The sequence below is a fragment of the Paenisporosarcina sp. genome, from assembly GCF_049671445.1.
Classification (GTDB): Bacteria; Bacillota; Bacilli; order Bacillales_A; family Planococcaceae; genus Paenisporosarcina.
In genome coordinates this window covers 1-115,343 of record NZ_JBATUX010000118.1, presented here as the reverse complement: position 1 = coordinate 115,343, position 115,343 = coordinate 1, and the positions used below count along the sequence as shown (strand labels likewise).

The following is a 115,343-nucleotide window of genomic DNA, read 5'->3' as shown; positions in this document are numbered from 1 at the left end:
CAGCGTCATACGCTAGTTTCAAAGCACGAAAACGTTCTAAATTCATTTCCTCAAAATGCAGTTTGCCTATTTCAACAAGATTTAAACGCTTTGCCTGTTTTCTTGGCAAACGATCAGGATATGATAGAGCATATTGAATTGGTACACGCATATCCGGGGTACCGAGTTGAGCCATAACACTTGTGTCGTGAAATTCCACCATAGAGTGAATAATACTTTCTCTGTGTAAAACAACATCGATATCATCGTATGACATATCAAATAACACTTGTGCCTCTATCACTTCTAATCCTTTGTTCATCATCGTTGCTGAGTCAATCGTGATTTTAGCTCCCATCGACCAGTTAGGATGATTTAAAGCATCTTGAATCGTTACACTTTCTAATTCTTGTCTCGTACGATCGCGGAAGCTTCCACCAGATGCCGTTAATATTAATCGACTCACTTGGCTTCGTTTTTCTCCATTCATCGATTGAAATAACGCAGAATGTTCACTATCAACCGGTATAATCGGAGCGTTATATTTCGCTGACGCGGCCATGACAAGATGTCCAGCTGTGACTAGCGTTTCTTTATTTGCAAGAGCAATTGTTTTTTGTTGTTTAATTGCCTCTAAAGTTGATTCAAGTCCGACACTACCCAATACCGCATTTACTAAAACAGAAGCGTCTGGATGTGTAGCGACATCAATCAACCCTTTGCTACCATATGCAAGTTCAATACCCGGAAATTCCTTTTTCAGAAGAATTGCGTCATTTTCATTTTGGACTGATACTAGGGTAGGTCTAAATTCACGAATAATTTCTCTTGATTTATCTAAATTACGGCCTGCAGAAAAGGCAACTAATTTAAATTCTTGTGGATGCTCTCTTATGATGTCAATTGTTTGAACACCAATCGAACCTGTTGCACCTAATAAAGTAATATGCTTTGTCATTAACTTTAAATCTCCTTAACCAACAAAATGCAAGAAATGTAGAAGCGGTAACACAAATAATAAGCTATCGAATCGATCTAAAATTCCACCATGTCCAGGCAATATATTTCCTGAGTCTTTTACTTTGTAATGACGTTTAAGTGCTGACTCAACTAAATCTCCTACTTGACCAAAGATGGAAGCAATTATCGTTACTACGATAAGAATCAAATACGATGAACTGATTGGTGAGATCCACTGATAAACTATCGCAAAAATAATAGCCGTCGTAACGCCTCCAATAAAGCCTTCGATGGTTTTATTAGGAGAAATCTCTGGCCATAATTTCTTTTTACCGAATTTCTTACCTGTGAAATAGGCTCCTGAATCCGTTGTCCACACAATCAATAATGCGAAAATCACGAACTCAGTTCCTGCTGCACGAGTTTCAATGAAATAGAAGAATCCGATGCCAACATATAATGCTCCTAAAATTGAGAATGCAGCATCCTCAAAAGTATAACGATTTTTAACAACCACGGTATACGTTAATAATAAAAGAACGGCAATAAGTGCAAAATCTATTTTGGTATATCCCGTAGTTTCCATTAATGAACTAGCCCACTCGCTTGGCATTAAAAATGCAAATAAGGCGAATAACGTGATAAAACCATGAACTGAAAAAATTGAAAGACTTTTCATTTTTAAAATTTCATATAACCCCACCGCTGCCATTGCGTAAACAAGAATTGTAAATGGCCATCCTCCAAGTAAGACAATTGGAATGAAAAGGGCTGCGGCAATTATCGCTGTAATAATGCGTTGTTTCAATTTGTTTCTTCTCCCTTCAATCCCCCGTAACGGCGATTTCGGTTTTGATAACTTTCTACAGCATCTAATAAACAAGCTTCGTCAAAATCCGGCCACAATGTATCCGTAAACCAAAACTCTGTATATGCCAATTGCCATAACATAAAGTTACTAAGGCGAACTTCTCCACTTGTACGGATTAGCAAATCAGGTTCTGGCAAATCACAAGTCATTAAATGCTGTGATATTAAATCTTCATTAACGTCCGTATGATCAATTGTACCTTCCTGGATTTGTTGCGCAATTTTTTGCATAGCTTGTGCTATTTCTGCGCGACTTCCATAGTTCAAAGCAAAGTTTAATACTAATCCAGTATTATCTTTTGTTTGTTCCATTGCTTTTCTCACTGCTTCTTGAGTATGTTTAGGTAAAGTTTCATTTTCCCCCATCATAACGACTTTCACATTTTGTTCAATGAGTTCAGGAAGATACTTACCTAAAAACTCCTCAGGCAAGCGCATGATGAAATCAACCTCAAGTTTTGGACGTTTCCAATTCTCAGTTGAAAATGCATAAACAGTCAAGGCACGTACACCTAAGTCATTTGCTAGTCGTGTAATTTTCCGCACAGTTTTCATGCCTTCGTGATGACCCGCTACACGTGGAAGTGCGCGTTTTTTTGCCCATCTCCCATTACCATCCATGATAATAGCAATATGAGCTGGAATATGTTCGTTTTTAGATTGCGAAATTCGCTCCGCTAGCGTTTGATTTTGTCGTTCGGGTTTTCTCCGAATGAGTTTATGTAACATTTGAGTCCTCCACTTTACGCACTTATCGGAATGTTGTCTTTCCTATCATATCAAAAAAAGTTGGAATTTTCTTCATTCCCACAAAAAAAGACGTCCTATTTTATAGGAACGTCTTAACAGATAAAAAGTTCAAAATTTTAAACCTCTAAAATTTCTTTTTCTTTTTCTTTAGCAACTTGATCTACCTGAACGATATGATCATCTGTTAATTTTTGTACACTGTCAGAGAATCCACGTAAATCATCTTCAGTAATTTCGCTTTTCTTCTCTAATTTTTTTAATTCATCATTCGCATCACGTCGAATATTACGAATACCAACTTTAGCTTCTTCTGCTTCTTTCTTAACCAGTTTCACCAAATCTTTACGGCGTTCTTCTGTTAAAGCAGGAATAGCAATACGAATAAGCGTTCCATCATTCGTCGGGGAAATCCCTAAGTCTGATTTCTGAATTGCTTTTTCGATATCACCAAGAGCTGTTTTGTCATACGGTTGAATCGTAATTAATCTAGCTTCAGGTGTAGCAATACCGGCAATTTGATTGATTGGCGTAGGTGAGCCATAATAATCAACAAAGATTTTATCTAATAAAGATGAACTTGCACGGCCTGCACGAATCGTTGAAAGCTCACGACTTAAAGCCTGTATCGCTTTTAACATTCTTTCTTTTGTTTGATCAATCACTTGTTTTGACATTACGAATTCCTCCTAACGATTGTTCCAATTTTTTCACCTAATACAGCACGTTTGATATTTCCATTCTCCATAATTGAGAATACTATGAGTGGGATATCGTTGTCCATACATAAAGTCGATGCAGTTGAATCCATTACTTGTAGACCTTGTTGAATGACTTCTAAGAAGGTCAATTTATCGTATTTAATAGCATCGTTATTTGTTTTTGGATCAGCTGAATAAACACCATCAACATTGTTTTTACCCATTAAAATTACATCAGCTTCTATTTCTGCTGCACGAAGAGCTGCAGTAGTATCTGTCGAGAAGTAAGGATTTCCGGTACCAGCTGCAAAAATAACAACGCGTTTCTTCTCTAAATGACGTATCGCTTTTCTACGAATATACGGTTCAGCAACTTGTCTCATTTCAATAGAAGATTGGACGCGTGTTTCAACGCCTGACTTTTCAAGTGAATCTTGTAGTGCTAAAGAGTTCATTACAGTAGCTAACATACCCATATAGTCCGCAGTTGCACGGTCCATACCCATTTCGCTACCAACTTTACCACGCCAGATATTTCCGCCGCCTACAACAACAGCAACTTCAACACCTAGATCAACTACTTCTTTCACTTGTTCCGCAACAGACATAATAATTTCTGGGGATAAACCAAAACCTTGTTCTCCAGCTAAAGCTTCTCCGCTTAATTTTAAAACAACTCTTTTATATTGTGGTGTGCTCATAAGTAGCCTCCATTACACTTTTTTCTCGAAAAATAGGGAACACAGAATCGTGCTCCCCAGAGTAAATCAAATATTAATAGTAGCTCAACTTCGAGCTTTTGTGATTTTTTAATTAACCTTTGTTAACTTGGCTCATTACTTCTTCAGCAAAGTTATCTTGGCGTTTTTCGATTCCTTCGCCAACACCGTAACGTACGAATTCAGTAACAGTACCACCCGTTGTTTTCACGAAATCTTTAACTTTTTGATCTGAGTTTTTAACGAATGATTGTTCTAGTAAACATACTTCTTCGAAATATTTACCAAGACGGCCTTCCACCATTTTAGCAACAATGTTTTCAGGTTTGCCTTCATTTAATGCTTGCTCAGTTAATACTTTACGCTCGCGGTCCACATCTTCTGCAGAAACTTCATCGCGAGAGATGAATTGCGGGTTTAAAGCTGCAACGTGCATAGCAACGTCTTTAGCTGCTTGCGCATCAGTTGAACCTTCAAGTGTTACAAGAACACCAATACGTCCACCCATGTGTAGGTAAGGACCAAAAGCATCATTGTCAGTTTTTGTGCGAACTACATAACGACGTAATGTGATTTTTTCACCAATTTTTGCAATTGCATTTGAAATGTGATCTGCAACAACTAATCCATTAGACATTGTAGAAGCAGTCGCTTCTTCCACTGTAGCAGGTTTTGTAGCTAATAAGTGCTCAGCTAATTCTCTTACTAAAGTTTGGAAACCTTCGTTTTTTGCAACGAAATCTGTTTCAGCATTTACTTCAACTAGAACAGCGTCGTTCCCTTGTTCTAAGATATAAGTAGTACCTTCTGCTGCAATACGATCCGCTTTCTTAGCTGCGCTTGAAAGTCCTTTTTCACGTAAAAAGTCTACTGCTGCATCGATATTACCGTCAGTTTCTACTAATGCTTTTTTACAATCCATCATACCTGCGCCTGTTTTTGCGCGTAATTCTTTAACCATTTGTGCTGTAACTGCCATTGTTGTTTCCTCCTATTCAAGTATCAACTCAACTTTATTCTCAAAAAAAGGTGATAAGGGGTTTAAGCCGCTTATCACCTAAAAAAATACGTGGGATTACTCAGCAGCTTCAGCTGGAGATTCTTCACCTTGTTTTGACTCAAGTAACGCGTCAGCCATTTTACCAGTTAATAATTTAACGGCACGGATAGCATCATCGTTTGCAGGAATAATGTAGTCGATTTCATCTGGATCACAGTTTGTATCAACAATTCCTACAAGAGGAATGTTCAATTTAATAGCTTCTGCAACAGCGATACGCTCTTTACGTGGGTCTACTACGAACATTACATCCGGTACACCTTTCATGTCGCGAATACCGCCTAAGAATTTAACAAGACGTTCGTGTTGTTTTTTAAGTTGAACAACTTCTTTTTTAGGAAGGACTTCGAAAGTACCGTCTTCTTCCATTTTTTCGATTGCTTTTAAACGGTTAACACGTTTTTGAATTGTGCCGAAGTTAGTTAATGTTCCACCCAACCAACGTTGGTTAACATAGTACATACCTGAACGTTCTGCTTCTTCTTTGATTGCTTCTTGTGCTTGTTTTTTCGTACCAACGAAAAGAACTTTACCACCATCAGCACCAACTTGACGCATGAATTCGTATGCTTCTTCTAATTTCTTAACTGTTTTTTGAAGATCGATGATGTAGATACCATTACGTTCCACAAAAATATATTTTTTCATTTTTGGGTTCCAACGGCGAGTTTGGTGACCGAAGTGTACACCTGCTTCAAGTAATTGTTTCATTGAGATTACTGACATTTTTTGTTTCCTCCTGATATTGGTTTTTTTTCCCTCCGCATTTTTCAACTAGCGCTCAAGACCTTAATCTGATTAAGGACCACTTGTCACTATCCAAATGCGTGTGTGATAACACCGTTTGCAAATATACCATATCTAGAATTCCCTCGCAAGTGTTTAGCTGAATATTTTAATACATCGTGTAAACTTTTAGCATTAATAGGAGAGAGTTTTAACCTTCTAGTTTAGTTTTCATGCTTTTTTGACACGTGAAGTTTTGGTTAGAAACTGTCTGACTTTCACTAACGAAATTAGATTAAACCTTGAATACAACCACTAACGCCATAAGGTTTTCAGTCTGCTTCGATCGCACTATTAGCTGCACTTTGGTCTAGAGAACAAAGTGCATGGGCTTGTGACTTCGTCACGTGCCCATCCATTCTTTTTTCAGATCATCTTGCTTCCGTTGTGCGTCCTTCGCTCCCTTGCAAACTTGACGCCACATTGATTGTTAGGAGCGTTTGGTTTACTAGAGAATCGTTGGTTCCTTTATGTAGATATTCGGCTGAAGATAATATTTCGGCCTCTGTCTGCTTAATTTATTTACAAGACTACTTTTTAAAGTCATTTGGGATACTTACTATATAGAAAAGTAAATGACGGCAGATGTAGAACATCCGGTTTTCATCCTTCCGGAAAATCTCAGTCTGACTTTTAGAGGTTGACGTCTGAAAAAATGGCGTTGACGTCTGAAAAAACATCCTCCACGTCTGAAAAATAGGCATTGACGTCTGAAAAACACTAAAACCACAAAATATAGGGCTATAAGTTGATAGACAGGTCTCAGTCCTCTTCGGACGCATCATTAATCTAGAGAAGTAGATGGGGTTGTGACTTCGTCACGTGCCCATCCATTCTTTTTTCAGATCATCTTGCTACCTTTGTTGCTGCAAATAAAAAAACAACCACAAAGACACAGTCTTTGTGGTTGTTACGTTGTATTTATTTAAGTTTTAGTTGAGCTAATTCGTTTAAGAATTTGTCGTTTAATACTTTGATGTACGTTCCTTTCATTCCTAAAGAACGTGATTCGATAACGCCAGCACTCTCTAATTTACGTAAAGCATTAACGATTACTGAACGTGTAATTCCAACGCGATCAGCAATTTTAGATGCTACAAGTAAGCCTTCGTTGCCATCAAGCTCTTCGAAGATATGTTCAATTGCCTCTAACTCACTGTATGATAATGAGTTGATTGCCATTTGAACAACAGCTTTCGTACGTGCTTCAACTTCAATTTGCTCTGATTTTTCACGTAGAATTTCCATCCCAACAACAGTAGCACCGTATTCGCCAAGAATTAAATCATCGTCATGGAATTCATTTTTCAAACGTCCAAGAATTAATGTACCTAAACGATCTCCGCCACCGATTATTGGAACAATCGTAGTCAAACCATCTTTGAACAATTCACGATTTTCTACTGGGAACACTGTGTGTTCACTGTAAACATCTAAGTTTGAAGATGTTTCGTTTACGTTGAAAAGATTTTTTGTGTATTCTTCTGGGAATTGACGGTTTTCCATCATTTGAATCATACGTTCGTTTTCAATTTGTTGATTAATCTCAAATCCTAATAATTTTCCTTTACGGCTCAAAATGAACACGTTACATTCGATTACACCGCTAAGTGTAGTTGCCATTTCTTTAAAGTTAACTTGTTTACCAGCTGAAGCCTGTAGCATTGAGTTGATCTTTCTTGTTTTTCCTAATAAGTTCATGAATGTTTCCTCCTATAATGGGTGCATCTATTTATTAAATATTCTAAAGGTTTTTAATTGTTTTGGATATAGAAAAAATTTAAATCACAAAATAAATTGTGACAAATCCTTGTTTTTTACGATATTTCCGAGTTTTTGGTCGACATATGTCGCTGTAATGTCGATATGTGCCGGAGAAATATCAGAAGCTTCAAATGAAAGCTCTTCTAATAACTTTTCTAAAATCGTATGCAAACGACGTGCTCCGATATTATCCGTCTCTTGATTTACTTCCGTAGCAATTTCAGCAATTCGCTCAATCGCACTATCCGTGAAGTCTAATGTTACACCCTCAGTATCAAGTAATGCTTTATATTGGCGAATTAATGAGTGATCTGGTTCTTTCAAAATACGAACAAAATCTTCTTTGGTCAATTTCTCAAGTTCAACGCGAACTGGAAAACGACCTTGTAATTCAGGAATTAAATCAGATGGTTTTGCAGTATGAAAAGCTCCAGCTGCAATGAACAACATATAATCCGTTTTTACAGCACCATATTTTGTTTGCACAGTTGAACCTTCTACGATTGGCAGGATATCACGTTGAACACCTTCACGAGAAACATCTGCAGATGAACCACTGCCACCTTTACTTGCAATCTTATCAATTTCATCAATAAATATAATACCAGTTTGTTCTGCGCGTTCAACTGACTTTTGAGCCATTTCTTCAGAATCAATTAATTTACTTGCTTCTTCAATCGTCAATACTCGACGAGCATCTTTAACTTGTAAACGTCTCTTTTTCTTTTTCTTTGGCATTAAGTTTGATAAAGCATCCTGCATATTTTGCCCCATGCTCTCCATTCCTGATCCTTGGAAAGCGTCAAACATAGAAGGACTTTGTTCGGTTACTTCTACGTTTACCCATTCGTTTTCAAGTTTACCATCTCTCAAATCTTCTGCAATTTGGGATCTCTTTAGACGAACTTCTGTATCATCGGTTGCCGGTTCTTCTGTTTCTGCTTTTTGTCCAAATATCATTTCAAATGGATTTTGAGCATTCTGTTTCTTTTTCAAAGACGGTACAAGCAAACGAACAATAGCATCATTAGCTAAACGCTCGGCTTGATCTTTAACGCCTTCAGTCATTTCTTCTTTGACAATACGAACGGCAGCTTCTGTTAAATCACGAACCATTGATTCTACGTCACGCCCGACATAGCCGACTTCTGTGAACTTGGTTGCTTCTACTTTGATAAACGGTGCGTTATTTAACTTTGCAATTCTTCTCGCAATTTCAGTTTTACCCACCCCAGTAGGACCTATCATCAGAATGTTTTTAGGAATCACTTCATTTTTCATGTCTGCAGATAACAAACTTCTGCGATAGCGATTACGTAAAGCTACTGCTACAGATTTTTTAGCTTCTTTTTGTCCGACGATAAAACGATCTAAGTGCTCAGTTATTTGCTTTGGTGTCAATTGTTGTTTAGTCATTCATTCAACGCCTCCACAATAATTTGATGATTTGTAAATACACAAATATCTGCTGCAGTAGTTAACGCGGCATTAGCAATTTCTTTTGCATTCATTGTTTCACCAGCATATTGTTTTAATGCGCGTCCGGCAGCTAAAGCAAAATTCCCACCAGAACCTATGGCTAATATCCCATCATCTGGCTCAATCACTTCACCCGTTCCAGATACTAATAATAAAGTCTCTTCATTCATAACAAGCAACATCGCTTCAAGTCTACGTAACATTTTGTCGCCTCGCCATTGTTGCGCAAGTTCGACAGCGGCTCTCTGTAAGTTACCATCATACTCCATCAATTTCGCTTCAAACATTTCAAATAAAGTAAACGCGTCCGCAACTGAACCAGCAAAACCGGCAAGTACTTGACCATTGTAAAGACGTCTAACTTTTTTTGCTGTATGTTTCATAACGACTTGATTGCCTAATGTAACTTGACCATCTCCAGCCATCGCAGATTTCCCTTTATGCTGAATTGCAAATATCGTGGTTGCATGTATTTCTCCCAAGATGTTCACCTCTCGTTTAGCTCATCCCTTTATTATGCTCTAGGATGTGCATTCATATAAGTTTTTCGTAAATGTTCTTTCGTTACATGTGTATAAACTTGCGTTGAAGATAAATGACTATGTCCTAATAATTCTTGCACTGTTCGCAAGTCTGCACCGTTATTTAGCAAATGAGTTGCAAATGTATGTCGCAACATATGTGGATAAATTTTCGTGTGCAACGCTGCTTTCTTTACCAAGTCGCTCAGTATATATCTTACACCCCGAGGAGTCAATGGCATGCCACGCATATTTGCAAATACGAAACTGTGGTTAGAATGTTTCATTAACTTAGGACGCGCCAATTCCATATAGTGTTCCAATGCATCTTGAGCAAATTGACCATACGGCACATATCTCTCTTTTCGACCCTTACCCATTACACGTAAGATGCCAAGACGATTATCAATATCCCGCTCTTCTAATGACGTTAATTCACTTACACGAATTCCTGTAGCATACAACAGTTCAAGTATTGCACGGTTACGAAGTGACATATGATCGTCGCCTTCCGTTGCCTGAAATATTAGTTGTAATTCTTCTTCATAAAAAAAATGAGGAAGCCGTTCCTCTTTTTTAGGATGATATAACGAGCGAAAGGCATCCTCTTTTAAACCGTATTCACGGTTACCAAACTTAAAGAATGAACGAATCGCTGAGATTTTTCTTGAAATCGAGGTACGTGAAAGAGATTCATCGTACAGTTTTGTGACATATAGCCTCGCGTGTATATATTCAACGTCATGTAGACTTTTTATTCCTTCGGATTGTAAGAATTCGAAAAAGTAGAGTAGATCTGATTCATATTCACGAACAGTGTGTTCTGAATAATTTTTTTCAAGTTGAATGTAGCTTTTAAATTGAGATAAAGCTTCAGACGGAGACATGTGTGTTCACCTCCAAATTGTAAAAGCATAAAGACTGAAGTAGCCAAGGAGCACAAGCAGTGAAACACTAGCACCATGTATCTTTTGTGAATTTTATTATGTCAAAATAAAAAGCCTCTAGATTATAACAATAACTAGAGGCTTTCAGCAATTATATCGATTGTAAATTCATAAAATTTCGAATTGTGCCTAGTGCTCGTTCAGCTTGCTTTTCCCCGCGCTTTTCCTTTAATTTGTAACGTTTTGGTAATTCAGGGAATAAACCGAAGTTAACGTTCATCGGTTGGAAATTCCGTGGATCTGCTTCAGTAATGTATCGTGCCATGCTACCTAATGCTGTTTCCTCAGGGAATACTAATAACTCTTCGCCAAGCGCCAACTTTGCAGCATTAATGCCTGCTAACAAGCCACTTCCAGCTGATTCAACATATCCTTCAACACCTGTCATTTGTCCCGCAAAGAACAATTGATCATTTGTTTTAAGTTGGTATGTAGGTTTTAAAACACGTGGTGAATTGATGAAAGTGTTGCGATGCATCACTCCGTATCGCACGATTTCAACATTCTCGAGTCCCGGAATTAATTTCAAAACTTCTTTTTGCGGTCCCCATTTTAAATGTGTCTGAAAACCAACAATGTTATATAAAGTGCCTGCTGCATCATCTTGTCTCAACTGAACAACGGCAAATGGTACTTTTCCAGTTTTAGGATCTTCTAGACCTACAGGCTTCATAGGGCCAAATAGTAAGGTCTTCTTCCCTCGTTCAGCCATTACTTCAAACGGCATACAGCCTTCAAAATATATTTCTTTTTCAAATTCTTTTAATGGAACGACTTCAGCAGATATCAAAGCCTCATAAAAACGGTCAAATTGCTCTTCTGTCATCGGACAATTAATGTAGGCCGCTTCCCCTTTGTCATAGCGAGACTTAACATACACCTTATCCATATCGATACTGTCCTTTTCAACAATAGGTGCTGCAGCATCATAAAAGTACAAGTAATCTTGACCTGTTAGTTGTTGAATTTGTTCTGCTAAAGCTGGAGAAGTTAAAGGTCCTGTCGCAATAATCGTAATCCCTTCAGGAATTTCAGTTACTTCTTCATTAATCACTTCCACAAGGGGATGGTTTTTCACATTCTCTGTTACATAACCGGCAAATTCATGACGGTCCACAGCCAATGCGCCTCCCGCTGGTACAGCACATTGATCTGCCGCTTTCATTATTACCGAATCCAACATTCTCATTTCTTCTTTAATAACGCCGACTGCATTAGTTAATGTGTTGGCACGTAAAGAATTTGAGCAAACAAGCTCAGCGAATTTGTCCGTGTGGTGTGCAGGTGTTTGTTTGACTGGACGCATTTCGAAAAGTCGAACACGAACACCTCTTTTTGCGATTTGCCACGCGGCTTCACTTCCAGCAAGGCCTGCTCCAATTACATTGACGATTGTCAATTTCTACACCAACTTTCTCTTTTTTTATCTAAGAAAGTTTAAACTTTTATAGATATTTACTTTCTTCCTGTTGATTTCCGCTACGTTGGGCGCTTTTCGCGGGCATTGCTTCAGTCTCCTCGTCACTGCAAAAACATGTGCTCCTGCGGGGTCTTCAGCTCATGCTTTTCCCGCAGAAGTCGCCACCTGCGCTTCAATCAACTAATAGAGATGGCAACTACGACTATAGGTTGGTTCAATCTCTAGCTTAACTTAGAATCATTCGTGTCTTAGCTATAAGCAATTGATAGATTTTCTTGTTGGTTACTACTCACTTCAGGGATTGTAGTGGAAGGCGGCGGGAAAAGCATCTGCTCCTGCGGTTACTCGTCGCAAAGATAATGGACGAATGACAGTTCGTCCATTATCTTTCCAGCGGGATCAGCGGGACAGATGAGCCCCCGCAGATCGCGAAGCGACCGAGGAGGCTCACCGCCCGCCCCGCGGAAAGCGTCCGCCTGAAACGAAAATCATCAATATTTATGAATCAATCTTTTTGTCCAAAACACCTGAAACACTGGATTTATGGGACTAAAATTATAAACTTTACTATCTTTTAAGAAACGCGAATATTCGCCTTTCTGTCTTCCAAAGCTGGACTAGGGCTGCGCTTTTTTTTTTACGCTTGCGTATCTTCTTTATAATCGCATGCGGTACATTGAATTTGAATACCTTTTTTCAGCTTTTTCTCAACTAGTAATTCGCTACATTTTGGACATGGACGACTAAGTGGTTTATCCCATGATACAAATTCACACGTTGGGTATTGGTCACAGCCGTAAAAAATACGTTTCGTTTTACTCTTACGTTCAACGACTTCGCCTTCTTTACAAGTTGGACACGTAACACCGATATTTTTCACAATCGCTTTTGTGTTACGACATTCTGGAAAATTGCTACATGCCATAAATTTCCCATAACGACCTAATTTAAAGACCATTGGAGAACCACATTTTTCGCAATCTTCACCTGCAGGTTCGTCTTTAATAACGACTTTTTCCATTTCTTTGTCTGCATGTGTAACATGTTTTTCAAAGTCTAAGTAGAATTTATCGATAATATGAACCCATTTTTCTTGTCCTTCTTCAACACTGTCCAAATCTCTTTCCATCTGAGCTGTAAACTCAATATCAATAATGTCTGGGAAGAACTCCAATACAAGTTGATGGACAATGCCACCTAGTTCGGTAGGTATAAAACGTTTTGCATCGAGTGTTACATAACCACGCTTTTGGATTGTATCAAGAGTTGGCGCATATGTTGATGGTCGACCGATGCCTAACTCTTCTAAGGTCTTAACAAGACGTGCTTCTGAGTATCTTGGAGGTGGTTGAGTGAAATGTTGTTTCGGTTCAATTTCAATTTTCTTTACGAAATCGCCTTTTTCCATTTCGGGTAATATACGATCTTTTTCTTCAACCTGATCATCATTGCCTTCTACATATAACTTCATGAAACCAGGGAATTTCACTTGTGAACCATTCGCACGGAAAACAACGTTCTCATTTGTTAAATCGATGGTAACGGTATCCAGTACTGCTGATGACATTTGGCTAGCTAAGAAGCGTTCCCAAATCAGCTTATATAAACGGAATAAATCTTTTGAAAGAATAGATTTAAGCTGTTCGGGAGAACGCAGTACACTTGTAGGACGAATCGCTTCATGTGCATCTTGTGATTTCTTTGATTGCTTCACTGGAGCTGTCGAAGTGGTCACAAATTCTTTCCCATATTCTCCTTCTATATAAGAGTGCGCATCTTTTTTAGCCGTATCTGAGATACGAGTAGAATCTGTACGCATATAGGTAATTAATCCAACGATTCCTTCTTTACCAATACTTAATCCTTCATATAGTTGCTGAGCAAGCATCATTGTTTTTCTAGCACGGAAGTTTAATTTTCTGGCTGCTTCTTGTTGTAGAGAAGATGTTGTAAATGATGGTGCAGGATTTCGTTTGCGTTCTTTTTTAATTACACTTGTTACTTCAAACTTGTCACCTTTTAAGTGGCTAAGAATCTCGTTAACTTGTGCTTCGTTGGTCAACTTGATTTTTTCAGCACCATTACCAAAATAGAGCGCGTCAAAAGCTTTTTTGCCTTTTTCAAAGTTTCCATCAATTGTCCAGTATTCTTCTGGTTGGAAATTTTTGATTTCATTTTCACGGTCAATAACCAGTCGCAGTGCCACCGATTGAACTCGTCCAGCAGAAAGTCCTTTTTTGACTTTCTTCCATAGTATTGGACTGATGTTGTAACCAACTAGTCGATCTAAAATTCGTCGAGCTTGTTGTGCATCCACTAAGTCCATATCTATCGGGCGAGGATTCTTAAAAGATTCTTTAATCGCTTCTTTCGTAATTTCATTAAAAACTACGCGACAATCTGATTCAATATCAATATTCAATGAGTTCGCGAGATGCCAAGCAATTGCTTCACCTTCGCGATCCGGGTCAGCCGCGAGATAAATTTTCTTCGCTTTTTTGGCTGCTGTTTTTAGTTCCTGCATTACTGGACCTTTACCACGTATCGTAATGTATTTTGGCGTATAGTCATTTTCTACATCTACACCCATTTGACTACGTGGTAAATCACGAACATGACCAAGTGATGCTTTCACTTTGTATTTTTTGCCAAGGTATCGTTCAATCGTTTTCGCTTTGGCTGGCGATTCCACAATCACTAAATAATCCGACATGTATGTGCCTCCTCATAGAGGTTCCTTATAAATCAATAAAAGAAATACCTGTTGCAAAATGTATAACAGTTTCTAGTATATTGCAACCATTTTTCATTTCTAAGTCATTTTCGAGATGTAATGCCTTGCAATTCATCAATGATTTGATACCCATTCCACACTGGTTTTGCCCCTTCGAGGAGTGACTGATTTGGTCCAAGAGACAATAGTGATGTAATAGGACCTGGAACACAAAAGACATCTTTGCCATTATCTAAAGCATGTTGCAGTGTACTAACTGTTCCACTTTTTTGTTTGGCTTCTGTCACGACGACCGCATGAGAAAGGCCACTAATTAAGCGATTACGCATAGGAAAATACCACTTCTGTGGCGTCACATATGGTGGATATTCAGATAATGTTAAATGATGTTTTTCCATTATCTCATAAAGAGCAGAATTCTCTTTTGGATATTGGTGAAAATGACCATGACCTAAGACACCAATGGTCTTCCCTCCTAATTCATGTGTAAATTGGTGAGCCATTGCGTCAGCTCCTTTGGCGAGTCCACTTACAATAACTACATCGTTTTTTACAAGGGGCGGCAATATGAACGACATGGCTTCTTTCGAATACTCTGTCGCATCTCTGGCTCCGATTACTGCAATATGGTAATCCATTAACAAGTAATCCAATCGGCCTTTTGCGTACAGGATGGTCGGTGGGTCATACAGTGTGCTTAATTGTTTCGGATAGTTGGGATGATTAAATGGGAGTGGTGTAATGTTATTCGTGATGTACGCTTGAATAAGGGGGGTTCCAAGCGCTTTTACAAAAGCGTCTTTAAACTTTCTTGCTCGCTCATGAGTAAGTTTTAACAGACGGGATAATTGGTAGATGTCCATACGTTCACATTTTGCTAGATCCGGATCAACTTGAAGTAGGGGCTCCAAGCGATTTAATGGAATGGGTAAGACATAATGAAGTGCTAGTAAGCGTTGGTGAAATGATTGATTGACCATACGTTTCCTCCTTATTAGGTAATATAAAACACTTAACTCTACTAAAACTAAAGATCACTAAATATTAAGAATTCTTTTTTCTTTAAAAAGAAGCGACACACCGAACGATGTGCCGCTTTTTTATTGATTAATGAGTTTTACATTGATCGTATAAGCCTTTTTCTTTAATCACTTTGATTAAAGTTTCACCAATAACTGATGGTGTTTCGGCAACTTCCATGCCAGCTGCATTCATCGCTTTGATTTTGTCAGCTGCTGTACCTTTACCGCCAGAAATAATCGCACCGGCATGGCCCATACGCTTACCTTCTGGAGCAGTTTGTCCACCAATAAATCCTACTACTGGCTTCGTCATGTTAGCTTGAATCCACTCTGCTGCTTCTTCTTCTGCAGTTCCGCCGATTTCACCAATCATAACTACAGCATACGTATCTGGATCTTCATTGAATGCCATTAAAGCATCGATAAAGTCAGTTCCGTTTACTGGATCTCCACCAATACCTACAGCTGTACTTTGTCCAATACCTTCTTGAGAAAGTTGGTGTACTGCTTCATAAGTAAGTGTTCCAGAACGTGAAACTACTCCTACATGACCTTTTTTGTGAATGTATCCTGGCATAATACCAATTTTACATTCGTCAGGAGTGATAACGCCTGGGCAGTTAGGTCCGACTAAACGTGTTTTCTTGCCTTCCATATAGCGTTTTACTTTTACCATATCAAGAACAGGAATATGTTCAGTAATACAAATCGCCATATCTAATTCAGCATCTACAGCTTCTAAAATAGCATCTGCAGCGAATGGTGCTGGAACATAAATAACAGACACGTTAGCGCCAGTTGCTTTCACAGCTTCTTCTACAGTATTAAAAACAGGTACGCCTTCAGCTTCAGTACCGCCTTTTCCTGGTGTAACACCAGCAACGATTTTCGTGCCATACTCAAGCATTTGTTTTGTATGGAAAAGAGCAGTTGAACCCGTGATACCTTGTACGAGTACTTTCGTATCTTTATTAATATATACGCTCATCTTTTGTCCCTGCCTTTCTTAGCCTACAAGTTCAACAATTTTTTGCGCGCCATCAGCCATAGAGCCAGCCGCAACAATGTTTAAGCCAGATTCATTTAATAATTTCTTACCAAGATCCACGTTTGTTCCTTCTAAACGAACAACTAATGGTACTTGTAATCCTACTTCTTTCGCAGCTGTGATTACGCCTTCAGCGATAACGTCACACTTCATAATTCCACCAAAGATGTTAACGAAGATACCTTTAACATTTTTGTCTGAAAGGATGATTTTGAATGCTTCAGTTACTTTCTCAGCTGTCGCACCGCCCCCAACGTCAAGGAAGTTTGCGGGTGATCCGCCGTAGTAGCTAATTGTGTCCATTGTTGCCATAGCTAGTCCAGCACCGTTTACCATACATCCGATGTTTCCATCTAAAGAGATATAGCTAAGGTCATATTTTGATGCTTCAATTTCTTTTGCATCTTCTTCGTCGAAATCACGTAATTCTAAGATGTCTTTATGACGATATAAAGCATTTGCATCGAAGTTAAACTTCGCGTCAAGAGCCATTACATCTCCACCACCTGTTACTACTAGTGGGTTAATCTCTACGATTGCTGCATCTTTTTCAATAAATACTTGGTATAGACCAAGCATGAATTTAGCAGCTTTGTTTACTAAATTAGCTGGAATGTTCATATTGAAAGCCATACGACGTGCTTGGAATCCTGTTAATCCAACAACTGGATCAATGATTTCTTTGAAGATTTTTTCAGGAGTTGCTTCTGCTACTTCTTCAATATCCATTCCGCCTTCTTCTGAACCCATAAGAGTTACACGAGCAGTTGCGCGGTCAAGAACTAAACCTAAGTAGTATTCTTTTTTAATGTCGCATCCTTCTTCAACAAGAAGACGCTTAATTTCTTTACCTTCTGGACCTGTTTGATGAGTAACAAGCGTTTTACCAAGAAGTTCTTTTGCGTATGCACGAACCTCATCTAAGTTCTTCGCGATTTTAACACCGCCTGCTTTACCACGACCACCTGCGTGGATTTGAGCTTTAACCACAACAACATCAGTGCCAAGTTCTTTAGCAGCCTTAACAGCTTCTTCTGGAGAAAAAGCAACTAAGCCTGTAGATACTGCAACACCGTATTGTCTGAGGAGTTGTTTACCTTGATATTCATGGATATTCATATTACATCCTCCAATCAAACTTTAAACAAGTAATTTACTACCTTAACCATTGTATAAAACCTGTCAAACAATGTCCACATAAGTCTATTATTTTGCGCTATACATCAAATATTCGGAATTCTTATCGAATCATAGACTTTATAGGTTCGAAGGATTTTCGATGAATTTTTGTTGCTCCAAACTGCTCTAACGCTGATAAATGCTCAGGTGTGCCGTAACCCGCATTTTTTACAAAGTGATATTGTGGGTAAATTTTGTCGAATTCGTTCATTAAATTATCACGCGTTGTTTTGGCTAAAATCGATGCAGCGGCTATGGCTAAACTTTTCGCGTCACCTTTAATTATCGAATGTTGTACAATGTCAGTCGGCAGTGTCATGGCATCGACTAAAAGCACCTGAGGTTGAATGGGTAAATGTTCTACAGCTAACATCATCGAAGATTTAGTTGCTTGATAAATATTTAATGCATCAATTTGTTCAACAGATTGAATATGTACATAGTAAGCAATCGCATGTTTTTTGATGATTTCTGCGTAATTTTCTCTTTTAAATTGTGATAGTAGTTTGGAGTCATTAATGCCAATTAATTCACTTGGGTATTCATTGAAAATGACTGCCGCTGTCACGACTGGCCCAGCAAGAGGTCCTCTCCCCGCTTCATCAATGCCAGCAACTAAGTCCGTTTCTTGTTGTTTAAAACTTTCGTCGAAACGGATTTTCTCATCGTGAATCATTTGTATCTTTTTTTCTTGCTCTAGCTTTTTTTGCCATGAAGCAATTAACTTTAAAACTCCAGCACGATGATCTTCCGTCAACTTATTCGTCCATTCATTCGGCTGAGACGTTTGTTTAAGTTTTTCAGCAATCGTTTTGATAGTGTCCATACTTTTCACCTCTAAATTATGTATCATGAAAAAACCTTTCTCACCCGAAGGCGAAAAAGGTTATTGTTCTGTAGTTGTAGACATCTCTTCTACAATATCAAAAGTTAATTTCCCGAGATGTTGACCACGAATATCGCGTACGATGAGTTCTGCAACTTTTTCATAATCGATTTCTCCACCATTTCCAATCGCACGTCTAAGCTTTCCAATGTGATCGAAGGTTTTCACTAAATCTTCATCAACTTCAGTAAGTTTATAGCGTTCTTCCATGCGTTTAGGATAATGATCAGCTAGAAAATGCAAGCCATATACAGCCAAATCTTCCATATTAATAATGGTGTCTTTGATGGCTCCAGTTAGCGCTAATTTATAACCAACTGATTGGTCTTCAAACTTTGGCCATAAAATACCTGGTGTATCTAATAACTCAAGTTCTTTCCCTACTTTAATCCATTGTTGAGCTTTCGTTATCCCAGGAGTATTTCCTGTTTTCGCGAGATTTTTCTTAGCTAAACGATTGATTAATGTAGATTTCCCTACGTTTGGAATCCCAACAATCATCGCTCGTATCGCACGAGGTTTAATCCCACGAGAAACCATACGCTCCCATTTTTCAGCTAATAGTTCAGTGGCAGCGTTAGTTACTTGTTGCAAGCCTTTGCCTTCAAATGAGTTGATTGCGACTGCACGATGACCACGCTCTTCAAAATAGCGAATCCATGCCTTCGTTTTAAAATCATCTGCCATATCAGCTTTATTCAATATTAATAACCTTGTCTTTTGTCCGATAACTTCGTCTATCATTGGATTTCTTGACGATAACGGTAACCTAGCGTCAATTAATTCAAAAATTATATCAACTAATTTTAATTTTTCTGTAACTTCTCGGCGAGCTTTCGCCATATGACCCGGAAACCATTGTATGGTCATGTTTTAATCTCCTCCATTGTTACTGGACAAGTCCAATTTCATTTGGTGGCCAGAAAATAACACTTGTACTGCCAATTATTTCCTCCATTGAAACTAATCCAATCATTCGACTGTCTTTACTATATCTACGATTATCACCCATGACAAACACATATCCTTCAGGGATTACTGACACTTCCGTGTAATCTTCAAGTGTGAAATCTTCCGTTAATGCACCTTCAATAATTTCTTCTTTTTTTACATCTAAATAAGGTTCAGGTAATGGTTCTCCATTTATATACAACTGATCATTTTTATATGCAACATGATCTCCTGGCAATCCGATTACTCGTTTTATGTAATCTTTTTCTTCAGGCGCATGGAACACGACGATATCAAATCGATCAGGTTCTCCGACTTCGTAGCCAATTTTGTTGACAATCATACGATCGCCATCTTCAAGTGTTGGCATCATCGATTCTCCATCTACAACTATTGGTGTAAATAGAAAAAAACGTATCAGCCAGGCTAGTCCAAAAGCGATGAGCAATGCTTTTGACCATTCCCAAAACTCATTCTTCTCTTTTTTAGTTTGTTCCATGTTGTTGCCTCCTTGCTTCAATTAGTTTAATTGTACAAGTATTATTAATGACAAGCAAAAAGAAAGAGAGCTTGATTGCCAAGCTCTCTTTCTGATTAGACTATTAGTAGCGCGCTTCTTTAATACGAGCTGCTTTACCACGTAAATCACGTAGGTAATACAATTTCGCACGACGTACTTTACCACGACGTAGGACTTCTAATTGTGCAATTTTTGGTGTGTGTACTGGGAATGTACGCTCTACACCTACTCCGTAAGAAATCTTACGAACTGTAAATGTTGAACTTACTCCGCCACCACGACGTTTAATTACTACACCTTCATACATTTGGATACGTTCGCGAGTTCCCTCTACTACCTTAACGTGAACACGTACTGTGTCACCAGGACGGAATTCAGGAAGATCCGTACGAAGTTGTTCTTTAGTGATTTCTGTAATAATGTTTTGCATAGTTTTCTCTCCTTAGACAGATGCTCTTGCCAACGACTATGGCTGCAGCGGAACACCGTAATTCGGCACTTCACAAAGGAAGTACAGAATAGATGATACCACAACTCCCCGTAGTTAGCAAGACAAATTATTTCTTTACTTCTTGCTCCCACTGAGCAATTTTCTTTTGTTCACTCGCTGATAATTCCGTATTGTGTAACAAATCAGGACGTCTACTCCATGTCCGATATAAAGATTGCTCACGACGCCATTGATCAATAAGTGCATGATTACCTGATAACAACACATCAGGGACCTTTAATCCTCTGAATTCTGAAGGTCTTGTAAAGTGCGGATGTTCAAGTAACCCAGTTGAAAATGAATCCTGTAGCGGAGAATCTCCGTTACCGAGGACTCCTGGTAGTAAACGAACGACACTATCAATTACCGTCATTGCTCCAAGTTCTCCGCCTGTTAAAACAAAATCACCAATTGAAATTTCGTCTGTAACCAAATGTTCGCGAACCCGTTCATCATATCCCTCGTAATGACCACACAAAAAAATCAACTCTTCTTCTTGAGCTAGTTCTTCTGCTTTTGCTTGAGTAAAGCGCTCACCCTGTGGACACATTAAAATAATTCTTGGTTTTGTCGTGGTGGTAGATATAGCCTCTACGGCTTGGAATAAGGGCTCTGGCTTTAATACCATACCTGCTCCCCCGCCATAAGGGTAATCGTCTACCTGGCTATGTTTATTGCCTGAATACGCGCGAAAATCGGTTACCTCTAATGAAACAGCCTGCTTTTCCTGTGCTTTTTTTAAAATCGATGATCCAAAGACGCCTTCGAACATAGCCGGAAACAACGACAACACATGAATATGCATCATGACAATAAGCCATCCAATACGTCAATAACGATTTTCTTTCCATCAATATCGACTTCTTTAACTACATCTTCAATGTAAGGAATGTAATGGGCTTTACCTTTTTCAGGCGTAACAGTCCAAACATCATTTGCTCCTGTTTGTAAAATATCAGTTACTACACCAATTTTTTGACCATCAATACCAAAAACAGTACATCCCATGATTTCATGGAAATAAAATTCATTACCCTCTAAATCAGTTAATTGATTTTCAGAAACTTTCAAGATACCACCTCGGAAAGCTTCCACCATTTCAATTGTCAAGTACCCTTCAAATGTCAAAAGGTCAAAATTTTTGTGTTGGCGATGAGTAGCCACTGTTAATACTAATGGCGTTTTCTTTCCTTCTTGAAATAATGAAAGTTTGTTACCAACTGCATATCGCTCTTCCGGGAAGTCCGTACTTGAAATCACTCGAACCTCACCACGAATTCCGTGTGTATTAACAATCTTACCTACGTTATACCATTCCATTGAAATCACTCCTATTAAAGGCTCTATTAATTATACTCTTGTTAATCGTTCATTTGCGCTTGCCGAGCTTGCCGCACGTTCCGTATGAGCCAACAAGTATGAAAACCACATACTTATGGGTCTCATTCTTCATAGAGCCGCTCCTGCGGTTACTCGTCGCAAATGTACTATTTCAATTGATCTTCAATATGAACAGCATTCTTTAACATAGCTTTTCATAAAGCTCAATTAAATTGTTTTTAGGATAATAAGAGAATATGCGACTTACCGCGGAAACCCTAAAAACCCGTGCTCCTGTTTCTGCATCACTACGCTAGCTTCGAAACATGAAAGTGCGTTGTATCGCTACGCTAGCTTCGTCGCCAAGATTATGGTCAAAGTTCCTTTGACATAATCTTGGCTGGCAAGACCCCCGTGCTGAGGTACGAGTGTGGAGGCTTGCCTGTTCTTCCGCGGAAAGGGGGCAGATTCCCTGATTTCTAAAAAAGCTTTTTATAGAATATTGATGTTTATCGTAAATCTGCGCTCGCCGCAAATTTACTCTTTTAACGGTACAAAAAAGGAAGGAACTGTGAGCTCCTTCCTTTTTTGATCAATCTAAAATATCGACATACGTCTTTTTGTTATGGTGGCTGCTTGCTGCTGAATAAACAATGGTACGAATCGCTTTCGCCACACGTCCTTGCTTACCAATTACTTTCCCCATATCTTCAGCATGGACAGAAAGTTTGTAGACAATACGGTTTGTATTTTCGTCAAGTTCAACACGAACATCATCCGGATAATCAACTAATGGTTTAACAATTGTTTCAATCAGCTGCTTCATTATGCTGCCCCCGATTACTTAGCGTTTTTTGCGATATGGTGTTTCTCCATGATACCTTGATCAGAGAACAAGTTACGAACTGTATCAGATGGTTTAGCACCATTTGATAACCATTTTAAAGCTAGTTCTTCATTGATCTTAACTTCAGCTGGTTTTGTTAATGGGTTGTAAGTACCAACTGTTTCGATTTGACGGCCGTCACGTGGAGCACGAGCGTCAGCAACAACAATACGATAGAAAGGAGACTTTTTAGCTCCCATACGTTTTAAGCGAATTTTAACTGCCATGTTTAATAGCACCTCCGAATAGTTTCACACAAGATAGTATATTATCAAGGATTGATTTGTTTGTAAAGTGTTTTTTCTTAACACCTTAAAATTTAACGAGAAAATTATTTAAAAAGAGAGTCTAAACCAGGCATTTTCATCTTCTTTTTGCCTTTTTGTTGCATGCCCGACATTTGTTTCATCATTTTCTTCATGTCTTCAAATTGTTTTAGTAATCGATTGACATCTTGAATTGTTGTTCCCGATCCTTTTGCAATTCGTTTCTTACGACTTGAACTAATGATATCAGGTGTCGTTTTTTCTTGAGGAGTCATGGCATAAATTATAGCCTCCACACGACTCATCTGCTTTTCATCCACTTTGGCATTTTCTAATCCTTTAATTTTTCCTGCACCAGGTAGCATTTTAATGATGTCCTCAAGAGGGCCCATTTTTTTCACTTGATTCAGTTGTTCAATAAAGTCGTCAAATGTAAAGCTTTGCGTTCTAAACTTCTCTTCAAGCTCTTTTGCCTTTTCTTCATCGACATTTTCTTGAGCTTTCTCAATCAGTGACAACATGTCACCCATCCCAAGGATTCGAGAAGCCATACGTTCTGGGTGGAAAGGTTCAAGCGCATCCATTTTTTCACCCATTCCGACAAATTTAATCGGTTTTTGAGCTACTGAACGGATAGATAATGCGGCACCACCACGTGTATCACCATCAAGCTTTGTTAATACAACTCCTGTAATGCCAATAGCTTCGTTGAAACTTTGTGCTACGTTTACAGCATCTTGACCCGTCATAGAGTCAACAACTAAGAACACTTCATCGGGTTCCTTTAATGCACGGATATCTTTCAATTCTTGCATTAACACTTCATCGATGTGCAAACGTCCAGCCGTATCAATGATGACTACATCATTATGATCTTCTTTTGATTTCTCAAGTGCTTGACGTACAATTTCGACTGGAGAAACATCTGTCCCCATTGAAAATACAGGAAGAGATAATTGCTTTCCAATCGTTTGTAACTGTTGAATAGCAGCAGGACGATAAATATCTGCTGCAACTAATAAGGGATTTCGGTTGTGCTTTTTACGTAAAAGGTTCGCTAGTTTACCAGTAGTGGTGGTTTTACCAGCACCTTGTAAACCAACCATCATAATAACGGTAGGTGGTTTTTTAGAAAATTGAATTGGGCTTTGTTCGCCACCCATTAATTCAGTTAACTCATCTTTTACGATTTTGATAACTTGTTGACCCGGTGTCAAACTCTTCATGACATCCACGCCCACAGCACGTTCACTTACTTTTTTAACGAATTCTTTGACGACTTTTAAGTTAACGTCTGCTTCGATTAAAGCAAAACGAACTTCTCTCATCATTTCTTTAACGTCTGCTTCGGAAACTTTACCTTTACCTTTAATGCGTTGGATGGTTCCTTGCAGCCGCTCGGCTAATCCTTCAAATGCCATGCATGCCGCCTCCTAATCCGATTCTTTTAGCATCACAATCAAATCAAATGCTAGCTCTTTATTGACAGGTTCCGCCTGTATTACTTGTTGTAACTGATCCATTACAACTTGGCGCTGCTGAAATTTTTCAAATAAGCGTAGTTTATCTTCATACTCTTCTAACATGGCTTCTGTGCGGCGAATATTATCATAGACAGCTTGTCTAGAAATTTCATATTCGTGCGCTATTTCTCCAAGTGAGTGATCATCTAGATAATAGAGATGCATATAACTTCTTTGCTTATCTGTCAGTAATGACTGATAAAAATCAAAAAGGAAGTTCATGCGTGTCGTTTTTTCAAGTAGCATCATGATCTCTCCCACCTACAGTGTTCTACTTGTATCATATCTAGCAACTCATGATGCGTCAAGTATTTTTACTTGTCTAGTTCAATTCATTAGCTTCTTCTTGTTCTAAACCTTCAGCAAACAATCCATATACATACTTTTCAGTATCAAAAGGTTGTAAATCATCCATTTTCTCACCTAAACCAACAAACTTAACCGGAATATGTAGCTTGTTGCGAATCGCTAACACTATTCCACCTTTTGCAGTACCGTCTAGCTTCGTTAAGACAATTCCTGTTACGTTTGTAGCTTCTTTAAATGCTTGTGCTTGTATCAATGCATTTTGTCCTGTAGTCGCGTCTAAAGCAAGTAATACCTCATGTGGTGCGCCTGGCACTTCACGTTCAATTACACGGTGAACTTTTTGTAACTCATTCATCAGATTCACTTTATTTTGCAAACGCCCAGCAGTATCACAAATCAATACATCTACACCTCGGCTTTTTGCTGCACGAACAGCATCGTACATAACCGCTGCAGGATCTGAACCTTCAGATTGCTTGATGACGTCAACACCTACACGATCTCCACAAACTTGCAACTGTTCAATCGCGCCTGCACGGAATGTATCACCAGCAGCTAACATCACCGTTTTCCCTTGTTGTTTTAAGCGATGTGCTAATTTACCAATAGTCGTTGTTTTTCCAACACCATTAACACCTACAAATAAAATAACCGTTAAGCCAGATTCTTGAATAGCAAGTCCGTTAAATTCTTCCTCACCAGATTCATAAATCTCGACTAATTTCTCAGAAATAACGGATTGTATACCAGCAGTATCTTTAATATTCTTACGTTTCACCTCAAAGCGCAATGCATCCATTAGTTCCATTACCGTATCTACACCAACATCGGCTTGAAGTAATAAATCTTCTAACTCTTCAAAGAAATCTTCATCAACTTTGCGGTATTTTGCAACTAAATCATTTACTTTCGATGTAAATTGATTACGAGTTTTTGATAATCCATCTTTAAACTTTTCAGAAACAGAAACCGATTCACTCGTTCCTGATAATTTTTCTTTCATCTTTTTAAAGAAACTCAAGCTCTTTCGCTCCCTTGTGCGACAAGTGTCGGTTGATCTTCTTGCATTTTTACGGATACTAATTTGGAAATTCCTGATTCTTGCATAGTAATACCATACAAGACATCGGCACCTTCCATCGTGCCTTTACGATGAGTAATGACGATAAATTGTGTATCATGACTAAACTTTTTCAAGTACTGACTATAGCGAACGACATTCGATTCATCAAGTGCTGCTTCGACTTCATCCAGAATGCAAAACGGTACGGGACGTATATTCAAAATGGCAAATAACAAGGCGATCGCAGTCAAAGCTCGCTCTCCACCCGACAGTAAACTTAAGTTTTGTCTTTTCTTCCCTGGTGGTTGAGCGATGATTTCGATACCAGTTTCAAGCATATTCGCAGGATCAGTTAATAGTAAATCAGCTTGGCCACCACCAAATAATTCTCTGAATACTCGTCCAAATTGAGCACGAATCGCATGGAAAGTATCACTGAAACGCAACGTCATTTCCTCATCCATTTCTTTGATGGCTTCATGTAACGTTTCTTTCGCATCCATTAAATCTTGACGCTGCTCAGTTAAAAACGAATGCCGTTCTGAAACACGTTCAAACTCTTCAATTGAAGATACATTTACTGAACCTAATTCTTCAATTGACTGTTTAAGTAACTTGACTTTTTTACGTGATCCTTCTTCTTCAAACGTTTCCATATTCGGAAGTTCTATTTCATCGATTGTAACATGATAGTTTTCTTCCAATTGTGAATGAAGTGTAGATTGCTCCACGTCAAATCGATTCATCTTCACTTCAGCAGCTCGTAGTCCATCCAATTGCTGTTTGTGTAAATGTTCATTTTTCTTCAATTGTAGCTCCACTTGTTGGAGTTGGTTGTTAGTTTGCGTACGTTTTTCTTTACTTTTCGCAATAAGCCCTACAAGGGTTTTTTTCTTGTTCGTCCAGTCGTTCAAGTTCTGGTCTATCTCAATAGGTGTTGGACCCATTTGATTATCACCATTTAGATACCATTGCATTTCTTTCGTAGCATGATCAAGCTTATGCGTCATTTTTCCAATGCTCTCTTGGATTTCAGCAACAGTTAGTTCTGCAACTTTCAATTGTTCAGTTAATACAGCCTGCCTTGAACGGAGCTCAGCCATTTGTTCAGTTAATTGATCTCGATCACTTAAGTTTTTAGATTTAAGATTCGTTAAACGATTAATCGTTTCGTTGATTTTACCCAACTCTTCTTTTAATTCAAAAAGACGTTTATGGGCGTGTTCTTTTTTCTCTACAGCTTGTTTATGACGAGTCGTCACGTCCATGGCCTCAGAATTTGAAATAAAGGCACGTTCCTTTAGACGTTTAAAAGCGGCTTCAAGTTCACGTGAAGTTGAACTAAGTTCTAATTCTTGCGCTCTACTTTCTTCACCTTCAATTTTCATACTTTCAAGTAAGACAACTTGCTTATCAATCGCCATTTTTAATGTAGATACTTGATTTTCAGCCGTGTGAATGGTTTGATCCATTCCAGATAGTTTTAGTGATAATTCATCTAATTCAGCTTTTCTCGAGAATACAGAAGATTGCTGTTTCGTAAATCCACCAGTTAATGAACCACCGGCATTAATAATATCACCATCTAGCGTCACTACTCGGTACCGATATTGAATAGACTTCGCAATCTGGGATGCACCTTCTAAATCTTTTACGACAATTACATTACCAAGTAAATTTTCCACGATGGATTTCGAAGATTGATCAAAAGAAACGAGTTCATCAGCCGTTTGAATGAATGATGGATGACTCGTAATACCTCGCAAAGCATCAGGTTGAATTTTTCTCGACTTCATCACTGTTTTAGGTAAGAAGGTAGCACGTCCAGAACGTTTAGTCTTTAAAAAGGCAATTGCTTTTCTTGCATCTTGATCCGTATCAGTGACAATATGTTGCATCGCACCACCTAGAGCAGTTTCCAGTGCTTTTGCGTAAGAAGCTTTAACTTGAATAAGTTCCGCTACCGCTCCAGTTATCCCTGTAAGCTGACCCTTTTCACGCGCAACTAACACTTCTTTTACACCTTGGAAGAAGCCAGAAAAATCGGCTTCAAGTGCTTCTAGCGACTCTTTTCGTGCTTTTAATTGTTGTTGATGCTGATAAGCTTGATACAACATCGATTGTTTAGATTCAAGTTCATCTTTCTCTTTTGAAAACGTTTGTTGAAGATCTTTGTAGTAAGTCAATTTTTCATTTAAAGAACGACGAATTTGTAAAAGCTGTTGTTCCACTTGATTCTTTTGTTCTTCAACTTCCGCTAAATCAGCAGTAATTTGTTTATATTCATTCGTTTTCTTACCTTTAAATTCATCTTGCTGAAGAAGTTGTTGATCTAAATGTTTCAACTCATTTTTAACAGTTGCTTCTTCATTCAACAATTCAATGTAAGTTGATTTATAATCTTCTATTTCGACTTCAATTTCAGCACTTGTTTGTTTTAATAAATGATCTAATTGTTTCACTTCATTTTGAACAGTTCGGAGTTCAGCTTTACTTTTTGTCGCAATCATTTGCTTAAGTTCCAACTGGTTCGTTAATTGGACTTTGTCTTCTTCGAGATCAACAATTGTCGATTTTAATTTTTCAATTTGTTGATCCTTATTTTGACGTTTTTCAGCCATTAATTGCTTGCGGCCATCCCAGCGTTCCAGTTCTGAACTTGCTTCAACTAATGACTCTTGAGACTCATCAATTAAACGATCTTGCTTTGCCAATTGACCTCGAACTGTTTGCATCTCAAGTTCCATATTCCCTATGACATTTTCAAGTTCCTTTTCTTGTTGCTTGAAAATGTCCACTTCTAACATTACTTCAGTTAACCGTTTGTTTACGCTTGTTAAATCAAACGCAATTAACTTGAGATCCACGTCTTTTAGTTCTTCAGACATACGCAAATAATCAGTGGCCGCAGACGCTTGCATTTGAAGCGGCTCCATACGATCATCTAACTCATGTAGTATATCCAACACGCGATGAAGATTGTCATCTGTTTCAAAGAGTTTATTCTCGGCTTTCTTTTTACGCAATTTGTATTTAAGAACGCCAGCTGCTTCTTCAAAAATCGAACGACGGTCTTCAGGACGACTATTTAAAATCTCGTCTACTCGTCCTTGTGAAATAATAGAAAAGGCTTCTTTGCCTAATCCTGAATCCATAAACAAATCTGTAATATCTTTCAATCTACAAGATTGTTTATTTAATAAATAATCGCTATCTCCAGAACGAAACACGCGTCTTGTAACACTTATTTCATTATAATCTAAAGGCAATCGCTGATCTGAGTTGTCGAGTATGAGTGTGACTTCTGCAAAGTTAAGTGGTTTTCTAGAATCACTACCCGCAAAAATCACATCTTCCATTTTGGCTCCACGAAGAGATTTTGCTGATTGTTCACCGAGAACCCATCGAATAGCATCTGTTACATTACTTTTCCCACTACCGTTAGGACCAACAACCGCGGTTACTCCAGGTACAAAATCGATACCAACTCGATCCGCAAACGATTTAAATCCAATAACTTCAAGTCGTTTCAGGAACAAAATTAGCCCTCCTGTCTGCTTGTAGCATGTTCTTTTAAGTGAACAATCGCTACTTGTGCGGCTTGTTGTTCAGCTTCTTTTTTAGACTTGCCGTTGCCAATACCTAGTTCGTTGTTTCCTAATCGAACACTAGAAACAAACGTACGGTTATGGGCGGGTCCTTTTTCTTCTATGATTTCATAGCTTAAGGTACCGTTGTTTGTTTGTTGAACCATTTCTTGCAATTGACTCTTATAATCCATCACATGCGAAAAAGCACCGGTTTCGACTTTCGGAAAGACTACTTTCTCTAAAAACGTTACAACAGGTTGTAAGCCTTGATCTAAATAAAGGGCACCCACATAAGATTCAAAGACGTCTGCAAGTAGTGCAGGACGTTCTCGTCCACCTGTAACTTCTTCTCCCTTACCTAAAAGTACATATTTCCCAAAGTTCAATTCATTCGCAAATAATACGAGTGACGGTTCACATACAATCGCTGCACGTAATTTTGTCAACTCACCTTCACTCATGGCAGTAAACTTTTGAAATAAATACTGAGAGACAGACAGTTCAAGGACCGCGTCACCTAAAAATTCAAGTCGCTCATTGTCCGTGTAAAATTTGCGTCGATGCTCATTCACATAAGATGAATGCGTAAATGATTGATAAAGAAGTTCCGGATTTTTAAATTGAACTCCTAATTCTTGTTGTAAAATTGCAAATGATTGTTTAACTGATTCTGAAAATGTTCCGTTTTTTTGAGGCGTCCCTCTACGTTTACCCGTCATTATGTAATCTGCCTTCCTTTAATACCTACCGTCTATTTTACTCGTTTGTCGTCCTTTGTGCAAAAAGAAATAGAGACGCAGAAGATCATTCATGTGAATGTCTTCCACGTCTCGCAATGGAATAATTGCTTATCCTTGTTTGCTTTCAATAAAAGTTACTGCACTTCCTACAGTACTGATTTGCTCAGCATCTTCGTCAGAAATTTCCATATCGAACTCATCTTCTAATTCCATAACAAGTTCAACTACATCTAATGAATCAGCACCTAAATCATCTCGGAAAGAAGCTTCCAATTTTACTTCGCTCTCGTCTACACCTAAACGATCTACGATTACTTTTGTTACGCGCTCTATTACAGTTGCCACTAAAGTCACCTCCCCTCAATGATTATACAAAAAACCACGCCTACTTGATAGGGGCAATTACATAACCATGCCACCATCTACATGCAGTGTTTGGCCAGTAATATAGTTTGAATCTTCAGAAGCTAAAAACACAACAGCTTTTGCAACATCTTGAGGACTACCCAATTTAGCTAGTGGGATTTGAGTAAGCATTTGATTTTTCACATCTTCTGGTAATTCATCTGTCATTTCCGTCGTAATAAATCCTGGAGCAATCGCATTAACATTAATATTACGACTCGCTAATTCTTTAGCTGTTGTCTTCGTTAAACCAATAACTCCAGCTTTTGCAGCTACATAGTTAGCTTGACCAGCGTTACCAGACACACCAACGATTGAAGAAATATTAATAATTCGTCCAGAACGTTGTTTCATCATTTGGCGTGTAACAGCTTTCGTACATAAAAACACACCTTTTAGATTTGTATTAATAACGTCGTCCCATTCGTTTTCTTTCATTCTCATCAATAAGTTATCACGTGTGATACCCGCGTTGTTAACGAGGATATCAATGCTACCAAAACGATTCATTGTTTCAGAAATCATTGCTGATACACTTTCGGCATCACTTACACTTGCTTGAATAGCAAATGCTTCTCCACCGTTTGCCGTAATTTCGTTCACAACTTCTTCGGCTTTTGCCTGACTACCACTGTAATTCACGGCAATACGTGCGCCTTCTTTTGCCAAGTACTTGGCAATCTCGGCTCCAATCCCGCGAGAAGCCCCAGTTACGATTGCTGTCTTTCCGTTCAATTTCCCCATTACGACCACTCCTTCGATGCTTCAATCACTTGTTCAATTGTCTCTAAATCATAAGCTGCATAAATAACTGCAGATCGATCAATTTTCTTCACTAATCCACTCAATACCTTGCCAGGTCCACATTCAATAAACGTGTTGACACCTAAGTCCATCAAGTGACGAATCGATTCTTCAAAACGTACAGGAGAATATAATTGTTGAACGAGTAATTCTTTCATTTCTTCTGCTGTAGTTACCGGACTTGCTGTTACATTAGAAATAACAGGCACATCTGTGTTATGCAGTTCGAGTTGGTCTAACGCTTGCTGCAACTTCGAGGCTGCCGGACGCATTAATTCCGAATGGAATGGCCCACTTACAACTAATGGTATCGCACGTTTAGCTCCCGCTTCTTTAGCTTGTACAGAAGCTTTCTCTACACCTTGTTTAGTTCCAGAAATAACAATTTGACCTGGACAATTCAAGTTGGCTAATTGAACTACATCGCCTTGTGAAGTAACATGATCCGTAATTACTTTCAACTCATCTGATTGCATACCTAATATCGCCGCCATCGCACCTTCTCCTGCCGGTACCGCTTCATTCATGAACAAACCTCTATGATGAACGATTTTCACGCCATCCTCAAATGACATTACCCCCGAAGCAACAAGCGCTGAGTATTCTCCTAAACTATGACCAATTGTATAGTCAGGTTTTAATCCAGCTGCTTGGAGAAGTTCAGAAACCATCGTACTTGTTGTCAACAACGCTGGTTGGGCATTGTATGTATAGGTCAATTCTTCTGCAGGTCCTTCTAGCATCAGTTTAGATAAGGCGAAACCTAACTGGTCATCCGCTTTATCATAAAACTTTTTATTTCCTTCGTTTGAGTGAACTAGTTCGCTTCCCATCCCTACAGCTTGAGAACCTTGTCCAGGAAAAATAAATGCAATCTTGGTCATTGTGTTTTGCCTCCTGCTATTGTTGAGTGAATGGTTCCACAGACGTCAAATTCAACCATTGTGCGGGCTTGGCGGATTGCGTTCATTACTGCAGTTGCATTTGAAGAACCATGTGCTTTTATGACAGGTGCGTTTAAACCAAACAAAGCAGCACCACCATATTCGGTATAATCCATTTTATTTTTCAAACCTCTCAAATCATCTTTTACGAGATAGGCAGAGATTTTCGACTTTGTTGAAGCCCCATACACTTCTTTTAACATGCTAAAGAAACTAGCTGCGGTACCTTCAATTGTTTTTAATACCATATTTCCTGTAAAGCCGTCCGTTACCACGACGTCAGCTACATTTAATAGTAAATCACGAGATTCTACGTTTCCTACAAAATTAATTGGAGCCTGCTTTAACTGAGTAAAGGCTAATTTAGTCAACTCATTGCCTTTCGTTTCTTCCGTACCAATGTTGAGTAAGCCTACACGTGGAGATTCGATTCCACGAACTTTCGCTGCGTAAATACTTCCCATAATTCCGAACTGCACCAAATGTTCAGGCTTAGCATCTGAATTCGCGCCAAGATCTAACATGACGAAACCTTGTCCATCGACTGTTGGTAATGTAGGCGCAAGTGCAGGGCGATCGATTCCTTCAATTCGTCCTACGATAAAAAGACCGGCAGCCATAAGTGCTCCCGTATTTCCGGCAGATACACATGCATCAGCTTCGCCTGTTTTCACAGCTTCAGCCATTCGCACCATTGAGGCATCTTTTTTTCGACGAATTGCTCTAACAGGTTCATCGTCTGATTCAATTTTTTCTTCTGTATGAATCATCGTTAATCGATCATGTGGTTTAAAATAAGGTTTTACCTTTTCCTCATGTCCAAATAATAAAATATGAATATCTTCAAATTTTTCGAGTGCCAAATAGACACCCTCCACGATTTCTTTCGGTGCGTGGTCTCCACCCATTGCGTCTACAGCTATTTTCATTTTAATTCACCTTTACTTGCCTCATTCGCTCGAAACATTTCAAACTGCCCTTCGAAAACAATCTCATTTTCAACAGTTGATGTGACTTCGACAAATGTGCGGTTTTTTTCTTGATCGTTTCGGGTTACAAATGCTTTTGCGATGACCCGATCGCCTAATTTAACTGGCTTTACAAATGATAAAGTAGATTTAACGGTTAGCGCTAATTCATCATTGATAACTGCTACAGCCAAGGAGTTAGCCTGAGCGAATAAATGATGTCCTCGCGCAATTTGATTTCTCTGAAATATATGTTCTGATTTAACGTCAAATATTGAAATTGCTCGTTCATCCAGCTCAATGTCTACCATTTCCCCAATTACATCACTTAAAGGTAAAGAACGAACCTCATCCTCAAATGATTTAGAGGCTACGTGTTTAATACGTTCACGCAACTCAGGTATCGACAACTCTAAACGGTCCAAGCGAATCGTTTGAACACTGACTGTAAACTGATTTGCTAAGGCATCGTCTGTGATAAATGGATTATTTTTAATAGTATTGATTAATTGTTGTTGTCGTTCCTTTTTTGAGCGTTTCATAGGTTCACCATCCGATATTAGCACTTGGTACTATTATCAGTATATAAATACAAGAAAAAGAATGCAAGGATTGTCTAAAAGTATGACCTTTTTAAACAGTCCCAGCATTCTTATTAATCTATTCTATCTCCCTCTAAGGCGCCCGAGTTTTGTAAGTAAGTACGCAAACACATCGTCTCCTCACTCGTCCAAAACTCATCTGAAGCAAGAAATTTCTCAGCATCTTGTCTCGCAGTTTCTAATGCTCGATAATCATGAACCAAATCAGCCATTTTAAATTCGGGCATCCCACTTTGCTTGCGACCAAAAAAGTCACCTGGACCTCGAAGTTCTAAATCTTTTTGAGCCAATTTAAAACCGTCATTCGTTTCGGTCATAGAAATCATACGCTCTTTCCCTTCTTCTGACTTCGGATCTGCAAGTAATATACAATACGACTGCTCTGATCCACGGCCTACACGGCCACGAAGTTGATGAAGTTGTGCTAGTCCAAAACGTTCAGCATCGTAAATAACCATAAAGGTAGCATTCGGCACATTTACTCCAACCTCTACAACCGTTGTGGAGACAAGAACTTGAATTTGCCCTTCACTAAACGCTCGCATCACTTCATCTTTTTCAGTCGAATGCAAGCGACCATGCATAAGACCTACTTTAAATTTATTATGAAATATGGAAGATAATTGTTCATACACTTCAACCGTATTTTGGACATCAAGCTTATCAGACTCTTCAATAAGAGGACAAATAACATACGCTTGTTTACCCTCTAGCAGTTCTTTTGCCATTCGTTTAATGGTTTCATCAAAGAGTTCCTTTTTGACCCAATGCGTTTCGATTTCTTTTCGACCAGCAGGCATTTCATCGATGGTAGAAACATCCATTTCCCCAAATGCCGTAATAGCTAGCGTACGAGGAATCGGTGTTGCGGTCATAAATAACACGTCAGGACTCATGCCTTTATCTCTTAATACACGTCTTTGTTCAACACCAAATCGATGCTGCTCATCAGTAATCACGAGTCCAAGTTGACGAAATTCCACATCTGGCTGAATTAGGGCATGTGTACCAATAAGTAAATCGATTTCACCATTTCGAAGTTGTTCATGCAGAGTCCTACGAGCTTTCGTTTTGGTAGAACCCGTTAATAACGCGATGCGAATGCCCATTGGAGCTAACCATTCATGCAAAGAATCAGCATGTTGCTCTGCTAAAATTTCTGTCGGAGCCATTAATGCCCCTTGGAAACCAGCCGTGATAACAGCGTACAATGCTATAGCCGCTACTACCGTTTTCCCAGAACCTACATCTCCTTGAAGCAATCGATTCATGCGATGAGGTTCTTTTAAATCTTTACATATTTCATTAACCACACGTTTCTGAGCTGCGGTTAACTCATATGGTAAAGTTGCTATCAAATCTTTTAATTTCTGAATATCGTAAGCAATCGGAATGCCTGGATTTTGTTCTTTACGTACTTTTTTAATCGCTTGCATTTTCAATTGGAACATCAATAACTCTTCATAGACAAATCTTCTTCTAGCTTGTTTGACATGTTCAGCATCTTTTGGAAAATGAACACCTTCAAGTGCTTCGAACACGGATAAAAGTTTATATGATTCTCTAATTTCATGTGGTAAACATTCCTCGATATCTGTACCCAATTCTTGCAAAGCCTGATGCATAAATTTGCGGAAAGTTTTTTGATGAAGAGAACCTTTCAAACTATACATAGGTTCAAAATCAATTTGGTCTGTTTTGGGGCCTGAAGAAAAATGAGTTGCACTAATCGCTTGGCGACCACGATCCCATTTTCCTGTGACTGTTACGATTTGCCCGCTCGTTATCTTATTTTTTAAGTACGCTTGATTAAAGAACACAACTTTGATTAAATGTGGCCCAACAAGAAGTCGGATTTGTAAACGTGATTTATTTTTGCCTAAAAAAAGAATAGAAGGCTCGCTTTCGACCCTTCCTTCTACTGTCACTCGTTCGTTATGTGGTGTTTCTGCAATGTTTTTTAAACGAAAATCTTCATGACGATATGGGAATGTCATGACGAGATCTTGCAACGTAAGAATTCCCATATCGGCTAAGGTTTTTTCTGTTTCTCCACCAACGCCTTTTATGCTGTTTACGGACTGAAGCTGTTTACTATACACCTTTTACAAAGTCAGCACCAAAAATTCTTTCTGCTAGTGCTCTCCCTGTTGGAGTTGCAGCTAAACCACCTTGTGCCGTTTCTTTTAATGCACTTGGCATAGTTTGCCCAATCTTAAACATTGCGTCAATTACTTCATCACATGGAATACGACTTGTAACACCTGCTAGTGCCATATCAGCAGAAACTAATGCATTAGCAGCACCCATCGCATTACGTTTCACACATGGAACTTCAACTAATCCAGCAACAGGGTCACAAACAAGTCCTAACATGTTTTTCATTGAAATGGCAAAAGCCTCTGAACATTGCTGAGGAGAACCACCTGACATTTCGACAATGGCAGCAGCAGCCATTGCAGCAGCTGAACCTACTTCAGCTTGGCATCCACCGGCAGCGCCAGAAATCGATGCATTGTTTGCTACGACGAATCCAAATGCTCCAGAAGTAAATAAATAACGAATCATTTCTTCACGTGTTGGATTCAATTGATTTTGCACAGCAAATAAAGTACCTGGTACCACCCCTGCAGAACCTGCAGTTGGTGTTGCACAAATAGTTCCCATTGCTGCGTTCACTTCATTAGTCGCTACAGCTTTACTAACTGCGTCGATTAATAATGCTCCTGAAAGTGTATTGCCCTTTTTCATATAATTGTGAAGAAGTACAGCATCTCCACCAGTTAAGCCTGATGTGGAATGAACACCTTTCAACCCTTTTTCCACTGCTTGTTCCATTACAGTAAGGTTTGTATCCATTTGCTTCATAATATCTTCACGGCTTCTTCTCGTAACTAGCATTTCTTGTTCTATCATTAATTCAGAGATTAATTTATTTTCAGTTGTCGCTAATTCGACTAATTCTTTTACATTACGGAATAAGAATTTCATTTATAAACCCTCCTCAATCTGAAATTTTCGTTACTTGAGTAATATGCGGTAATAGCGCGATTTGTTGAAGTACTTCATCTTCAATCGGCTGATCAACTTCAATAACCATCAAAGCCATTTGCCCTTGTTCTTTACGTGATACTTCCATGTGGCCAATGTTAATATTTTGTTCTGCTAAACAACTAGCTACTTTTGCGATACTACCAGGTTTGTCATCATGCACGACTAGAATAGCCGAATGATTTCCTGATAAGCGCAAAGGGAATCCATTTAATTCACTAATTTCGATTTTTCCTCCACCAATTGAAACTCCGATTAGTTCCATTTCACCTGACTCATCACCGATTACAAGACGTGCCGTATTCGGGTGCTCAGTATGACCGCTTTCCGGTATAAATTCAAACGTCAATCTCGCTTCTTCCGCAAGTTCGAACGATGTTTTAATGCGTTCATCAAATGTATCAAAACCTAGTAATCCACCAATTATGGCGATGTCCGTTCCGTGACCTTTGTAAGTCTCTGCAAAAGATCCATATAAATATATTTTCGCCCATGTTGGTTGTCGACCGAATAATTCACGCGTCACCAAACCAATTCTCGCTGCCCCTGCAGTATGCGAAGATGAAGGTCCAATCATTACTGGACCAATAATATCAAAAACTGATTTAAACTTCATTTTGAAGACCCCTTCGTTTCAAATTTCTCCCTACATCTTACATCACAATAACGCTTAAAACAAAGCTATGTTAACTATTGCTGTTGATATTCCGCAAAACAGGTACGCTTTCCTAAGATTAGTGCCAAGACTCCTAGTTATGAAAATCGGTGCTCATGTATTGCTTAGCTACACTCGCAACCGAGTTGTGCAAAAGCGATTTTGCACAACTCGTTTTCTGCGGGGATCTTGACTGTCTCGCTATCCCTCAGGTAGGACATTGGCCATACAGTATTAAGTCAATGTCTTTGCGACGAGTCTATGTTATCTATTACTGTTCAATTTAGTGATTGTAGTTTAAGGCGGCGACTCCAGCGGGATAAGCATGTCCAGGTGAGACCCCACAGGGAGCGAGTTGGGCTTTCTCACAACTCGTTTGCGACGAGTAACCGCAGGAGCACAGTTTTTTCACGCGAGCGAGGAGGCTCACGGACTGCCAGCGGAAAGCGTCCGCCCGTAACGGAAATCAACAGTTATTTTAACAGTTTCTTATATAAAAGTATCCGCTTACATAGTTGAAAGAAAAAGCAGTGAACCGAAGCGATTCACTGCTGTGTTTTTTTATTCGACTGAGATGATATAAGGATACAATGGTTGTTTTCCGTTGTATACTTCCACATCAGCATGCGAGAAGCTTTCTTCAACAAATGCAGCTAATTCATTAGCATCTGCTTCTGTAACATCTTCTCCGTATATAATAGTAATGATTTCAGAATCTTCATCGACTAAATCTTTGATTAACGATTTTGACACTTCTTCTAGTGAAGACGATGCCAAAATTATTTTCCCTTCAGAAATCGCCATGAAATCATCCTTTGCAATTTCAACGCCATCAATAGAGGTGTCACGAACAGCAAAAGTAACTTGTCCAGTTTTCACATGAGCGTAAGCTTCTGTCATTTTTGTTTTATTATCTTCTACTGACACTTCAGGATTGAATGCTAGTATTGCAGCCATTCCTTGAGGCACTGATTTTGTAGGCACAACTGCAGCTTCGATTCCAATTACTTCAGCGGCTTGTTCAGCAGCCATAATGATGTTTTTATTGTTTGGTAAAATGAGCACTTTCTCGGCGCCAACAGATTCAATCGCTTTAACGATATCTTCTGTAGATGGGTTCATCGTTTGACCACCTTCAATTACTGCACTCGCCCCTACACTTTTAAGAAGTTCTGAAATCCCCTCGCCCATTGCTACGGTAACAACCGCATATGGATGTTTTTTAACAGGGATAGAAGTTGGAACCGATTTTTTATAATCATCTCCAACGATTTCAGAGTGTTGTTGACGCATATTTTCTATTTTGATTTTAATTAGATCACCAAATTTTTGTCCGTAATCTAAACAATTACCTGGCTGTTCAGAGTGGATATGTACTTTTGCAATTTCGCTATCAGAAATAACAAGTAATGAATCACCATATTGACTTAATCCTTCACGGAAAGCTTGTTCATTAAACGGATTTTGTGCAACTTTTTCTGGCATGAACTTCACCATGAACTCTGTGCAATAACCGAATTCTATGTCTGCTGTATCCATAAAGCCTTGAACTTTTTTATGATGTTCAGCACTTACTAAATCATCCATAGAATGTGCAGACGTTTTTTCAGGTAATTTTTCGCCCTTCATTGAAGCGATAAATCCTTCATAGACGTATACAAGTCCTTGTCCACCAGAATCGACAACTCCTACTTCTTTTAAGACAGGAAGTAAATCAGGCGTTCTCTCTAGAGATGCTTGTGCTTCTTTCAACAATTCTTCCATTACTACTATTATATTGTCTTCATGTTCAGCTACTTCTACAGCTTTTTTCGCTGAATCTTTTGCTACTGTTAAAATGGTACCTTCAACAGGTTTCATGACAGCTTTATATGCCATATCCACACCGTGTTGGAAAGCATGAGCAAAGTCTTTTGCAGTTAACGTTGATTTTGTTTCAACATCTTTTCCAAAGCCACGGAAAAGCTGAGACAAAATAACACCAGAGTTTCCACGAGCTCCCATTAATAATCCTTTTGAAAGTGCTTGTGCTGTTTTTCCAATATGAGCAACTGCATGTGCTTCTGTTTCTTTTGATCCAGAAGACATTGATAAGTTCATGTTTGTTCCCGTATCACCATCGGGAACAGGAAAGACATTTAGCGCATCCACATAATCTGCATTTTGGAATAAGTGATGGGCACCCATTTTCACCATTTCTGCAAATTGAATTCCGTCTAAAGACTTCATATCCTACTTCCTCCTCTTATGGGTTCGTAACACGAACTCCTTGAACGTAAATATTTACTGATTTCACTGCAAGTCCTAATGTTTTATTTAGTGTGTATTTTACTTTTGATTGAACTTGATAAGCTACTTCTGAAACTTTTGTGCCGTAGCTGATCACAATGTACATATCAATGTGAAGATCTTCGCCATGTTGTCGTACTAGTACGCCTTTTGCGAAATTTTCTTTTCGTAAAATATCCGTCAAACCGTCTCGAATTTGGTGTTTTGACGCCATTCCGACAATCCCGTAACATTCAATCGCTGCTCCGCCTGCAATTTGAGCTACGACATCATTTGAAATATCAATCTGGCCGAATTCATTTTTCAATTCAATTGACATATAGAATGCCTCCTTATAAGTCCTTTTTGACTACCCTTAATTGTACTACAAATTGTCTCGCAATAAAAGAAAACGTTAACAATCTCCTGTATTCGTCTGTAAAGGTTTTTTTCTTGAAAGGCAAATCAAAATTGGTTGCAAAGAAAAACACAATGTGGTAAATTATTAAAGTATGTGAAATAACGAACTGAAAAAAATCTTTCAGCGTCTTTTTTTGAGGAGGAAATATAATGCCAAAAGTATGTGTAATCACAGGGCGTAAGTCTCGTGCTGGTAATGCGCGTTCTCACGCTATGAATAAAACAAAACGTACTTGGGGAGCTAACCTACAAAAAGTTCGTATTCTTGTAGATGGTAAACCAAAACGTGTTTGGGTTTCTGCGCGAGCAATGAAATCTGGCAAAGTTGAGCGCGTATAGTATTCGCTCAAAAAAAATGCTTGACTGACAAATGTCAGTCAAGCATTTTTTCTTTTTTCCTCTTCGGTTTATCTTCGCTATTCATCCAACCTAAACACATTCTTGCAAACCCACTCACAAATTTCGGTAATCTAAACGTATACACACGCATGATTTCACTCCTTCTTATCAATCTGAGCTACGTATTAATAAACATATGCCAGATGCAAAGGAGATAGACCCGTGTTCGTCCAATACTTCATTACTTGTAAAACGAGAACTGCCTATTTTTATGGTTTCATTGTCCACATTATATTTCATACCAGTAAGTGTAATATGCTCGACTATGTCATGAAAGGCAAAGAAAGACACGAAGGGCAATTCCGAATTTCTCATTAATTTTGTAGTGCCTGGTGTTAACAAACGCATTTCATTCCATTTGTTAAGAATAATAAATTGAATTTGTGGATTGTTTATTTGATTGCGATAAACGCTGTTGAGCACAGAAATAAAATGATCCAATCGCCCTCCAGTTACACCCGTTACCACGATTTTTTGTGGTGCAAAATCGAGTGAGTGAGCAATGGCTAAGTCTGTATCTGTTTCATCCTTATCCACAGATGCTACTTTTACTAAAGCAACTCTCTTTCTTAAATCCGTAAGTTCTTCTTTAGAAAGTGAATCAAAATCTCCGACAGCTACATTTGGAATGATGCCTTCATTAAGTAAATACATTGAACCCTTGTCCGCTCCAATAAAAAGAATATCCTCCGAAGATTTGAACGGCTGAAGGTCGGCCAATTCTTCAATTGGACCTCCAGCGCATATCACAATCGTTTTCATGCACGTATCGCTCGTTCGCCTGCTTGTTGAATATCTTGGAGTGCTTTTGTACGGTCTTGTTGATTATAAATAGCTGAACCCGCTACGAAAATCGTTGCACCCGCCTCTGCACATGGAACAATCGTTTCTGCAGTAATGCCACCATCTATTTCAATCTCGATAGCTAAATCTTTCTCTTTAATAATGTCGGATAATTTTTTTATTTTTGGAATGACAGAGTGAATAAATTTTTGACCGCCAAATCCAGGATTTACTGTCATAAATAGGACCATGTCAATGTCTTCCAATACATGCTGGATTGTTTCAATCGGCGTATGTGGATTTAATACAACGCCAGGTTTCACTCCAAAAGAGCGAATCAATTGAATCGTCCTGTGCAAGTGTGGACACGCTTCTACATGAACTGTTATATAATCAGCACCAGCTTTTGCAAATGATTCAATATAATTATCTGGATTCTCAATCATTAAATGTACGTCTAAAGGTAATTTTGTCACTGGTCTTAAAGCTTCAACCACAATCGGACCCATTGTAATATTTGGAACAAAATGGCCATCCATAACATCAATGTGAATCAGTTTTGCACCAGCTTGTTCGACTTCGTTTACTTCTTCAGCCAATTTTGAAAAGTTGGCAGCTAGGATTGATGGGGCAATTTTTATCACATTAATACCTCGGCTTTCGCTCGTTTATTTCTTCTAAGAACTTAACATAATGTTTATATCTATAATCTTTAATCTCGCCAGATTGAACCCCTGCAAGAACTGCACATTTCGGTTCACTTATGTGTAAACACTCTCTAAATTTACAGCGATCAGATGCTGCACGAAATTCAGGAAAACAATAAGATAACTGTTCTTTATCGATTTCATCAAAATCAAAAGAACTGAATCCTGGAGTATCAGCTAATAGTCCTTCGCAAACTTCAACCAGTTCTACATGACGTGTTGTATGTTTTCCTCGACCAAGAGCTTGTGAAATGATACCTGTTTTAATATTTAAGGCAGGCAACACAGTATTTAGTAATGTTGATTTCCCAACACCGGACTGTCCAGCTAAAACACTGATCTTACCTTTTAAAATAGGCGAGATATTGGCAACCAAACTTTCGTCGTCTTTAAATGTTTCTATTATTTGATATCCAATCGCTCGGTAATCATTAATAAAAGGTTGGATTTTCGCCATTTCAGATGCAGATATCAAATCCGTTTTGGTTAAACAAATAATTGGCTCTACGTTAAATGATTCTAAAACGACAAGAAAACGATCTAATAACAACGGATTGAAATCAGGTTCAGTCAAAGAAAATACCAGTAAAGCTTGATCGATATTAGAGATAGGCGGTCGAATTAGTGCATTTTTCCGATCATGAACGACAGTGATAGTTCCATCAGAACCGTCTTCCACTTCATAATCGACAAAATCGCCAACCAGTGGACTTACCCCCCGGTTTCTAAACACACCGCGTGCCCTACATTGAATAAATTTTTGCCCATCTTGAACATAATAAAACCCGCTAAGTGCCTTACGAATTTGTCCTTTCGGCATCGAATTCCTCCCTAATCGAAACTGCCATACTCAATAACCTCATCCTCGATGACCTTTGAGTCGACCATGATTCGATATGCTCCTTTTTGACCTTCTTCAATTTCTAATTGAATTTGTTGTATTTTTGTTTCAGTCAATACAAATTCCTCAACTGGCTCTGCAAGGGAATGAGTTTGATCCTGCAAATAAATACGAACAATTTGTTCAGCACCTTCTGTTTCAGGTTCATACGGAATTTCAATTGATTTAACAAAGGTTTTAACTTTCTTTGCAACAGGTCCTTTCGACAGGACAATTTCTATTGAACTTCCCGGCTCGAGTTGAGTTCCTGCAACGGGTTTTTGAGAAATAACAAATCCTTCAGGTACATCAACAGAATACTCTTCATTAACAATTCGAATATTAAAGCCAGATGATTTAGCATAATCGTTTAACGTTTTTTCATTGTATTGCTTTGTTAAATCAATGACACTTATTAATTCTTGACCTTTACTAACAACAAATTCAAGCTCGGTGTCATCTGGTATGAGCTCAGAACCACCTTCTGGTGACTGTGAAATAATTCTTCCGACAGGTTCATCTGAAAATTCTTCAACGGAGTCGATAGACTTGAATTGTTCTGATAATAACTCTCTTACTTCGTTAATGTCACGTCCTATATAATCAGCCAAAGAGACTGATTCTTTTCCACTCGAGATAATGAAGTCGATTTCAGTTCCTTCATCTCTAATTTTACCGTTTTCAGGAATCGTGCGAATTATTTGGCCTTCTTCAATTTCCTCTGAAGACTCTTCTGTTTCATTTCCTGCGACAAATCCAGCTTCTTCTATCTTATCAATCGCTTCGTTCAAAGATAAGTTTGCAACGTCTGGTACTTCAATTTTTTCAGGTCCGAAAATCCCTGGAAAAGCTATAATCACGATTAAGCTGATTAATAGGATTAATGAAATAACACCTAAAACCCATGGCCATTTTTTCTTTTTCTTTTTCTCTTCAACCACAGGGGTTGAAGAAACTTGCTCTTTATTATGTTGCTTCGTTTCTGTCAATTGATCGAAACTTTTGCCTTCTTTAATTACAGGCATGGCTTTAGTAGCATCATCATCATAAGGAATGGAGAATGCTTTTTCGTTTGCGCGTTCAACAGACAACACATTATTTAAGTCATGTTCCATTTCTTCTACAGTTTGATAGCGATTTCTTGGATCTTTGGCAGTTGCTTTCATCACTACATTTTCTAAACTTTGTGGGATACTCGGCACAACAGCTCTTACTGAAGGTGTATCCGTTTGTAAATGTTTTAATGCAATAGATACTGCAGATTCACCAGAAAAAGGGAGTTTACCGGTTAGCAGTTCGTATAACACGATACCTAAGGCATAAATGTCCGATTGCTTCGTTGCCGTTCCACCACGTGCTTGTTCAGGCGATAAATAATGGACAGTACCTAGCACTGAATTGGTTTGAGTAAAAGAAGTAGCACTCAAAGCCATCGCAATCCCAAAATCTGTAATTTTAACATGATGAATTCCATCCATCAAAATATTTTGCGGTTTGATATCTCTGTGAATAATTTGATTTTGATGTGCGTGTGCTATTGCAGATGTTAATTGTTTCATGATGCTCACTGTCTCATCTGGTGACAAAGGGGCATTATCCACAATATAGTGTTTCAATGTTTTGCCTTCAACAAACTCCATCACCAAATAATGCAAGTCCCGATCTTCACCCACGTCGAAAATATTAACAATGTTTGGATGTGTTAAACTCGTTGCAGAAAGTGCTTCACGTTGAAATCTTCGATGCAAATCATCTTCATTTGAAAAATCATAGCGCAACACTTTTATGGCTACATCTCTATCTAAAATCATGTCGTGTGCGAGGTAAACATTGGACATGCCCCCGCCGCCAATCATCTCGAGAACTTTGTAACGTCCACTAATTCTTTTGCCTAAGAGCATGTCTACACCTCCTCTTTTGTAGTCGTAATCAGAACAAGAGAGATGTTGTCTTCTCCGCCTTTTTCATTAGCAAGGTCTACTAAATGTTTTCCTTTTTCGTGAATGGAGGCATTGGTCGAAAGAATATTCGTCATGTCGTTAATTGATAATTTATTACTTAATCCATCAGAACATAATAGTAAATATGAATATGTAGGGTTCATTAAGGAGAAAAAGTCCGGTTCAATCGTTTTTTCAGTTCCTAATGATTTCGTAATTAAATTTTTCTTTGGATGACTTTGTGCTTCTTCTTCACTTATTTCACCATTTTCAACTAATACGTTTACATATGAATGATCCCTCGTCAATTGGTTCAATACTCCGGCATGTACTCCATATGCACGACTATCTCCTATGTGACAAAGAACTTTTTGATTATCGGTAATGACAATTGCTAAAAAAGTGGTCCCCATCCCTTGGCAATCTTCATGTGTTAAAGAATAATCAAAAATTAAACGATTAATCTTTCCAACAGCGTCTACAAACCATTGTTTAATCGAGTCTTCTGAATAAAAATGTTGTGGGGTAGCGTTTTCAAAAAATTTGCCGATTTTAGTTATGGCCATGTCACTTGCGATATCTCCTGCATTGTGCCCACCCATACCATCAGCAATAACACCTAATCGAACAAAATCAGAGCGCACGAACATTGCCGCACGATCCTCATTCACCGATCGTTTTTGACCAATATCACTTAATACAGTGTACTTCATCAATAGTCACTCCGTTTCTTGTTGACGCATCATAACAACGATTTCTGCATGATGCGCCAATATCAGAGCCGTGTTCACGACGGTTTGTTACTAAATTCACATACTTATCTTGATACTTACCATCCATAGATCTGTGATAATAGCTTATTCTTTAGTTTGCATCGATAGAAACGGAATCTTTTTTACGAAATGCTGCAACAAAGAAACCATCACTGTTAAAATCCTGTGGAAAAATGTGAATCATACCGTCTTTCGTCAGGTGATGCAGAGATTCAGGAAGGATATCTAATTTTTCTAAGATCATGTCTGAGTGGTTTGCAAGAAATGCTTGCACAGTGTCATTATTTTCGACTTCATCAATCGTACATGTACTATATACAATCAGTCCACTTGGCTTAATTAACTTATAAGCTTCGTCGAGAAGTTTAGTTTGAACTTTATGCAAAGAAGCAAAATCTTCTTCTTTTTTTGTATATTTGATATCAGGTTTGCGACGAATAACACCTAACCCGCTACAAGGTGCGTCTACTAGAATTCGGTCAAACGATTGCTCTTCATACTCATTCGTTAATTCTCGGCTATCCCAAGTGCGTGTCTCAATATTTTCAAAACCTAATCGACTTGCTTGATCAGCAATAAGCTTTACTTTATGTGGATGCAAATCAACAGAAACAAGGAACCCTTCGCCGTTTAGTTTCTCAGCAATATGCATAGACTTCCCACCTGGTGCAGCACACATATCCAATACTCTGTTCCCTGGTTCAACTCTTAGTGCATATGTTGGAATCATAGAACTCTCATCTTGTATTGAAACTGCTCCGTACTGATAAGCTTGCGTTTTCGCAACTTGCCCCTTTTCAATGTGAAGACACTCAGGAATTACTTCGCTTTGATGAGCCACAATTCCTTCATCTAACAACATATCAATTGCTTCTTGCACTGAAATTCGTGTGGTATTAACGCGAACTGTATGTGCTGGTGGAATATTATTTTCAAAAGCCATTGTTTCTGTTTTTTCAAAACCGAATTGTTTTACCCAACGTTGAATTAGCCATAACGGATGACTTGATGCGATAGATAAGCGTTCGATCGGGTCAACAATCTCATCAGTTGAACGTACTCCCTGACGTAAAATCCCTCTTAAAATACCATTAACTAATCCTGCTGTTCCTTTATGACTTCGCTTTTTAGCAATTTCTACTGCTTCATTTACAGCGGCATGATTTGGGATACGATCTAAATAATGAATTTGATAAAGTGACAGACGTAACAACTGGCGAACCCAATCATCAAGTTTTCCTTTAATAAACGGTTGCAAGTAATAATCAAGAGTCATCTTGTGTTGAAGAGTCCCATAAGTGATTTCCGTTAAAAGCGCACGATCTTTGATGTCTATATCATATTTTTCAATCGTTTGGTGAAGTAATAAATTGCTATATGCCTGACTTTTATCTACCGCCATTAAGATTGATAATGCGGCATCACGGACATTGCCATTCCACATTCGATATGATTTATTATTCATTGAAACTGATCCCCAATCTGTAATTTAGAACCAGTGCCTCTTAAGAATTCTTCGGCAGACATTTTTTTCTTCCCAGCTGGCTGTAATTCAGTAATTTCAAAGGCTTGCTCAAATCCCGTTTGCACAACAACTCGATCTACCTTTATCTCAACCACTGTCCCGGCTGGTTGAGTATAACTTTGTTGACTCGGTTGACCCCACCATACTTTTACGGCTTCTTGTTTTAAAGTGGTATAAGCAACCGGCCATGGACTTAGACCACGAACTTGATTGTAAATGTCTGTTGATGACTGATTCCAATCAATTCTTTCTTGCTCTCTTGAAATGTTGCGAGCGAAAGTCACATGGTTTTCATCTTGTACAATTCTTGCATTGGTTTGGTTTAAAATTGTAGGCAACGTCTCTTTTAATAAGTCACGACCAACGATGCTTAGTTTGTCAAATAAAATACCAGTTGTATCAGCATCTTCAATTGAAATTGCTTTTTGTGAAATGATATCACCAGCATCTAATTTTTGAGCCATATACATAATCGTGACACCCGTTTCGTCTTGCCCATCGATAATAGCTTGGTGAATTGGTGCACCTCCACGGTATGCAGGAAGCAATGAAGCATGGACATTTAAACAGCCATATTTAGGTGCTTCAAGTATTTCATTTGGAAGTATTTGACCAAAGGCAGCAGTCACAACAATATCTGGTTGCAAAGCTAAAATTTCATCTAATTGATGTGAACCTTTCAGCTTTTCTGGCTGTAAGACAGGTATACCTAGTCTTAATGCTTCTTTTTTTACAGGCGTTGGCGTTAACACTTTTTTGCGTCCTACTGGCCGATCTGGTTGTGTCACAACCGCTAAAATGGAATAACCTTCCTCGTGCAACATTGTCAGAATAGGTACTGAAAACTCTGGCGTTCCCATAAAAACTAAAGAAGTCAAAGTGTTTCCTCCTCTTCATTTTCAAGTTCAGAAGGATCCACGACACGAAGAATTTTCGAATCAAATAATACGCCATCTAAATGGTCTATTTCATGCAAAATCGCTCTTGCTTCATAATCTTCGGCTTCTAACTCGTACCATCTACCGTCTCTTTCTTGTGCTTTAATTCGCACATAAAAAGGACGTTCAACCTCACCATACAATTCAGGGAAACTCAAACAACCTTCAATATCAATGACTGAACCTTCTGTTTCTAAAACTTCAGGGTTGATCATTTCAATGATGTCTTCTCCTTCACCTAAATCTACAATGGCTACTCGGATAGATTCACCGACTTGAGGAGCTGCTATGCCAATACCATCAGAATCAAGCATGGTATCATGCATATCTTTTAATAAAGTAGCAAGTTTCCGATCAAATTTTAGTACTTTCTTTGTCGGTGTCGTTAATAGGTCATTTGGGTGTTTTACGATTTTTCTAATCGTCAAAGGGAATTCCTCATTTCGTGTCTGCTCACATTATGGAAGAAGGATTTAAGTCGATTGACATTAAAATTCCTTTCTTCAGCCAATCTGTTCGGTAAATACGGATTAATTGCTGAAGTACATCCGGGAGCATCGGTTCTTTTTTGTATTTTATCAAACATTGATAACGATATCTATTTTGCACACGACTAATTGATGAAGCCGTTGGTCCAATAATTTCTGCCGTAGGAGATAAATTCTCACGAAGCCAGTTTGCTGCTTTGTGAGCGTATTCTGCTGTCATCAAAACATCTTCATGTGTAATTTGAATGAGCACAACATAGGTAAAAGGTGGATAGGCAAACTGTTTGCGATTCATCATTTCTTGATGATAGAAAGCTATAAAATCATGATGCTGCGCAAATTGAATCGCATAGTGTTCTGGGGTGTAGGTTTGAACAACAACTTCACCTTTTTTATCGTGCCTTCCCGCTCGTCCACTCACTTGAGTCAACAATTGAAACGTTTTTTCGGCTGCTCGGAAATCAGCTAAATGGAGAGTGGTATCCGCAGAAAGAACTCCTACTAGTGTGATGTTAGGAAAATCGAGCCCTTTCGCAATCATTTGAGTACCAAGCAAGATGTCTGCTTTGCCGTCACCAAACATTTTTAATATGTGTTCATGAGAGCCTTTTTTACGAGTGGTATCAACATCCATTCGTAGCACTCTGGCAGTCGGGAAAAACCGTGCAATCTCTTCTTCCACTTTTTGTGTGCCTGTCCCAAAAAACCTGATATGGTCACTACTGCATTGTGGACACGAGTTTGGAACCTCAGAATCTTCCCCACAATAATGACACTTAATCCGTTCCTGATGTCGATGATAAGTCATCGAAATATCACAATTTGGACATTCGACCACGGTCCCACAATCACGACACATGACAAACGAAGAATGACCACGTCTGTTTAAGAACAACACCATTTGCTCTCCTTTTTCAAGACGGAGACGAATTGCATCCGCTAATTCCAAAGAAAACATGGATCGGTTGCCATTTTTCAATTGCTCTCGCATATCGATGATTGACACTTCTGGTAATGCTTGTTCACGAGGTCTCTTTGCTAAAGTTAACAAAGCATAATTTCCTTTTTTAGCTCGAGCATAAGATTCTAGTGAAGGCGTTGCACTCCCTAAAATGACAGGACACTGATGATATTCACTTCTCCAAATCGCTACATCTCTCGCATGGTAGCGTGGGGAATCATCTTGTTTATAAGTGCCTTCGTGTTCTTCATCTAAAATAATTAAGCCGATATTTTGAAAAGGAGCGAAGATAGCTGAACGAGCACCTACAACCACTTTAACTTCTCCACGACTAATTTTTCGCCATTCATCGTATTTCTCTCCAGTTGATAAACCACTATGCAAGACAGCAACTAAGGAGCCGAAACGCTCTTTGAAGCGATTGGTCATTTGAGGGGTAAGTGAAATTTCTGGTACAAGAACGATGGCTTCTTTTTGGTCCTTTAACGATCGTTCAATTGCTTGTAAGTACACTTCTGTCTTTCCACTTCCGGTGATGCCATGAAGAAGAAAGGTTGCCGCTTCGTGTTGATCATAAGAATGAATGATTTCAGTCAATGCGAGGTGTTGTTCATTTGTTAATGCGTGTTTTTTAGAAACGTCGATGGTTCTGTCAGCGTAAGGATCACGGTAAACTTCTTCAAATTCTAAAGTAGCCGCACCTTTTTCCACAACCCCTTGTAACACAGCATTTGTTGTATTAAGACTTTTTAAAACATCTGACAAAATGATGCGCTCACCTGAGTGCTCAATCATCCATTTTATTACGTCTTTTTGTTTCTTCGCTTGATTTGAGACGTTTTCGTAAATCTCTTTTAAGCGATTTACATCCTTTTCAATTTGTACCATTCTTACTTTTTTTACAGCAGTCTTTTGTTTAACCGCTGTTTCAAGAACTAAGATATGTTCTTTTATTAATTTTTTAATAGTAGAAAGCAATTCTTTCGATTCATCTGCTTTCAGCTCAACACTATCTTTCCCTTGAAATAAGGCTTGAACACTTTGTGGAAGCACCGCACTAGAATCAACAATTCGCAGTATTTTTTCATATTTTGCTCGTAAAGCAGACGGTAGCATAACTTGAAGAGCATCAATTTCGTAACATAAAGTATGACGCTTTAACCACTTGGTCATTGCAAGCATTTCTTGTGTTAGTACCGGTTCAATATCCAATAATTCACCAATTGGTTTTTGTTTTTCTAAAGGAACATCCGTGTCACTTTTTAAAGATGTAACAAACCCAAGAACTTGGCGATTGCCAAATGGGACTTTCACACGACTTCCACTTTCAATAATGGATTGGTATTTTTCCGGAATCGCATAATCAAACGGTCGATCAATCGGATAAGCTGCCACGTCAACAATGACTTCAGCGAACATGTTGTACATCCTCTTCATGAGCCAAAATCGTTTTAAATAGCTGTGTAGCTAACTCTTTTTTCGTCATATTATCGAAATGCTGAATATAATTTTCCTTACCAATGACAACTACCGTATTGGTATCCGTACCAAAACCACTATCTACTCGCGTGACATCATTAGCAACAATATAATCCGCATTTTTTTTAATTAGTTTTTCTTTCGCATAGGCTTCAACGTTGTTTGTTTCTGCAGCGAATCCAATTAATAATTGATGTGATTTCTTTTGGCCAAGAGTCATTAAAATATCAATCGTCCGCTCAAGCTCAAGCGAAGAGTCGCCCACTTGTTTTTTCATTTTCTGTGCATGAATCGTTTTTGGACGATAGTCAGCAACAGCAGCAGTCTTAATCACAATATCGGCATTATCATAATGTCTTAATACAGCTTGCAACATTTCTTCTGCACTTTCCACTTGCTCCATTGTTACATCGAGTGGAATCGGTAATGAAACAGGGCCTGATACAAGAATGGTCTCTGCCCCCATTTTCACGGCTGCTTCAGCAAGAGCATAGCCCATTTTCCCAGAAGAAAAGTTGGTTAGAAATCTGACAGGATCAATTCGTTCACGTGTTGGTCCCGCAGTGATTACAACTTTCTTCCCTTTTAACGGTAAATCTTTTGGCTGAAAGAAAGTTTCAACCAATTCAACGATTTTTTCTGGCTCTTCTAACCTTCCTTTTCCTACATACCCACAGGCTAAAAATCCTTCTGAAGGTTCAATAAATTCATACCCATCTTGCGCAAGTGTCGCGATATTCCGTTTCACTGCTGGGTGATCGTACATATGTACATTCATAGCTGGTGCAATCCATACTTTGGCCGTAGTAGCTAAAAGTGTCGTCGTCAGCATATCGTCGCCGAATCCATTTGCTAGTTTTCCAATCACATTGGCAGTAGCAGGAGCTACAATCACTAAATCTGCCCAGTCTGCTAAATCAATATGAGCAATGACTTGTGAGTTTTTCTCATCAAATGTATCGGTATAAACATCGTTTCTAGACATGACTTGAAAGCTCAGAGGCTGCACAAACTTTGTTGCAGATTCCGTCATGATGACTTTGACATTTGCTCCCGCTTGAGACAATTTACTAACGAGGGCAACCGCTTTATAAACAGCAATTCCACCAGATACGCACAATAAGATTTTTTTGTTTGCTAGCATGAACATTCTTCCTCTCTCAAACAACAAACTCCCAAAGCATTTTACGTCTTAGGGAGTTTTCATTGGATATTAAAAAGATTTAAATTTCGTCTTCGTAAATTGTTTTTTCATCTTGAGCTTCTTTAGTTAATGCGCCACAAGCTACTTCTTCTAATGCTCGTCCAACATATTTTAAAGAAACGTATGAAGTTAATCGCTCTCCGCCTTCTTCTTGTAACTGGCGTGCACGTTTTGAAGCTAAGCTCACAAGTGAGTATTTTGAATCGATTTTGCTTTTTAATGAATCAACTGATGGATATAACATTAATTAATATTCCCCTTCCAACATAGACAGATATCTTTTTTCAACACGTTCTCTTCGACAATGCTCAGCAGTGACGATTGCATTTACACGGTCACACGCTAATTGAACTTCATCATTTTCAACAACAAAATCATACAAGTTCATCATTTCTAATTCTTGTCTAGCCGCCAAAATACGAGATGCAATAACGTCATCTGTTTCCGTCCCTCGACCAACTAAACGTTGTTCTAATTCAGAAAGACTCGGTGGTGCTAAGAAAATAAATAAGCCGTCAGGTGCTTTAGCACGAACTTGAGACGCACCTTGTACTTCAATTTCTAAAAACACATCACGCCCTGCGTCTAGCGTAGCATTTACGTAGTCTAATGGGGTTCCATAATAGTTCCCTACATAACAAGCGTATTCTAATAAACGCCCTTCTACGATTAATTGTTCAAATTCCTCATGAGATTTGAAAAAATAATCGACACCATCGACTTCGCCTTCACGCGGCTTTCTTGTCGTCATTGAAATCGAATATTCATAATTTGTGTCAGGCTGTGAGAATAATTCTTTTCGCACAGTACCTTTCCCGACACCAGATGGCCCTGAAAGGACGATTAATAATCCACGTTCTTTTCGCATTAAATCCCTCTTTTTATCTATTCGGTTTGTTCTAACATACGCGTTACCACAGTTTCTGCACTTACAGCAGATAATACAACATGCTCACTATTCATAACAAATATAGCACGCGTTTTTTTACCATACGTTGCATCAATTAAAAATCCTTTGTCTCTTGCATCTTGAACGAGACGCTTAATCGGCGCCGACTCAGGTTGCAAAATGGAGATAATTCGATCAACTGCTACCACACTACCGTTTCCGATATTGATAAACTTTAGACTCGGCACAGTCGTCCCTCCTAATAAAGCTTAAACTTTCTTTGCTACATACTTAGCCAATTATATCACATTCCCCTTAGAAAATGATAAGATAGAGCAAAACGTTTTGAAAGAGGAATTCTTATGGCATTTGATGGCTTATTTACAAAAGCAATGACGCACGAGCTCCAACAATTAGTATCAGGACGAATTTCAAAAATTCGCCAACCGAACTCACAAGAAATTGTGTTTCAAATTCGATCTGGCGGTAAAAATAGTCGTTTACTTATTTCGATACACCCTTCGTACTCGAGAATTCACGTTACGAATGAGGCAATCGACAATCCTTCAGAACCACCAATGTTTTGCATGTTACTTCGCAAACATTTAGAAGGTGGATTTATTTCTTCTATCACACAACTCGATATGGACCGCGTTATCATTTTAAGAGTAGAAAGTAAAAATGAAATTGGTGACGATATGGTACGAGAACTACATATTGAGATAATGGGAAGACATAGTAATGTTATTTTAGTGGACCCAGTTCGCAATCTTATCTTGGATAGTTTAAAACATTTGTCTCCATCAGTTAATAGTTACAGAACGATATTACCAGGTCAACCGCATATTGCACCTCCAACTCAAAATAAAAAAAATCCGTATGAAGTGGATGAAGCTTCTTTCCAATCCTTCTTACAATCAGAAGATGTTTCTCGTGAATTCATGACCCACCTTTCCGGATTTTCACCTTTACATGCAAAAGAACTTGCTTACCTTGTTGAACACAGCGATGAGCCAAGTTATGAAGTATTTAAGAAGTTCATAGATGAATTTGATCAAAACAAACCATCTGGTACATATTTAGAAAGTGGAAATAAAGCTATTTTTTCAAGTGTTGATTTGAAACATGTAGAGGGTACTAAAACTCCTTATAATTCATTAGGCGATTTACTCGACAAAGTTTATTTTGCACGAGCTGAACGTGACCGAGTGAAACAGCAAGCTGGTGACTTAGAACGCTGGTTGCAAAACGAACTTGATAAATTGAAATTAAAAATGAAAAAACTTGCTAAAGAAAAAGCGAACGCAGAAAAACTAGAAACATTCCAACTCCACGGAGAACTGTTGATGGCAAACTTGTATAACCTGGAAAAAGGAATGACCGAAGCCGAAATCGTTAATTACTATGATGAAAATAATGAAGTCATCAAAATCCCGTTAAGCCCAAGAAAAACACCAGTTGAAAACGCACAAAGTCTTTACACAAAATACAACAAAGCTAAAACAGCTTTATTGAAGATTCAACAGCAACTCGATAAAGCACAAGAAGATATCAACTATTTAGAAATGTTACAACAACAAGTTATGCAAGCGTCTCCTCAAGACATCGAAGAAATTCGTGAAGAACTGGCAGAACAAGGCTGGATGAAAGCACGAATTTCGAAGAAGAAGAAAAAAGTAGTGAAGCCAACTCCTGAAGCTTTCGTATCTTCTACAGGATTGCCAATTTCTGTCGGAAAAAACAACAAACAAAATGATTATTTAACATTTAAAATTGCAAGTAAATCACAAACTTGGTTCCATACAAAAGATATCCCTGGATCTCACGTTGTCATCCATGATAATGAACCAGATGAAACGACCATTCTAGAGGCAGCTTTACTAGCAGCATACTTTAGTAAAGCACGAGAATCATCTTCAGTTCCCGTCGACTACACCGAAGTTCGTCATGTGAAAAAACCTAATGGTTCAAAACCTGGCTTTGTCATTTATTTCGAACAAAAGACGGTCTTTGTCACACCGAGTGAAGATATTGTAAGGAAACTTCGTAAATAAGATTTATAAAAGCCATCCAAGTATCGTTTGGATGGCTTTTGTTTATGTGTTAGATTTTTCTATGAGCGGATTTGTGTCGACTATCGGCGGTTCTCGGATGTCTATGAGCGGATCTGTGTCGACTATCAGCGGTTCTCACAAACCCTACTAAACCAACATTAAAAATATCCATCAAGCGATTATAGACCGCTCTTGTTGTTGGTCTGACTTTCTATGAGCGAATCTGTGTCGACTATCGGCGGTTCTACTATGTCTATGAGCGAATCTTTGTCGACTATCAGCGGATTCGTGTCGACTATCAGCGTTTCTCACAAAAAGCACTTAACCATCCATCAATAAAGGCCATCCAAACTAACTTGGATGGCCTTTATTGTTTATAGTTGTCCGTGTTTTAGTTTTTCATGCCATTCGATTAGTTGAGGTTTGTCTTCATCACTAATCTGTTTCGCTAGTGATGCGACTTCTACTAATGCATCAAAGTTGGTTAAGCTGATGTACGGCATGCCCGCTTCTTCAAACAATTCATCCGCTCGCTTCAAGTTGTATGTAAAGATGCTAACTACACCAAGCACGACACATCCTTGATCTTGTAACGCTCGAACAGCATCAATGCTGCTACCACCAGTGGAAATCAAATCTTCTACTACCACAACTTTTTGTCCTGCTTCGATTTTGCCTTCGATTTGATTACCACGACCATGCTCTTTTGCTTTTGAACGAACATAGACCATCGGCAAGTTGAGTACGTCACTGACCCAGGCAGCATGTGGAATACCTGCAGTCGCTGTACCTGCAACGATATCCGTTTGCGGGAAAAACTCTTGGATATTTGATGCTAAGGCTTGTGCTATTTGTTTGCGTACAGTTGGACTTGACATCGTAAGACGATTGTCACAATAGATGGGTGATTTAATTCCAGATGTCCATGTGAATTGGTCTTGAGGACGTAATTCCACTGCGCCAATGGATAATAATGCGGTTGCAATTTCATGTTGCTGACTTTTCATTAGTAACCCTCCCATTGTTGTTTTATCATATGATAAGTTTCTACTGCATTGTTGGATTGGGTAATAGCTCTTCCTACAACGATAAGAGAAGAACCTTCTAATCTCGCAACCTCAGGAGTCGCGATTCGAATTTGATCGTGACCTTGACCTTCGTTCAATCGAATACCTGGTGTTACTCGAAGGAAATCTTGACCACATTCATTTTTAATTGAAGCGGCTTCTAAAACGGAACAAACTACTCCATCTAAACCCGCTTTTTTTGAAAGGGCTGCATAATGAAGAACAGAATCGTGTAAAGAAGAGTGGATATTTTGCTCTTCTTTCATCTGTTGTTCACTTGTCGAGGTTAATTGAGTCACACCAATGATTAAAGGACGTGTTTTACCTGCAAGTGTCCCAGCCTCTAACCCTTCAATTGCATCTTCCATCATTCGGAGTCCACCAGCGGCATGAACGTTTACTAAATCAGCTCCAAGACTGGCAAGACCTCTCATAGCGGACTTAACCGTATTTGGAATATCATGTAGCTTCAAGTCTAAAAACACATCATGCCCTTGTTCTTTTAAGTCGTTAATTATTGTAGGTCCTTCTTGAAAATAAAGTTCCATGCCTACTTTGACAAATAACTTCTCGTTAAAAGGCTTTAAAAAATGCAGTACCTCAGCTTTAGTTGCAAAATCTAGTGCGATTATCGGATTGTGATTGTTCATCGGTGGCTCCTCCCTATTAACTCAGAGACATGATTTAAACCTAACCAATTTAATTTCTCGGGTAATTGTTCGATGATGTTTGGGCATACAAATGGATCGACGAAATTAGCGGTTCCAACTGCTACAGCACTTGCTCCTGCTGACATGAAGTCAATTACGTCATCAACCGTCGTTATTCCTCCCATTCCAATTATCGGAATGGATACTTGTTTTGCCACTTCATAAACCATACGGAGAGCTATAGGTTTCACAGCAGGCCCAGATAAACCGCCTGTTCCGTTCGCAATAACAGGCTTTCCAGTTCTGGTGTCTAAACGCATACCGATTAGTGTATTAATCATCGTAATACCGTCAGCTCCTGCAGCTTCTACAGCTCGTGCAATTTCTCCAATATCTGTTACATTCGGAGATAATTTCACATATACCGGTACTTCAGAAACTGCTTTAACGGCAGCAGTAAGTTCCGCTGCTACTGCCGCATCCGTACCAAATGTGATGCCTCCACATTTCACGTTCGGACACGAGATATTTAATTCAAGAGCTTTCACATTTTTCGATTTAGAAATATGTTTGGCTACTTCTACATAGTCTTCCGTTAACGTACCTGCGACATTTGCAATGATCGGCACATCGTATTGTTCAAGCCACTTAAGTTCTTCAGCTATTACTTTTTCCAATCCTGGATTTTGAAGTCCGATCGCATTTAACATTCCCGATGCAGTTTCAGCAACTCGAGGAGTCGGATTTCCTAAGCGTGTTTCAAGAGTCGTTGCTTTGATCATGATGGCACCGAGCTTTGATAGGTCATATAGTTGTGCATACTCTTTTCCGAAACCAAAGCAACCGGAAGCAGGCATAATTGGATTTTTTAATGATAAACCTGGTAATTCTATCGCTAATCGATTCATATGTGCACCACCCCAGCAGGAAATACAGGTCCGTCACTGCAAACTTTCACATAATCAACTGTTGTTTGTTCCGTTGTTCTACATACACAAGCGAAACAAGCACCAAGACCACAGCCCATTCGTTCTTCAAACGAAAGAAACCCTTTTTTGTCAGGATACATGTTTTCCATCGCTACGAGCATTGCTGTTGGACCGCATGTGTAATATGTTGTGAAGTCGATCTTTAAATCAGCTAACACAGTCGTTACGAACCCTTGATGACCGTGTGTTCCGTCTACAGTTACCACATGGGTTTCGCCTAGTTCACGAAATAATTCTTCATAAAAAACAACTTCTTTTGTTTGAAAGCCAAGAATGTGAATTGGCTTTACACCTTTTGCAACTAACTGTTTTGATAGTTCATATAAAGGAGGAACGCCAATTCCACCACCTACTAAGACAACCGTTTCTCCAGGCGCAGCTTGATCAATTGGGAAACCGTTTCCTAGAGGACCTAGGACATCCACTTCTTCGCCTACATTTCTTGTTGCAAGCATGGATGTACCTCGCCCTTCTGCACGATAAATGATGGTAAATTCCAATGTTTCGCGATCGATAGAAGCAATGCTTATTGGTCGACGGAGTAATGGCTCGTAACTATCTGAAACCCGAATGTGGACAAATTGACCCGGGCTTTTCATATCGTGAACCAGTTGTCCAATCAGAGTCATTTCAAAAATGTTGTGAGCAATTTCTTTATGTTTTATGACTCGCATGCGTTCTTGTCGAATCATCCAAACACCCCCTGTTTTGGCATTTCTTCTGCTTGGAATGTCATGGATTCAATCACGCTTAACATGGCTTTTGCCGTATCAAGGGAAGTTAAGCAAGGGATGCCATTCTCCACCGACTCTCGTCGAATACGGAAACCATCACGCTCCGGTTGCTTGCCTTTTGTCAACGTGTTGATGACAAACTGTGCTTCACCTTTTTGAATATAATCAAGAAGTGTTGGTCCTTCACTTCCTATTTTATTAACCATCGTTACTGGAATTCCAGCTTCTTTTATGGAATCCGCCGTACCCTCTGTCGCTAAGATTCTGTAGCCAATTGAAGTAAAGCGTCTCGCAATTGACACTGCTTCTTCTTTGTCTTTATTGGCTATGGTCATTAGTACCGACCCATGATCTTTTATTTCCATTCCTGCTGCGACTAAGCCTTTGTACAGGGCTTTTTCTAGCGTGATATCTTTCCCCATAACCTCACCTGTTGATTTCATCTCAGGTCCTAAGGTAATATCCACTCTGCGCAGTTTTGCGAAACTAAACACCGGAACTTTTACAAAGACTCCACGTGGAGCAGGAGCAAGACCATTGGTAATTCCTTGTGAAGGTAAGGATTGACCCAGTATGGCTTTAGTTGCAATTTTAGCCATCGGAATATTCGTTATTTTACTTAAGAAAGGCACTGTTCGGCTTGAACGAGGATTTACCTCAATCACATAAACCTCACCTTTAGAGATAACATATTGAATATTCAACAAGCCAATAATGTTCAACCCTTTTGCTAAACGCGTTGTGTAATCAATAAGTGTATTCAAATGCTCATCTGATAAGTTTTGAGGTGGATACACAGCGATTGAATCGCCTGAGTGAACACCTGCTCGTTCAATATGTTCCATGATTCCTGGAATACAGACATTTTCTCCATCTGAAATGGCGTCTACTTCAATTTCAATTCCAGTCAAGTAACGGTCTACTAACACAGGGTGCTCTGGGCTTGCCTGAACGGCGGTTTCCATATAATGAGCCAACTCTTCTTGGTTGTAGACAATTTGCATAGCTCGACCGCCTAGCACATAGGAAGGACGTACAAGCACTGGATAACCAATTTCATTTCCAATCAGTACTGCTTGTTGTGCTGATACAGCAGTTTTACCCATTGGTTGAGGGATATCGATTTCATGAAGAGCTCGTTCAAATTTATCGCGGTTTTCTGCTCGATCTAAATCTTCTAATGATGTACCAAGAATTTGGACACCACGTTCTTGTAGTTTATCCGCTAAGTTAATCGCAGTTTGACCACCGAACTGGACGATAACGCCTTTCGGTTGCTCTAAGTCTACGATGTGCATGACATCTTCAATCGTTAATGGTTCAAAGTAAAGCTTGTCCGAAATCGAAAAGTCTGTTGAAACGGTTTCTGGATTACTATTGATAATGATCGCTTCATAACCCGCTTCTTTGATTGCCCATACTGAATGAACGGTCGCATAATCGAACTCTACACCTTGTCCGATTCGAATCGGACCAGAACCTAGTACAATTACACTTTCTTTTTCTGTTTTAACCGACTCGTTTTCATCTTCGTACGTTCCGTAAAAATATGGAGTTTCTGATTCAAACTCTGCTGCGCATGTATCCACCATTTTATAAACAGGGATTAACTGTTGCTCTACTCGCCAGTTATAAATTGATAATTCATCTGACTTCCAAAGTTTCGCTAACGTATGATCCGCAAAGCCCATACGTTTTGCTTTTCTAGCTACATCAAAATCATAAGGATTTGCTGCCACGATCTCTTCATACTTCACAATATTTTGTAGTTTATTTAAGAAGAATAAGTCAATTTGACTCCAGTCGTGAATTGTCTCAATCGTTACTCCGCGTCTCAGTGCTTCACCAATGAAGAATAGGCGTTCATCTCCCGCGCGTCGAATACGTTTTTCAATCCACTCGTCTGTCATGTCATCTGCATTTTTTAGATCTAAGTGGAATTGTCCCGTTTCAAGTGAGCGTACTGCTTTTAATATGGACTCTTCAAAAGTACGACCAATGGCCATAACTTCACCTGTTGCTTTCATTTGAGTTCCTAAGTTACGTTTTGCAGATTCGAATTTATCAAACGGCCAGCGCGGAATTTTTGTTACCACGTAGTCGAGTGCTGGTTCAAAGCAAGCGTAAGTTTTGCCCGTTACGGGATTCATCATTTCATCTAATGTTAAGCCAATTGCAATTTTTGCTGCTAGCTTAGCAATTGGGTATCCTGTCGCTTTTGATGCTAATGCTGATGAGCGACTAACTCGAGGATTCACTTCGATGATGTAATAGTTAAAGCTATGTGGATCAAGTGCTAACTGAACATTACACCCACCTTCAATTTTCAAGGCGCGAATAATTTTCAATGACACATTTCTCAGCATTTGATATTCACGATCTGACAAAGTTTGACTTGGTGCTGTAACGATTGAATCACCTGTATGAATACCTACTGGGTCGAAGTTTTCCATATTACATACAACAATTGCATTATCGTTTGAATCTCTCATGACTTCATATTCAATTTCTTTATAACCTGCAATTGATTTTTCAAGTAGACATTGTGTAACAGGACTGTATTTCAGTCCACTTGTCACTGTTTCCAAGAGATCTTCATCATTGTGACAAATTCCTCCGCCCGTTCCCCCAAGTGTAAATGCAGGACGAACAATAACAGGATAACCAATACGTTCGATAAACGCATGAGCCTCTTGCATATTGTGAATAATGTCGCTATCTGGTACTGGTTCATTTAATTCATTCATTAAAGTTCGGAATAAATCTCGGTCTTCAGCCTTGTGAATGGCTTCCAATTTCGTCCCTAGAATTTCAATGTTTAATTCTTCGAGGATGCCTGATTCGTCTAGTTCTATGGCCATATTTAATCCGGTTTGGCCACCTAATGTAGGGAGAAGAGCATCAGGACGTTCTTTACGTAAGATTCGACTAACGAATTCCAATGTAATCGGTTCAATATATACTTTGTCTGCGATTTCCGTATCTGTCATGATGGTAGCTGGATTTGAATTGATGAGGATGACACGGTAGCCTTCCTCTTTTAAGGCTAGACAAGCTTGTGTACCTGCATAATCAAATTCTGCTGCTTGTCCAATGACGATTGGTCCTGAACCAATGACGAGAATGGTTTCAATATCTTGGCGTTTAGGCATGTTGTTTTTCCCCCTTCACATTGGCGTTCATTAACTCAATAAAACGATCGAACAAGTGATTTGAATCTTCTGGACCTGGTGAAGCTTCTGGATGATATTGGACTGTAAACGCAGGTACATCCAAATGTGCTAAGCCTTCTACAGTTCCATCATTCAAAGCGATATGTGTTACTTTCAAACGTGTTCCTGTTAGCGAATCTGCATCAACTGCATACCCATGATTTTGAGAAGTAATTTCAGTTCGACCTGATTCTAAATCTTTTACAGGATGATTCGCACCTCGATGACCAAATTTCAATTTAAAGGTATCTCCGCCACTTGCTAGTGCAAATAGTTGGTGACCAAGACATATTCCAAAAATAGGAATTTTCCCGATAAGTTTCTGTAACATTTCAATGGCTTCTGGGACATCTTTTGGATCTCCAGGGCCATTCGATAACATAATTCCATCTGGATAAATCGCCATGATTTGCTCAGCAGTCGTATTATAAGGAACTACCATAACATCACAATTCCGTTTATTTAGTTCTCTTAAAATCCCGTGTTTCATACCAAAATCGACTAGCACAACTCGTTTTCCACGCCCTGGACTTGGATATGGTCGTTTTGTTGATACTTGGTTGACTTGATCTGTAGGGAACGTTGTATTTTTCAATATAGATACTTCTTCATCCACGTTTACTTCTTCTCCTGCAGCACTTAATACCCCTTTTACTGAACCTAGTTCTCTTATGATTCGAGTGAGTTTACGCGTATCAATTCCTTCAATACCGGGTATGTTTTTCAAGACAAACATTTCATTTAATGTAGCATCACTTCTGAAGTTTGAAGGAGCATCGGCCAGTTCACGCACAACCAGACCTTTTATAGCAGGTTCGATTGATTCAAAATCATCACGGTTGATGCCGTAGTTACCGATCAGCGGGTACGTCAAGGTAACAATTTGACCGCAGTAAGATGGATCAGATAAGGTTTCTTGGTATCCTGTCATACCTGTTGTAAATACGACTTCACCTGCACTCGCTTCTACACTTCCAAAAGCTGTTCCAGTGAATACATCTCCAGTTTCTAAAATGAGGCTTCTCTTCATCATCATTTCTCCTCCTGCCAAATTACGTTTCCTTCAAACATCGTCATGACCGGCCATCCCGTGCATGTCCAATCTTGGAAAGGTGTGTTTTTACCTTTGGACACAAATGTAGCCGTATCTATATTTTGTTCTTTTGTTAAATCAATAAATACTAAGTCCGCCGACTCGCCCATGAGCAGTCTACCGTATGGCAAACCGAACACATCTGCTGGCTTATTTGTCAGCCAATCGACTAATTGCGTTAACGTCCATTTACCTGTTTTCACGAAGTTTGTATATAACAACGGGAATGCTGTTTCCAACCCGACTATGCCAAATGGCGCTTGTTCCATGCCATCGCCTTTTTCCTCTGCCGTATGAGGTGCATGATCCGTTGCAATGAAATCAAGAGTGCCATCTTGTAATCCTTCTATTAAAGCTTGTAAGTCTTCCTGTGCTCGAAGCGGAGGGTTCATTTTCCAGTTTGGATCATTTGATGGAATGTCATCTTCACAAAGCAATAAGTGATGAGGACTTACTTCGGCAGTTACGCGGACACCCGCTTTTTTGGCATCTCGAATGACTCGAACAGATTCTTTCGTACTTACGTGACACACATGATAGTGAGCACCTGCAGCTTCAGCTAGTAAGATGTCGCGAGCAATATGCACAGACTCAGCTATTGACGGAATACCTTTTAGCCCTAGTTCTTTATTTTTTTTACCCTCGTGCATCACGCCAGCATAGATAAGCGTGTTGTCTTCACAATGTGCTACAATCGGCATGTTTATTTTTGCAGCATCTTGCATTGCTTCATACATCATGCCAGCTTGTTGGACACCGACACCATCATCTGTGAAGGCAAATGCTCCATGCTCTTTTAACGCCGTAAGATCTGTTCGTTCTTTTCCAGCTTCACGAATGGTTATCGAAGCATAAGGTAGCACTCGAATTTTAGCTTTTTCTTTAATGAGTTGATTCACATGGCTTAAATTTTCGACTGTATCAGGTACTGGACGGGTATTTGGCATGGCACAAATGGTCGTATATCCACCTTTTGCAGCTGCGTAAGTTCCACTTTCAATCGTTTCTTTATGTTCACCACCAGGTTCTCTTAAATGGACATGAACATCGATAAATCCTGCTGATACAAAATGACCATTTCCATCAATGATTTCATCAACCTCAGGCTCAACCTTCGGATTCACTTCGATTATGCGACCATTTTCGATGATGATAGAACCTTCTATTAAGTCGTTCTGATCGTTAAGTAATTGAATGTTTCGAATGAATTTTTTCATCAAAATCTCTCCTTTATTACAGATTCTAGTATTGCCATACGTACGAAGACTCCGTTATGCATTTGTTTGAAAATCCGCGATTTTTCACTTTCAACTAAATCACTTGCGATTTCAACATCTCGATTAACAGGTGCTGGATGCAAGATGATTGCTGTAGATTTTAACTGGTCATAGCGTTCTTTCGTTAATCCGAATTTTTCGTGATAGAGTTGATTTGGTAATTCATTTTCTATTGCATGCCGTTCGTGTTGAACACGTAAAAGCATCACTACATCCGCAGTAGGCAGCACATCTTCCCAAGAGGACGTGGATTCAAATTCTCCTTGCCATTCTTTTGGACACAGGAAGGTCACATGAGCTCCTAAGTTACTAAGCGCTTGTGCATTTGATTTTGCCACTCGGCTATGAGCTATGTCGCCAACAATTGTTACTTGAAGACCTTCAAACTTTCCAAACTCTTGTTTAATTGTGTATAGATCAAGTAAGCTTTGCGATGGGTGTTGACCTGAGCCATCTCCGCCATTAATGATGGCTATATTTAATCCAGACATTAATTCTTCATAAAAACCATTTTGTTCATGCCTGATCACAACTGCGTCTACACCGATTGACTCCAATGTTTTGACTGTGTCATATAAGGTTTCCCCTTTCGTTGTACTAGAAGTTCCTGCATCAAAAGGTAATACATGAAGCCCTAGTTTCCGTTCCGCCATTTCAAAACTCATCTTTGTTCGTGTACTCGGTTCAAAAAACAAATTAGCCACCGTCATTTGCTTTTTCAACTGGTGCGGAGAATTTTGTTGGAATTCTAAGGCGCGCGATAATATCATGTCAATTTCATTTATTTCTAAGTCTTTCATACTAAATAGGTTCTTCACTTTATAGCCTCCCGATTTCTTATTAAAAGAAAAGCCTCTCAACAAAATTGTTGAGAGGCTTGGGTAACCTAAGTAAAGATCCATTGTGTAATGGAACTTTATCAGTCGGTTTCCCTTTGCCTGCCTCTCTGGACTAGGTTTTAAAAGGATTACTTATTTACTTCATTTTCTAATGAATCATTTGCTTCTTGCGGTTTTCCTGGTAGAAGTAGATTTAACAATACTCCTACAATAGCAGCTAAAGCCATGCCCTCAACAACGAATGTATCCGTGAAGTGAAGTTTTGCTCCACCTATCCCAATAACTAAGATAATAGATGAAATCACTAAGTTTCGTTTATCTCCAAAATCAATATTACTATCAACTAACATGCGCAGACCTGATGACGCAATAATCCCGAACAACAAGATTGATATTCCGCCAAGAACAGCCGTAGGAATGGTTGCGATCAGTGCCATGACTTTGCCTAAGAATGAGAAGAGGATTGCCAAAATTGCTGCTCCAACAATTACGTAGACACTATATACTCTCGTAATCGCAAGAACTCCAATATTTTCTCCGTATGTTGTTTTAGGAGGACCACCTAATAGTCCACTGATGAACGTTCCTAACCCGTCACCCAGTAATGAGCGATGTAATCCTGGTTCTTTTATGTAATTTCGATTAACAATTTTCCCTAGTACTAGTTGATGTCCGATATGTTCAGAGATTGTCACAATCGCGATCGGTACCATTAACACTAATAATGTAGGTGTGATGGTGAAATCGTAGTTTATTCCTGGAATCAAGAAATCTGGCGATGCAATCAACTTAGCTTTTAATACAGATGAAAAATCAACAATGCCAATGGCTAATGAATAGACATATCCAACAATAATTCCGATTAATACTGGCATTAAACTAATAATCCCTTTAAAGAACAAGGTAGCTACAACCGCTGCAGCCAATGTGACTAGTGCCGCTGAGAAGTGTAAAATGCTGTAATCTGTTGTTCCAGGAATGTACATCGCCATGTTAATCGCAACTGGTGAAAGTGCTAAACCGATGACGATAATGACTGGAGCTACAACAATCGGTGGTAATAATTTCATAATCCATTTATATCCTGTTTTCCAAATGATGAGCGCCACTATGAAATAGACGAGTGCCACAAACAAACTGCCAATCATTGCACTACCGATACCGCCTTCTTTAGTAGCCATTTGAATGGGTAGTATGAAAGCAAAAGATGACCCTAAGTAAGCTGGAACTTGAAATTTCGTTACTAGCATAAAGATAAGTGTGGCTATCCCACTTGTTAATAATGCGATTGCTGGACTTAACCCAACTAATTGTGGCACTAAAATTGTGGCACCGAACATCGCAAACATATGTTGCAAGCTTAATGTAGTTAGTTTTCCTGCTGATGGTCTATCGTGTATGTCTAAAACAGTTTGATTATTATTCATGTTGTCCACCCCATTCTTCTATTCGTGAATCGTCACACTATCCTCTTGGTCTGTTTCATGTAATCGTACGACAATTCGTTCTATACTTGCTGTTGGGATATTCTTTCCAACGTAGTCTGCACGGATTGGTAATTCTCTATGACCTCTATCTATCAGAACAGCTAATTGAATTTGTGCTGGTCTTCCTAAGTCCATTACTGCATCCATCGCTGCTCTCACAGTACGACCTGTATACAAGACATCGTCTATTAATATTACTTTTTGATCAGTGACAACATGTTGAATGTCTACTTGCTGAACTAGTGGTTCTTTATTTGCTGTCTTCATCGACAAATCGTCTCGGTAAAGTGTAATATCAAGTTCGCCTGCTTTGATTGACTTGCCCTCAATTTTTTCAATTTTCTCGGCTAAGCGTTTAGCCAAGTAAGCACCTCGCGTTTTAATTCCTACTAAAATACAAGTTTCAATCCCTTTATTTCGTTCAATAATTTCATGCGCGATTCTAGTCAGTGCGCGATTTATGGCTTGTTCGTCAAGAATATTTGCTTTTTCAACCATAATGGATTCTCCTTTTCTCCAAAATAAAAACCCTCTCGTCCATAATGGATGAGAGGGTGTGAATGCAGAAAATTAGTCGTATCAAAACACACAGCATGCGTCTCTTTACGTTTCACTAGTACCTTCTCAGCCTCTCTGGACTGTTTTTAAAGGAGTTCTATTTAATTATTGTGTTTGAAAATGGTATGAGCTTTGACTTTCGCTCTACACTTTTTACTAGTATAGAATTACTTCTCTTTGTTGTCAATGTTCGATTTCATTTCTTCTAGCAATTCGTTAAATACTTGAGGTAATGGCGATTCAAATTCCATATACTCTTCAGTACGTGGATGAATAAAACCAATGACAGCAGCATGAAGTGCTTGTCCGTCAAAATCGATTGTCTTTTTCGGTCCGTACTTTGGATCACCTGCTAAAGGATAACCAATGTATTTCATATGAACACGAATTTGATGTGTACGACCTGTTTCTAAACGGCATTCAACTAAAGTGAAGTTGCCAAATCGTTCTAACACACGAAAATGTGTGATGGCATGTTTCCCACTATCGACTACTGTCATACTCTGACGATCACGAGGATCACGACCAATCGGAGCATCAACTGTACCTTTATCATGAGGTATGTGACCGTGAACCAAAGCAATATATTTTCGAGTAACCGTCTTTTTCACAAGTTGGTCTACTAGTGATACATGAGCCTTGTCATTCTTCGCAACCATTAATAAGCCAGAAGTATCTTTATCTATACGATGGACAATTCCAGGACGCATAATTCCATTGATACCAGATAAATCTTTAACTTGATACATAAGTCCATTCACTAAGGTACCTGACGTATGACCAGGTGCAGGATGAACAACCATACCACGAGGTTTATTTACGACAAGGACATCCTCATCTTCATAAACAATCTCAAGATTTAAATTTTCTGCTTCAATATCTAATGGTTCCGCTTCAGGAACAGAAACAGTAACGACGTCATCAGGTTTAACTTTATAATTTGTTTTTACAGTTTCACCATTTACTAAAACTGCACCATCTTTTAACCAAATTTGAATTTGACTACGAGACCAATCTGATTCAAGACTAGCTAGCGCTTTATCAATGCGCTCCCCTTTTTGTGCTTCTAAAATCTTATACGTATAATCTTCCATCTATTCACCTTTTCTCTTTGCAGCTTTTTCTGCTTTTTCTTCTAAAATTAATACAATGATGAGCATGACAACACCTATTGATAATGCTGCATCTGCAATATTGAAAATAGGGAAATCATAATTAATTATCGGGATGAGTACATCTACAAAATCCACCACTTCACCACGCGCTAAGCGATCAATAAAATTCCCAATAGCACCACCAAGTAGAACCATTAAACTAAGTTGAAATAATGGTTTTCCTTTTGCTTCTTTATGAAAGTAGTACAAAATACCAATGATTACGATTACAGTGACAATTGTAAATAACCACATTTGTCCTTCTAGCATTCCCCAAGCTGCTCCACGATTACGATGGGAAAGTAAGCCAAATGTTGGATCCACTAATACAATTTTTTCACCTAGTTCCATATTTTTCACGACTAACCATTTTGTCCACTGATCAATTGCCACAATGACAATTGCAACTAAATAAAAAATGTACACGAATGTTCCTCCGTTACGCAAGTATCTTAGTTAGTTTACCACATAACACAAACATACAGAAAGAGCTGCCCCAAAAAGGACAGCTCCAGACTGTAGACAAACTTGATTTTGAATGAATAAAAACACAGCAGGGACTGCCACTTCGCTTTCCGTGGGCTTGGCTTCAGTCTCCTCGTCACTGCAAAAACATGTGCTCCTGCGGTTACTCGTCGCAAAGATACTGGCTCTTGGCCAGCATCTTTCCTGCGGGGCCTTCAGATCAAGCTATTCCCACAGGAGTCTTCGTGGCAGTCCTTGCCTGCGTCTAGACGTTAACAAAAGTTTGAAAAAGTGATCTCGGTCCTTACGCTATTATCGTCCATCACCAGCAGACGACTTCACGAAAATCAAATAATATGTTTATTCCATACATTGATATTTATAAAAATACTTTTGTCTACGATCTGAGAGCTGCCCCAAAAAGGACAGCTCCAGTTAAGAAAATTTTATACGTAATATTTTTCAACGACATCTGCACAACGAACACAAAGTGTTGGATGCTCATCACTTTCGCCCACTTTAGACGAGATTGTCCAGCAACGTTCGCATTTTTCGCCTTGTGCTTTTACTACAACAACTGAAGCTACATCAAGATCTAAAGCTTCCGCAGGCGCTTCTTCTTTTAAACCAGCCAACGTAAAGTCTGAAACGATAAAGAACTGAGCAAAATCAATCTTCGTCGTATCAAACGCTTCAAGTAATTCTTTTTTCACGTAAACCGTTACATTTGCTTCTAAAGATTTACCGATTGTTTTTGCATTTCGTGCTTCTTCTAACGCTTTTAACACATCATCACGTACTAACATCAACTGTTGATATTTCGTGCGTAAAGCACCAAATGATTCATGAGTTGCTGCTTCTGGGAAGTCAGTTAACTGCACGCTTTCTTCTGTTTCATGTGTCAAGAATACCCATAGTTCATCTGTTGTATGCGGTAGAAGTGGTGTAGTTAATTTTAATAAAGCAATTAATGTATCGTACATCACAGTTTGCATTGCACGGCGATGTAATTGATCTTGACCTTCAATATAAACAACGTCTTTCGCGATATCTAGATAGAAAGAACTTAAATCCGAAGATACAAAATTGTTCACTGCATGATAAACACTTGCAAAGTCGTATTTGTCATAAGCTTTACGGACTGTATCAATCAATTCTTGAAGTTTCATGTACATATATTGATCCACTTCGCGTAAGTCTTCATATGCAACGCGATCTGTTTGTGGATGGAAGTCAGTAACATTGCCGTGTAAGAAACGGAATGTGTTACGGATTTTACGATACACTTCAGCAACTTGTTTGAAATTCGAGTCTGAAACGCGAACGTCTGCTGTGTAATCAACAGATGCAACCCATAAACGAAGGATATCTGCACCTAACTGATTCATTACTTTTGCAGGATCGATTACGTTACCGATTGATTTACTCATTTTGCGACCTTCACCGTCAAGTGTAAATCCATGGCTTAATACCCCTTTGTATGGAGCATGACCATTAATTGCAACACTTGTAGTTAATGACGAGTTAAACCACCCACGATACTGGTCAGATCCTTCTAGATAAAGATCAGCTGGATATACTAAGTCATCACGTTCATCTAGCACCGCTTGATGAGAAGAACCAGAATCGAACCACACATCCATGATATCCGTTTCTTTTGAGAAACGACCATTTGGACTATCTTCATGTGTAAAGCCTTCTGGCAACAAATCTTTAGCTTCTCGTTCAAACCAAACAGTCGAGCCGTGCTCACGGAACAATTTAGAGACATGAGCAATCGTTTCTTCTGTTAAAATTGGTTCATTATTTTCAGCATAGAATACTGGAATTGGAACGCCCCATACTCGTTGTCTAGAAATACACCAATCCCCACGATCACGAACCATGTTGAAGAGACGTGTCTCACCCCAAGCTGGTGTGAATGATGTATCTTTAATTGCTTGTAACAACTCATCGCGGAATGCATCGATTGATGCGAACCATTGAGCAGTTGCACGGAAAATAACCGGCTTTTTCGTACGCCAATCATGTGGTGCAGAGTGAGTGAAGAATGTTAATTTTTCTAAAGCGCCAGCTGCTTCTAATGCTTCTGTAATGACTTTATTCGCTTTATCATAAAATAAGCCTTCAAAGCCTGGAGCTTCAGCCGTTAATACGCCACGATCATCGATTGGAGATAGTACTTCAAGTCCATAAGCTCTACCTACCTGGAAGTCGTCTTCCCCGTGTCCTGGAGCTGTATGAACACATCCAGTACCTCCCTCGTCCGTTACATGGTCCCCGAGCATTACAAGAGAATCACGATCGTATAATGGGTGTTTGGCTACCATGCGATCCATTTGTTCGCCTTTTAGCGTCTGAACAATTTCATAAGAATCCCACTCAAGAGTAGTTGCTACATTTTCAAGTAATGCTTTAGCAACAAGGTATCGAGTTGATGCAACTTCCACAATTACATAGTCGAATTCATGATTCACTGAAATTCCTAGGTTAGCCGGAATTGTCCAAGGTGTAGTCGTCCAAATGATAATTTTAGTTCCTTCAGCAACTACGCCTTTACCATCTGTAACGTCAAAGCTTACATAAATAGATGGTGATTTTTTGTCTTGATATTCGATTTCTGCTTCAGCCAATGCTGATTCACTTGATGGAGACCAATAAACTGGTTTTAACCCTTTGTAAATATAGCCTTTACGAGCCATTTCACCGAACACTTCAATTTGACGAGATTCATATGCAGGCTTTAACGTAATATACGGATTTTCCCAATCTCCACGTACGCCAAGACGTTTAAATTGACTACGCTGGCGATCAATTTGTTCATATGCATACGTCTCACATAAGTTACGGAATTCAGCAACCGTCATTTCTTTACGATTAACACCTTTGTTTGCTAGTGCTTGTTCGATAGGTAAACCATGAGTGTCCCAACCTGGAACATAAGGTGCATAATAACCCGTCATTGATTTATGTCGTACAATCATATCTTTAAGAACTTTGTTTAATGCATGCCCCATATGCAAATCTCCATTTGCATATGGAGGACCATCGTGAAGAATAAAGCTTGGACGATCTTTCGTACGTTCCAATACTTTTTCATATAACTTCATTTCATTCCATTTTTCTTGCATTGCCGGTTCACGGGTAGGTAAACCTCCACGCATTGGGAATTCTGTTTTAGGCATTAATAAGGTATCTTTGTATTCCATCTAAAAAACCTCCTTGATATTGGTTCGAAGCCTACTGCGGTTTTGACCGCAACGGCTTCATGACCCACCATAGTGGGCCATAGCGAAGCGGAAGTGCGAGCTTGTGTTTTGGACTAGTAGCAAAAAAATGAAAAAATAAAAACTCCTCATCCCAATGAAGGGACGAGAAGTTTTGACTCGCGGTACCACCCTAATTGCAACATCAAAATGTTGCCAGCTTAGATCACATTAACGGCGTGAAACCGAAATCACTTACAAAACTCAGTTCAGTGATTTAACTCAAGAGTGATTTTCATTTGATTGCCACTTGTTCGAGCTTTCACCATCCTCGAATCGCTACTCTGTGCTTTCAAAATACTGTCTCTATCAGCGTTTTATTAAATATTATTCCAGTATATGTAGATATTATAGGGAATGATAACGTAATGGTCAAGCTACTTAGTCCTCTTTGTTATCTAATCGTTGCAACTGACTTGTATCTACTTCATATTGCATTAAATGATCCCAATCATCCGTGTTAATTAAATCAAGTTGGGCTTCCACTAACATTTTAAAACGATTGCGGAATACTTTTGATTGTTTTTTCAAATCTTCAACTTCTAATGCAATACGACGAGCTTTCGTTAAGGATTCATTTACAATTCGGTCTGCGTTTTTCTCTGCTTCTTTAACTATTAATTTTGCTTCTTTTTGAGAGTTTCGACGCAATTCTTCAGCAGCTTCTTGAGCTACAACAATTGATTTTTGTAAAGTCATTTCAATCGTTGTAAAATGTCCCACTCGCTCACTTGAGGATTTTAATTTCTCTTCTAAATCTTTTTTATCTTTAATTAGAAGTTCGAAATCTTTAATCACTTGTTCCAAAAATTCGTTAACTTCGTCTTCGTTGTATCCTCGGAATCCACGGCTAAACTCTTTGTTATGAATATCTAGTGGTGATAGCGGCATTTCAAAAATCTCCCCTTTACAAACTTACATCGTTTCCAACTATTATACCTTTCATTGTCGGCGATGAAAGCAATAATACGAATTTAATTGAATATTTTTCACGATTTAGGCTCGATTCTCCCAATTTGGAGTCGGATTTTGTCTTTTTTAGTCCGCCCCTCAATTAATCCAATTCGAATACGTCCAAATCCTCTAATTGATAATAAGTCCGATTCATGCAGTTCGAAAGATGGTTGTTCACGAACTGTCCAGTTCACTTTCACTTTCCCACTATGAATAAGCATGGATGCTTTTTGCCTTGAAATCGTAAACAAAGATGCAATAATAGTATCAATTCGCATCGAACTAACAGTATGGGATTCTTCTAACCAATGATCATTATTATCTAAATAAGGATGATCATGTGGCAATTCATCTATTTTAATTTTGGATTTTCCAATTGAAGTAAGGTGAGCAGTTACGTAGTCAGCCATTTCTGATACAACAGCAAATTCGATGCGATCATCGTCTACTCGAATATCACCGAATTTTGATCGATCAAGACCAAGTGACATAAGTGAACCTAAAACATCAGGGTGTTCTAACTTAATAAACTTCGAAGGATACTTAATTGAAAATGCGGTGATTGCATAGTCTTCATCTGTTGCAACGAAATAAGAAGGTGATATCAGCATACGTTTTCGTTCGGCTTCTGGAAGCTCTCCGAATGCACTTACAATAACGTCATCATTTTGACCAATCATAGAATGTACAATAAATTGTTGTCTAGGGTCTAAAAAATCAGTTAATTTAGGAGCATAACGATCCTGTGTTTCTCGAAGCCATCCGCTGACTTGTTCAATAAAAGGTTGTTCATCTTTTCGGAAATGCTGTAGAACTTGTTCCATTTCTTTTCTTCCTTTCAGTGGTCAAAAAAAGCCCCACGAAAGTGAGGCAAGATTTTAAAAATAGCTTGCTAAAGATTCCAGTCCAGACCCTGCTAATCTTAATACTAAAATAGCAACAATTGGGGACACATCAATCATGCCAAATGGAGGGATGAACTTTCTAAACGGTTCTAAATACGGCTCACAAATCTTTTCTAAAAAGCGACCGATAGTTGTTTCTCTTGTACTAGGTACCCATGACATAAAAATATAGACAATGAGCAATATTGAATAAAACCCTAAAACTTGTTGTAGAATATCAATTACTAAATCCATAAGAACTAATTACACCTCAATTATTGTATGTCGTCATAAAAGTAGTCCGAAATTGCTCCGTCTACTTCAACCGTATCAGGTGCACACAAGAAAATATCGGTGCCAATACGCTGTATATCTCCGCCTAAAGCATACACGGTACCGCTTAAAAAATCTACAATGCGAATCCCTTGATCTTTATCAATTCGTTGTAAGTTCACAACGACTGCTCGCTTGTTTTTTAAATGCTCAGAAATATCTTGTGCTTCTGCATATACACGTGGTTCAACTAAAATTACTTTAGAAGACTTCTGCAAGTTTTGAAGACTTACAATATTTGAAGATGGATGAGCTTCGATTTGCACATTTCTTCTTTCCTTTGATGTCTTCCTGACTGTCGGCTGAGGCATTGGTTGTGATTCGTTTCTTCGTTCATTGGTTCTTGGTGCTTCATCTTCTTCTTCTAGGTAAAAAAAGTTTTTGAATTTATTCTTCATACTCATGTAAGATCCTCACTTTCGATTCCGACTAGTGCTGTACCAATTCGCACATATGTTGCGCCTTCTTCTACTGCGATTTCAAAGTCATTTGACATTCCCATTGATAATTCAGTACATGGTGCATGTGGATAATGATTGCTGGCAATTCTTATTTGCATTTCTTTTAAAACTTTGAAAACTGAACGAATCACTTCGTCGTTTGAAGTGTTCGGTGCCATCGTCATTAAACCAATTACTCGAATTCTACTATGTGCATGTAAAGATTCAATAAACGTTTGAACATTTTTCAATTCAATTCCATGTTTCGCTTCTTCTTCAGCGACATTCACTTGAACAAAACAATCAATTGCATGTTCAGCTCTTTTTTGGATTTCATCTGCCAAACTTAATCGATCAAGCGAATGCAATACCTGGATCTTGTTAATGACCTGTTTCACTTTTCTAGTTTGCAGTGAGCCAATATAGTGCCAGACTGCGGGATTTTTAATGACCTCTTGTTTATTTAATAACCCTTCTGGCCTATTTTCACCAAGATGATTAAGACCAGCTATTAAAGCTTCCTCAGTACGCTCAATTGAAACAGACTTAGTAACTGCTACAATATGTACATCGGAAGTAGAACGATTGACACGACTACATGCTTGATTAATTTGTTGTTGTATTTGTTGAAGATTACGTTCAATTTGCATTTTGAGAGTTCCTACCTTTTTAGGTATCGATGTTATCTCTATATTGTACCAATCAAACCTCTAATATTCAATGTTTATCCATGTTCTACGCCCTTCGACTGTACGATGACAACATCTTTCCCAATTACCTTAATATCGCATAAACGAATCATCACTGTTGGGCGATTGCCTGAAAACAATTCCAACATTTTTTTTGGCTCTGCTAAGAAAAAAGATTCTATCATACCGGTCTCTTTTGATATTTGCGCATCATTAACAAAACCGAGCATTTTCCCATCACTTGCTTCGATGAATTCTTTTTGTTGGATGTCAGTAAATTTCAACGGTCATACCCCCTTTATTTAGTTTATGTTATATTCACGAAAAAATAGCTTTTATTCCGGAAAAGGAATAAAAGCTTTTTCTCATTGTGAATCAAAATTGTATTCGTCTTTGATGACACGAATCGCATGCTTTTCAAGTCTAGAAATTTGAGCTTGAGATATTCCTAATTCTTTAGCGATTTCAGTTTGAGTTTGCCCATAATAATATCGCTTTGCTAAAATGCGTTGTTCTCGAATATCCAACTTACTAATACTTTCTTTCATAAAAATATAAGTCGACCATGAATCTTCTGATACTTGTTCATCTCGTAATTGGTCGAGCATGAACACAGGATCTCCTCCGTCATGATAAATCGGTTCTTGTAACGAAATTGGGTCTTGAATGGCATCTAAAGCAAATAATATATCCTCATGTGGAATCTCAATTATTTCTGCCAGCTGCTGAATGGTTGGTTCATGCAAATGTTCAGTAATATATTGTTCTTTTGCTTTCATCGACTTATAGGCAATATCACGTAACGATCTCGATACACGTACCGGATGATGGTCACGCAAATGTCTTCTTATTTCTCCAATTATCATAGGCACTGCATACGTGGAAAATCTCACGTTGTGTTTTAAATCAAAGTTCTCAATAGATTTTATTAAACCAATACACCCTACTTGAAATAAATCATCTGCTTGTTCTCCTCGATAGGCGAATCGCTGAACTAAACTTAGGACTAGTCGTAAGTTTCCCATTACCAGCTCATCTTTTGCAAATTCGTCACCACTTTGTAAACGTATAAACGTTTTTGTCATCACTTCGTTTGATAAAACAGGTAGCTTCGACGTATCTACACCACATAATTCGACTTTTGTACGTACCATCGCTTTTTCCTCCGAACTGTTCTACACTGTGATATCTTTCAGTGTGTCCGCCTCGAAGGAAACTATTCGTTTTGTGATGACTCCAAATTCATCCATTAACTAGTTGGTTGATTTAATTCCTCTCGTAAATCATGTATGATTTTCTTTTCTAAACGGGAAATATAAGATTGAGAAATACCTAACATATCTGCTACTTCTTTCTGAGTCATTTCTTCTTGGCCATTTAGTCCAAAGCGGCATTCCATAATGTATTTTTCCCGCTTATCCAATAAATCGATTGCTGAAAACATAAATTGTCGTTCTATTTTTTTCTCTACATCTTCCGCAATAATATCGTCATCCGTTCCTAAAATATCTGAAAGTAATAGCTCATTGCCATCAGCGTCTGAATTTAAAGGTTCGTCAAAAGAAACTTCAGATTTCAACCTGCTAGTTTTTCGAAGATGCATTAAAATTTCATTTTCAATACAACGAGAAGCATAAGTAGCTAGTTTAATTTTTTTCTCTGTGTTGAAAGTTTCGATTGCTTTTATTAAACCGATCGAGCCGATACTGATTAAATCTTCAATATGCGATCCAGTATTTTCAAAACGTCTTGCAATATAGACGACCAATCTTAAATTACGTTCTATTAATGTATCCCGGGCTGTTAAATCACCATTCATAAATGCTTCAATCGTTCTAGCTTCTTCTTCACGATTCATTGGATGAGGTAATGATTCACTTCCACCAATATAGTATGTTCCTTTGCTGCGCCATCTACTCCAAAGTCCAATTAGTCTGTACCAAATTCTGATTAACATAGCATTCGCCCTCCCATTTAGCTGAATAGTGTTGAAGCATGCAAAATTACATCTGATTGCCGTGGAAAATGTTTACTATTTTTTGTTAAGACCACGTAACATGGTGCAAGTGATTTTTCTTTCGTTGTTTTTAATAGAATGTGGTCAACTTTAATGCCAATGGCCCATGTGGACTGATCCTGAACAGTTTGAAGACGTATTAAACGCAATTGAGATCGAAATAACAAAGGAATTTCTTGGAATTTTTCTGTGGAATCTCCCTCAAATGCATGTAAATGATGCCATAAATCTAAAGGAATGAATGATTTCATTTTTTCTGCTGAAATAAAATGTACGGGATTACCTGACAATGGTTCAACGCAAAGGTTGCCTGTGTCTGAATAAGAGGTGAGTTGGAATTCTTGGTTAAATAAGCGAATGGTTACTTGACCCATATATGAATCTTTAATGGCAGTCAAATTAATTCGGAACCAATTTTTTCTAATGCCGGATAAACTAAATATTAATGCACTACCCGTCACGACAAGCATTACATACCAACTGGCATTTGCTAATAAGGGCTGAATGACAGTTAATAACCCACCAGCAAACAAAGCAGCTATTAATGTGTTTCCTGCAGCTAGGAGCCAATTTGATCGATTTAGTCCAAATGCAGTTGTCATCATAAACACAAAAGTAGCGACGACCGACAGGAAACCCCCACCAAATAACACGATACTAACTCCACCAAGAAATGCACTTAACCATAAACGCCAAGACTTTTGGTGAAAGGAACCCATTTTGTTTGAAAAAGAAAGCAATGAAAAGTTGATGAGGGTATTAATCGAAATCAAAACTTCAGCATACATTTTCTCACCTCCTACAAATACGGTATCACTTGTCCACCGCAAAACCTGTCATTTCTTGTTAATTTCACAAAAAAATCTACGACAAAAAAGCCCATCTCAAGTAGCAATTACGCTACAAGAAATGGGCTTTTCAATTTTTATTAATTACGTTTTTGACGGTTGCGTAAGAACGTAGGAATGTCTAAAGTATCTTCATGTTGTGAAGTTTGTTGTTCTCTTCTTGGCGCTTCTTGTTGATAAGAAGGAGCTTCTTCACGTCTTGATTCTCTTGATTCACGAAGAGGTTGTTGCTGTTGTTGTGGCGGAGCCGCTTGTTGAGAACGACTAGCACCAAATCCACCGCTTCTAGTAACACGGTTTGTATTTTGATCTTCACTGAAACCAGTAGCAATTACTGTTACGATAATTTCATCTTTCAGATTATCGTTAATAACTGAACCGAAAATCATGTTAACATCTTCATCAGATGCAGATGCAACAATGTCTGCAGCTTCTTGAACTTCAAATAAACTCAAGTTCGATCCACCAGTGATATTCATTAAGACCCCTTTTGCACCGTCGATTGACGTTTCAAGAAGTGGGCTTGAAATTGCTTTCTTCGCAGCTTCAGCAGCACGGTTCTCACCTGAAGAAATACCGATTCCCATTAGGGCAGAACCTTTGTTAGACATGATTGTTTTCACGTCAGCAAAGTCTAAGTTAATTAGTCCAGGTACAGCAATCAAATCCGAAATACCTTGTACACCTTGACGAAGAACATTATCCGCTTCGCGGAATGCTTCTAACATCGGCGTGTTTTTATCAACGATTTCAAGCAATCGGTCATTTGGAATGACAATTAGTGTATCAACCGCTTCTTTCATCGAACCGATACCGCCAATCGCTTGTGTTTGACGTTTACGGCCTTCGAATGTGAATGGACGAGTAACAACACCTACAGTTAACGCGCCAATCTCACGAGCGATTTGAGCGATTACAGGTGCAGCACCAGTTCCAGTTCCTCCACCCATACCTGCAGTGACGAATACCATATCTGCTCCACGTAATGCTTCTTCGATTTGTTCTTTACTTTCTTCAGCTGCTTTTTTACCAACTTCAGGGTTTGCTCCAGCTCCAAGTCCCCGAGTTAATTTAGCACCTATTTGTAATTTCACTTCTGATTTAGATAAATTTAATGCTTGTGCATCTGTATTTACTGCAATAAATTCTACACCTTTAACACCGTGTTCAATCATACGGTTTACAGCGTTATTTCCGCCACCACCGACACCAATGACTTTAATAACAGCAAGTTGGTCTAAGCTTGTATCAAACTCTAACATCGCATTTCCTCCTTAAATCGCAAATTGTCTTTTTCTTGTCTTATTCGAAAAATTTATCGAGGAACTTACGTGCTTTCCCCATTACACTTTCTTTGTCTTCTTCTTTTACATGATTCGTGTGTTTTTGTTTTTTAGGTGCTGGTGAGCTATGCTCGGGTTTCTTAGATTGACCTAGAGCACTATTACCACCAAGACGGTTATAGAATTGATCTTCCATATGAGCGTAACGTATTAAGCCTACCGCTGTCGCGTATCCTGGCTCACGTACGCCAATATACTCAGGTGTATATAGTCGTACACGAGTTTGCAAAATATGGCGAGCTAATTGTGTAAGCCCTTCTAATTTTGCTACCCCTCCTGTAATAACCACTCCACCAGGTAAATCTTGAAGACCCATACGATAAAATTCTTCTAAGACTAATTCAAATAATTCTTCTAAACGGACACCAATAATTTCAGATATGTATCTCTGACTATATTGTTCTTTCATATCTGCACCAATCACAGGTACTTCAAACAATTCATCATCAGATGCGTCATCATAGAAAGCATGTCCATATTGATGTTTAATTTTTTCAGCTTGCTCAGTTGGTGTTTTTAAGACGATAGACAAATCTTTAGTCAAATGGTCTCCACCAACAGGAAGAACGGATGAATGTGTTAAATGTCCGTCTTGGAAAATAGCAATCGTAGTAGAACCTCCACCTATATCAATGAATGCGGTTCCGTGATTTTTTTCATCTTCTGATAATGCGAAATATCCAGCTGCAAGTGGTTGCAAATAAATTTCTCTAATTTGAAGACCTGCACGTTCTACACAACGTAATACATTATGTAAAATTGTTTTAGATGTCGTCAACATCGTGCCATCCATTTCTAAACGAATACCAATCATGCCCCTTGGATCTTTAATTTCATCTAAATGATCCACGATAAATTGTTTTGGCACTAAATTCACTAATTCTCGTTCAGGTGGAATAGACATAACTTGTGCTGATTCTATTACACGATCTAAATCGTCATCGGTAATTTCACGATTTTCACTATTTACTGCCACTACGCCTTTTACATGATGCAACATGGCTTGGTTAGCAGGTATACCTAATACAACTTCGTTTATAGACATTCCGATCATTCGTTCAGCCTGTTCAATTGCTTTTTTTATAGATTGCACAGTCGCATCAATATCAACGATTGCGCCTTTTCGTATTCCATTCGACTTAACATTGCCTACACCAATGACATTTAAACTACCATTTGTCATTTCTCCGATAAGTACCTTAATCGATGATGAACCAATATCAAGAGAAACATATAATTCTGTCTGATTCAATCCGTGGCACCTCCTTCAACAACTCTTTACTGTCCATTCTATTGCATTCTATCAAGCTTGTCTAAGTAAAACGTTAAAAGTTGTCAATTTTCCTTCTATTCGACTGTTTTTTAGTCAATAGTCCCTTTTCTGTCAGTCCATTTAGTTAATAAGATTCGTCTAATCACTGCTATGTTTTGGAAAAGACGAACTCCAAATGCGAAAATCGCAGCTAAATACAAGTCAACTCCCAGGTGAACTCCAAGAAAAGCTAATCCCGCAGCTAAGGCAATATTGAAGAAAAATCCTGATACAAACACTTTATCATCATAAATTTGTTGTAATTGAGCTCGTATTCCACCAAATAATGTATCGAGTGCTGCAAGTACTGCTATAGATAGATAGTTTTCATACACCGAAGGGATTTGAATATCAGTTAATAAACCCAAAGATATTCCTAAGATTAATCCGAGTAATGGCAACCACATAAGTTAATCTCCTTTAGATGTATTTTTCAAATAAGTATTTTTAATAGCTTGGTCGAATGCTGGTATCCCTATTTGATCTTGAGGTTCGCCTATGGTTAAGGTTAAATTATCAATAAAAAAATCATCAGCTATCATCGAAGATTTTAAATGATTGTAAAGTTTGTCTGCATCTTCAATCGACTCAGTACCAATTCGAACCTTAAATGGTGGCGTACGCACTGTTAAACTATTGACTGTCGTTTGACCATTAATATCCCGAATTGGAGAAGAATGAATGATTCGTTTGCCATCTATTGATACATCATGGCCATTAAAGCGATTGATTTCATTTAATAAATGAACAAGTAAATCGGGCGAGATACTTGTTACTTCTTGTCCAAGTGCTTGTCCTTCTAAAGATGGCTCAATGGTAAGTTCTAATCCTGGTCCATTGACTTCTGTTAAGCCTGCTTTAGTTCGTAACGTTGCCAGAGTTTCATTTAACGCTTGAGCTGGACTTTCGGATTGTATATTCTCATATTTTGTAATGGTTTGATTGACATCACGAATATTTGAAAGTAGTTCAGAGTGCAACTCTTTCTCAAAAGATAGCTCTTGTCTAATTTCCCACATATCTCGAGTGTCTCGTGATTCAGGTTTTTGAACAGTGTTGTATTGGACCGCAATCATAAAACCGACAATCAATAAAATAATAGTGAAGCGGACATAAACACCTTGTTTCATAGAACCGCTCCTTCCTTTCAAGTACAAATATTCTTAAGGAAAAGCCTGTCCGATTTTTCAGGCTTATCGTGGTCGGACTAAATTGGGCTTGTCCGTTTTTTAGTGTCTAGCTCCGCTGGCCAGTCCGCACCTAAGCTTGGTCCCACAGGATGTGGGTCATGAAGGCGTCGCGACATGGACGTCGCGAACTTAGCCTTCCTTCCTTAACACGGCGAAAGCTGGCTTTCGAATCGGTCCTTCCACCGTCGGAGTCGGACTAGAGTGGCCAGCTACGCTTTTCTTGTTACAATGCTGGCATTTCAATTTTTGATTTTTCTTCAATCGTTACCACGATATTATCGTTTACTAGTTGGTCAAGTACTCCACCGGTCAGTTGAAGTGATGGCAACAATACTGAGGGGTCGCCAATTGCTTCGATTATGAATGGTGCTGGAAATTGCTCTCCATCAATCGTAATGACGGGACCATTACATTTTATATAAGAATTGGCATGCAATCGTTGGCCATTTATGGTAATCGCTTCAGAACCAGAGATTTTCAATTCATTAAGCACTTGGAACACATGACTTTCGTGAACAATGTAATCATTTGGATTAACGGATGTAGGGTTATATTCTGCATCTTCGAGTTGCACTTTGACACCTTTACCTGTTGCAGGAAGGATACCTAATAATAGTCGCAGATCTTCAGCTTCTCGAATTAAACTATCATATTGTTCTTCACTACCAGACAAGGACTTTTCAATTTCCCGCACTTGCTGCTGTTTTGTTTCTAACTCAGTAGCCAATTCTTTATTGCGTTCTTTTTGAAGGATGAGGTCTTCTCGATATTGTTCTTCTTGCTCAAAATATTTGCTACTTACAGGTTCTCCACTTAGCTTTTTGCTGCTTGATAAGCTATACGAATAAGCTAAAATAAATCCCAAAACTAAACATACTAGTGAAAAAATGATTCGTTTATTCACAACTGCACGAGAAGGTTTACTCTGGAGTTTCTTCATCTTCCTCCACCTCCTTTGGTTGAGGGTTATACATATCTAAATAAGTTTGAAAAAACGAACCCACCTCTATATCAATAACACCTTTTTCGGTATCCCCTATTTCAGCAATTATTGACGGATAATAGTTCATTTTCTTAGCAAACGATGGGATAACTGCTCTTACTTCATAGCCATCATTCATAAATAGTCTAATTCGATATGGATCTGCCTTTGAAGGTACTGATTCAATTTGCGAGATCATGGAAAGGACTTGTCCGTTTAATTTAGCAAGTTCCTTTACCATACGGCTTCTAATTTTAGGGTTATCAAAACCGCTAAGCAATGGGGCATCTACGGGAGACAAATTTTTTTCAGATTGAAATACTTCCCCATTTTCAAGAACGACGTCAAACCCTGTTTCGGATTGGAGATACGCCGCTTTTTGCCATTCTTCTACTTGAATTTCGACAGAAGTTAAACCGCTTCGTTTGACTGTGACATTATGAATCCAATCATTTTTTTTCAATTGGACTTCAGCATCGCTTGTCCTAATTTCCCACATAGATTGTCCTTTTTGTAAACCGCTTTGTTCAATATATTGGTCACTAGTCGTTAAATTAGCACCTTTAACAACGATCTTTTGTACTTGACTATACGGAGATTGAAAATAGAGGAGACCAAATAAAGTTAAAAGAAAAATAACGAGCAATAACGTGAACTTTCGATTTGTTCTCTTTTTCCGGCGCTCTCGCAGCGTAGGTATTCTATCTTCGATGTCGATAATTTTATCCACGTTATTCACTCCTTTCTTACTCTATTAATCTTTTGAAAAACGAAGAATGAGACCTACAATAAGCCATGTTGATAATAGCGATGAGCCTCCATAACTGATAAACGGTAAAGTTACGCCAGTTACCGGAAATAACCCAATGACTACACCAATGTTTAAAAAGATTTGAAATCCTATCATGGACTGGAGTCCGGCAATAGCATAAAAACCCACTTTTGTTGGAGCTGCAATTGCTAAACGATAGCCTGTAAATAAGAAAACCAAGAACAGACTTATTAGAATTACTGCACCAAAGAAGCCCATTTCTTCAACAATTATAGAGAAGATAAAATCATTTTGGGGTTCTGGTAAATACAAAAACTTTTGTCTACTTTGGCCAAAGCCATGTCCAAACAAACCTGAGGGGCCAATCGCTAGGAGAGATTGAATACCTTGAAATCCGCTATTTAAAGCATCTTCCCATGGATCAAGGAATGCAGAAATCCTCTTTAATCGATAGGGAGCAGAGGCAATTAAGCCAACTAGTGCAACAACCCCTATAGAACCTAAGCCCACAAAAAAACGGATGGGGAAGCCAGCAATAAATAAAAGAGAAAATCCACCAACTATTAATAAAAAAGCTGATCCAAAGTCAGGTTGTACTAAAATAATTCCAGCTGGGACTAAACAAATTAATAAAGGACCAACATACTTCCTTTTTTTATCATTCATTCTTTTCGCTAAGATACAAGCCAAAAATCCCATTACTGATATTTTTACGAATTCTGCTGGCTGCAAACTAAATCCAGCAATTTGTATCCAACTTTGGGAACCATTTCGGACAATGCCAAGTCCAGGTATGTAAACTGCAAACAGCATAAGTATTGACGCAATATAAGCGCCAAACCAAAATTTCTGAAGATGGATAAAAGGTAGTTTATAAATCACCCAAGCACTTAACATACCTAAAGTGCCGTACATAATTTGCTTCCAAAAAAATGGGAGACTATCTTCATAGTGTACTTTTCCCCAGTAAGAACCGGCAGAATAAACAAAACAATAACCAATCACAGTGATTAGTAAACTTGTAAAAAGAAAAATATGCGTCGGTTTTTTAAGCAGTGTTGGCATCCCTTCATCTGGTAATCGTCTTACTTAATTTGAAATACAGCTTCGATAAAATCATCGCCACGCAGCTCAAAGTTTGCGTATTGATCCCAACTCGCACAGGCAGGTGAAAGCAAAATAATATCTTCTGGTTCTGACAATTCAGTTGCTACTTTAACTGCTTGTTGAATGTTTTCTACTTTTTCTATATTTTTCACTCCACATGATGCTGCAAAGTCCATAAGACGATCACTAGTTTGACCAAATGCAACCACCGCTTTTACGTGATTCATATCTTCCCGTAATTCTTCAAATGAATGTCCTCGCTCTAAACCACCTGCCAGTAATATTACCGGTTGGTCGAAAGCAGCAAGAGCACTTCTTGTAGCTAATGTGTTGGTCGCTTTAGAGTCATTGTAGAATTTACGTTTCTTCCATTCACGTAAAAATTGCGTGCGATGTTTTACTCCTGTAAAGGACGTCAAGACATGTTGTATAGTTTCCTTAGGGCAATCCATTAAGATAGCCGTTGCAACGGCACATAATATATTTTCAAGATTATGCTCACCTGGTAAAGCAATCAATTTTCTTTCCAGATAAGGCTCACCTTTCCAATATATATACTCTGCATCTCCACTTATTCCATTTTCTCGGCGGCCTTTAGTTGAGAATGGAATCAGTTTTGCTTTTGACAAGCCCGCGTATTTTACAACTTCTGGTTGATCGGCATTATAAATAAAAACATCTTCATTTGTTTGATTTTTGGTTACTCCAAATTTGGCATCCCCATATTCTTCAAATGATCCATGATAGTCTAAATGAGCTTCGTATAAATTTGTTAGAATCGCAATTCTTGGTTGGAATGCATTTATACCCATCAATTGGAAGGATGAAAGTTCAGTAACAATCACTTGATCCTCTCTCGCTTCCTCAGCTACTTTACAAGCAACTGTTCCAATATTCCCGGCTATTAAAGGATTTTGACCACCTTGATTTAGCATGTGGAATAGCAAAGTCGTTGTCGTAGTTTTCCCGTTTGATCCTGTGATACCTATAAAAGGAGCTTCACTAATCAAATAGGCTAATTCTATTTCAGTCCATACTGGAATTCCTCTTCTTACTGCGTCACTAACAATCGGATTGTGGTACGGTATACCAGGATTTTTAACCACATATTCAAAACCTTCGTCGAGTAAATCTTCCGGGTGTCGTCCACAAATAACCGTGATTCCTTTAGTTAATAAACTTTGTGCATCTGGACTCTCTTCAAAAGGTTTTGAATCATTTACTGTAACGAATGCGCCCAATTTATGAAGAATTTCCGCTGCAGCTACTCCACTCTTTGCAAGGCCTAATACGAGAACTTTTTTTGCTTTGAATTCTGTTATATGTTTCATTACAATACCTCCAGCATTACAACAATAAAGGCTGCAAGGAATGCGGTTGACCAAAAGACCACTACCACTTTCCATTCAGACCAACCAGATAGTTCAAAATGATGATGAAGAGGACTCATTTTGAAAATCCGTTTTCCAGTTGTTTTAAAACTAATTACTTGAAGAATAACTGATAAAGTTTCTGCTACAAAAATTACACCTACGATTAGGAGTAATAGCTCTTGTTTAACTAGGATGGATACCATGGCAAGCGCACCACCCAATGCCAACGAACCAGTGTCACCCATAAATAATTTTGCAGGGTTTGCATTGAAAATCAAAAACCCAAGAAGGGCTCCTGTCACGGCAAAAGCAAAAATAGCGATATCTAATTGTTGATAAACTAATGCTAAAACACCGAATGTTGTAAAAGCAATTGATGCCGTACCTGAAACAAGTCCATCTAAACCATCTGTTAAATTCACAGCATTGGAAAACCCAACGAGCCAAAAAATCATGAACCCTACATATGCAATTCCAAGATCTACTGACCAGTCAGTAAATGGAACACTTACAGTTGTTTCGAAAGGTCCTTGATTAAGTAGGAAAAAGGAAGCAACAGCAATAATGATTTGACCGATTATTTTTTGTAATGATGTCAATCCTAAATTTCTTTTCAGTACAACTTTAATAAAATCATCTAAAAATCCAATTATGCCAAAACCAACAAAAACTAAAACCAACACAATCGTTTGTGTTGTCAGCATTTCTAAATAAAATGCCACGGCTATTGTGGTGAACGCTATCGAGACAATAAATACAAGACCACCCATTGTAGGTGTTCCTGCTTTTTTCATGTGGGATTGTGGACCTTCTTCACGAATACTTTGGCCAAACTTCATCCGTTTTAATAGCGGAATGAAAATAGGTGTTAAAAGAACGGTAAGTAGAAATCCGATTCCTACGATCATTAATGTTGTTGCGAGTGTCATATGTATTCTCCTTCGGATAAACGATGGTTGTCGTTATTACTATTATTCACCTAAGTATAAATGAATCGTACCATCAACAGACAGTAAACTTTCTGCTTGTGGAAGCTGGGATATTATTTTTGTTCCTGTCCCGTGCCATTCAATTTTAAATGGTTCATCTACCATCATAATTTTATTTTTTTCTTGCCCAACTAAATCAGGAACTCTTCGCTCTATACTATCTCCCCATCTATACTCTTTTTGGATTTGATCTTTATTGTAATTGAATCCAATAAAAGGTGCGCTATCTTCAATAATTTCCCCTACGATTGGTGCAGCAATAACTCCGCCGAACTGTAAAACATGTTTCGGATTGTCAATCGCTACATAAACGACGATTTCAGGATCGTTAGCAGGTGCAAAACCAATAAACGATACAATATACTGCCCTTCAACGTAACGCCCATTAACAGCCTTCTGTGCAGTCCCTGTTTTTCCGCCAATTCTCATTGTATCACGAAAAGCATTTCGTCCTGAACCCATTGCCACTACTGATTCTAATGATTCACGAACTTGTTTTGATGTCTCTTCGGATACTACCTGTCGCACTTTCGTTGGTTCATTTTCTGTTATTACCTCGTTGGTTTCTTCATTGTAAATTCGTTTCACCACATAAGGTTGAAACAACGTTCCGCCATTCACAGCGGCAGAAACCGCTTGAACTTGTTGAATGGGTGTAACCGATATACCCTGGCCGAATGATGTTGTCGCATGTTCAACTGGTCCATAGTTTTCTTTAGAGAACAAAATACCTGTGGACTCTCCAGCAATGGATGATCCTGTTTTTTGCCCAAATCCGAAATCACGTATGTATTTCGACAGTTTTTCACGTCCAACACGTTGACCTAGTTCAATAAAACCTGGATTACATGAGTTTTCAACGACTTCTAAAAATGATTGGTGTTTATGTCCTTCTCTTTTCCAACATCGTAATCTTGCACCTTCGACTATCGCATAACCAGGGTCATAAAATGATTCATGCTCCAAATCCACTTTTCCTTCTTCTAGCGCAGCGGCAAGAGTAATAATTTTAAAGGTTGAGCCTGGCTCAAATGTCATAGACACAGGCAAGTTCTGATTATAAACGCTCGGGCTAACTTTGTCATATTCCAATGGATGGAAAGTCGGAAAAGAAGCTAGAGATAAGATCTCACCAGTTTTAGGATTCATCGCAATTCCCATTGCTTGATCAGCATCATATTTTTCCATAGCCTGGGAAAGTGTCCGCTCCATAATCTCGTGAACATCAAGATCAATGGTTAATTCTACCGTCGCTCCATCTTTTCCTTTACCCCATCCGTCATTTACATGAGGAAGTGAATTTCCTTTAGCATCTGTAAATAAGCGTAAAGTTGATTGTGTTGACGTTAAATATTCATTGTATTGGAACTCAATACCAGCTAATCCTTGATGGTCATACCCAGTAAATCCAAGAAGACGGGACAATAACTCATCGTGCGGGTAATCTCGAACATAATCAACACCTGTATACAAACCTGGGATTTGTAATGATTGAATTTCAAGGGCTGTGCCAAGTTCAATATTTTTACCTTCAGGAGCCAATTTAATTAAAAATGTTTTTTTACTCATTTGTTCTTCGAGTTTTTTTTCATCTGTATTTAGAATTTTGCTAAGTTTGGCCGCGGCACTTTTAACATCATCGCTTTGAGCTGGCATAAAATAAAGGGTAGGGGCTAGTTTGCTACCTACAATTAATTCTCCATCTCGATCTCGAATATTACCTCTAGTTTGAGAAAAAGGGATTTCCCGATCCCAATTCTCTTCTGCTTTTAGCGTAAGCCATTCGTATTGAAAAAACTGCATCACAACTAGTTTCCCTACAGACGCAACACTTAAACAAAAAAAGATGAGCAGCATTGTTCGAACTCTGATTTTCAATTGATGAGGCACTCCTGCCTTCATAAAACCACACCTTGTTTTTTAACAAGATATGACTAAAATGGAGTGCCTATTCAACATTTAATCTTGAGGGAGCTTTTCTTCTCCCTCTTTTTCTTTTTCTTTCTTGGCTTTTTTATTTGTTTCTTCAGGAGTTTCTAGCTTAATTACGATTGGTGCCTGTTCGTTTGTTACAGTCCCCTTGGAAACACTTTGACTAACAGCATAGCCATTACCAACGACTTCAATGTTTAATCCAGATAACATTTGGTAGACCAAAACATGTCGTTTTGACCAATTTGTAAAATCAGGAATAGTTATTGGTCCAGACGTTTTCAACATTACTAAACTACCTGGTAGTATTTCAGTACCAGCTGCAGGAAATTGTTCAGTGATTTTCCCTTTTTCCGTATTACCGATAATAACTGGATTCAACTTTTGTTTAATCATTTGACTTTCAGCTGCTGCAACCTCTTTGTCTTTTGCGTCAGGAAGCGTAACTGCAGGAGTAGATTTCATTTCTTCAGGTTTAATGTTCATGTACTTCAAACTATTTTCTGTAACCGATTTAAATATTTCAGAGACTGGCATGGATCCTACTTCAGTCGCTTCTAATTTTGGTTTTGACACCGCCACATAAACAACTAATTGAGGATCTTCCACTGGGGCCATTCCAAGGAATGAGTACAAGTAATTTTCATAACCTGCTAAATATTTACCATCCTCATTTGGAATCTGGGCAGTTCCCGTTTTTCCTGCCACTGTATAATCAGTTAGTGCGAATCGTTGAGCAGTTCCTTTTTCGTCAGTTACTGTGGAGGCCAACAATTCTCTCATTTTCTTTGCTGTGTCCGCAGAAATTGGTTTTCCTGCTTTTTCAGGTTTAGAATCGTGCATAACTTCTTTTGTTAATGGATTCACAATCTTTTCAATTACATATGGTTTCATCATGACGCCGTCATTTGCAATAGCCGTTTCAGCTTGAATAAGCTGCATTGGAGTTACCGTAGAACCTTGTCCAAATGTTGATACCAAGCGGTCAAGTGGCCACTTACTAATAATTTTCCCACTTGCTTCATTCGGAAGGTCAATCCCAGTTTTTTGGCCAAATCCAAATTTATCAAGGTATTCAAGAAATGCTGTATCGCCTAATCTTTCAAGTAAATAAGCCATGGCAACGTTAGAAGATCGTTGGAATCCCTCTAAATACGTAATACTTCCCCATCCTTTTAAGTTATGATCTCGGATAGTCGTGTCAAGTAACGTGTATTTACCTGACTGATACCAGGCATTCGGATCCCATTTTTTCTCTTCCATTGCAGCTGCCACCGTAAATGTTTTCATGGTGGAACCTGGTTCAATCGTATTTTCAATCGTTTCATTCAACCAATTTGTCGTAAGACCTTCTCGCGTCTCCGGATCAAATGATGGGCGTTGACTCATTGCCAGGATTTTTCCTGTTTTCGGATCTGCCACCATTGCCACCATACTTGATGGTGAATATTCTTTTTCGACTCTTGTCATCGCATCCTCTAGAAAGTTTTGTACGGTTTTATCTAGTGTTAAGTGAATTTGATTCCCATCTTCAGCAGGTGTCACCATTTCTTCTGAGTTTGGTAACAAGTAACCCCACAAATCACCGTCATATTGAACTTTCCCGTTTTTTCCGGTCAGTTGTTTATTATAAATTGACTCAAGACCCATTTTCCCAACAGTTTGAAACGTTCCATCGGGTTGTTCTTCTTTTACAGCGAAGCCAATTAGATGCGAAGAAAATGTTCCTCCTGGATAAAAACGTTTCAAATCTCTCACAAAAACAAGGCCTGGTAATTTTTGTTCTTTTATCTTTGTCATGACATCATGACTGATGTCTCGTCCTGCTGATCCAAATTCCACTTGATAAACGTCTTCTTTTGATAGGCGTTCTATTAATTTTTCTTTGGATAAAGGGATATATTGTGCAAGAATACTCGCAGTCTTTTCCACATCATTTACATGCTTTGGATTTTTTGCATTTTCTGTCGCTTTTGGACTCAGGATCGCAACTAATCGATAGCTTAATGTATCTTCTGCGATGACTTCCCCATTTCTGTCTAAAATTTCTCCGCGACTTGCATTGATAATTTGTTCTCTTTCATACTTTGCAGCAGCTTTAGCCGCAAGTGCTTGTCCATCTGCTTCTCCCGTGACTTGGATAAAAATCATCCGTGACAACAATAGAAAAAAGAGCCCTCCGTAGAACAAAAACATCAGAAAGGCTCCCCATTGAAATCGAAATTTCTTTTTCATTGTCCCGTTACAACCTTCACATTTTTCTCGTTCAGCTTCAATCCTAATGCTTTTGCTTTTTCCCAAACACGGTCATATTTTGAGAGTTCGCTTACTTGAATGGACAAATCTGTATTTTGTTTTTTTGTTTCATCAATTTGTTGTTCAACTAATTGAATGTCTTGAGATGCGGCATATATACTAGCTTGTGTTTGTAGGATCATCACACTAAATAATGCAACGACAGATACGAAGAGAGCAATTAATACCTTTTCACCTTTTGTAAGGATTTTACGGTTTGGTTTGATTGTCGGGTTGACTGCAGGCTGTGGATTAACGACAGGCTGCTTTATGTAAGTTGTTTGTGTTCTAGCGTGCATTGCCATTTAGACACGTCCCTCATCTTTTATTTTTTCTGCAATTCTAAGTTTGGCTGATCTAGATCGATTATTATTCAATAATTCTTCTTCACTTGGCAAAATCGGCTTCCGTGTAATTAATTTTAAATGCGGCTCCATACCTTCTGGAATAACAGGTAAGTTTGGTGGTAGTTCAGGATAAGATGCTGCTTCTTTAAATATTGTTTTGGTTATTCGATCTTCTAATGAGTGGAACGTAATTACACTAATTCGCCCATTTACAGCTAGTAGCTCTATGGCATCTTGTAGTGATTCTTCCGCTGCTCCTAGTTCATCATTTACTGCAATTCGAATGGCTTGGAATACTCGTTTTGCAGGATGACCACCTTTTCTTCTAGCCGGTGCTGGAATACCATCTTTTATGAGTTCAACCAGCTGACCCGTAGTTTCAATAGGTGCATGTTTTCTAGCTTCTTCGATTTTGCGTGCGATTTGCTTAGAAAACTTTTCTTCTCCATAACGATAGAAAATGCGAACTAAATCATTAAATTCCCAGTCGTTTACAACATCGTAAGCTGACAGGGAAGCCGTCATATCCATTCTCATATCTAATGGGGCATCGTGATTATAACTAAAACCTCGTTCTGGCGTATCCAGTTGTGGAGAAGATACTCCTAAGTCATAAAGAATACCATCAACCCTATCTAGTCCTAGTTCTTGTAATTTTTCTTTAATGTCCCGGAAGTTAGCATGGACAAACGTTATTTTATGAAGATGGTCCGCTAAGCGGATTTTCGCATTTTCAATAGCAGTAGTGTCTTGATCAAAACATATCAACTTCCCTTGATCATTTAATTGTTGAACTAAATACTCACTGTGTCCTGCACCACCTAAGGTACAGTCAACATATATGCCATCTGGACGAATGTTCAATCCGTCAACGGTTTCATGAAGTAATACTGTTGTATGGTTGAACAACTGAATCGTCCTCCTCTTTCAAATTCGATCATGCTTTTCTTTTCCAGCGCTGGTGTCGAGCTATAGTTAGCTTCTAAGCTTTTCGTTATATATCAAAGCCAATCATATTTTCTGCCAAGTCGTTAAATGAGTCCTCAGATTCTTCAAAATAAGATGTCCAAGAATCTTTTGCCCAAATTTCAATTCTGTTTGATACGCCAAGTACGATACATTCCTTTTCCACTCTTGCATGAGATAACAATGTACTTGGAATGTTTATACGTCCTTGTTTGTCAATTTCAACTTCGGTCGCTCCTGAAAAGAAGAATCGTGTAAATGCACGAGCATCTTTCTTTGTGACAGGTAGAGCTTTTAATTTTTCTTCGAGTTTTCGCCATTCATTCATAGGATAGCCGAATAAGCAGTTATCAAGACCTCGTGTGATCACAAAAGTCTCATCTAGGTGCTCGCGAAATTTTGCCGGAATAATAAGACGGCCCTTCGCATCAACACTATGTTGATATTCTCCCATGAACATGCTACTCACCCCACTTATTGTCATTAATGTACCACATCCCCCCACTTTCCTCCACCAGTTTCTAAAAAAAAATTACGAAACACCGAAAAATGTGATAATAGTACTTGTTGAAACAGTTTGAAATCCTTTTCCCCCATAGAAAAAAGCCGTCTCAAAAAAAGAGAAGGCTTTACGAATTAAAAAGTTAGGATTATATGTTTGCCATTAAATTCGAATGGTTGTGATAATAGTTCGTCAATTAATGTTGGACCTACTTCGTTTAAAAATAATAAAGGACTGAACCATCTTTCTTGTAATGTGTACTCAGGAAATAATGTTCCTTCAATATGATTAAACTTTCGAATTTTCACATCATGTCGTAATAAATTAGTATCTTCTATTTTTCGACTCAAGTATGTGAACTGTTTCTTGTGGAGTTCTAAATTCTTCTTCGTGAGAAGACTGAACGCCGGTCCTGCATTAGATAAATGATTTTCTAATTTTTCATATTGTTCGATTAAAGTTTGTTCAATTTCTAGTATCATTTCTTCTGCGTCATTATCTTTAATAACGTTAATGAAAGCTTGTTTATGAGACTGTAGCTCCCCATCGAAAACACTTTTAACTTGTAAATCTAATTCGTCTAAATATTGATTAGACTTTTTATCCACCATGGTTATGGACAATCTTGGAACCATGACTGGAAGTTCCATATCAAAATGTTCGAACATTGTTTTAAATGCAGCCCAGTATGCCAGTTCACCTGGTCCACCGATAAACGCTAAGACAGGGAACACCATTTCTTGCATTAAAGGACGAGTAACCACGTTATTACTTAAGCGTTCAGGTTGGTTAATCGCAATATCAATCAATTGTTGTTTAGAGAAACGAAGTCCCGCGGTTTCATTTACGAATTCTCCATTGTTATCTCTCAATAAAAAGCGTTCTCCGTCTTCAACAATAAACAAATTTGAACTATCTTTAGTAGCCTGTATTGGAAGACCATAACCCGCTTGTTCAAATACTCTCTCTTGTTCAACTACTAGTGACGCAATTTCTTGAGATTGCTCAATCATCTTGACGAAATAAGGAGATTCATACTTTCTAAGTGGTTGATAGGCAGCATCAATTAATAACAAACCTTCATTTGAGAAGAAGTCATTCATCATCACTGCAAAGAAATCAGTGTATGAAGTAACATCCTTCGTCATATTTAGGCATTTATGAAGCAATTCTTTCGTATAGATTGTTTCATTAAATTGTTTAAATATGCCGCGAATGAACGTCTGTAATTTTTCAGCTTCTACCTCTGTTTCAGAGGCCATTTGTTTCCGATTCGGACGATCATTGTACGTATGTTTTTGTAATCTCCCGAAATTCGGTGTATAGGTTGAATTGATTTCATCTAAGTCATGATCTTCTCCGGCAATCCAAAAAACTGGAACGACCGGAACTCCTAGAGCTTGTCGTTGTTGTTTAGCTAATAAAATGATTGATAGTGCTTTATGTACGGAATAAAGTGGTCCTGTGAGTAAACCAGCTTGCTGACCCCCAATAACTACTAAGGCGTCTTTTTCCAACTCAGCTAAATGTTTATCAACTGCATCATTGTGCTGGAATTTCATCATATATTCACGGACAACACTCGTCAGTTGCTGTCTGTTTACTTGATGAGATTTCAATGATAAAGCACGATGCTCATACGAAGTTGGATTCGGTAAATAATGAAAATACGTTAATAGTTCTTTCTTTTGAGCATGAAAATCTGCTAGGAAGGAACTGCTATTTGGTTGATCAATTTGGTCAAATTTCATCTTGGTAAACCCCTTTTGCGTGTAAATACAAATCGAGTATATCATTTGGCGACAAGACAGGAAAAACAAACGACTTGTTGGACTTTAATTTACGAACTCTATTACTTTAAAGACGAACCCTAAACACCACACAATGAAGTAAGTAACACTTAGGACTAAAAATAAAAATCTCCATATCTTTCGTATAAGTGGAATTAATTCAATTTCCTTTTGAGACTTCCACTCAAGAAATGTCAAGAAGACACTGATGATTAACGCCATGCCCACCAAGAATCCCACTATTTCTACTTTAAATAAGGATTGAACCGCGATAGGAACCGCAAAAAATAGAACCATAGTCGTCACATCTGCAGCATGACCAAAAGCTTTTGTCGTTTTTTTGTTTAATTTTCTAGAAACAAAATATACCACGATAAATATGGCTATCGGAAAAATTAATAGAAAACTTATAATAACTTGGAATAAGTTACTCATGCGGTTCACCTTTTTCATCAATTGCTAACACTAATTGATATAGCGTTTGTAAAAGGGGTAACTCTTTGTCCCTAGTTGTTGCTAACTTTAATAATGCTCCTACAATTGGTTCAATTTCAGTTTGACGATTATTCAAACGATCTTGAAGCATAGAAGATTTGTTAGGAGATGTTTTTTCACAAAGTGCTTTTACGTGTTCAAAAGTTAACATGGATGATATTTCTGGAAAGGCTGTTTGCAATTCCAGAAATAATGAATGCATTAGTTGAAAGGCATGTTTATTTGAAATAAGTTTGCCATTTTCAATAAATAAGATCGTCGTAATCGGATTTATACAGGCATTTAATATCGCTTTTCTTAAAACAATTGCATAAGCGTCCTCTACAAATTCAATTTGGAATTTAGGAGATTGCAAAATCGTCATGTCTAAAGGGGTGTTAGTTGTCATTTTATAAGGTGCAACCTTCGTCAACCCTATTCCTTTATGAATAATTGTGGTTGCATTTTCTTTAAAAGCTCCGTGTTCAATCGTTGCAATATATATTTGTTCTTGTTGCAACTGATTAATCCACTGTAAATGTGCAATTCCATTTTGAATAAATAATAGTGGCGCGGACAGAGGCAGTGCATGTAATTTTTCTTCTATGTCCTGTAAATGATGATATTTTACAGCGATTATCCACAATGCATTTGTTGGTGCTTGTCCATAATCCACAAATGCTTCGACACGTGAATGAACTTTTTCACCATTTGCCTGAACGAGTGTAATTCCGTTGTGTCTTAGGTTATCCGCTTGTTCAGTCGTCCGTGTTATGTATGTAATCTCATGTTTTTGCTCACTTAATAATGAACCAATTAGCAATCCGATAGCACCCGCTCCAACAATCACCACGTTCAATTAGAAATCAACTCCCTTAAATCTTATATAAGTTCAAAAAGGAGTACAAAAAGAGCAAAGTAGGTCCAGGCGGCGTAGTCTTCGAGCACCAAAGCGTATGCTATTAATACGTGAGGAGCGGAAAAACAAGCCAACGAAGAGATGCGAAGCTATTTTTAGAGGGCTTTTTGAACATCCTATAGATGAAAAGGCCTACCAACATGCGGCAGACCTCCCAATCTTGCTATTGATTATACTGGATAAACTGGATGTTTACGAGGTGGCTGTGAAATATGTTTCGTACTATATGCACGATAACGCATTCCTAATACTTCACGTAAATTACTTGGTGCAACAATCTCATCAATAATCATTTCAGAAGCTAATTTATAGATATCAATTTCTTCTTTGTATTCTTGATGTTTTTGTAGAACAAATTGCAAACGTTCTTTCGGATCTTCAATCGCTTCAATCTTATTTGAGAACACCGCATTTACAGCTGCTTCTGGACCCATAACTGCAATTTGAGCTGTTGGTAAGGCGATACATACATCTGGCTCAAATGCCGGGCCTGCCATTGCGTATAAACCTGCTCCGTAAGCTTTTCTCACGATGACTGAAATTTTCGGTACAGTTGCAGAACTCATAGCCATGATTAACTTAGCACCATGTCGAATGATTCCAGCACGCTCAACTTTTGTACCAATCATAAATCCAGGAACATCCGCTAAGAATAATAAAGGAATTCCAAAAGCATCACATAAATTGATGAATTTAGTAGCTTTATCAGCAGAATCTATAAATAATACTCCGCCTTTAACTTTCGGTTGATTCGCAATAATACCGACTGCCTGTCCTTCAATCCGTGCGAGACACGTAATGATTTCTGGGGCAAATAATTTCTTCACATCGAAGAGTGAGCCTTCATCAATTAATTGATCGATCGCTTCATACATATCAAATGGTGCATTTTGATTTTCTGGAATTATTGCTTCAAGAGTACGACCTTCTTTTATAGCTTTCGGTTCTACCACTTTCGGCATCTCGGTAAAGTTTGCTGGGAAGTATGCTAAGTAACGTCGCGCTTCAGAAATAGCTTCTTGTTCAGTTGCGACTAAAACATCACCACATCCACTAATCGAACAGTGCATGCGAGCTCCGCCCATTTCTTCAAGTGTTACTTTTTCACCGATTACTTTCTCCGCCATACGCGGCGATCCCAAGTACATAGATGCATTACCTTCCACCATAATCACAATATCGCAAAATGCTGGAATGTACGCTCCTCCCGCAGCTGACGGGCCAAAAAGTAAACAGATTTGTGGAACAAATCCAGACATTCGTACTTGATTGTGGAATATTTTACCTGCTCCGCGTCGATTTGGGAACATATCTAATTGATCGGTAATACGTGCACCAGCTGAGTCGACTAAATAAAGCATTGGCACACGAGTTTTCTCTGCAATTTCTTGAATGCGAATGATTTTTTCAACAGTACGCGATCCCCATGAACCGGCTTTAACTGTAGAATCATTTGCCATTACACAAACTTGTTGTCCACCGACTTTACCCGTCGCTGTTACCACACCATCAGCAGGTAAATCACCCGCTTCACAGTTTGCAAATCGGCCATCTTCCAAGTACTCACCATTATCAAAAAGTAAGGCTAAGCGATCTCGGACGAATAATTTGTTTTGTTCTTTCATTTTTTCATGATATTTCGAATGACCACCTGCGAAAATAGTATTTAACTTCTCTTCTAAGCGTTCGTTGTATGTCGTTTTCTCCGTCATTGTATTGCCCCCTTGTTTCATCTCACTTATCCCCAAGTGATACTATTCAAATGTAACTAATACGTCGCCTTCATTTACAAAATCGCCAATTTGAGCTTCAATTTTCGCAACTTTACCTGCTGTTTCTGCTTCAACTGGAATTTCCATTTTCATTGATTCTAAAACCATAACTGTTTGTCCTGCAGTAATTTCTTCCCCTACTTGAACTACGATATTAAATACTGTTCCTGCCATTGTCGATTGAATTTGTTTCATGTTATTTTTCCTCCTTTTGTTGTTCAAGCCATTGCGGTAATACCGCCGTCGTATAAGTACCTTCTTGGAAAGCTGTTGCCCCTAAAAATTCTTGGAACAAGGCAACATTTGTTTTAACTCCTTCAATCCTAACAGATGAAAAGAATTTTTGTGCTTTGTTTATTGCTTCTTGTCGGGAGTCCGCCTGAAAAATTACTTTTGCAATCATTGGATCATAGAAAGGAGTTACTGTATTGCCTTCTTCGTAACCTGCATCTATTCTGATACCTTCAGTTGGACCCCATTCCAAAGTTTTGATATTCCCTGGTGAAGGGAAGAACGTTTTAGGATCTTCTGCATAAATTCGGAACTCAAGAGCATGTCCATTTGAGTGAATATCCGATTGATTGATAACGGGTAGAGTCTCACCTTTAGCCACTTGTAGTTGCCATTCTACTAAATCAAATCCTGTAACAGCTTCTGTCACGGGATGCTCGACTTGAAGTCTTGTATTCATTTCTAGGAAATAGAACTGGTTTTCTTCGTCTACAATAAATTCTACAGTCCCAGCATTGCGATAATTTACTGCTTTTGCAGCATCTACTGCCGCTTTCAACAAGCGCTCGCGAGCTTCTTGTGGGAAATTCGGTGAAGGTGACTCTTCAATAACTTTTTGGTTTCGACGCTGAACGGAACAATTGCGTTCGTACAAATGTACGATATTGCCGTGCGTATCACCAAAGATTTGTACTTCTATATGACGACCACCAGAAATGTATTTTTCTAAAAAGACGACATCATCTCCGAAATATGCTTTTGCACGTGTTTTTACAGAAACAAAGTTCTGACTGAGCGCTTGCTCATCGTCACAGCGAATCATACCGATGCCGCCACCGCCACTACTTGCTTTAAGCATGACTGGATAACCAATTCGCTGTGCTTCTTGAACAGCCTCTTCAATGGTATGTACACCTTCATCAGTACCAGGTACTACTGGCACACCTGCAGCTTGCATCGTTTGACGAGAACCAATCTTGTCGCCCATTTTATCAATAGTTTCTGGGTGAGGACCAATAAAGATCATCCCAGCCTCTTCTATCTTTCTTGCAAAACCTGCATTCTCTGATAATAAACCATAGCCCGGATGAATTGCGTCAACCCCTTCACGCAAAGCTAAAGCTAAAATCTCATCCGCTTTTAAGTAAGATTGTTGCACTTGGCTTGGACCAATCAAAAATGCTGTATCTGCTTCTTTTACATATGGTAATTCAGCGTCTGCTTCGGCATATATTGCCACTGTTTCAATATGTAACTTTTTACATGTTTCGATGATTCGACGGGCAATTTCTCCCCGATTAGCAATTAATACTTTTTGCATATGTAGTCCCCCTAAGTTGTTTGAACATGAAACCCCATCCTACATAGTCTATACGAAAAATGAAAACGATTTCAAGCTTTGAATGAAGAAATATTCAAACTTCACAAACAATATAGAAAAAAGCCGCCTCTTTTAAGATTTAATCTTGAAAGAAACAGCTTCTATATTCTCTTAATTTTTCTGATGGAGTAATGGACTTTCTGAGCAGACACGTTGAATTTGTTGAACAAATGTTTTCAACTGTGCATGTTCTTTTTGGAGTCTATTATGAGCTTCTAACAATTCATCGTAACTAGACATGGCTTGTTTTAAATGTGTATGCATAGGATGTTGATATTTTTGTTTAGCATGATTCAAGTCTTGTCCATACGTATGTCTCAATGTTTTATTCCATCTAAAACCGCAAGCCTGTTTTGTTCGAGAAAGTTTTTCTGCAGCCACTTCAAATGCATGAATTTGAGTGCCTCCATTTTTCACTATTTCCAATACTGTAGTTGCTAATTTATGATCATCTTCAGTAGTCCATTGATCTTTTCTTTTCACTTCAGTCATATCTTCTTCACCTCGCGTTTTTTTCTACTATATGCGCGAAGAAAAAGAATAGAAGTTATTTTCGTTTCGTTAAGAATTTTTGTACTGCCTGATGATGCTCATCCGCTTCCCAAAGTATAGAACAAGTTTGGACTTCTTCTCTTATTTGGTCTACTAGATTTTGCCCCGTCCATTTCCGAATCAGCATTTGTTTATAGGCACGATGTACGGACGTTTCTACTTGTTTCATTTCTGCAAGAAATGTCTGTAAGGCTATTTCTTTGTTATCTTCGTAAACTTGCGTCGCCCACCCGTTGTCTAGCATTGTAGCAGAAGTCAGAGGTTTTGCTTCGCTCAACATTTGCATAGCTATATCTTGTCTTGGTAGCTTCTCAAATAAAAACGTGCCTCCACCCCAACCACTTGTAATGGCCAGAGAACCTTGAATAAAGCCGCACTTTGCTCGTGAAGATACTAAACGATAGTCACAAGCAGTGGCAATTTCACAGCCACCACCTACCGCATGACCATTTACAAGGGCAATTACAGGCACAGGGAGTGTGGCGAGTTTGTATAACACAGTAGCCATTCGGTCAAGCATTGGGAACGCGTCTTTTGCCGTATGTAGTCCGTGGAAAATCGACAAATCGCCTCCCGAACAAAACGCATCGTCTCCTTCACCCGTGATGACGACAAACTTTATAGTTGAATCATTATGTACAGCTGTAATTAGTTCCTCAAAACCAACAATAACATCAAGATTAATTGCGTTGCGGACTTGTGGTCGATTAATAGTGAAACGACAAATATTGTCTTCAAGATTAATAGTATATGGCATATGTATTGTCCTCCTAGTAAATAGAGAAAAAGACCATCAGAGAGCCATGGTCTCTCTGATAGCCTTTAATATGAACAAATACTGAATTATTTGCTCGCTACAACTTCTTTCCCTTTGTAATGTCCGCATGATTTACAAACATGGTGAGCCAATTTCGATTCACCACAGTTTGGGCAAGCTACCATTCCAGGTAGAGATAATTTGAAATGCGTACGACGTTTTCTTTTTACTGTTTTAGAAGTCTTTCTAAACGGTACAGCCATTGGTGGCACCTCCTTACAGATCGTTATTCGTCTGTTTGATCAAAATACTTTGCTAAATCAGCAAGTCTAGGATCCGATTTTTTAGGTTCATTTTCTTCTTTTGCAGCCAATTCCTCATCTGTTAAGTACGACCAGTTTTTGCCGCCAGGTATCGGTTGATGCTCTGCACCTTCCTTAAACACTTGTATAGGGATTTCGACTATAATTAATTCTTCAAGTATCGGATCGACATTTATAACATCGCCTTCTACAATATGAATATCACCATCGTCTTCCTTATGTGCCTCTGACCAACTAAAAAGTTCATCTGTTTGAATCTCAAACGGATACTCAACATCTTCCCACGTGCGAGCACATGGTAAAGTAAGGGTGCCTGTAAGTTGAAAATGACAAGTCATTTGCGCTGCACCAAATGTGCAATGCCCTTTTACATGAACGGGTGAGATTTTCCGGATGTCCGGGTTACGTGTCATAACTTCATCCAATTGGACCATTTCGTCAATTGGCATCCCGTCATGGCGATATTTAGATAGTTGATGAATTGCCCATTTCATTCGTTTATCACCTCAAGACAACAAAGTTGATTATATAATGCAGGAAATTAGATGTCAAGATAATTTCTTGTCACTCCATATTTTGACCCGTATAATCAATTAATATGATAAGGGGGTCACAATCTTGAAAGCAACTGGTATAGTCGTCGAACATAATCCGTTTCATAACGGACACTTCTATCATATCAAAGAATCCCGTAATAAAACAGCGTCAGAGATTATTATTGCTGTTATGAGCGGAAATTTTTTGCAACGAGGCGAACCTGCCCTTGTGGATAAATGGACTCGCGCTGAAATGGCCTTAAAAGCTGGCGTAGACCTCGTTATCGAACTTCCTTACGTATTTGCTACAGCACAAGCCAGTGACTTTGCACGTGGGTCTATTGCATTATTAGAAGCCATTGGATGTGATGCATTTTGTTTTGGCAGTGAAGAAGGTACAATTGAACCCTTTACTAACACATATGAAGTCATTTCATCACAACAACAGACTTACCAAAATTTGATTAAACAATACATGAAACTTGGTTTAAGTTATCCCAAAGCTTTAAATCAGTCCTACGCTGAAATAACTAAAGAAACAAACCTACAGTTGGTGGACTTATCAAAACCAAACAATATTCTTGGTTATCATTATGTAGAAGCAGCATATCAAATGAACGCTCGTTTGAAGCCTTATACAATCCAAAGAATAGTTGCTAATTACCATGACGATGTTGATGAAAGCCAATCAATAGCTAGCGCCACTGGCATTCGTAAGGCTATTTTCGAAGAAGGATCAATCGATGCGTTGGCGAACTTCATGCCTCAAACATCACTTGACCATTTAGTAAAATGGAAAGATTCTGTTGGTGTGTTTGGTAGTTGGCCACAATTTTGGCCACTCCTTCGATTTACCATCATTCGTTCATCTGTAAAAGAACTCGCTTCTTACGCAGAAGTGACAGAAGGCATCGAGCATTTAATATACGAAGCCGCTATCAAAAGCGAAACGTTTGAAGAATTCATGACACACGTTAAATCCAAACGATACACTTGGACACGTATACAACGTATGCTCACACATATTTATACAGGATTTACATGGGAAGCACTTAATTCACATCCAAATCCGACCTATCTACGTGTACTTGGCATGACACATAACGGTCAACGATATTTAAATCAAAAGAAAAAAAGTCTTTCGTTGCCGCTCGTTAGTCGAGCTGCAGCAACAAAAGACTCTTTATTAGATTTAGATATTATAGCAACAGATTTATATCAATTGGGACTACAATCGCCTAAAATAGAACGACCAATTGGTTTAGACTATCGCAAGCGTCCGATTATCATTTAATCTTTTTTCGTTTCCATTTTTTCTAAATACGTTAATGCATCATCAAGTGTTTTTACTGGCACGATCTTCATGGTCGTGCCTATATTCTCCGCAACTTCTTGTGCTTCCAAATAGTTCGAGCGAAGAGAAGGATTATTTTTCAAAACTTCCTCTGGTAACTCGTCATCAGGTGCAAAGAAAATCTCGATATCCGCTTCATGTGCAGCAATTACTTTTAAATCAATTCCACCAATCCGCCCAACTTCACCGGTTTCTTGCATCGTGCCTGTTCCTGCCACGTTATAGCCTTTTGTTAAGTCTTCATCCATTAGTTGGTTCAGAATTTCTAATGTAAACATCAGTCCTGCTGAAGGCCCGCCAATATCATCTGCACTAATATTTACTTTTGGCGTAGTAGTAATTTCTTTGTCTTCTGTAAATGAAATACCTAAACCAGCTCGACTGACTTCACTCGGGATTGGTTTTAGTTCCACTTCTACTGACTCGATTTCGCCTTCACGTTCTACTTGTAAGGTGACGATATCTCCTACATTCTTTTCCCCCAAATAGTCGACTAAATCTTGTTGATTATCACTCACCACTTCATCCAGCTTAATGATACGATCTCCAGCTTTAAGCAATCCATCAGCAGCACCACCAGGTAATACATTTAAAATAAACACGCCTTTTGTTGTGACTTCATATGGCTTTCCTGCTTTTTCAAATGCAGCTTGGATAGCATTGAACTGCGACTGTGACATGAGATGGAGTTGGCGAACATTATATTCTTCATCATCTTCATCTGGATTTCTCACTTGATTCGTTTCCAGTATTTTTTGTTCATCTGACACTTTAGCCCATGCATAAGTTAATGGCGTCGCTTTTGATAAAGCGATAGTCATTAAACTCATTGACCCATTATCATCTTCGTCTCCACCTTGGACACTTACGAGTGGTTCTAGTGGATAAGCTCCACCTGGTTTTGTGATGTAGGCATCGACTGGATAAAAACTAGCGCTAATCAATAAAATACAGATTAATAAAAAGCCAATTGTACTTTTCTTAAACATGTTTATCCACCTCCATGCTGACAAGCGTTCTTTGTGCATATATATAGTGTAGCACTTTCACTTTACTTCTGACAAAACGGTTGAAACGAGGAAATTCCGCATGCTACACAAGACCATTTTATTCATTTGTTGGTTTCTCATGACACTATTTATTTTTATGCCAGGTATTGCTCACCAAGGAGCACAATTAGGACTTGAAGTCTTTTTAAAGAGACTTTTACCCTATTTATTGCCTTACCTGGTGGTTTCCCAATGGTTATTGTATGAACTATATAAGAAAAACAAATGGCAGTCTCATGTCAGCAATAGCATCAAAATCTATGCCATTGGGGCATTTGGTGGGTTCCCTACCGGAGCTGCTACAATTTCAACGCTTACACAGTCAAGTATGATCAGTAAAAAACATGCGAGCCACTTGCTCGGAATCTGTCATGCACCCAGTCCCATGTTTATTGTCGGAGTAGTTGGAGCCCAGTTTCTTTCTTCTGCCCATTCAGGAATCGTCCTTTTGCTAATTCTGCATAGTATCAATCTGATGTTTTTAGTGTTTCTCCATCTATTCGTACCCATGCCAAAAATCGTTAAAAATAATCAAATTGTTAAACCCGTCACTTCTCCATTAAGTGAAGGCATTAATCAAACAGCCTCGATTCTACTATTGGTCGCAACAACCGTTGTCTTCTTTACAACAATCAGTACCGTCATAAGAGAAATTATTAGAGTAATATTTAATGGGGTACCTCATGAAGTATCTGTCTTTATCTATTCGTTGTTTGAAATGACTGCTGGATTAGAAATAGCTCATCAATTGTTTAAGATGGAAACGTTCTTCCCTCTTTTAGTTGTTAGCATCCTATCATTCAATGGCTTGAGTATACATATGCAAATCATGGTGTTGGCTAAATCAGCTAAACTTTCTTTAAAACCTTATGTTTTTTATCGCTTACTACATTTTCTACTATTTGTAGGAAGTTGTTATCTTTTTCTATAAGATCCTCATTTTTTCTATAAGCCAACCTACGAATCTTTTAACTTACTTGTAGACGTATCGTAATGAATAAAAGTTTCAAGTTCCGGATTCTAATGTTCTTTATCGTTCATTTGCGCTGGCCGCACGTTTCGCATGAGCCCACAAGTATGAAATCCACATACTTATGGGTCTCATTCTTCAAAGAGCTGCTCCTGCGATTACTCGTCGCAAAGAAAAAGACCAACCTTGGTCTTTTTCTTTCTTGCGGCATTCTAGGCGCAAATGAACTCTTTTGTATGTTTTTATATCAACTGTATTCTTTAATAGCAAACATAAATGAAGCAGAATAAGGTCGAAATTGCATCTTCGACCGAACATCTACTTAAAGAAGCCTTCTAATCTTTAGTTAACCAAACCAAAAGTACTGTGTACGTTCAGGCTGCAAGGGAGCGTGGGATGTACACCCGCCGCAGGATGATCTGTAAAAAAGAGTTGGGTGAAGTGAAGCATTCACAAACTTGTCCTTTAGATTATTTTGCAGGAGGTTAAGCGTCCAAAGCGGACTGGAGACCTGTTACTCAGTGAATGCTATTGTGTACTTCCGGTTTGAAAGATTGCCTGAGACGCACACCCGACTTAGAATGATCTATAAAAAAAGAGTCGTTCAAGTGACAAGGTCACAAGTCCAACTCTTTTTCTTTAGATTATTGTGTAGCAGTTAAACGATAATTGTTTATTCAAAACCAAATTTCATTTTCAAGGCCGCTTCTACTTGTTTAGGGACAAGCTCAGAAATGTTCCCACCATATTTAGCTACTTCTTTTACGATGCTCGAACTAAGAAACGAATATTGATTATTCGTCATGATAAAGAACGTTTCGATTTTTTCATCAAGAACTCTGTTCATCGATGTGATTTGCATTTCATATTCAAAATCTGATACAGCTCTTAACCCACGCACAATTGCGTGAGCATTTACTTTATTAGCATAGTCAACAAGCAATCCAGAAAAGGAGTCAACATGAACATTCGGTAATGTTGACGTCACTTCGCTAATTAATGCCATTCGTTCTTCCACCGTAAATAAAGGTTTTTTAGACGAATTATTTAACACGACTACATGTATTTCATCAAAGACGGATGCACCACGTTTAATAATATCTAAATGACCAAATGTAACGGGGTCAAAACTGCCTGGCACTACTGCAATCTTAGTCATGTCATTGTCCTTCTTCCTGTCGATAAATCGAAATGATGGTGCTCCCATAAAGTTCTTTTCTTGACAGAGTAAACGCTCCATATTGATTTTGAAGATCTACTCCTTTTTCGTGTTCACAAAGAATGATGGCATTGTCAGTTAGCAAATTTTTCTCTACGAATTGATTTATTAATTCATAATAGCCAACTTTTTCGTAAGGTGGATCAAGGAATAATAAATCTACCTTAGCTTGTCTCTTTTCTAGTGCTTTTATAGCTCTCGAAGCATCTGCTTTATATACTTCTGCTTGATCTTCTAGTTTACATTTTTTTAAATTTTCATAAATAGTTGGGATGGCCCGAGGATCTTTTTCAATAAAAATACATGTGTCAATTCCTCGACTGAGGGATTCGATGCCAAGTCCACCACTCCCTGCAAATAAATCAACAGCAAGTCCACCATCAAAATAAGGTCCTATCATATTAAAAATCGATTCTTTCACTTTATCGGTTGTTGGTCTGGTACCTGATCCTGGCACTGCTTTTAAAGGAAGACCTTTGCGTGTTCCAGATATTACTCTCATGAAGTTCCTCCTTGACTATTTCATCAGTTATTTATATAGTCATGTCTTACTTTTGCGTATGCTTCATGGCAACAGCCATGATAAGATGCTTAAGAAAGGATGTGTCATTCTCGTATGATTCAACGTTTTATTGAACTCGGAGAAGGTTATAGCGATATTTATGAGTGGTTGGAATTGCTGAAAACAAACGAAGATCGTTTTCATCATGTATGTATTTTCACATCTGTGTTGAAGGACGTCAAAAAATTGAGTGTTGCTCTCATCTTAAAACCAGCAACTGAGGGTAATTTCATGCCTATTTATTACTGTCGAGAAGGCATTGAGTATTCTGCTGAAAAAACAAGTAAGCGAATCCTATTAATTGAAAAGACGTTGCAGGAAAGAAATTACTCCCCACACCGTCTTGAAGTTAAGCATTCATCTTATTTTGCAGAACCGGCATTGTACCATCAGTACCTTACTGGTTTACTTAGATTACATCACATATTGCCGCCTCTAAGTTAAGTCATAAGCCAGTTTTATAGTCGTATTCTTTCGCTTTATCTGGTTTAGAATTTTCATATTCAGTTTTAACAAAAGGACGGTAAGACGGACTGACTTCTTTAACAAACGGAAGCTTTTGTAACTTCGTGGAAATCGCTTCAATTTGATCGAGGTCGCAATACATAACGACATACTTAAGTTTCCGAGAAATAAATTGGACATGGCCATATTTTCTCAGCGATTTCGCTTGTTTTAAATGATGCACATATACAATTAGCCCTTGTCGGTCATTCATGCGTGTTCCCTCTTTTCTTACTTAAAAGAATACCATATGAAAGAAAACGTTCGCAACCGCTTGAAGCTGTCAGTTTGGTATAATATCCTTTATACTGATATAAGCAAGTTTGCTTAAGGAGGAATTAGGCATGGGAAAGAAAACAAAAGTAGCTTTTGCTATAGCAGCAGCTGGTGCTGCGGCTTGGGCAGGCTCAAAAGTACTCTCAAAACCTCAGAAACGACCAAATAAGGAAGCTCTGCAATACGAACATCCGATAATATTAGCTCATAGAGGTGGTTCTCAAATTGCTCCTGAAAACTCTATGATCGCATTCAAAAAATCCGCTGAACTTGGTGTTCACGGATTTGAAATTGATATTCGTTTAACTAAAGACGAAGAAATCATTGTTTTCCATGACGAATTTATCGATCGCACTACTGATGGTACAGGCCGCGTTTCTGATATGACACTATCGGAACTGAAGACTTTCGATTTGGGTTATCAGTTTATTAGTTCTCAACAAGATTATGAGTATCGTGGTCAAGGAGAAACCGTCGTTACGCTTCGTGAGTTATTTGAAGAGTTTCCACAAATGTTAATAAATATTGATATGAAGGATTCTCCTGAAACGTATGAAGGTAGTTTAATACCTTCTAAATTATGGCGTTTAATTGAAGAACTAAGTGCGCAAAATCGGGTAGTCGTTACAAGTTTCTATGACGAACAAATCGACCGCTTCAATTTATATGCACAAAATACAGTAGCTTTAGGTGCGGGTGAAAACGAAGTTCGTAAAGCATACTCTGCTTATACAAGCCAGTTTGGACATTTGTATCACCCACGTGCAGATGTGGTTCAAATCCCTGTAAAATCGGGTGTTTTCCCACTAGATGGCGAGGGTTTCATCAAATTCTTAAGTAATTTAAATGTACCCGCCCACTATTGGACAATAAATGATTCATACACAATGGAACGTTTACTTCTTGCAGGTGCAAAAGGTATCATAACCGACCGACCTGATATAGCGGTTACTTTATTGGCTGAAAAAAACGCATAAGAAATAGGATGTGCAGCTAACTCGCACATCCTTTTTCTTTGTTTTGCACCACCGATACAAGTTACAATCGGTTAGCATTTATCTTAAGCTGAACAGCCACAAGAGCCACCTGTTCCGCAACTTCCCGTGCTACATGAAGAATCTGAAGCAGCTGCGAAGAATGGGTTGCTAACAGGTACCTTAACTGAATCAGATACGGTTTTACCTATAAGTAAGCTGACTTGATCTAACAAATCTTGCAATTCGTTTTCAGCTAATTTTAACGTAGCGACGCGTTCATTCATATCGAGTGCGCGTTTTTGTACACGAATCGACTTCATTACGTGTTGATAGTCTGGATGATATTTCCCAAAGCGTTGAACATCTTCATATTGTTCTTTAAGTCGCGTAAACGAAGCAATTTGTCTTTTTAACAAATCGTCTGTGTAGACGGCAAAATAAGCTTGTTTGAAGTATTCAGCTTGCTCGGAGGATAAGATCATTTGTGTCAAACTATCTCCTTCATCCATAATGGAAGCCCATTCTGAGGTCATCATCATCATCGGCTATTCCTCCAATCTGTATTTATCATAACAGATTGACTACCGAAAATAAAAGACATGCATTTGCTAAAAGTTAGGAGATTTCAATGAAAGAATTATTATTTAAGCAATTTCAACAGATTATCAGCAATTCTACAGAAGAAGATTTAACTATTTTATCGAAATGGATGGATGGCTTTGAGAAGAAACAATCAGGAGAAATGTCTACTTACTTAAGTGCTGCACTTCATATGGAACGGACGTTAACAGACGATTCCTGCACGGTTTCTATTCCAATTACACCGTTAATTCATAACAATTTAAGCATCCCTCACGGAGGAATCATAGGAGTATTGCTAGATACCGCCATGGGTGTTTTAGCAACTCATTCTCTTCCTGAAGATAAAGCTGCTGTAACGACGAACTTATCTGTTACATATTTAGCAACTGCTACTGAAGGTAATATACATGCACGTGCGTTCTTTTCACACAAAGGTCACCAAACAATGGTAACTACTGGACAAGTTACAGACGATCAAGGGAAACTATTAGCCATTGGTACAGGTTCATTTTTCGTTATTCAACGAAGTAGATAAAGAAGTTAATAGTTTTCGAACGGTTTGTTCGTCTGAAAAAGGCAAGACTTGATTCCCTATGTGCTGGGTAGACTCATGTCCTTTTCCAGCGATACATAATAAATCTCCCGGTTTCAAACATCTCAGCGCTTGTTCTATTGCGGTTGCTCGATTAATTTCAATATGAATATTATTAGACTCTGGTAAATTTTCGATGATTTGATGACAGATTTTTAATGGATCCTCTGAACGTGGATTATCCGATGTTACCCACAAATATTTTGCATATAAAGCAGCGATATCGCCCATTTCACTTCGCTTAGATTGATCACGATCCCCACCACAACCAAATACCACAAGTAAATTCCCTGTCGTTATTTGTGCCGCTGAAGAAAGAACATGTTTTAAAGCTTCAGGCGTATGAGCATAATCAATAATCACTTGAAAAGGCTGTTTAATAATGTATTGGAATCTACCTGCTGGTAAAGTTAGGTGTGGGAGGTGTGGGATAATTGAGTGCATCGGTATATTCATTTGACGTACAGTCGCTATAGCAGCTGCAATATTCGATACATTATAGACCCCGCTAAATCCTACTTCAAAAGAATACTCTCTCTCTCGGTCATTCAACTTTAAAGTCATCGATAACGGTTTAAGTTCTTCTAATTTCAACTGTTTTTTTCCAAACCATTTATTTTCTTTATCACTTTTTTTAGCTATTTCATACCAAAAAGGATCATCTTCATTCACGACGATTTTTTTCGATAAATGTAGTAATTTACATTTTGCTTTCTTGTAGGCTTCTATACCTTTATGATCTTCTAAGTGGTCATGACCCATATTTAGAAAGACACCTTGCTGGATAGAACAATGATCCAACCGATGTTGCGCTAATCCCATTGATGAGGCTTCAATGATGACATGAGTTACATTCATTGCTAAGAGCTTTGCAAACGTATCATGAAGATGAGTTGCAGACCAAGTAGTGAGTGATGGGAAATTTTCTATAATTTTTTCCCCATTAATATAAAGTCCTAACGTTCCAATTACTGCTGTACGATGACCAAGAAATGTAAGAAGTTGACCAATCATATGACTTACGGTTGTCTTGCCGTTCGTTCCAGTAACTGCAACTATGTGTAATTGTTGTGATGGATTTCCATGAATACGAGAACTAGCATGAGAAAGAAAAGTACGGGTATTTGGAACAATTCCAAAGGCCACATCTCTACAAAACTGACCATCTTCCCGGTTTTCTGAAATGATACAAACTGCCCCGTTACGTATTGCTTCGTGTATATAAACAGCTCCATTGGCATGTCTTCCCTTGATTACAACAAAGACATCACCATTCTGCACCTCTCTCGAATCTTCCTTCACACCTCTTATCCATTCATTAAATGACCCATGTAACCATGTACACGGCCAGTCTTTTATTAAATCTGCAATGACAAAAGCCATTGTACCCCTCCTACACAAAATAAAATTGACCGAATACATTACAGTCAAGGTAGTTTCATCGTATGTATGATTGCGGGAAAATGTCACTCATGATAATAAGGAGCGGATTTAATGATTGTGCAGAAATTTGGAGGAATCGCGATGAAAGATAAAGAATCGCGTCAAATATGTATCCATCACATTAAAGAAGGTTTAGCCAAATATAAATCGGTTATAGTTGTCGTATCCGCTATGGGCAGGCTTGGAGACCCCTATTCCACCGATACACTCATACAGTTAACGGATGCTTTTCAACTAGCACCTGAATCTAAAGATGTTGCAGCAATTTGTGGGGAGTTACTTTCATCATCTGTATTATATGCAGAATGTTTGAAGGAGCAAATCCCTTGTCAATTAGCCTATGGCGTCCAGGCTGGAATATATACAGATGACCGTTTTGGAGACGCTACAATCATTAAAACATCTACAAAAGCCATTGAAGAATTACTCCAACATATTCCCTGTGTCATCGTTCCTGGATTTCAAGGCATTACAACTGACCATCGATTTACAACATTAGGCCGAGGAGGTAGTGATTTAACGGCTATTTTGTTAGCGTCTTTATTCAAGGCTAATGCAGTCGAATTTTATAAAGATGTCCCTGGAGTTATGTCAAGTGACCCTAAAAGTTCTACGAATGTACAAAAATTATCCCATGTTTCTTATGAAAAGCTTCAGCATTTATGTGAAACAGCCAAACATCCGCTCATACAAAAAAAAGCAGTAGACATGGCTGCTAAGCACCACGTCCCACTGCATATTCGCCCCTTTGGTTCCTCTGAAGAAGGCACTTGGATAAATTCCACTATTCATTAATATTCTCACTATTAAGTAATTCTCGTTCTACAAAGTTTTGTGTATAAAATTTACCGAATGCACCAACACCTAAGTGTGTGAAATTAGCTTTCAGCAAAACTTTTCGATGGTCCTGCGAGTTTAACCAGCCATGCACAACTTCAGCAGAATCATAATAATTGGATCCAATGTTTTCCGCTGCACTGTCGTACAAAATTTTTGATTCCTTTAAGCGGTTTTCCAAATCCCCAAAATCAGGAGACTCATGTGAAAAATAGTTTTCCATTACCATATCTTCACTATGTTTACGTGCAACAATACCAAGAGCAAAGTCTTCAACCACTGCATCCACTTCATGCCTTGCACGATAAACATTCGTCAACTCAAATAGTAAACGCTCATTTGATTCGTTAATTGCTTTTTGCTCAGTAGTAGAAGGGACATCAGCTGCTAGGTAGTCACCTTTATACGTCATTTCGTAAGGTTGATGAAGTACTGTAGTACGAGGATCAGTAAATCGAATAGCTTCCACTACCCCGTCTACTTCGTCCACATAGATTTGTGCATATAGTCCATTAAATTCTACTAGTAATCGATTTTTCGTATCTACATCATTAATAGTAAACGTATAAACATTTGATTCTAATTGAACTGAAATTTCAGATTCAATTATGGTGAAACGGTATAAATCATCGATCGTTTGTCCAACTTGATATGGAAAAGCATCAAGGTTTTCCCCAGCAATATACACTTGAGTGATCGTATCATCTGTTACACCTATTAACATATAACTTGTGAGTGAGTCGTTATATACCCACCAATCATAACCAAATGCTGAGGCTTCAATCCGATTAGGTTCCCCAAAAGAATTGACTATTTCATTTGTATTTTGGCCTACCAAGGTGGATAGGCCTTTTTCAGGTCGCGGAATAGTACCTTCACCAGTAGGTAGCGACAAGTTTTCTTGAGGCAAAGCTTGACCTGTTGAACTTGGAGCTTCTAATAAATCATTTTCTTGAATGGTTTGGTCTGAATAAAATATGACAGTTAGAATAATTGCTAAAAAAATTAAAATTTTAACCAATACCTTCAATATGACAACTCCTAATAACATAAATGATGAGTCTATTATATCAGTCTAAAGTGTATTGACACAATGTTGTCATTGCAACAAACGCTAAATTACACTATTATAAAATGGAACGCTCGACTTAAGGTTAAGCATGTAAAAGGAGGACGATTGTATGTATTTCGAAAACACAGGTATTGAAAATACAGCAGCTGATTTAGAATTATTAGATGAAATTATGTTAAATCACGGTCTAGTTCGTGAAGGACAATGGGATTACGAACGTGTAACGTATGACAAAAAATACGAAATCAAAGAAGGTACATTCTACTTACGTATTTTCGGCTTTACAAAAGACGGAGACGTTGGTGCTCACGATGCAATCATTACTTTAATGAAACCTGTTGTCGGCAAACACTACTACCCACATGGTGTTGAGTATGGTGACCAAGAAGTGTTCCCAGAACACCTAGTGAAGTCTTGTCAACAAACACTAACTGCTGTTAAAGCAGATATCAATGCATTTGAAATTCGCGCATAATGGAAACGCCGAAGAATTTATTTCTTCGGCGTTTTTTCTATCACTTTTCAAATGTGCAAATGTTGTCTATACTTATAACATATGGAAAATGAGGTGTTGCGAATGCCCAAGTGGATTACTAAAAAGTTTTTGATTATCTCTTTACTTATTTTAATTATTGTACTTTTCATTACCTTTATACTTCCCCTTGCAGTCCCCATTATATTAGCTTTAGTTACGGCATTTTTACTTGAACCTATCGTAAAATGGAGTAAACAAAAGTTTAATTGGAACCGTAAACCCGCAGTTATAACAATATTTATTTTATTTTTACTACTCACTACAGCTACTTTATATTTTACAATTACTCAATTGATCGGTCAGATTATACAATTAACAAAAGTTGCGCCTGATTACTTTAATACCTTGTCACTTTCTTGGATGAATATACAGAGTAAATTATTCAGTTTTACTCAAGGCATGCCAATTGAAGTTGTTTCATCAATCAAAAAAGAATTAGATCAATTTATGAAGCTGATGCAAGAAGCGATTTTAGGTTTTGTAAGTTACGACAGTATCACTAACCTACTTACTGAAATCCCGAACTTTTTAGTCAGTTTTATCGTATACATAATCACGCTATTTCTATTTATGTTAGATTTAACGGATTTGAAGAAAATGGTCTTTAGACATTTCACCCCAGCAACTGCAGAAAAAGTTCGCTTTATGACATCAAGATTAAATTCGGTCATATTTGGTTTTATGAAAGCACAATTACTAGCTAGTTTATTTATTTTAGTTGGTAGTTTCATTGGCTTGTTGTTCATCGCTCCTGAATATGCACTGGTCATGTCTATTGTCATTTGGATTATCGACATTATTCCTATACTAGGTTCAATCGCAATTGTTGGGCCATGGTCAATATACCAATTTGCTACCGGAGACATTGCTTTAGGCACTAAACTAGCAATACTAGCACTTGTGTTACTTGTTATTAGGCGCTCAGTGGAACCAAAACTAATGGGCTCACAAAT

At 38.5% G+C, this 115,343-nt stretch carries 116 protein-coding genes and 1 other annotated feature (1 of these 117 running past the window's edge); of the genes, 10 read left to right on the top strand and 106 right to left on the bottom strand.

The genetic code is table 11. The features are described 5' to 3' along the window. The 39 genes from dxr to WBG45_RS14385 form a co-directional block, all read right to left on the bottom strand. A protein-coding gene (dxr, locus tag WBG45_RS14575; RefSeq protein ID WP_424415677.1) for a 1-deoxy-D-xylulose-5-phosphate reductoisomerase crosses the window boundary here: on the bottom strand, positions 1 to 937 show its 5' portion. Its footprint begins 212 nt before the window's first position; only the first 937 of its 1,149 coding nucleotides appear in the window; it begins with the start codon at positions 935 to 937; the stop codon falls past the left edge of the window. Between the two features lie 15 nt (positions 938 to 952). After that, entirely contained in the window at positions 953 to 1,747 is a 795-nt protein-coding gene (locus WBG45_RS14570) for a phosphatidate cytidylyltransferase (protein WP_424415675.1), read from the bottom strand. Further along, the gene (locus WBG45_RS14565; RefSeq protein WP_424415673.1) at positions 1,744 to 2,538 is read right to left on the bottom strand and encodes an isoprenyl transferase; all 795 of its coding nucleotides are present in this window, start codon (positions 2,536 to 2,538) and stop codon (positions 1,744 to 1,746) included. The genes WBG45_RS14570 and WBG45_RS14565 overlap by 4 nt, the downstream gene beginning before the upstream one ends. Positions 2,539 to 2,675: 137 nt before the next feature. After that, on the bottom strand, positions 2,676 to 3,233 hold the full coding sequence (gene frr, locus WBG45_RS14560; protein ID WP_424415671.1) for a ribosome recycling factor: 558 nt from the start codon (positions 3,231 to 3,233) through the stop codon (positions 2,676 to 2,678). Continuing rightward, positions 3,233 to 3,958 (bottom strand): UMP kinase, encoded by a 726-nt coding sequence (gene pyrH / locus WBG45_RS14555; RefSeq protein ID WP_024535003.1) that lies wholly within the window; start codon positions 3,956 to 3,958, stop codon positions 3,233 to 3,235. Before pyrH ends, frr begins: the two co-directional genes overlap by 1 nt. Before the next feature lie 112 nt (positions 3,959 to 4,070). Beyond that, positions 4,071 to 4,955 carry a translation elongation factor Ts gene (gene tsf / locus WBG45_RS14550; protein WP_024535004.1) on the bottom strand — a complete coding sequence of 295 codons (885 nt, stop codon included), beginning with the start codon at positions 4,953 to 4,955 and terminating at the stop codon, positions 4,071 to 4,073. Positions 4,956 to 5,051: 96 nt separating this feature from the next. Beyond that, complete coding sequence (gene rpsB, locus WBG45_RS14545) at positions 5,052 to 5,762, bottom strand: 30S ribosomal protein S2 (RefSeq protein ID WP_024535005.1); 711 nt, start codon at positions 5,760 to 5,762, stop codon at positions 5,052 to 5,054. Positions 5,763 to 6,743: 981 nt separating this feature from the next. Next, positions 6,744 to 7,523 (bottom strand): GTP-sensing pleiotropic transcriptional regulator CodY, encoded by a 780-nt coding sequence (gene codY / locus WBG45_RS14540; RefSeq protein WP_024535007.1) that lies wholly within the window; start codon positions 7,521 to 7,523, stop codon positions 6,744 to 6,746. A gap of 84 nt (positions 7,524 to 7,607) precedes the next feature. After that, a complete protein-coding gene (gene hslU, locus WBG45_RS14535; RefSeq protein ID WP_024535008.1) occupies positions 7,608 to 9,002 on the bottom strand; it encodes an HslU--HslV peptidase ATPase subunit in 1,395 nt (464 codons plus the stop codon). Further along, positions 8,999 to 9,547: an ATP-dependent protease subunit HslV gene (hslV, locus tag WBG45_RS14530; protein WP_424415667.1), complete on the bottom strand. Its 549-nt coding sequence runs from the start codon at positions 9,545 to 9,547 to the stop codon at positions 8,999 to 9,001. Before hslV ends, hslU begins: the two co-directional genes overlap by 4 nt. Positions 9,548 to 9,579: 32 nt before the next feature. After that, positions 9,580 to 10,473 carry a tyrosine recombinase XerC gene (xerC, locus tag WBG45_RS14525; RefSeq protein ID WP_424415665.1) on the bottom strand — a complete coding sequence of 298 codons (894 nt, stop codon included), beginning with the start codon at positions 10,471 to 10,473 and terminating at the stop codon, positions 9,580 to 9,582. A 151-nt stretch (positions 10,474 to 10,624) separates the two neighbouring features. Further along, positions 10,625 to 11,932: an FADH(2)-oxidizing methylenetetrahydrofolate--tRNA-(uracil(54)-C(5))-methyltransferase TrmFO gene (gene trmFO, locus WBG45_RS14520; protein ID WP_424415663.1), complete on the bottom strand. Its 1,308-nt coding sequence runs from the start codon at positions 11,930 to 11,932 to the stop codon at positions 10,625 to 10,627. 658 nt (positions 11,933 to 12,590) lie between these two features. Continuing rightward, complete coding sequence (gene topA, locus WBG45_RS14515) at positions 12,591 to 14,666, bottom strand: type I DNA topoisomerase (protein WP_424415661.1); 2,076 nt, start codon at positions 14,664 to 14,666, stop codon at positions 12,591 to 12,593. 104 nt (positions 14,667 to 14,770) lie between these two features. After that, on the bottom strand, positions 14,771 to 15,667 hold the full coding sequence (dprA, locus tag WBG45_RS14510) for a DNA-processing protein DprA (RefSeq protein ID WP_424415659.1): 897 nt from the start codon (positions 15,665 to 15,667) through the stop codon (positions 14,771 to 14,773). 127 nt (positions 15,668 to 15,794) lie between these two features. Beyond that, on the bottom strand, positions 15,795 to 16,697 hold the full coding sequence (sucD, locus tag WBG45_RS14505; RefSeq protein ID WP_024535014.1) for a succinate--CoA ligase subunit alpha: 903 nt from the start codon (positions 16,695 to 16,697) through the stop codon (positions 15,795 to 15,797). A gap of 18 nt (positions 16,698 to 16,715) precedes the next feature. Then, positions 16,716 to 17,876, bottom strand: a complete 1,161-nt coding sequence (sucC, locus tag WBG45_RS14500; protein WP_024535015.1) for an ADP-forming succinate--CoA ligase subunit beta — start codon at positions 17,874 to 17,876, stop codon at positions 16,716 to 16,718. A gap of 121 nt (positions 17,877 to 17,997) precedes the next feature. Continuing rightward, positions 17,998 to 18,762, bottom strand: coding sequence for a ribonuclease HII (locus tag WBG45_RS14495; protein WP_424415656.1), 765 nt, complete (start codon positions 18,760 to 18,762; stop codon positions 17,998 to 18,000). Between the two features lie 60 nt (positions 18,763 to 18,822). Then, complete coding sequence (gene ylqF, locus WBG45_RS14490; RefSeq protein ID WP_024535017.1) at positions 18,823 to 19,692, bottom strand: ribosome biogenesis GTPase YlqF; 870 nt, start codon at positions 19,690 to 19,692, stop codon at positions 18,823 to 18,825. 19 nt (positions 19,693 to 19,711) lie between these two features. After that, positions 19,712 to 20,272 (bottom strand): signal peptidase I, encoded by a 561-nt coding sequence (lepB, locus tag WBG45_RS14485; protein ID WP_424415654.1) that lies wholly within the window; start codon positions 20,270 to 20,272, stop codon positions 19,712 to 19,714. Between the two features lie 103 nt (positions 20,273 to 20,375). Then, positions 20,376 to 20,723, bottom strand: a complete 348-nt coding sequence (gene rplS / locus WBG45_RS14480) for a 50S ribosomal protein L19 (RefSeq protein WP_424415652.1) — start codon at positions 20,721 to 20,723, stop codon at positions 20,376 to 20,378. Between the two features lie 127 nt (positions 20,724 to 20,850). Further along, on the bottom strand, positions 20,851 to 21,588 hold the full coding sequence (trmD, locus tag WBG45_RS14475) for a tRNA (guanosine(37)-N1)-methyltransferase TrmD (protein WP_424416000.1): 738 nt from the start codon (positions 21,586 to 21,588) through the stop codon (positions 20,851 to 20,853). Next, positions 21,588 to 22,103 carry a ribosome maturation factor RimM gene (gene rimM / locus WBG45_RS14470; RefSeq protein WP_424415651.1) on the bottom strand — a complete coding sequence of 172 codons (516 nt, stop codon included), beginning with the start codon at positions 22,101 to 22,103 and terminating at the stop codon, positions 21,588 to 21,590. Before rimM ends, trmD begins: the two co-directional genes overlap by 1 nt. A 592-nt stretch (positions 22,104 to 22,695) precedes the next feature. Continuing rightward, on the bottom strand, positions 22,696 to 22,929 hold the full coding sequence (locus tag WBG45_RS14465) for a KH domain-containing protein (protein WP_024535022.1): 234 nt from the start codon (positions 22,927 to 22,929) through the stop codon (positions 22,696 to 22,698). 14 nt (positions 22,930 to 22,943) lie between these two features. After that, positions 22,944 to 23,216: a 30S ribosomal protein S16 gene (gene rpsP, locus WBG45_RS14460; protein WP_024535023.1), complete on the bottom strand. Its 273-nt coding sequence runs from the start codon at positions 23,214 to 23,216 to the stop codon at positions 22,944 to 22,946. A 104-nt stretch (positions 23,217 to 23,320) separates the two neighbouring features. Further along, positions 23,321 to 24,676: a signal recognition particle protein gene (gene ffh, locus WBG45_RS14455; RefSeq protein ID WP_024535024.1), complete on the bottom strand. Its 1,356-nt coding sequence runs from the start codon at positions 24,674 to 24,676 to the stop codon at positions 23,321 to 23,323. A 12-nt stretch (positions 24,677 to 24,688) separates the two neighbouring features. Continuing rightward, positions 24,689 to 25,024, bottom strand: a complete 336-nt coding sequence (locus WBG45_RS14450; protein WP_024535025.1) for a putative DNA-binding protein — start codon at positions 25,022 to 25,024, stop codon at positions 24,689 to 24,691. Positions 25,025 to 25,100: 76 nt separating this feature from the next. After that, entirely contained in the window at positions 25,101 to 26,108 is a 1,008-nt protein-coding gene (gene ftsY, locus WBG45_RS14445) for a signal recognition particle-docking protein FtsY (protein ID WP_424415648.1), read from the bottom strand. Next, positions 26,105 to 29,689 carry a chromosome segregation protein SMC gene (smc, locus tag WBG45_RS14440; RefSeq protein WP_424415646.1) on the bottom strand — a complete coding sequence of 1,195 codons (3,585 nt, stop codon included), beginning with the start codon at positions 29,687 to 29,689 and terminating at the stop codon, positions 26,105 to 26,107. Before smc ends, ftsY begins: the two co-directional genes overlap by 4 nt. A 2-nt stretch (positions 29,690 to 29,691) precedes the next feature. After that, positions 29,692 to 30,459: a ribonuclease III gene (gene rnc, locus WBG45_RS14435; RefSeq protein ID WP_424415644.1), complete on the bottom strand. Its 768-nt coding sequence runs from the start codon at positions 30,457 to 30,459 to the stop codon at positions 29,692 to 29,694. A 129-nt stretch (positions 30,460 to 30,588) separates the two neighbouring features. After that, complete coding sequence (gene acpP / locus WBG45_RS14430; RefSeq protein ID WP_024535029.1) at positions 30,589 to 30,825, bottom strand: acyl carrier protein; 237 nt, start codon at positions 30,823 to 30,825, stop codon at positions 30,589 to 30,591. 57 nt (positions 30,826 to 30,882) lie between these two features. Then, entirely contained in the window at positions 30,883 to 31,629 is a 747-nt protein-coding gene (gene fabG / locus WBG45_RS14425; protein WP_424415642.1) for a 3-oxoacyl-[acyl-carrier-protein] reductase, read from the bottom strand. Further along, the gene (fabD, locus tag WBG45_RS14420; RefSeq protein ID WP_424415640.1) at positions 31,629 to 32,573 is read right to left on the bottom strand and encodes an ACP S-malonyltransferase; all 945 of its coding nucleotides are present in this window, start codon (positions 32,571 to 32,573) and stop codon (positions 31,629 to 31,631) included. The genes fabG and fabD overlap by 1 nt, the downstream gene beginning before the upstream one ends. Continuing rightward, complete coding sequence (gene plsX, locus WBG45_RS14415) at positions 32,570 to 33,562, bottom strand: phosphate acyltransferase PlsX (protein WP_424415639.1); 993 nt, start codon at positions 33,560 to 33,562, stop codon at positions 32,570 to 32,572. The genes fabD and plsX overlap by 4 nt, the downstream gene beginning before the upstream one ends. Next, the gene (fapR, locus tag WBG45_RS14410; protein WP_424415637.1) at positions 33,559 to 34,143 is read right to left on the bottom strand and encodes a transcription factor FapR; all 585 of its coding nucleotides are present in this window, start codon (positions 34,141 to 34,143) and stop codon (positions 33,559 to 33,561) included. The genes plsX and fapR overlap by 4 nt, the downstream gene beginning before the upstream one ends. A gap of 113 nt (positions 34,144 to 34,256) precedes the next feature. Continuing rightward, positions 34,257 to 36,305, bottom strand: coding sequence for an ATP-dependent DNA helicase RecG (gene recG / locus WBG45_RS14405; protein WP_424415635.1), 2,049 nt, complete (start codon positions 36,303 to 36,305; stop codon positions 34,257 to 34,259). Continuing rightward, positions 36,298 to 37,194: an L-serine ammonia-lyase, iron-sulfur-dependent, subunit alpha gene (gene sdaAA, locus WBG45_RS14400; protein WP_024535035.1), complete on the bottom strand. Its 897-nt coding sequence runs from the start codon at positions 37,192 to 37,194 to the stop codon at positions 36,298 to 36,300. Before sdaAA ends, recG begins: the two co-directional genes overlap by 8 nt. A 13-nt stretch (positions 37,195 to 37,207) precedes the next feature. Next, positions 37,208 to 37,870, bottom strand: a complete 663-nt coding sequence (gene sdaAB / locus WBG45_RS14395) for an L-serine ammonia-lyase, iron-sulfur-dependent subunit beta (protein WP_424415633.1) — start codon at positions 37,868 to 37,870, stop codon at positions 37,208 to 37,210. A 600-nt stretch (positions 37,871 to 38,470) separates the two neighbouring features. Next, positions 38,471 to 40,138 (bottom strand): DAK2 domain-containing protein, encoded by a 1,668-nt coding sequence (locus WBG45_RS14390; RefSeq protein WP_424415631.1) that lies wholly within the window; start codon positions 40,136 to 40,138, stop codon positions 38,471 to 38,473. 16 nt (positions 40,139 to 40,154) lie between these two features. Beyond that, on the bottom strand, positions 40,155 to 40,517 hold the full coding sequence (locus WBG45_RS14385; protein ID WP_108584597.1) for an Asp23/Gls24 family envelope stress response protein: 363 nt from the start codon (positions 40,515 to 40,517) through the stop codon (positions 40,155 to 40,157). A gap of 230 nt (positions 40,518 to 40,747) precedes the next feature. Here WBG45_RS14385 and rpmB point away from each other — a divergent pair, with 230 nt between their 5' ends. Next, positions 40,748 to 40,936 (top strand): 50S ribosomal protein L28, encoded by a 189-nt coding sequence (rpmB, locus tag WBG45_RS14380; protein WP_024535039.1) that lies wholly within the window; start codon positions 40,748 to 40,750, stop codon positions 40,934 to 40,936. A 34-nt stretch (positions 40,937 to 40,970) separates the two neighbouring features. Here the strand turns inward: rpmB and spoVM are convergent, their stop codons facing one another. The 14 genes from spoVM to WBG45_RS14310 form a co-directional block, all read right to left on the bottom strand. Next, positions 40,971 to 41,087 (bottom strand): stage V sporulation protein SpoVM, encoded by a 117-nt coding sequence (spoVM, locus tag WBG45_RS14375; RefSeq protein ID WP_424415628.1) that lies wholly within the window; start codon positions 41,085 to 41,087, stop codon positions 40,971 to 40,973. Between the two features lie 17 nt (positions 41,088 to 41,104). Next, the gene (locus WBG45_RS14370; RefSeq protein WP_424415626.1) at positions 41,105 to 41,758 is read right to left on the bottom strand and encodes a thiamine diphosphokinase; all 654 of its coding nucleotides are present in this window, start codon (positions 41,756 to 41,758) and stop codon (positions 41,105 to 41,107) included. Continuing rightward, positions 41,755 to 42,423, bottom strand: coding sequence for a ribulose-phosphate 3-epimerase (rpe, locus tag WBG45_RS14365; protein WP_424415624.1), 669 nt, complete (start codon positions 42,421 to 42,423; stop codon positions 41,755 to 41,757). The genes WBG45_RS14370 and rpe overlap by 4 nt, the downstream gene beginning before the upstream one ends. 1 nt (position 42,424) lies before the next feature. Next, positions 42,425 to 43,306 (bottom strand): ribosome small subunit-dependent GTPase A, encoded by an 882-nt coding sequence (rsgA, locus tag WBG45_RS14360; RefSeq protein WP_424415622.1) that lies wholly within the window; start codon positions 43,304 to 43,306, stop codon positions 42,425 to 42,427. An 11-nt stretch (positions 43,307 to 43,317) separates the two neighbouring features. Then, a complete protein-coding gene (pknB, locus tag WBG45_RS14355) occupies positions 43,318 to 45,267 on the bottom strand; it encodes a Stk1 family PASTA domain-containing Ser/Thr kinase (RefSeq protein WP_424415620.1) in 1,950 nt (649 codons plus the stop codon). A gap of 2 nt (positions 45,268 to 45,269) precedes the next feature. Continuing rightward, a complete protein-coding gene (locus tag WBG45_RS14350) occupies positions 45,270 to 46,019 on the bottom strand; it encodes a Stp1/IreP family PP2C-type Ser/Thr phosphatase (RefSeq protein ID WP_424415618.1) in 750 nt (249 codons plus the stop codon). Positions 46,020 to 46,170: 151 nt separating this feature from the next. Beyond that, on the bottom strand, positions 46,171 to 47,544 hold the full coding sequence (gene rsmB, locus WBG45_RS14345; RefSeq protein WP_424415616.1) for a 16S rRNA (cytosine(967)-C(5))-methyltransferase RsmB: 1,374 nt from the start codon (positions 47,542 to 47,544) through the stop codon (positions 46,171 to 46,173). Continuing rightward, on the bottom strand, positions 47,541 to 48,482 hold the full coding sequence (gene fmt, locus WBG45_RS14340; protein ID WP_424415614.1) for a methionyl-tRNA formyltransferase: 942 nt from the start codon (positions 48,480 to 48,482) through the stop codon (positions 47,541 to 47,543). The genes rsmB and fmt overlap by 4 nt, the downstream gene beginning before the upstream one ends. Further along, positions 48,479 to 48,970: a peptide deformylase gene (gene def, locus WBG45_RS14335; protein ID WP_424415612.1), complete on the bottom strand. Its 492-nt coding sequence runs from the start codon at positions 48,968 to 48,970 to the stop codon at positions 48,479 to 48,481. Before def ends, fmt begins: the two co-directional genes overlap by 4 nt. A 25-nt stretch (positions 48,971 to 48,995) precedes the next feature. Beyond that, complete coding sequence (priA, locus tag WBG45_RS14330; protein WP_424415610.1) at positions 48,996 to 51,410, bottom strand: primosomal protein N'; 2,415 nt, start codon at positions 51,408 to 51,410, stop codon at positions 48,996 to 48,998. Further along, the gene (gene coaBC, locus WBG45_RS14325) at positions 51,400 to 52,614 is read right to left on the bottom strand and encodes a bifunctional phosphopantothenoylcysteine decarboxylase/phosphopantothenate--cysteine ligase CoaBC (RefSeq protein WP_424415609.1); all 1,215 of its coding nucleotides are present in this window, start codon (positions 52,612 to 52,614) and stop codon (positions 51,400 to 51,402) included. Before coaBC ends, priA begins: the two co-directional genes overlap by 11 nt. A gap of 79 nt (positions 52,615 to 52,693) precedes the next feature. Then, the gene (gene rpoZ, locus WBG45_RS14320; protein WP_024535050.1) at positions 52,694 to 52,918 is read right to left on the bottom strand and encodes a DNA-directed RNA polymerase subunit omega; all 225 of its coding nucleotides are present in this window, start codon (positions 52,916 to 52,918) and stop codon (positions 52,694 to 52,696) included. 3 nt (positions 52,919 to 52,921) lie between these two features. After that, positions 52,922 to 53,542 carry a guanylate kinase gene (gmk, locus tag WBG45_RS14315; RefSeq protein ID WP_024535051.1) on the bottom strand — a complete coding sequence of 207 codons (621 nt, stop codon included), beginning with the start codon at positions 53,540 to 53,542 and terminating at the stop codon, positions 52,922 to 52,924. 17 nt (positions 53,543 to 53,559) lie between these two features. Beyond that, entirely contained in the window at positions 53,560 to 53,811 is a 252-nt protein-coding gene (locus WBG45_RS14310; RefSeq protein ID WP_024535052.1) for an extracellular matrix/biofilm biosynthesis regulator RemA family protein, read from the bottom strand. A gap of 114 nt (positions 53,812 to 53,925) precedes the next feature. Between WBG45_RS14310 and WBG45_RS14305 the strand changes: the two genes are divergently transcribed. Then, positions 53,926 to 55,617 carry an Rqc2 family fibronectin-binding protein gene (locus tag WBG45_RS14305; protein WP_424415606.1) on the top strand — a complete coding sequence of 564 codons (1,692 nt, stop codon included), beginning with the start codon at positions 53,926 to 53,928 and terminating at the stop codon, positions 55,615 to 55,617. A gap of 374 nt (positions 55,618 to 55,991) precedes the next feature. On the opposite strand, the gene pyrE is transcribed toward WBG45_RS14305, so the two are convergent. The 46 genes from pyrE to WBG45_RS14075 form a co-directional block, all read right to left on the bottom strand. Continuing rightward, positions 55,992 to 56,624 carry an orotate phosphoribosyltransferase gene (pyrE, locus tag WBG45_RS14300; protein ID WP_424415604.1) on the bottom strand — a complete coding sequence of 211 codons (633 nt, stop codon included), beginning with the start codon at positions 56,622 to 56,624 and terminating at the stop codon, positions 55,992 to 55,994. Further along, positions 56,624 to 57,334, bottom strand: coding sequence for an orotidine-5'-phosphate decarboxylase (pyrF, locus tag WBG45_RS14295; RefSeq protein ID WP_424415602.1), 711 nt, complete (start codon positions 57,332 to 57,334; stop codon positions 56,624 to 56,626). Before pyrF ends, pyrE begins: the two co-directional genes overlap by 1 nt. After that, positions 57,331 to 58,242, bottom strand: coding sequence for a dihydroorotate dehydrogenase (locus WBG45_RS14290; protein WP_424415600.1), 912 nt, complete (start codon positions 58,240 to 58,242; stop codon positions 57,331 to 57,333). The genes pyrF and WBG45_RS14290 overlap by 4 nt, the downstream gene beginning before the upstream one ends. Continuing rightward, the gene (locus WBG45_RS14285; RefSeq protein WP_424415598.1) at positions 58,239 to 59,015 is read right to left on the bottom strand and encodes a dihydroorotate dehydrogenase electron transfer subunit; all 777 of its coding nucleotides are present in this window, start codon (positions 59,013 to 59,015) and stop codon (positions 58,239 to 58,241) included. The genes WBG45_RS14290 and WBG45_RS14285 overlap by 4 nt, the downstream gene beginning before the upstream one ends. Continuing rightward, a complete protein-coding gene (gene carB / locus WBG45_RS14280; protein ID WP_424415596.1) occupies positions 59,012 to 62,209 on the bottom strand; it encodes a carbamoyl-phosphate synthase large subunit in 3,198 nt (1,065 codons plus the stop codon). Before carB ends, WBG45_RS14285 begins: the two co-directional genes overlap by 4 nt. After that, positions 62,202 to 63,302 (bottom strand): carbamoyl phosphate synthase small subunit, encoded by a 1,101-nt coding sequence (locus tag WBG45_RS14275; protein WP_424415595.1) that lies wholly within the window; start codon positions 63,300 to 63,302, stop codon positions 62,202 to 62,204. The genes carB and WBG45_RS14275 overlap by 8 nt, the downstream gene beginning before the upstream one ends. Continuing rightward, positions 63,302 to 64,579 (bottom strand): dihydroorotase, encoded by a 1,278-nt coding sequence (locus WBG45_RS14270; protein ID WP_424415593.1) that lies wholly within the window; start codon positions 64,577 to 64,579, stop codon positions 63,302 to 63,304. Before WBG45_RS14270 ends, WBG45_RS14275 begins: the two co-directional genes overlap by 1 nt. Beyond that, entirely contained in the window at positions 64,579 to 65,457 is an 879-nt protein-coding gene (locus WBG45_RS14265) for an aspartate carbamoyltransferase catalytic subunit (protein WP_424415591.1), read from the bottom strand. The genes WBG45_RS14270 and WBG45_RS14265 overlap by 1 nt, the downstream gene beginning before the upstream one ends. Before the next feature lie 149 nt (positions 65,458 to 65,606). After that, on the bottom strand, positions 65,607 to 66,905 hold the full coding sequence (locus WBG45_RS14260; RefSeq protein ID WP_424415589.1) for a uracil-xanthine permease family protein: 1,299 nt from the start codon (positions 66,903 to 66,905) through the stop codon (positions 65,607 to 65,609). Between the two features lie 18 nt (positions 66,906 to 66,923). Further along, on the bottom strand, positions 66,924 to 67,463 hold the full coding sequence (gene pyrR / locus WBG45_RS14255; RefSeq protein ID WP_424415587.1) for a bifunctional pyr operon transcriptional regulator/uracil phosphoribosyltransferase PyrR: 540 nt from the start codon (positions 67,461 to 67,463) through the stop codon (positions 66,924 to 66,926). A 227-nt stretch (positions 67,464 to 67,690) separates the two neighbouring features. Continuing rightward, a complete protein-coding gene (locus WBG45_RS14250; RefSeq protein WP_424415585.1) occupies positions 67,691 to 68,617 on the bottom strand; it encodes an RluA family pseudouridine synthase in 927 nt (308 codons plus the stop codon). After that, the gene (gene lspA / locus WBG45_RS14245) at positions 68,618 to 69,103 is read right to left on the bottom strand and encodes a signal peptidase II (RefSeq protein WP_424415583.1); all 486 of its coding nucleotides are present in this window, start codon (positions 69,101 to 69,103) and stop codon (positions 68,618 to 68,620) included. Positions 69,104 to 69,588: 485 nt separating this feature from the next. Then, positions 69,589 to 72,351, bottom strand: coding sequence for an isoleucine--tRNA ligase (ileS, locus tag WBG45_RS14240; RefSeq protein ID WP_424415581.1), 2,763 nt, complete (start codon positions 72,349 to 72,351; stop codon positions 69,589 to 69,591). 155 nt (positions 72,352 to 72,506) lie between these two features. Beyond that, positions 72,507 to 72,730: a binding site (T-box leader), on the bottom strand. A gap of 59 nt (positions 72,731 to 72,789) precedes the next feature. Beyond that, positions 72,790 to 73,299, bottom strand: a complete 510-nt coding sequence (locus WBG45_RS14235) for a DivIVA domain-containing protein (RefSeq protein ID WP_024535067.1) — start codon at positions 73,297 to 73,299, stop codon at positions 72,790 to 72,792. A 98-nt stretch (positions 73,300 to 73,397) separates the two neighbouring features. Continuing rightward, positions 73,398 to 74,186 carry an RNA-binding protein gene (locus tag WBG45_RS14230; RefSeq protein WP_424415579.1) on the bottom strand — a complete coding sequence of 263 codons (789 nt, stop codon included), beginning with the start codon at positions 74,184 to 74,186 and terminating at the stop codon, positions 73,398 to 73,400. Positions 74,187 to 74,240: 54 nt separating this feature from the next. Next, positions 74,241 to 74,501, bottom strand: a complete 261-nt coding sequence (locus WBG45_RS14225; RefSeq protein ID WP_024535069.1) for a YggT family protein — start codon at positions 74,499 to 74,501, stop codon at positions 74,241 to 74,243. A gap of 20 nt (positions 74,502 to 74,521) precedes the next feature. Beyond that, on the bottom strand, positions 74,522 to 74,983 hold the full coding sequence (locus tag WBG45_RS14220; protein ID WP_424415577.1) for a cell division protein SepF: 462 nt from the start codon (positions 74,981 to 74,983) through the stop codon (positions 74,522 to 74,524). After that, entirely contained in the window at positions 74,980 to 75,669 is a 690-nt protein-coding gene (locus WBG45_RS14215; RefSeq protein WP_424415576.1) for a YggS family pyridoxal phosphate-dependent enzyme, read from the bottom strand. Before WBG45_RS14215 ends, WBG45_RS14220 begins: the two co-directional genes overlap by 4 nt. A 74-nt stretch (positions 75,670 to 75,743) precedes the next feature. Next, positions 75,744 to 75,992, bottom strand: a complete 249-nt coding sequence (locus WBG45_RS14210; RefSeq protein ID WP_024535072.1) for a YlmC/YmxH family sporulation protein — start codon at positions 75,990 to 75,992, stop codon at positions 75,744 to 75,746. Between the two features lie 81 nt (positions 75,993 to 76,073). Continuing rightward, positions 76,074 to 76,862 (bottom strand): RNA polymerase sporulation sigma factor SigG, encoded by a 789-nt coding sequence (sigG, locus tag WBG45_RS14205; RefSeq protein WP_024535073.1) that lies wholly within the window; start codon positions 76,860 to 76,862, stop codon positions 76,074 to 76,076. A 95-nt stretch (positions 76,863 to 76,957) separates the two neighbouring features. Next, positions 76,958 to 77,665, bottom strand: coding sequence for an RNA polymerase sporulation sigma factor SigE (gene sigE / locus WBG45_RS14200; RefSeq protein ID WP_024535074.1), 708 nt, complete (start codon positions 77,663 to 77,665; stop codon positions 76,958 to 76,960). A gap of 17 nt (positions 77,666 to 77,682) precedes the next feature. Next, a complete protein-coding gene (locus WBG45_RS14195; protein ID WP_424415573.1) occupies positions 77,683 to 78,513 on the bottom strand; it encodes a sigma-E processing peptidase SpoIIGA in 831 nt (276 codons plus the stop codon). Positions 78,514 to 78,653: 140 nt separating this feature from the next. Beyond that, positions 78,654 to 79,835: a cell division protein FtsZ gene (gene ftsZ, locus WBG45_RS14190; protein ID WP_424415571.1), complete on the bottom strand. Its 1,182-nt coding sequence runs from the start codon at positions 79,833 to 79,835 to the stop codon at positions 78,654 to 78,656. Between the two features lie 40 nt (positions 79,836 to 79,875). Beyond that, complete coding sequence (gene ftsA, locus WBG45_RS14185) at positions 79,876 to 81,168, bottom strand: cell division protein FtsA (protein ID WP_424415569.1); 1,293 nt, start codon at positions 81,166 to 81,168, stop codon at positions 79,876 to 79,878. Between the two features lie 110 nt (positions 81,169 to 81,278). Continuing rightward, entirely contained in the window at positions 81,279 to 81,635 is a 357-nt protein-coding gene (locus WBG45_RS14180; protein WP_024535078.1) for a small basic family protein, read from the bottom strand. 3 nt (positions 81,636 to 81,638) lie between these two features. After that, positions 81,639 to 82,358, bottom strand: a complete 720-nt coding sequence (locus WBG45_RS14175) for a DUF881 domain-containing protein (protein WP_424415567.1) — start codon at positions 82,356 to 82,358, stop codon at positions 81,639 to 81,641. 283 nt (positions 82,359 to 82,641) lie between these two features. Continuing rightward, positions 82,642 to 83,358, bottom strand: coding sequence for a DUF881 domain-containing protein (locus WBG45_RS14170; RefSeq protein ID WP_424415565.1), 717 nt, complete (start codon positions 83,356 to 83,358; stop codon positions 82,642 to 82,644). Further along, the gene (locus WBG45_RS14165) at positions 83,339 to 84,130 is read right to left on the bottom strand and encodes a cell division protein FtsQ/DivIB (protein WP_424415563.1); all 792 of its coding nucleotides are present in this window, start codon (positions 84,128 to 84,130) and stop codon (positions 83,339 to 83,341) included. Before WBG45_RS14165 ends, WBG45_RS14170 begins: the two co-directional genes overlap by 20 nt. A gap of 24 nt (positions 84,131 to 84,154) precedes the next feature. Continuing rightward, on the bottom strand, positions 84,155 to 85,237 hold the full coding sequence (gene ftsW / locus WBG45_RS14160) for a putative lipid II flippase FtsW (protein WP_424415561.1): 1,083 nt from the start codon (positions 85,235 to 85,237) through the stop codon (positions 84,155 to 84,157). Positions 85,238 to 85,257: 20 nt separating this feature from the next. Next, a complete protein-coding gene (gene murD / locus WBG45_RS14155; RefSeq protein WP_424415559.1) occupies positions 85,258 to 86,610 on the bottom strand; it encodes a UDP-N-acetylmuramoyl-L-alanine--D-glutamate ligase in 1,353 nt (450 codons plus the stop codon). Next, entirely contained in the window at positions 86,610 to 87,581 is a 972-nt protein-coding gene (gene mraY, locus WBG45_RS14150) for a phospho-N-acetylmuramoyl-pentapeptide-transferase (protein ID WP_424415557.1), read from the bottom strand. The genes murD and mraY overlap by 1 nt, the downstream gene beginning before the upstream one ends. A gap of 42 nt (positions 87,582 to 87,623) precedes the next feature. Continuing rightward, positions 87,624 to 89,543, bottom strand: a complete 1,920-nt coding sequence (locus tag WBG45_RS14145) for a penicillin-binding transpeptidase domain-containing protein (RefSeq protein ID WP_424415555.1) — start codon at positions 89,541 to 89,543, stop codon at positions 87,624 to 87,626. Between the two features lie 57 nt (positions 89,544 to 89,600). After that, complete coding sequence (locus WBG45_RS14140; protein WP_424415999.1) at positions 89,601 to 91,769, bottom strand: penicillin-binding transpeptidase domain-containing protein; 2,169 nt, start codon at positions 91,767 to 91,769, stop codon at positions 89,601 to 89,603. Between the two features lie 35 nt (positions 91,770 to 91,804). Next, positions 91,805 to 92,173, bottom strand: coding sequence for a cell division protein FtsL (ftsL, locus tag WBG45_RS14135; RefSeq protein WP_424415553.1), 369 nt, complete (start codon positions 92,171 to 92,173; stop codon positions 91,805 to 91,807). Beyond that, on the bottom strand, positions 92,174 to 93,124 hold the full coding sequence (gene rsmH, locus WBG45_RS14130; RefSeq protein ID WP_424415551.1) for a 16S rRNA (cytosine(1402)-N(4))-methyltransferase RsmH: 951 nt from the start codon (positions 93,122 to 93,124) through the stop codon (positions 92,174 to 92,176). A gap of 85 nt (positions 93,125 to 93,209) precedes the next feature. Then, positions 93,210 to 93,641, bottom strand: coding sequence for a division/cell wall cluster transcriptional repressor MraZ (gene mraZ / locus WBG45_RS14125; protein ID WP_024535089.1), 432 nt, complete (start codon positions 93,639 to 93,641; stop codon positions 93,210 to 93,212). Between the two features lie 176 nt (positions 93,642 to 93,817). Further along, entirely contained in the window at positions 93,818 to 95,434 is a 1,617-nt protein-coding gene (gene bshC / locus WBG45_RS14120; RefSeq protein ID WP_424415549.1) for a bacillithiol biosynthesis cysteine-adding enzyme BshC, read from the bottom strand. Positions 95,435 to 95,518: 84 nt separating this feature from the next. Continuing rightward, positions 95,519 to 95,908 (bottom strand): DUF3397 domain-containing protein, encoded by a 390-nt coding sequence (locus tag WBG45_RS14115; protein WP_424415547.1) that lies wholly within the window; start codon positions 95,906 to 95,908, stop codon positions 95,519 to 95,521. Further along, on the bottom strand, positions 95,901 to 96,800 hold the full coding sequence (locus WBG45_RS14110; protein ID WP_424415998.1) for a ketopantoate reductase family protein: 900 nt from the start codon (positions 96,798 to 96,800) through the stop codon (positions 95,901 to 95,903). Before WBG45_RS14110 ends, WBG45_RS14115 begins: the two co-directional genes overlap by 8 nt. 236 nt (positions 96,801 to 97,036) lie before the next feature. Then, positions 97,037 to 98,578, bottom strand: coding sequence for an acyl-CoA carboxylase subunit beta (locus WBG45_RS14105; protein ID WP_424415546.1), 1,542 nt, complete (start codon positions 98,576 to 98,578; stop codon positions 97,037 to 97,039). A 42-nt stretch (positions 98,579 to 98,620) separates the two neighbouring features. After that, positions 98,621 to 98,833 (bottom strand): acetyl-CoA carboxylase biotin carboxyl carrier protein subunit, encoded by a 213-nt coding sequence (locus WBG45_RS14100; protein ID WP_024535094.1) that lies wholly within the window; start codon positions 98,831 to 98,833, stop codon positions 98,621 to 98,623. A 1-nt stretch (position 98,834) separates the two neighbouring features. Next, a complete protein-coding gene (locus WBG45_RS14095; RefSeq protein WP_424415544.1) occupies positions 98,835 to 100,190 on the bottom strand; it encodes an acetyl-CoA carboxylase biotin carboxylase subunit in 1,356 nt (451 codons plus the stop codon). Between the two features lie 171 nt (positions 100,191 to 100,361). Then, the gene (locus tag WBG45_RS14090; RefSeq protein ID WP_024535096.1) at positions 100,362 to 100,742 is read right to left on the bottom strand and encodes a transcriptional regulator; all 381 of its coding nucleotides are present in this window, start codon (positions 100,740 to 100,742) and stop codon (positions 100,362 to 100,364) included. A gap of 55 nt (positions 100,743 to 100,797) precedes the next feature. Further along, on the bottom strand, positions 100,798 to 101,559 hold the full coding sequence (locus WBG45_RS14085) for an enoyl-CoA hydratase/isomerase family protein (protein ID WP_424415542.1): 762 nt from the start codon (positions 101,557 to 101,559) through the stop codon (positions 100,798 to 100,800). An 86-nt stretch (positions 101,560 to 101,645) separates the two neighbouring features. After that, the gene (gene rpmF, locus WBG45_RS14080; RefSeq protein ID WP_024535098.1) at positions 101,646 to 101,822 is read right to left on the bottom strand and encodes a 50S ribosomal protein L32; all 177 of its coding nucleotides are present in this window, start codon (positions 101,820 to 101,822) and stop codon (positions 101,646 to 101,648) included. 23 nt (positions 101,823 to 101,845) lie between these two features. Continuing rightward, a complete protein-coding gene (locus WBG45_RS14075) occupies positions 101,846 to 102,376 on the bottom strand; it encodes a YceD family protein (RefSeq protein ID WP_424415539.1) in 531 nt (176 codons plus the stop codon). A gap of 124 nt (positions 102,377 to 102,500) precedes the next feature. Here WBG45_RS14075 and WBG45_RS14070 point away from each other — a divergent pair, with 124 nt between their 5' ends. Next, the gene (locus WBG45_RS14070) at positions 102,501 to 103,712 is read left to right on the top strand and encodes a nucleotidyltransferase (protein WP_424415537.1); all 1,212 of its coding nucleotides are present in this window, start codon (positions 102,501 to 102,503) and stop codon (positions 103,710 to 103,712) included. Here WBG45_RS14070 and WBG45_RS14065 read toward each other — a convergent pair. Continuing rightward, the gene (locus WBG45_RS14065; protein WP_424415535.1) at positions 103,709 to 104,761 is read right to left on the bottom strand and encodes a SepM family pheromone-processing serine protease; all 1,053 of its coding nucleotides are present in this window, start codon (positions 104,759 to 104,761) and stop codon (positions 103,709 to 103,711) included. The genes WBG45_RS14070 and WBG45_RS14065 overlap by 4 nt on opposite strands. Positions 104,762 to 104,900: 139 nt before the next feature. Here WBG45_RS14065 and WBG45_RS14060 point away from each other — a divergent pair, with 139 nt between their 5' ends. After that, on the top strand, positions 104,901 to 105,752 hold the full coding sequence (locus WBG45_RS14060) for a hypothetical protein (protein ID WP_424415533.1): 852 nt from the start codon (positions 104,901 to 104,903) through the stop codon (positions 105,750 to 105,752). A 712-nt stretch (positions 105,753 to 106,464) separates the two neighbouring features. Here WBG45_RS14060 and coaD read toward each other — a convergent pair. Together coaD and rsmD are read right to left on the bottom strand one after the other, a co-directional pair. Beyond that, entirely contained in the window at positions 106,465 to 106,950 is a 486-nt protein-coding gene (gene coaD, locus WBG45_RS14055) for a pantetheine-phosphate adenylyltransferase (RefSeq protein ID WP_108584498.1), read from the bottom strand. A gap of 1 nt (position 106,951) precedes the next feature. Next, on the bottom strand, positions 106,952 to 107,512 hold the full coding sequence (gene rsmD / locus WBG45_RS14050; RefSeq protein ID WP_424415530.1) for a 16S rRNA (guanine(966)-N(2))-methyltransferase RsmD: 561 nt from the start codon (positions 107,510 to 107,512) through the stop codon (positions 106,952 to 106,954). A 114-nt stretch (positions 107,513 to 107,626) separates the two neighbouring features. Here rsmD and WBG45_RS14045 point away from each other — a divergent pair, with 114 nt between their 5' ends. Next, the gene (locus WBG45_RS14045) at positions 107,627 to 108,016 is read left to right on the top strand and encodes a DUF7147 family protein (protein WP_424415528.1); all 390 of its coding nucleotides are present in this window, start codon (positions 107,627 to 107,629) and stop codon (positions 108,014 to 108,016) included. Position 108,017: 1 nt separating this feature from the next. Here the strand turns inward: WBG45_RS14045 and WBG45_RS14040 are convergent, their stop codons facing one another. Further along, positions 108,018 to 108,290, bottom strand: a complete 273-nt coding sequence (locus tag WBG45_RS14040; RefSeq protein WP_024535106.1) for a YlbG family protein — start codon at positions 108,288 to 108,290, stop codon at positions 108,018 to 108,020. Positions 108,291 to 108,420: 130 nt separating this feature from the next. Here WBG45_RS14040 and WBG45_RS14035 point away from each other — a divergent pair, with 130 nt between their 5' ends. Then, positions 108,421 to 109,329 (top strand): glycerophosphodiester phosphodiesterase, encoded by a 909-nt coding sequence (locus tag WBG45_RS14035; protein WP_424415526.1) that lies wholly within the window; start codon positions 108,421 to 108,423, stop codon positions 109,327 to 109,329. A gap of 83 nt (positions 109,330 to 109,412) precedes the next feature. Here WBG45_RS14035 and WBG45_RS14030 read toward each other — a convergent pair whose 3' ends face one another. Continuing rightward, positions 109,413 to 109,868, bottom strand: a complete 456-nt coding sequence (locus WBG45_RS14030; RefSeq protein WP_424415996.1) for a YlbF family regulator — start codon at positions 109,866 to 109,868, stop codon at positions 109,413 to 109,415. 89 nt (positions 109,869 to 109,957) lie between these two features. Between WBG45_RS14030 and WBG45_RS14025 the strand changes: the two genes are divergently transcribed. Beyond that, positions 109,958 to 110,446: a PaaI family thioesterase gene (locus tag WBG45_RS14025; protein WP_424415524.1), complete on the top strand. Its 489-nt coding sequence runs from the start codon at positions 109,958 to 109,960 to the stop codon at positions 110,444 to 110,446. Here WBG45_RS14025 and WBG45_RS14020 read toward each other — a convergent pair. Continuing rightward, positions 110,417 to 111,886: a UDP-N-acetylmuramoyl-L-alanyl-D-glutamate--2,6-diaminopimelate ligase gene (locus WBG45_RS14020; RefSeq protein ID WP_424415522.1), complete on the bottom strand. Its 1,470-nt coding sequence runs from the start codon at positions 111,884 to 111,886 to the stop codon at positions 110,417 to 110,419. The two genes, WBG45_RS14025 and WBG45_RS14020, sit on opposite strands and share 30 nt — an antisense overlap. Before the next feature lie 111 nt (positions 111,887 to 111,997). On the opposite strand from WBG45_RS14020, the gene WBG45_RS14015 reads away from it, so the two are divergent. After that, positions 111,998 to 112,741 carry an aspartate kinase gene (locus WBG45_RS14015; RefSeq protein ID WP_424415520.1) on the top strand — a complete coding sequence of 248 codons (744 nt, stop codon included), beginning with the start codon at positions 111,998 to 112,000 and terminating at the stop codon, positions 112,739 to 112,741. On the opposite strand, the gene WBG45_RS14010 is transcribed toward WBG45_RS14015, so the two are convergent. Then, positions 112,731 to 113,813: a CAP domain-containing protein gene (locus tag WBG45_RS14010; RefSeq protein WP_424415519.1), complete on the bottom strand. Its 1,083-nt coding sequence runs from the start codon at positions 113,811 to 113,813 to the stop codon at positions 112,731 to 112,733. The genes WBG45_RS14015 and WBG45_RS14010 overlap by 11 nt on opposite strands. Positions 113,814 to 113,964: 151 nt before the next feature. On the opposite strand from WBG45_RS14010, the gene WBG45_RS14005 reads away from it, so the two are divergent. Continuing rightward, the gene (locus WBG45_RS14005) at positions 113,965 to 114,330 is read left to right on the top strand and encodes a YugN family protein (RefSeq protein WP_424415517.1); all 366 of its coding nucleotides are present in this window, start codon (positions 113,965 to 113,967) and stop codon (positions 114,328 to 114,330) included. Between the two features lie 102 nt (positions 114,331 to 114,432). After that, positions 114,433 to 115,343: sporulation integral membrane protein YtvI (ytvI, locus tag WBG45_RS14000; RefSeq protein WP_424415515.1), on the top strand; the 911-nt coding region annotated here is incomplete at its 3' end.

Bases quoted from the DNA above. Each gene is read 5' to 3' on its own strand.
- rpmB (WP_024535039.1), top strand. From the start codon at position 40,748: ATGCCAAAAGTATGTGTAATCACAGGGCGTAAGTCTCGTGCTGGTAAT.
- trmD (WP_424416000.1), bottom strand. From the start codon at position 21,588: ATGCATATTCATGTGTTGTCGTTGTTTCCGGCTATGTTCGAAGGCGTC.
- WBG45_RS14390 (WP_424415631.1), bottom strand. From the start codon at position 40,138: ATGAAGTCTTTAGACGGAATTCAATTTGCAGAAATGGTGAAAATGGGT.
- mraY (WP_424415557.1), bottom strand. From the start codon at position 87,581: ATGACACTCGCAACAACATTAATGATCGTAGGAATCGGATTTCTACTT.
- ffh (WP_024535024.1), bottom strand. From the start codon at position 24,676: ATGGCATTTGAAGGATTAGCCGAGCGGCTGCAAGGAACCATCCAACGC.
- ftsZ (WP_424415571.1), bottom strand. From the start codon at position 79,835: ATGTTAGAGTTTGATACAAGCTTAGACCAACTTGCTGTTATTAAAGTC.
- WBG45_RS14260 (WP_424415589.1), bottom strand. From the start codon at position 66,905: ATGAATAATAATCAAACTGTTTTAGACATACACGATAGACCATCAGCA.
- WBG45_RS14015 (WP_424415520.1), top strand. From the start codon at position 111,998: ATGATTGTGCAGAAATTTGGAGGAATCGCGATGAAAGATAAAGAATCG.
- fabD (WP_424415640.1), bottom strand. From the start codon at position 32,573: ATGACCAAGATTGCATTTATTTTTCCTGGACAAGGTTCTCAAGCTGTA.
- rpmF (WP_024535098.1), bottom strand. From the start codon at position 101,822: ATGGCTGTACCGTTTAGAAAGACTTCTAAAACAGTAAAAAGAAAACGT.
- gmk (WP_024535051.1), bottom strand. From the start codon at position 53,542: ATGCGAAAAGAACGTGGATTATTAATCGTCCTTTCAGGGCCATCTGGT.
- rpsP (WP_024535023.1), bottom strand. From the start codon at position 23,216: ATGGCAGTTAAAATTCGCTTAAAACGTATGGGAGCTAAAAAGTCTCCT.
- WBG45_RS14020 (WP_424415522.1), bottom strand. From the start codon at position 111,886: ATGGCTTTTGTCATTGCAGATTTAATAAAAGACTGGCCGTGTACATGG.
- WBG45_RS14350 (WP_424415618.1), bottom strand. From the start codon at position 46,019: ATGAAGTACACTGTATTAAGTGATATTGGTCAAAAACGATCGGTGAAT.
- WBG45_RS14105 (WP_424415546.1), bottom strand. From the start codon at position 98,578: ATGACGGAGAAAACGACATACAACGAACGCTTAGAAGAGAAGTTAAAT.
- rpsB (WP_024535005.1), bottom strand. From the start codon at position 5,762: ATGTCAGTAATCTCAATGAAACAATTACTTGAAGCAGGTGTACACTTC.
- pknB (WP_424415620.1), bottom strand. From the start codon at position 45,267: ATGCTCTTAGGCAAAAGAATTAGTGGACGTTACAAAGTTCTCGAGATG.
- rplS (WP_424415652.1), bottom strand. From the start codon at position 20,723: ATGCAAAACATTATTACAGAAATCACTAAAGAACAACTTCGTACGGAT.
- pyrH (WP_024535003.1), bottom strand. From the start codon at position 3,958: ATGAGCACACCACAATATAAAAGAGTTGTTTTAAAATTAAGCGGAGAA.
- spoVM (WP_424415628.1), bottom strand. From the start codon at position 41,087: ATGCGTGTGTATACGTTTAGATTACCGAAATTTGTGAGTGGGTTTGCA.
- WBG45_RS14040 (WP_024535106.1), bottom strand. From the start codon at position 108,290: ATGAATGACCGACAAGGGCTAATTGTATATGTGCATCATTTAAAACAA.
- WBG45_RS14235 (WP_024535067.1), bottom strand. From the start codon at position 73,299: ATGCCGCTATCACCACTAGATATTCATAACAAAGAGTTTAGCCGTGGA.
- WBG45_RS14090 (WP_024535096.1), bottom strand. From the start codon at position 100,742: ATGACTGAAGTGAAAAGAAAAGATCAATGGACTACTGAAGATGATCAT.
- WBG45_RS14145 (WP_424415555.1), bottom strand. From the start codon at position 89,543: ATGAAGGCAGGAGTGCCTCATCAATTGAAAATCAGAGTTCGAACAATG.
- WBG45_RS14060 (WP_424415533.1), top strand. From the start codon at position 104,901: ATGACACTATTTATTTTTATGCCAGGTATTGCTCACCAAGGAGCACAA.
- sigG (WP_024535073.1), bottom strand. From the start codon at position 76,862: ATGGTACGTACAAAAGTCGAATTATGTGGTGTAGATACGTCGAAGCTA.
- WBG45_RS14370 (WP_424415626.1), bottom strand. From the start codon at position 41,758: ATGAAAACGATTGTGATATGCGCTGGAGGTCCAATTGAAGAATTGGCC.
- WBG45_RS14250 (WP_424415585.1), bottom strand. From the start codon at position 68,617: ATGGAAGATTATACGTATAAGATTTTAGAAGCACAAAAAGGGGAGCGC.
- pyrF (WP_424415602.1), bottom strand. From the start codon at position 57,334: ATGAACAATCACAATCCGATAATCGCACTAGATTTTGCAACTAAAGCT.
- WBG45_RS14565 (WP_424415673.1), bottom strand. From the start codon at position 2,538: ATGTTACATAAACTCATTCGGAGAAAACCCGAACGACAAAATCAAACG.
- sdaAB (WP_424415633.1), bottom strand. From the start codon at position 37,870: ATGAAGTTTAAATCAGTTTTTGATATTATTGGTCCAGTAATGATTGGA.
- WBG45_RS14385 (WP_108584597.1), bottom strand. From the start codon at position 40,517: ATGTCAATTGAATTGAAAAATGAATTCGGCCAGATTGATATTTCAAAT.
- pyrR (WP_424415587.1), bottom strand. From the start codon at position 67,463: ATGGTTGAAAAAGCAAATATTCTTGACGAACAAGCCATAAATCGCGCA.
- sigE (WP_024535074.1), bottom strand. From the start codon at position 77,665: ATGTTAATCAGAATTTGGTACAGACTAATTGGACTTTGGAGTAGATGG.
- sucD (WP_024535014.1), bottom strand. From the start codon at position 16,697: ATGAGCGTATATATTAATAAAGATACGAAAGTACTCGTACAAGGTATC.
- mraZ (WP_024535089.1), bottom strand. From the start codon at position 93,641: ATGTTCATGGGAGAATATCAACATAGTGTTGATGCGAAGGGCCGTCTT.
- ylqF (WP_024535017.1), bottom strand. From the start codon at position 19,692: ATGACCATACAATGGTTTCCGGGTCATATGGCGAAAGCTCGCCGAGAA.
- rnc (WP_424415644.1), bottom strand. From the start codon at position 30,459: ATGACGGGTAAACGTAGAGGGACGCCTCAAAAAAACGGAACATTTTCA.
- WBG45_RS14495 (WP_424415656.1), bottom strand. From the start codon at position 18,762: ATGGACACTATCAAAACGATTGCTGAAAAACTTAAACAAACGTCTCAG.
- ftsL (WP_424415553.1), bottom strand. From the start codon at position 92,173: ATGGCAATGCACGCTAGAACACAAACAACTTACATAAAGCAGCCTGTC.
- WBG45_RS14275 (WP_424415595.1), bottom strand. From the start codon at position 63,302: ATGATGAAGAGAAGCCTCATTTTAGAAACTGGAGATGTATTCACTGGA.
- rsmD (WP_424415530.1), bottom strand. From the start codon at position 107,512: ATGAGAGTAATATCTGGAACACGCAAAGGTCTTCCTTTAAAAGCAGTG.
- WBG45_RS14035 (WP_424415526.1), top strand. From the start codon at position 108,421: ATGGGAAAGAAAACAAAAGTAGCTTTTGCTATAGCAGCAGCTGGTGCT.
- dprA (WP_424415659.1), bottom strand. From the start codon at position 15,667: ATGGTCAATCAATCATTTCACCAACGCTTACTAGCACTTCATTATGTC.
- pyrE (WP_424415604.1), bottom strand. From the start codon at position 56,624: ATGAAAAGTCAGCAACATGAAATTGCAACCGCATTATTATCCATTGGC.
- WBG45_RS14140 (WP_424415999.1), bottom strand. From the start codon at position 91,769: ATGTTTTTGTTCTACGGAGGGCTCTTTTTTCTATTGTTGTCACGGATG.
- WBG45_RS14225 (WP_024535069.1), bottom strand. From the start codon at position 74,501: ATGGATTTAGTAATTGATATTCTACAACAAGTTTTAGGGTTTTATTCA.
- coaD (WP_108584498.1), bottom strand. From the start codon at position 106,950: ATGACTAAGATTGCAGTAGTGCCAGGCAGTTTTGACCCCGTTACATTT.
- WBG45_RS14230 (WP_424415579.1), bottom strand. From the start codon at position 74,186: ATGGAACAAGTTCTACAGCATTTCCGAAAAGATGAACAACCTTTTATT.
- WBG45_RS14030 (WP_424415996.1), bottom strand. From the start codon at position 109,868: ATGATGATGACCTCAGAATGGGCTTCCATTATGGATGAAGGAGATAGT.
- WBG45_RS14045 (WP_424415528.1), top strand. From the start codon at position 107,627: ATGATTCAACGTTTTATTGAACTCGGAGAAGGTTATAGCGATATTTAT.
- WBG45_RS14025 (WP_424415524.1), top strand. From the start codon at position 109,958: ATGAAAGAATTATTATTTAAGCAATTTCAACAGATTATCAGCAATTCT.
- WBG45_RS14085 (WP_424415542.1), bottom strand. From the start codon at position 101,559: ATGCCATATACTATTAATCTTGAAGACAATATTTGTCGTTTCACTATT.
- WBG45_RS14170 (WP_424415565.1), bottom strand. From the start codon at position 83,358: ATGAAGAAACTCCAGAGTAAACCTTCTCGTGCAGTTGTGAATAAACGA.
- lepB (WP_424415654.1), bottom strand. From the start codon at position 20,272: ATGGAACAAACTAAAAAAGAGAAGAATGAGTTTTGGGAATGGTCAAAA.
- plsX (WP_424415639.1), bottom strand. From the start codon at position 33,562: ATGAAAATAGCTGTAGACGCAATGGGTGGAGACCACGCACCGAAAGAA.
- murD (WP_424415559.1), bottom strand. From the start codon at position 86,610: ATGAAACATATAACAGAATTCAAAGCAAAAAAAGTTCTCGTATTAGGC.
- WBG45_RS14215 (WP_424415576.1), bottom strand. From the start codon at position 75,669: ATGCAAATTGAACGTAATCTTCAACAAATACAACAACAAATTAATCAA.
- tsf (WP_024535004.1), bottom strand. From the start codon at position 4,955: ATGGCAGTTACAGCACAAATGGTTAAAGAATTACGCGCAAAAACAGGC.
- WBG45_RS14100 (WP_024535094.1), bottom strand. From the start codon at position 98,833: ATGAAACAAATTCAATCGACAATGGCAGGAACAGTATTTAATATCGTA.
- rpoZ (WP_024535050.1), bottom strand. From the start codon at position 52,918: ATGTTATATCCATCAGTTGATTCATTAAAAAGCAAAATCGATTCAAAA.
- rsgA (WP_424415622.1), bottom strand. From the start codon at position 43,306: ATGCCGAAAGGACAAATTCGTAAGGCACTTAGCGGGTTTTATTATGTT.
- WBG45_RS14450 (WP_024535025.1), bottom strand. From the start codon at position 25,024: ATGCTACTTGAAAAAACGACACGCATGAACTTCCTTTTTGATTTTTAT.
- WBG45_RS14195 (WP_424415573.1), bottom strand. From the start codon at position 78,513: ATGTATGCTGAAGTTTTGATTTCGATTAATACCCTCATCAACTTTTCA.
- xerC (WP_424415665.1), bottom strand. From the start codon at position 10,473: ATGTCTCCGTCTGAAGCTTTATCTCAATTTAAAAGCTACATTCAACTT.
- WBG45_RS14290 (WP_424415600.1), bottom strand. From the start codon at position 58,242: ATGAATCGATTAGCGATAGAATTACCAGGTTTATCATTAAAAAATCCA.
- WBG45_RS14465 (WP_024535022.1), bottom strand. From the start codon at position 22,929: ATGAAGCAGCTGATTGAAACAATTGTTAAACCATTAGTTGATTATCCG.
- WBG45_RS14075 (WP_424415539.1), bottom strand. From the start codon at position 102,376: ATGAAATGGGCAATTCATCAACTATCTAAATATCGCCATGACGGGATG.
- WBG45_RS14065 (WP_424415535.1), bottom strand. From the start codon at position 104,761: ATGTTTAAGAAAAGTACAATTGGCTTTTTATTAATCTGTATTTTATTG.
- sdaAA (WP_024535035.1), bottom strand. From the start codon at position 37,194: ATGAAATTCTTATTCCGTAATGTAAAAGAATTAGTCGAATTAGCGACA.
- WBG45_RS14305 (WP_424415606.1), top strand. From the start codon at position 53,926: ATGGCATTTGATGGCTTATTTACAAAAGCAATGACGCACGAGCTCCAA.
- frr (WP_424415671.1), bottom strand. From the start codon at position 3,233: ATGTCAAAACAAGTGATTGATCAAACAAAAGAAAGAATGTTAAAAGCG.
- WBG45_RS14175 (WP_424415567.1), bottom strand. From the start codon at position 82,358: ATGAAACAAGGTGTTTATGTCCGCTTCACTATTATTTTATTGATTGTC.
- WBG45_RS14220 (WP_424415577.1), bottom strand. From the start codon at position 74,983: ATGAGTATGAAGAATAAATTCAAAAACTTTTTTTACCTAGAAGAAGAA.
- WBG45_RS14285 (WP_424415598.1), bottom strand. From the start codon at position 59,015: ATGATTCGACAAGAACGCATGCGAGTCATAAAACATAAAGAAATTGCT.
- ftsW (WP_424415561.1), bottom strand. From the start codon at position 85,237: ATGCCAACACTGCTTAAAAAACCGACGCATATTTTTCTTTTTACAAGT.
- WBG45_RS14270 (WP_424415593.1), bottom strand. From the start codon at position 64,579: ATGAAAAAATTCATTCGAAACATTCAATTACTTAACGATCAGAACGAC.
- fapR (WP_424415637.1), bottom strand. From the start codon at position 34,143: ATGAAACGCTCAAAAAAGGAACGACAACAACAATTAATCAATACTATT.
- WBG45_RS14095 (WP_424415544.1), bottom strand. From the start codon at position 100,190: ATGCAAAAAGTATTAATTGCTAATCGGGGAGAAATTGCCCGTCGAATC.
- bshC (WP_424415549.1), bottom strand. From the start codon at position 95,434: ATGAAATTTGACCAAATTGATCAACCAAATAGCAGTTCCTTCCTAGCA.
- WBG45_RS14005 (WP_424415517.1), top strand. From the start codon at position 113,965: ATGTATTTCGAAAACACAGGTATTGAAAATACAGCAGCTGATTTAGAA.
- rsmB (WP_424415616.1), bottom strand. From the start codon at position 47,544: ATGAATAATAAATCATATCGAATGTGGAATGGCAATGTCCGTGATGCC.
- priA (WP_424415610.1), bottom strand. From the start codon at position 51,410: ATGTTCGCTGAAGTCATTGTTGACGTGGCAGCTTATCCGATTGATCGA.
- sucC (WP_024535015.1), bottom strand. From the start codon at position 17,876: ATGAATATCCATGAATATCAAGGTAAACAACTCCTCAGACAATACGGT.
- codY (WP_024535007.1), bottom strand. From the start codon at position 7,523: ATGAACTTATTAGGAAAAACAAGAAAGATCAACTCAATGCTACAGGCT.
- coaBC (WP_424415609.1), bottom strand. From the start codon at position 52,614: ATGCTAGCAAACAAAAAAATCTTATTGTGCGTATCTGGTGGAATTGCT.
- WBG45_RS14115 (WP_424415547.1), bottom strand. From the start codon at position 95,908: ATGAGTAACTTATTCCAAGTTATTATAAGTTTTCTATTAATTTTTCCG.
- topA (WP_424415661.1), bottom strand. From the start codon at position 14,666: ATGTCGGATTATTTAGTGATTGTGGAATCGCCAGCCAAAGCGAAAACG.
- WBG45_RS14180 (WP_024535078.1), bottom strand. From the start codon at position 81,635: ATGTGGTTGCCATTACTCGGATTAATCTTAGGAATATCTTTGGGTTTA.
- rimM (WP_424415651.1), bottom strand. From the start codon at position 22,103: ATGGAATGGTATAACGTAGGTAAGATTGTTAATACACACGGAATTCGT.
- ileS (WP_424415581.1), bottom strand. From the start codon at position 72,351: ATGGAATACAAAGATACCTTATTAATGCCTAAAACAGAATTCCCAATG.
- hslU (WP_024535008.1), bottom strand. From the start codon at position 9,002: ATGACTAAACAACAATTGACACCAAAGCAAATAACTGAGCACTTAGAT.
- carB (WP_424415596.1), bottom strand. From the start codon at position 62,209: ATGCCTAAACGCCAAGATATTGAAACCATTCTCGTCATTGGTTCAGGA.
- fabG (WP_424415642.1), bottom strand. From the start codon at position 31,629: ATGGGGAAATTGAACGGAAAGACAGCAATCGTAACTGGGGCTTCTCGC.